At 31.0% G+C, this 81,423-nt stretch carries 79 protein-coding genes and 2 tRNA genes; 53 read left to right on the top strand and 28 right to left on the bottom strand.

Annotation, left to right across the window (positions count from 1 at the left end):
• The first annotated feature begins 60 nt into the window (after window positions 1-60).
• Window positions 61-1,710, top strand: a complete 1,650-nt coding sequence (locus BTO16_RS11620; protein WP_105021852.1) for a recombinase family protein — start codon at window positions 61-63, stop codon at window positions 1,708-1,710.
• A gap of 129 nt (window positions 1,711-1,839) precedes the next feature.
• Complete coding sequence (locus tag BTO16_RS11615; protein ID WP_105021851.1) at window positions 1,840-2,901, top strand: site-specific integrase; 1,062 nt, start codon at window positions 1,840-1,842, stop codon at window positions 2,899-2,901.
• 169 nt (window positions 2,902-3,070) lie between these two features.
• Here the strand turns inward: BTO16_RS11615 and BTO16_RS17650 are convergent, their stop codons facing one another.
• From BTO16_RS17650 to BTO16_RS11605, 3 genes are all read right to left on the bottom strand, one after another.
• On the bottom strand, window positions 3,071-3,214 hold the full coding sequence (locus tag BTO16_RS17650; RefSeq protein ID WP_170064459.1) for a hypothetical protein: 144 nt from the start codon (window positions 3,212-3,214) through the stop codon (window positions 3,071-3,073).
• 131 nt (window positions 3,215-3,345) lie between these two features.
• Window positions 3,346-3,741 carry a hypothetical protein gene (locus tag BTO16_RS11610; protein WP_105021850.1) on the bottom strand — a complete coding sequence of 132 codons (396 nt, stop codon included), beginning with the start codon at window positions 3,739-3,741 and terminating at the stop codon, window positions 3,346-3,348.
• A gap of 706 nt (window positions 3,742-4,447) precedes the next feature.
• Complete coding sequence (locus tag BTO16_RS11605) at window positions 4,448-4,867, bottom strand: prepilin-type N-terminal cleavage/methylation domain-containing protein (protein WP_105021849.1); 420 nt, start codon at window positions 4,865-4,867, stop codon at window positions 4,448-4,450.
• An 88-nt stretch (window positions 4,868-4,955) separates the two neighbouring features.
• Between BTO16_RS11605 and BTO16_RS11600 the strand changes: the two genes are divergently transcribed.
• From BTO16_RS11600 to BTO16_RS11535, 14 genes are all read left to right on the top strand, one after another.
• The gene (locus BTO16_RS11600; RefSeq protein WP_146105395.1) at window positions 4,956-5,309 is read left to right on the top strand and encodes a hypothetical protein; all 354 of its coding nucleotides are present in this window, start codon (window positions 4,956-4,958) and stop codon (window positions 5,307-5,309) included.
• 39 nt (window positions 5,310-5,348) lie between these two features.
• Window positions 5,349-7,430: a type II secretion system protein GspD gene (locus BTO16_RS11595; RefSeq protein WP_105021847.1), complete on the top strand. Its 2,082-nt coding sequence runs from the start codon at window positions 5,349-5,351 to the stop codon at window positions 7,428-7,430.
• Between the two features lie 4 nt (window positions 7,431-7,434).
• Entirely contained in the window at window positions 7,435-8,604 is a 1,170-nt protein-coding gene (locus BTO16_RS11590; protein ID WP_105021846.1) for a hypothetical protein, read from the top strand.
• Window positions 8,597-9,118, top strand: coding sequence for a hypothetical protein (locus BTO16_RS11585; protein ID WP_105021845.1), 522 nt, complete (start codon window positions 8,597-8,599; stop codon window positions 9,116-9,118). Before BTO16_RS11590 ends, BTO16_RS11585 begins: the two co-directional genes overlap by 8 nt.
• A gap of 13 nt (window positions 9,119-9,131) precedes the next feature.
• Window positions 9,132-9,614, top strand: coding sequence for a prepilin peptidase (locus BTO16_RS11580; RefSeq protein ID WP_146105394.1), 483 nt, complete (start codon window positions 9,132-9,134; stop codon window positions 9,612-9,614).
• The gene (locus BTO16_RS11575) at window positions 9,614-11,023 is read left to right on the top strand and encodes a GspE/PulE family protein (RefSeq protein ID WP_105021843.1); all 1,410 of its coding nucleotides are present in this window, start codon (window positions 9,614-9,616) and stop codon (window positions 11,021-11,023) included. The genes BTO16_RS11580 and BTO16_RS11575 overlap by 1 nt, the downstream gene beginning before the upstream one ends.
• 97 nt (window positions 11,024-11,120) lie before the next feature.
• A complete protein-coding gene (locus BTO16_RS11570) occupies window positions 11,121-11,579 on the top strand; it encodes a hypothetical protein (RefSeq protein WP_146105393.1) in 459 nt (152 codons plus the stop codon).
• The gene (locus tag BTO16_RS11565) at window positions 11,580-12,869 is read left to right on the top strand and encodes a hypothetical protein (RefSeq protein WP_105021841.1); all 1,290 of its coding nucleotides are present in this window, start codon (window positions 11,580-11,582) and stop codon (window positions 12,867-12,869) included.
• Window positions 12,857-13,216: a hypothetical protein gene (locus tag BTO16_RS11560; protein WP_105021840.1), complete on the top strand. Its 360-nt coding sequence runs from the start codon at window positions 12,857-12,859 to the stop codon at window positions 13,214-13,216. Before BTO16_RS11565 ends, BTO16_RS11560 begins: the two co-directional genes overlap by 13 nt.
• Complete coding sequence (locus BTO16_RS11555; RefSeq protein ID WP_105021839.1) at window positions 13,206-13,673, top strand: PulJ/GspJ family protein; 468 nt, start codon at window positions 13,206-13,208, stop codon at window positions 13,671-13,673. Before BTO16_RS11560 ends, BTO16_RS11555 begins: the two co-directional genes overlap by 11 nt.
• A 15-nt stretch (window positions 13,674-13,688) precedes the next feature.
• Entirely contained in the window at window positions 13,689-14,816 is a 1,128-nt protein-coding gene (locus BTO16_RS11550; RefSeq protein ID WP_105021838.1) for a type II secretion system F family protein, read from the top strand.
• A 111-nt stretch (window positions 14,817-14,927) separates the two neighbouring features.
• A complete protein-coding gene (locus BTO16_RS11545) occupies window positions 14,928-18,047 on the top strand; it encodes a hypothetical protein (protein WP_105021837.1) in 3,120 nt (1,039 codons plus the stop codon).
• Window positions 18,048-18,053: 6 nt separating this feature from the next.
• Window positions 18,054-22,445, top strand: coding sequence for a DUF6443 domain-containing protein (locus BTO16_RS11540; RefSeq protein ID WP_105021836.1), 4,392 nt, complete (start codon window positions 18,054-18,056; stop codon window positions 22,443-22,445).
• A gap of 5 nt (window positions 22,446-22,450) precedes the next feature.
• Window positions 22,451-23,059 (top strand): hypothetical protein, encoded by a 609-nt coding sequence (locus tag BTO16_RS11535; protein ID WP_146105392.1) that lies wholly within the window; start codon window positions 22,451-22,453, stop codon window positions 23,057-23,059.
• A gap of 46 nt (window positions 23,060-23,105) precedes the next feature.
• Here the strand turns inward: BTO16_RS11535 and BTO16_RS11530 are convergent, their stop codons facing one another.
• Window positions 23,106-23,441 carry a helix-turn-helix domain-containing protein gene (locus BTO16_RS11530; RefSeq protein ID WP_105021834.1) on the bottom strand — a complete coding sequence of 112 codons (336 nt, stop codon included), beginning with the start codon at window positions 23,439-23,441 and terminating at the stop codon, window positions 23,106-23,108.
• Between the two features lie 148 nt (window positions 23,442-23,589).
• Here BTO16_RS11530 and BTO16_RS17735 point away from each other — a divergent pair, with 148 nt between their 5' ends.
• The 6 genes from BTO16_RS17735 to BTO16_RS11505 all read left to right on the top strand — a co-directional run bounded on the left by BTO16_RS17735 (window position 23,590) and on the right by BTO16_RS11505 (window position 29,789).
• Window positions 23,590-25,119, top strand: a complete 1,530-nt coding sequence (locus tag BTO16_RS17735; RefSeq protein ID WP_105021833.1) for a hypothetical protein — start codon at window positions 23,590-23,592, stop codon at window positions 25,117-25,119.
• Between the two features lie 117 nt (window positions 25,120-25,236).
• Window positions 25,237-26,166, top strand: coding sequence for a tyrosine-type recombinase/integrase (locus BTO16_RS11520; RefSeq protein WP_105021832.1), 930 nt, complete (start codon window positions 25,237-25,239; stop codon window positions 26,164-26,166).
• A complete protein-coding gene (locus tag BTO16_RS11515; protein WP_105021831.1) occupies window positions 26,159-27,046 on the top strand; it encodes a tyrosine-type recombinase/integrase in 888 nt (295 codons plus the stop codon). The genes BTO16_RS11520 and BTO16_RS11515 overlap by 8 nt, the downstream gene beginning before the upstream one ends.
• Before the next feature lie 752 nt (window positions 27,047-27,798).
• A complete protein-coding gene (locus tag BTO16_RS17640) occupies window positions 27,799-27,936 on the top strand; it encodes a hypothetical protein (protein WP_170064458.1) in 138 nt (45 codons plus the stop codon).
• 201 nt (window positions 27,937-28,137) lie between these two features.
• Window positions 28,138-29,073, top strand: coding sequence for an RHS repeat domain-containing protein (locus BTO16_RS11510; protein WP_105021830.1), 936 nt, complete (start codon window positions 28,138-28,140; stop codon window positions 29,071-29,073).
• Entirely contained in the window at window positions 29,073-29,789 is a 717-nt protein-coding gene (locus tag BTO16_RS11505) for a hypothetical protein (RefSeq protein WP_105021829.1), read from the top strand. Before BTO16_RS11510 ends, BTO16_RS11505 begins: the two co-directional genes overlap by 1 nt.
• A 305-nt stretch (window positions 29,790-30,094) precedes the next feature.
• Here BTO16_RS11505 and BTO16_RS11500 read toward each other — a convergent pair whose 3' ends face one another.
• From BTO16_RS11500 to BTO16_RS11430, 15 genes are all read right to left on the bottom strand, one after another.
• Window positions 30,095-31,384: a hypothetical protein gene (locus BTO16_RS11500; RefSeq protein WP_105021828.1), complete on the bottom strand. Its 1,290-nt coding sequence runs from the start codon at window positions 31,382-31,384 to the stop codon at window positions 30,095-30,097.
• Between the two features lie 130 nt (window positions 31,385-31,514).
• Window positions 31,515-32,069, bottom strand: a complete 555-nt coding sequence (locus BTO16_RS11495; protein ID WP_105021827.1) for a hypothetical protein — start codon at window positions 32,067-32,069, stop codon at window positions 31,515-31,517.
• 19 nt (window positions 32,070-32,088) lie between these two features.
• On the bottom strand, window positions 32,089-32,295 hold the full coding sequence (locus tag BTO16_RS11490; RefSeq protein WP_105021826.1) for a hypothetical protein: 207 nt from the start codon (window positions 32,293-32,295) through the stop codon (window positions 32,089-32,091).
• 695 nt (window positions 32,296-32,990) lie between these two features.
• Complete coding sequence (locus tag BTO16_RS11485; protein WP_105021825.1) at window positions 32,991-33,260, bottom strand: hypothetical protein; 270 nt, start codon at window positions 33,258-33,260, stop codon at window positions 32,991-32,993.
• Window position 33,261: 1 nt separating this feature from the next.
• Window positions 33,262-33,870 carry a hypothetical protein gene (locus tag BTO16_RS11480; protein WP_105021824.1) on the bottom strand — a complete coding sequence of 203 codons (609 nt, stop codon included), beginning with the start codon at window positions 33,868-33,870 and terminating at the stop codon, window positions 33,262-33,264.
• Between the two features lie 6 nt (window positions 33,871-33,876).
• Window positions 33,877-35,388 carry a patatin-like phospholipase family protein gene (locus BTO16_RS11475; protein ID WP_105021823.1) on the bottom strand — a complete coding sequence of 504 codons (1,512 nt, stop codon included), beginning with the start codon at window positions 35,386-35,388 and terminating at the stop codon, window positions 33,877-33,879.
• A 65-nt stretch (window positions 35,389-35,453) separates the two neighbouring features.
• Window positions 35,454-36,323 carry an endonuclease/exonuclease/phosphatase family protein gene (locus BTO16_RS11470; RefSeq protein WP_105021822.1) on the bottom strand — a complete coding sequence of 290 codons (870 nt, stop codon included), beginning with the start codon at window positions 36,321-36,323 and terminating at the stop codon, window positions 35,454-35,456.
• Window positions 36,324-36,572: 249 nt separating this feature from the next.
• Complete coding sequence (locus BTO16_RS11465) at window positions 36,573-36,773, bottom strand: hypothetical protein (protein ID WP_105021821.1); 201 nt, start codon at window positions 36,771-36,773, stop codon at window positions 36,573-36,575.
• Window positions 36,770-37,207: a hypothetical protein gene (locus BTO16_RS11460; protein ID WP_105021820.1), complete on the bottom strand. Its 438-nt coding sequence runs from the start codon at window positions 37,205-37,207 to the stop codon at window positions 36,770-36,772. Before BTO16_RS11460 ends, BTO16_RS11465 begins: the two co-directional genes overlap by 4 nt.
• A gap of 2 nt (window positions 37,208-37,209) precedes the next feature.
• On the bottom strand, window positions 37,210-37,701 hold the full coding sequence (locus BTO16_RS11455) for a hypothetical protein (protein WP_105021819.1): 492 nt from the start codon (window positions 37,699-37,701) through the stop codon (window positions 37,210-37,212).
• A gap of 40 nt (window positions 37,702-37,741) precedes the next feature.
• On the bottom strand, window positions 37,742-38,341 hold the full coding sequence (locus BTO16_RS11450) for a hypothetical protein (protein ID WP_105021818.1): 600 nt from the start codon (window positions 38,339-38,341) through the stop codon (window positions 37,742-37,744).
• Entirely contained in the window at window positions 38,338-38,598 is a 261-nt protein-coding gene (locus tag BTO16_RS11445) for a hypothetical protein (RefSeq protein WP_105021817.1), read from the bottom strand. Before BTO16_RS11445 ends, BTO16_RS11450 begins: the two co-directional genes overlap by 4 nt.
• A 245-nt stretch (window positions 38,599-38,843) precedes the next feature.
• A complete protein-coding gene (locus BTO16_RS11440; protein ID WP_105021816.1) occupies window positions 38,844-39,632 on the bottom strand; it encodes a DNA adenine methylase in 789 nt (262 codons plus the stop codon).
• A 90-nt stretch (window positions 39,633-39,722) separates the two neighbouring features.
• Window positions 39,723-40,190, bottom strand: coding sequence for a JAB domain-containing protein (locus tag BTO16_RS11435; RefSeq protein ID WP_105021815.1), 468 nt, complete (start codon window positions 40,188-40,190; stop codon window positions 39,723-39,725).
• Window positions 40,191-40,296: 106 nt separating this feature from the next.
• Complete coding sequence (locus BTO16_RS11430) at window positions 40,297-41,487, bottom strand: type IV secretory system conjugative DNA transfer family protein (RefSeq protein WP_105021814.1); 1,191 nt, start codon at window positions 41,485-41,487, stop codon at window positions 40,297-40,299.
• A gap of 113 nt (window positions 41,488-41,600) precedes the next feature.
• Between BTO16_RS11430 and BTO16_RS11425 the strand changes: the two genes are divergently transcribed.
• The 7 genes from BTO16_RS11425 to BTO16_RS11395 all read left to right on the top strand — a co-directional run bounded on the left by BTO16_RS11425 (window position 41,601) and on the right by BTO16_RS11395 (window position 46,020).
• A complete protein-coding gene (locus tag BTO16_RS11425; RefSeq protein WP_105021813.1) occupies window positions 41,601-42,533 on the top strand; it encodes a tyrosine-type recombinase/integrase in 933 nt (310 codons plus the stop codon).
• Between the two features lie 403 nt (window positions 42,534-42,936).
• Window positions 42,937-43,836, top strand: coding sequence for a tyrosine-type recombinase/integrase (locus BTO16_RS11420; protein WP_105021812.1), 900 nt, complete (start codon window positions 42,937-42,939; stop codon window positions 43,834-43,836).
• 54 nt (window positions 43,837-43,890) lie between these two features.
• Window positions 43,891-44,412: a replication protein gene (locus tag BTO16_RS11415; RefSeq protein WP_105021811.1), complete on the top strand. Its 522-nt coding sequence runs from the start codon at window positions 43,891-43,893 to the stop codon at window positions 44,410-44,412.
• A gap of 160 nt (window positions 44,413-44,572) precedes the next feature.
• The gene (locus BTO16_RS11410) at window positions 44,573-44,938 is read left to right on the top strand and encodes a helix-turn-helix domain-containing protein (protein WP_105021810.1); all 366 of its coding nucleotides are present in this window, start codon (window positions 44,573-44,575) and stop codon (window positions 44,936-44,938) included.
• Window positions 44,928-45,416, top strand: a complete 489-nt coding sequence (locus tag BTO16_RS11405) for a hypothetical protein (protein WP_105021809.1) — start codon at window positions 44,928-44,930, stop codon at window positions 45,414-45,416. The genes BTO16_RS11410 and BTO16_RS11405 overlap by 11 nt, the downstream gene beginning before the upstream one ends.
• A gap of 92 nt (window positions 45,417-45,508) precedes the next feature.
• A complete protein-coding gene (locus BTO16_RS11400) occupies window positions 45,509-45,760 on the top strand; it encodes a hypothetical protein (protein WP_105021808.1) in 252 nt (83 codons plus the stop codon).
• A complete protein-coding gene (locus BTO16_RS11395) occupies window positions 45,721-46,020 on the top strand; it encodes a type II toxin-antitoxin system RelE/ParE family toxin (RefSeq protein ID WP_105021807.1) in 300 nt (99 codons plus the stop codon). Before BTO16_RS11400 ends, BTO16_RS11395 begins: the two co-directional genes overlap by 40 nt.
• A 94-nt stretch (window positions 46,021-46,114) precedes the next feature.
• Here the strand turns inward: BTO16_RS11395 and BTO16_RS11390 are convergent, their stop codons facing one another.
• On the bottom strand, window positions 46,115-48,325 hold the full coding sequence (locus BTO16_RS11390) for a tetratricopeptide repeat protein (RefSeq protein ID WP_105021806.1): 2,211 nt from the start codon (window positions 48,323-48,325) through the stop codon (window positions 46,115-46,117).
• Window positions 48,326-48,626: 301 nt separating this feature from the next.
• On the opposite strand from BTO16_RS11390, the gene BTO16_RS11385 reads away from it, so the two are divergent.
• The 11 genes from BTO16_RS11385 to BTO16_RS11335 all read left to right on the top strand — a co-directional run bounded on the left by BTO16_RS11385 (window position 48,627) and on the right by BTO16_RS11335 (window position 55,694).
• Window positions 48,627-49,106 carry a hypothetical protein gene (locus BTO16_RS11385; RefSeq protein ID WP_105021805.1) on the top strand — a complete coding sequence of 160 codons (480 nt, stop codon included), beginning with the start codon at window positions 48,627-48,629 and terminating at the stop codon, window positions 49,104-49,106.
• Between the two features lie 164 nt (window positions 49,107-49,270).
• Window positions 49,271-50,404, top strand: coding sequence for a hypothetical protein (locus tag BTO16_RS11380; protein WP_105021804.1), 1,134 nt, complete (start codon window positions 49,271-49,273; stop codon window positions 50,402-50,404).
• Entirely contained in the window at window positions 50,394-51,101 is a 708-nt protein-coding gene (locus BTO16_RS11375; protein WP_105021803.1) for a hypothetical protein, read from the top strand. The genes BTO16_RS11380 and BTO16_RS11375 overlap by 11 nt, the downstream gene beginning before the upstream one ends.
• Window positions 51,102-51,231: 130 nt before the next feature.
• A complete protein-coding gene (locus BTO16_RS11370) occupies window positions 51,232-52,725 on the top strand; it encodes a type IV secretory system conjugative DNA transfer family protein (protein ID WP_105021802.1) in 1,494 nt (497 codons plus the stop codon).
• Between the two features lie 118 nt (window positions 52,726-52,843).
• On the top strand, window positions 52,844-53,116 hold the full coding sequence (locus BTO16_RS11365; RefSeq protein WP_170064455.1) for a DUF2958 domain-containing protein: 273 nt from the start codon (window positions 52,844-52,846) through the stop codon (window positions 53,114-53,116).
• Between the two features lie 45 nt (window positions 53,117-53,161).
• Window positions 53,162-53,536: a DUF2958 domain-containing protein gene (locus BTO16_RS11360; protein WP_105021800.1), complete on the top strand. Its 375-nt coding sequence runs from the start codon at window positions 53,162-53,164 to the stop codon at window positions 53,534-53,536.
• A gap of 25 nt (window positions 53,537-53,561) precedes the next feature.
• The gene (locus BTO16_RS11355) at window positions 53,562-53,894 is read left to right on the top strand and encodes a hypothetical protein (protein ID WP_105021799.1); all 333 of its coding nucleotides are present in this window, start codon (window positions 53,562-53,564) and stop codon (window positions 53,892-53,894) included.
• A 29-nt stretch (window positions 53,895-53,923) separates the two neighbouring features.
• Entirely contained in the window at window positions 53,924-54,328 is a 405-nt protein-coding gene (locus tag BTO16_RS11350; RefSeq protein ID WP_105021798.1) for a hypothetical protein, read from the top strand.
• An 80-nt stretch (window positions 54,329-54,408) separates the two neighbouring features.
• Window positions 54,409-54,846 carry a relaxase/mobilization nuclease domain-containing protein gene (locus tag BTO16_RS11345; RefSeq protein WP_105021797.1) on the top strand — a complete coding sequence of 146 codons (438 nt, stop codon included), beginning with the start codon at window positions 54,409-54,411 and terminating at the stop codon, window positions 54,844-54,846.
• Window positions 54,843-55,175 carry a hypothetical protein gene (locus BTO16_RS11340; protein WP_105021796.1) on the top strand — a complete coding sequence of 111 codons (333 nt, stop codon included), beginning with the start codon at window positions 54,843-54,845 and terminating at the stop codon, window positions 55,173-55,175. The genes BTO16_RS11345 and BTO16_RS11340 overlap by 4 nt, the downstream gene beginning before the upstream one ends.
• Before the next feature lie 18 nt (window positions 55,176-55,193).
• Window positions 55,194-55,694: a DUF4240 domain-containing protein gene (locus BTO16_RS11335; protein ID WP_105021795.1), complete on the top strand. Its 501-nt coding sequence runs from the start codon at window positions 55,194-55,196 to the stop codon at window positions 55,692-55,694.
• 311 nt (window positions 55,695-56,005) lie between these two features.
• Here the strand turns inward: BTO16_RS11335 and BTO16_RS11330 are convergent, their stop codons facing one another.
• The gene (locus tag BTO16_RS11330; RefSeq protein ID WP_105021794.1) at window positions 56,006-56,581 is read right to left on the bottom strand and encodes a hypothetical protein; all 576 of its coding nucleotides are present in this window, start codon (window positions 56,579-56,581) and stop codon (window positions 56,006-56,008) included.
• A gap of 30 nt (window positions 56,582-56,611) precedes the next feature.
• Window positions 56,612-57,076 carry a hypothetical protein gene (locus BTO16_RS11325; RefSeq protein WP_146105391.1) on the bottom strand — a complete coding sequence of 155 codons (465 nt, stop codon included), beginning with the start codon at window positions 57,074-57,076 and terminating at the stop codon, window positions 56,612-56,614.
• Window positions 57,077-57,220: 144 nt separating this feature from the next.
• Here BTO16_RS11325 and BTO16_RS11320 point away from each other — a divergent pair, with 144 nt between their 5' ends.
• Window positions 57,221-57,484: a helix-turn-helix domain-containing protein gene (locus tag BTO16_RS11320; RefSeq protein WP_105021792.1), complete on the top strand. Its 264-nt coding sequence runs from the start codon at window positions 57,221-57,223 to the stop codon at window positions 57,482-57,484.
• Window positions 57,485-57,833: 349 nt separating this feature from the next.
• On the top strand, window positions 57,834-61,082 hold the full coding sequence (locus BTO16_RS11315; protein WP_105021791.1) for a DEAD/DEAH box helicase: 3,249 nt from the start codon (window positions 57,834-57,836) through the stop codon (window positions 61,080-61,082).
• Between the two features lie 130 nt (window positions 61,083-61,212).
• On the opposite strand, the gene BTO16_RS11310 is transcribed toward BTO16_RS11315, so the two are convergent.
• Window positions 61,213-61,294: transfer RNA gene (locus BTO16_RS11310), tRNA-Leu, on the bottom strand.
• A gap of 126 nt (window positions 61,295-61,420) precedes the next feature.
• Between BTO16_RS11310 and BTO16_RS11305 the strand changes: the two genes are divergently transcribed.
• Both BTO16_RS11305 and BTO16_RS11300 read left to right on the top strand, forming a co-directional pair.
• The gene (locus BTO16_RS11305) at window positions 61,421-62,362 is read left to right on the top strand and encodes a ribose-phosphate pyrophosphokinase (RefSeq protein ID WP_105021790.1); all 942 of its coding nucleotides are present in this window, start codon (window positions 61,421-61,423) and stop codon (window positions 62,360-62,362) included.
• A gap of 21 nt (window positions 62,363-62,383) precedes the next feature.
• Complete coding sequence (locus tag BTO16_RS11300; RefSeq protein WP_105021789.1) at window positions 62,384-62,998, top strand: 50S ribosomal protein L25/general stress protein Ctc; 615 nt, start codon at window positions 62,384-62,386, stop codon at window positions 62,996-62,998.
• A gap of 385 nt (window positions 62,999-63,383) precedes the next feature.
• On the opposite strand, the gene BTO16_RS11295 is transcribed toward BTO16_RS11300, so the two are convergent.
• Window positions 63,384-63,457 (bottom strand) — tRNA-Asn (locus BTO16_RS11295).
• A 183-nt stretch (window positions 63,458-63,640) separates the two neighbouring features.
• On the opposite strand from BTO16_RS11295, the gene BTO16_RS11290 reads away from it, so the two are divergent.
• The 7 genes from BTO16_RS11290 (at window position 63,641) to BTO16_RS11260 (ending at window position 74,089) form a co-directional block, all read left to right on the top strand.
• The gene (locus tag BTO16_RS11290; protein ID WP_105021788.1) at window positions 63,641-66,373 is read left to right on the top strand and encodes a 2-oxoglutarate dehydrogenase E1 component; all 2,733 of its coding nucleotides are present in this window, start codon (window positions 63,641-63,643) and stop codon (window positions 66,371-66,373) included.
• A 131-nt stretch (window positions 66,374-66,504) separates the two neighbouring features.
• Window positions 66,505-67,710 (top strand): 2-oxoglutarate dehydrogenase complex dihydrolipoyllysine-residue succinyltransferase, encoded by a 1,206-nt coding sequence (odhB, locus tag BTO16_RS11285; RefSeq protein WP_211298229.1) that lies wholly within the window; start codon window positions 66,505-66,507, stop codon window positions 67,708-67,710.
• A 141-nt stretch (window positions 67,711-67,851) separates the two neighbouring features.
• On the top strand, window positions 67,852-68,430 hold the full coding sequence (locus tag BTO16_RS11280; RefSeq protein ID WP_105021786.1) for a Crp/Fnr family transcriptional regulator: 579 nt from the start codon (window positions 67,852-67,854) through the stop codon (window positions 68,428-68,430).
• A gap of 94 nt (window positions 68,431-68,524) precedes the next feature.
• The gene (locus tag BTO16_RS11275) at window positions 68,525-69,334 is read left to right on the top strand and encodes an SDR family oxidoreductase (protein ID WP_105021785.1); all 810 of its coding nucleotides are present in this window, start codon (window positions 68,525-68,527) and stop codon (window positions 69,332-69,334) included.
• Window positions 69,335-69,344: 10 nt separating this feature from the next.
• A complete protein-coding gene (locus BTO16_RS11270; protein WP_105021784.1) occupies window positions 69,345-70,721 on the top strand; it encodes an aldehyde dehydrogenase in 1,377 nt (458 codons plus the stop codon).
• Between the two features lie 31 nt (window positions 70,722-70,752).
• Entirely contained in the window at window positions 70,753-71,583 is an 831-nt protein-coding gene (locus tag BTO16_RS11265) for an alpha/beta hydrolase (protein ID WP_105021783.1), read from the top strand.
• Between the two features lie 100 nt (window positions 71,584-71,683).
• Window positions 71,684-74,089 carry a helix-turn-helix domain-containing protein gene (locus BTO16_RS11260; protein WP_105022893.1) on the top strand — a complete coding sequence of 802 codons (2,406 nt, stop codon included), beginning with the start codon at window positions 71,684-71,686 and terminating at the stop codon, window positions 74,087-74,089.
• Between the two features lie 194 nt (window positions 74,090-74,283).
• Here the strand turns inward: BTO16_RS11260 and recJ are convergent, their stop codons facing one another.
• Both recJ and BTO16_RS11250 read right to left on the bottom strand, forming a co-directional pair.
• Complete coding sequence (gene recJ / locus BTO16_RS11255) at window positions 74,284-75,969, bottom strand: single-stranded-DNA-specific exonuclease RecJ (RefSeq protein ID WP_105021782.1); 1,686 nt, start codon at window positions 75,967-75,969, stop codon at window positions 74,284-74,286.
• Window positions 75,970-76,004: 35 nt separating this feature from the next.
• A complete protein-coding gene (locus BTO16_RS11250; protein ID WP_105021781.1) occupies window positions 76,005-76,439 on the bottom strand; it encodes an OsmC family protein in 435 nt (144 codons plus the stop codon).
• Window positions 76,440-76,512: 73 nt separating this feature from the next.
• Here BTO16_RS11250 and BTO16_RS11245 point away from each other — a divergent pair, with 73 nt between their 5' ends.
• Window positions 76,513-78,702 carry an Ig-like domain-containing protein gene (locus BTO16_RS11245; protein ID WP_245892106.1) on the top strand — a complete coding sequence of 730 codons (2,190 nt, stop codon included), beginning with the start codon at window positions 76,513-76,515 and terminating at the stop codon, window positions 78,700-78,702.
• On the opposite strand, the gene BTO16_RS11240 is transcribed toward BTO16_RS11245, so the two are convergent.
• Together BTO16_RS11240 and BTO16_RS11235 are read right to left on the bottom strand one after the other, a co-directional pair.
• Complete coding sequence (locus BTO16_RS11240; protein WP_105021780.1) at window positions 78,688-79,713, bottom strand: aminotransferase class I/II-fold pyridoxal phosphate-dependent enzyme; 1,026 nt, start codon at window positions 79,711-79,713, stop codon at window positions 78,688-78,690. The genes BTO16_RS11245 and BTO16_RS11240 overlap by 15 nt on opposite strands.
• A 3-nt stretch (window positions 79,714-79,716) precedes the next feature.
• A complete protein-coding gene (locus BTO16_RS11235) occupies window positions 79,717-80,727 on the bottom strand; it encodes a dipeptide epimerase (RefSeq protein WP_105021779.1) in 1,011 nt (336 codons plus the stop codon).
• Window positions 80,728-80,794: 67 nt separating this feature from the next.
• Here BTO16_RS11235 and BTO16_RS11230 point away from each other — a divergent pair, with 67 nt between their 5' ends.
• The gene (locus BTO16_RS11230) at window positions 80,795-81,397 is read left to right on the top strand and encodes a carboxymuconolactone decarboxylase family protein (protein WP_105021778.1); all 603 of its coding nucleotides are present in this window, start codon (window positions 80,795-80,797) and stop codon (window positions 81,395-81,397) included.
• The last annotated feature ends 26 nt before the right edge of the window (window positions 81,398-81,423 follow it).

Below are 81,423 nucleotides of genomic sequence, written 5' to 3'. Positions count from 1 at the left end.
GCAAGCTAAAATGATAGTTGAAATTTTCGAAAGTAATAAAATTGAAATAGAAAAGTAGCTATGAAATATGCAATAGGTTATTTAAGAGTTAGCACACCTGATCAAAAAAAGTATGGTAATAGCTTAAGTACTCAAAAGAATAATATCGAAGACTTTTGCTTTAAAAACAACATTACTCTTTTAAAAATTTTTACAGAAGATTTTTCTGGAGCAGACTTTGATAGACCAGAATTTCTAAAGTTATTGAATTATCTAAAACAAAATAAAGGAGAAATTGACCTATTATTAATTGATAGGCAAGATAGATTTTCAAGAAATACAGAGCATGCACTTACAATGACAAGAAAGTTAAAAAAGGTAGGTGTTGAAGTAAATTTTGTTAGTGAGTGGATAGAAAATGTAAATAGCCAAGAAGGAAAGCTAATTTCTAACATACGCTACACTTTAGCTGAACTGGAAAGAGATAAAATTAAGAAGATTTGTTCTATGGGAAGTAGAACAGCATTAAAAGAGGGTCGATATACAAAAACACCTCCAAGGGGTTTTAAGCGTTCTAAAAATCAATTTAATAAAACTATAATAGAACCTAATGAGGTTGCTAACCTTGTCAAAGAATTATTTGTTGATTATGCTTTTAATATATACTCACAGAAAGAATTGCTTTCTAAATACCGTAAAAAAGGTATGAGTTTATCTAAATCGAGTTTAAGTAGAATGTTAACAAATATACTTTATGCTGGATTTATAGATTTAAAAAAGCATGACATAGAACCATATAATTTAATTAAAGGAGAGCATAAGGCGATTATTTCTCTGGAGCTATACCAAAAGGTGCAGAGGGTAAAAGATAATAGAAATACCAAGTTAAAAAACACCAAAATAGAAAATGAAAATTTCCCATTGAGTGGATTTTTAAAATGCCCTTGTTGTGGTGAAAATTTAACTGGGTCTAATAGTAATAACGGTAACAAGAAAAAAATTAAGAAATACTACTTTTATTATGAATGTAAGTCTAAAAAAGGTTGTAAAATAAGATATACAGCAAATGATGTTCATGACTTATTGGATAAAGAGTTGTCAAAATTAAGGCCTAATAAATATATCCAAAAGTTGTTTATAGATTTATTAATTGAAGAATACGAAAATTTTAATTATGAAAGATTAACGATTCTGAAACAAATAGACTCCAGAATTTTAAAAATCAATGAGCTACGTTTTTCTCTTACAGAAAAGTTTGTTGCAAATTTAATTGAAGAGGATTATTTTAAAGAAATTAACAGGAAGTATGTAGTTAACAAAAGTAGGTTAGAGCGAGAAAAAAATGAATTAGGAACATATCAAAAGGATTTAGATAAATTATTGACATTTGGACTTAATATGATTTGTAACTTTAATTTGTTATTCAAAAACTCGACTAATCAATTAAAGAAAAGGCTTCTGGGTTCGATATTAGAAGATGGGTTAATTTTTTCGAATAACAATTTTCGAACCGTTAATTACAATAGAGCGGTAAGTTTAATTTCTAAATTAGACAAGGGATACAAGCAGTTTGAAAATAAAAAAGGAGACAATTATAAAATTGTCTCCCAGTCTGTACTCAAGGTGGGAATCGAACCCACACACCCGAAAGTACTGGATTTTGAATCCAGTTCAAAATGGTTCAATATGTATCTATTTGTGCTGTTTTTCAAACAATTACCTTTGTTTTAAAGGGTTTATAAATTCATGTAAAACCGTATAAAATCAGCTTTTGTTTGACCTATGTTTGACCTAAAAGTGTTAACTTAGCTTTATAGCCTAAAGTTACGTAATACTAAGGTAAGTTAATACATCAACAATATGGCATCAAGCATAAGATTAATACTACGAAAAAAACCTAATAAAGAGGGACTATTTCCTTTAATGATTAGAATTGTTAAAAATAGAAAATCTAATGTTATCTATACAGGGCATTATATTGAATCCCATCATTGGGATAATATTGAAAGGAAAATAAAAAAATCTCATCCGAATTCAGTTAGATTAAATAACTTACTTATTAAGAAGTTAGCTGAAGCAAGTGATACAGTAATTGAATTACAATCCAATCATAAAGAATTTTCTTCAAAACAAATTAAAAAACAGATAGTAAAACCTTTTGAGAACGAAAGCTTTAATAATATTAGCAAACAATTTATGTTAGAATTGGAAGCTAATAAAAAACTAACTCGATTAAGTTCAGATAAACCAAGGATTAATCACATAATAAATTTTGCAGGTTCTGATAATTTATCTTTTAAAGAAATAAATGAAGAATTTTTAAAAGATTTTATTACCCATTTGAGGGTCAAAAGAAAAAACTCCCCACGTTCAATTACTAATAATCTTATAGTTATTCGGACACTATTCAATATTGCTATTAGAAAGGGGATTGTTGATAGTAAATTGTATCCTTTTGGTAAAGGTAAAATTAGAATCAAATTTCCAGAAACAGAAAAGGTTGGCTTATCTTCTGATGAGGTAAAAAAGATAGAATCTTTAAGTAACCTAACTGAACAAGAGCTTCACGCAAGAAGTGTATGGCTCTTTAGTTTCTATTTGGCAGGTATGCGTGTTGCAGATGTATTAAAGATTAAATGGAGTGATATTTATGACGACAGGCTTCATTATCGAATGAATAAGAATGACAAACTCTTGTCTTTAAAACTACCTCAAAAGGTACTACCAATAATAGAAAATTATACTAAGGATAAATTAAATGAAGATGATTTTATTTTTCCCGAACTTAAAAAGGCAAGCCTAAAAAGTGATAAAGACATATTGGCGGACACTAGCTACTTTAAACCACGACAAAAAGGCTCCAACATTGGAACTCCTAGTAATCATAAGGAGTTAAGAAAAAAGGAGATAAGTTTTGAGTGATAACTTAATCATAGTCGTAAACAAGGATGTTCAGAAAATGGATATCCTTTTTTTATTTTAGAAATTTAACGAAAATTCGTTTTGTTCGTTAAAAAGTTTTTAGATTTTGCTCTGTAATCACTTTTTTTCAAGAATTACAAACAAGATCAATTTTACAATCGTTAGATTGTTAGTTTATAATGACTCTGTTTTTACTAGCTTGTTGTATTTTCTTTATAAAATGATTTTTATCAGGAATTTTTCCATTTACTAATTCTATAGGAGTAAGACCAAATAAATCTGTGGGATTTCTTTCTTTATTATAGTATTCCACAAAACGTTCTAAATCATTAAATGTGTTTCCTCATTCAAAGAATATTTTCCGTGTAAAAATTCAGTTTTATAAATGCTATGGGTTACTCTCGGACATAGAATTAGAAAAAGGGAAGTCTTTAGTTTGAGTTGTTATTTTACTAACCACACTGGTGGCGCTTGAATATTTTGAACCCAAGACAAGAGTTCTCCTTTGTTTTCACCTCCACCATCAGATAAGATGTTAATCGGTTTAATAGCATTCAATAAAATGTATTTTGTAAAAGTTTCAGCAAAGAGATTTGCAATAAATTCACTTTCAGCTTTTCCATGGGTAGAACTATAATGTAAAATTCCTTTAGAATAATTATCTTTTACAAACGCTACTTTTTGAACCCCATCTTCTAGCGTATTAACAATCGTAATATTTACGTGTAACCACTCAAAAATTCTTGAAGCTCTAAATCCTTTTTGACTAGGATACTTAAATCGTTTTGCTTTGATATATCCCAAAGCAGAAGCATATTTATTAATGTAGATTTGCCACAAAATACCAAACTATTTCTCATAGCATAATAATACAAAATCACATTTGTTTTACGAAAGTTAGAAGTATTTGTGACCAAATTTTCAATCACAGAAACCTTTTTTACTGTCAGTTGATTTAGATGTTGTCTATAGCATTTTTGAAAAGGACTGATTCCACAAACTAATTTTCTTTTCTGATTATAATACTAATCTTTAGAAATTCCATAATATTTACAAGCCGTTTTTACATTTGCTAAAGGCTAAAGATTTCATCTTCTTAATAGAAATAACAATTTTATCAGCGTATAATTTTAATAATTGTTTTTTATAAGAAAATTATTGTAAAATATTTAAAATATTCTTTACCAGTTTCAATAAGAAATCTGAAAGATTTAAACAAAAAAGTTGAAGTAAATTAAATTTTATATTATCAAATTGTTTAATATGAGAATAGACCCAATCACTTCCATAATAATTTTCGTGGGAAAACTGATTCCAATTGTATTTGTTGGTTTTAAGCAATTGACAAATTTGTTTTTGTATCTAACATCACACTTGCATAAAGTAGAATTATCAGAGGGTAATAAATTCTTTTGTATATTTTCTCATAGCTTTTTAAAAGCTAAAAAAGAAAAATATAGAATTATGTACTTTTAAAAAATATGATTTAAAAGTGTTAGTTAATTTAAATATTAAGAACTTTATTATTTCTTCATTAGTAATATAATCAATCCTTCACAATCTCTTTCAAATTTTTATCCTGATCAATTTCCCACACATTAAAAATCCCATCTCCATCAAAATCTGTTATAGCGATTGCTTTTGCTTTAAAAGAATTATTGGTCGCTTGCACAATCTCATATTCATAATTTGCAGTACCACCATTTTTAACAGTTCTTTCCGCTAAAAAATCAACAGCATTAAAATCATTAGAATATTTAGAATACATAAAAAAATGATTTCGTTGTAATCCATACAGATGCACCAAGTGGTTTTGTGCCTCTAAAGCTTTTGTTTTAGAAATAATGGGCATCAGATTTGGCAAAGCAATCAGTATTAAAATTCCAATAATAACTAAAACCACTAACAATTCTTGCATATTAAATGCAGAAATTTTTTTAGTAAGAGGTTGCGATGAATTTTTCATAAAGCAATTTGAATGTTTTTTGTCCTTCGAAGCATAAAAATAATAATAATTTATTACATTTAACCTTTAAATGTTGAAATTGAGAAAAATGAAAAAGAAACTCATCTATTTTGCAGTTCTATTGCTATTTTATAATTGCGAAGTTTTTTTTGAAGAAGACATCTCTAATGAGCAAGTGCTTTTATTAGCACCCTCAAATAATTCAGAAGTTGTCGCTGGAAGTATTCAATTTAATTGGCAAGAAGTACTAGAAGCTACAGATTATCAAATTCAAATTGCCACACCAGATTTTGAACAAGCAAGTCAAATCGTTTTAGATTCTATAGTCACAAACACAATTTATACGAAAGACTTGGAAGTTGGAGCATACCAATGGCGTATCAAAGCATCTAATTCAGGATATTCCACAGGTTATCAAACCAATAGTTTCTCAGTTAACTAAACCCCAAAACTCAACGTGATCAAAAGGTATACATTTACATTGTTTTTCTTATTTTTTGTAGTTCAAGGTGGTTTTGGACAAGAAAAAGAAGATCGAATTGGGCAAATAGAAAGTCGATTGGATAGCTTATCCACTGAAATTTCAGGACTGAACAAAAAAGTAAATTTTAGTTTAAATGACACAGAACTTCCTATTTTTATAAGAGCGATTGCTAAAGAACACAAACTCAATGTAAGCATTGCTCCAAATTTAAATCAAATAAAAGTATCACAGAATTTCTCTGATGCCACTGTAAAGAACGTCTTATTGTATTTGTGTAAAGAATATAACTTAACAATAGAAACGTTAGGCTCTATTTTAAGCGTTAAAAGATATCTAAAACCATATGAAGCGAGAGACATCAAAGCCACCTACAATTTAGAAAAAGACTTATTCTCTGTAGATTTACAAAATGACACGTTGCATGTTGCTTTTAAAGAAATAACCAACAGTACAGGTAAAAATTTGGTGTTTGCTCCAGGGATTGAAAACCAAACACTATCTTCCTACATCAAAGACAAACCTTTTGAAAGTGCTGTTGATAAAATTGCATTTGCAAACAATCTATCCGTAACCAAAACAAAAGATAACTATTATCTTTTTGAAAGTGCCACAGAGCCTAACCAAAAGGGAATTACTGATGAAAGAAGGCAAAAACCAGCACGCTATCGAAATTCAAATTTTTACTTCAAAGTACAGGATACTGTAAAACAAATTGTAGATGTTGATTTTGAAAATGTAGCCATTGCTTCGATTATCAAAGATATTAGTTTTGATTTGAGTATCAATATGTTTACAAGTAGCCCGCTGACCAGTGCAGGAAATGCCACAGTAAAAGCAAGCAATATTTCTTATGATGTACTATTAACTAAAATTTTAGAAAATACAAAATTCAGTTTTAAAAAGCGAAATGGCATCTATTATTTTGGAGATGTTGCTCAACCTTCCTTAACGAGTAGTGTCACAATTCCATTACAACACAGAGCCATTGAAATTATGAACTCTCCGATTCAAAGCAATCGAAATTCAGGTTTTAATGGAGGAAACCAAGGATTCAATTCCCAAAATGGAAATCAAGGATTTAATAACAATGCTAACTTTAACCAGAATAACCAAGGTTTTAATAATAACAGAGCCAATAACAATTCAAACGTTAATAATAGAAGTTCCTTTCAAGATTATTCAAATCAATCAGACGCTATTTTAGACTTAATTCCAAAAAGTATTACAGAAGGATTAGAAATAAGCACCGATGTTGAACAAAATGCTTTTTTAGTTAGTGGGAATGCACAAAAAATAGAAGCTTTTAAAAAGTTTTTAAAAACGATTGACAAGCCAGTACCTGTAATTTTAATCGAAGTCATGATTATTGAAGTCAGCAATTCAAATTCTGTTTCAACAGGCTTGGAGTTAGGTTTAGGTGAGGCACCTACCACAGATCAAGGAACCTTATTTCCAAGTGCTGAAGTTAATTTGGGAGCGACTAGTATTAATAAAATCATTGGAGGTTTTAATGGCTTTGGTTCGTTAAATATTGGTAAAGTTGTACCTAACTTTTATGCGAAAATTCAAGCGTTGGAAACTAATGGATCTTTAAAAATTCGCTCAACGCCCAAACTCTCAACGCTCAATGGTCATCAAGCCACATTGTCTAGAGGAGAACGTTCTTATTATGCAGTTACGCAAACCAATACAGTCGGAACCTTAAATCCAATTATTACCGATGTAAAAAACTATTTTCCCATTGATGCCGATTTATCCATTGGTATTCGTCCATTAGTTTCAGGAGATGGGAATATTACCTTAAATATTAATGTGTTACAGTCAGATTTTAATGGCGTTCGTATCGATCCAGAAGCTCCACCAGGAATCAATTCTAGAGAGTTTACATCCACCATTCGAGTAAAAGACAGAGATGTAGTGATATTAGGAGGAATAGAAGAAACTTCAAGAAACAATTCTGGTTCAGGAGTTCCTTTTTTAGCAAGAATACCAATCATTAAATATCTTTTTAGCAAACGTACAAGAACAGCTTCGAAGAGTAAACTATCAGTATTGATAAAGCCAACAATTATTTATTAAGACGATGGGACAACTCTTCAAATATGGTAGAAACTATACAGCGATTGAACATGCTGAAAAGAGCAGTTTTATTTTTCTACAACTTGTTCAAAAAAAGAAAGAATTACAACTTTTACAAAAAGGCATTACTGATTCACAAGATCAAGTCATTAAAAATATCAAAGGACAGAAACACATTTTTCTGATTCTCAATGATGAGCAAATTTTATCAAAAAAAGTCTCTTTTTTGCAGGATGACGAAAAGGCAGTTGTTAGAAATGCTTTTCCCAATATTAGTCTCGGAGATTTTTACTACGAAGTTTATGCAAATCAGGAAGTATCCTTTGTTGTCATTGCAAGAAAAGAAACAGTTGATGCAATTATCTCCAACTATGCAAAAGAAGGAATTAATGTGATCGATTTTTCATTGGGAAATCTAGTGGTAAAACACATTGCTAGAATCCAAGAACATGAGCAATTAGTTACTACAAACGCATTAATTAACTTTGAACACGATAAGATTCAAGAAATAAGAAAACAAGAAGCCCAACCGACCACATTAACGATTAATGATTTAGAAGTTTCCAATACAGAAGTTTTGTCATTGGCAGGAATTATATCTTATTACACACAAAACCCTTCAAGTACTTTTCATACGGAACTAGATAAAAAATACACTCAAAAACGATTTTTTGATGTCGGCTTAAAAATTGGATTAGGTTTTTTATTAATCACTTTGTTAATTAATTTTTTTGTTTTTAGTCATTATCGGGATCAAGTAGGGAATTTGTCAGGAGAATTGCAATTGAGTGCAACCTATAAAAATCAATTAAACAAATTACAGAAAGAAGTAACCCAAAAGAAAAGTTTAGTACAAAGTGTCAATGCTGCATCTCATTCAAAATTATCACAATATTTTGATGAAATAGGCCTGTCAGTTCCAACAACTAAATTGTTGACGCAAATTCATTATCAACCCAAAGAAGGAATCCAAAAGAAAGACAAAGCAATTTTATTTCAAGAAAATAAAATAGCTATAAAAGGAATCTGTAAAGACGATATCACATTTTCTAACTGGATTTCAGTTTTAGAAAAAAAAGAATGGATTCAAGGAGTCTCTATTTTAGAATATGGAATAGGAAAAAAAACAAATACGGCTGCTAGTTTTGAATTTATAATCACAACCAATGACTGATCAGCAAAAAAATATCGGATTGGTTGCTGGATTTTTAATCCTTTTGTTGATTTCTTATCAGTTTTCTATAAAGAAAACATTGGAGTTGAAAGATAGTGCCAGTGAATTAAAGAAGGAGAAAGAAATGCTGTCTAACGCAAGTCAGCGAATATTTGACTTACAACAAGAAAATAAATATTTAGATAGTATTTTACAGAAGAAAGAAATTTCTATTGAGAATTCCTTTCAGCAAACGTTATTGCAAAAATTAAATTCTTTTCAAAAGATAGTTCCTGTTGAGATAATTTCTTTCAATGAACCACATACCTTTGAAGAGAACAATACGATTTTAAAAACCTATTCATTTGAAATCAAAGGAGAGTTTAGTTCTTTAATAAAATTAATGAACACCTTGGAACGACAACAACTGGGAAAATTGATTTCAGTTGATTTTGAAAAAAAGAGAAATTACAGGAAAAACAAGGAAGAGTTGATTGGAAATTTTTATCTTCAGAAACTCGAACAAAAAAATTAACAGCACAAAAAGTATGAGACTCATTATTGAGCTACTATTAATCCTCATTTTAGGAATTCTTTTTTATCAAGATATAAAAGAAAGAAAGGTTTCTGTATGGGTATTAATTTTAGGACTTGGACTTGGAGGATTTTTGAACTATCAAGCACAGCAGCCTATTGTTTTTCTATCAAACAGCCTTGTCAACATTATTTTTATCATTTTAATTTTTTTAGTGCTTTGGCTGTATGCAAAACTAAAAATGAAGAAAAATATTTTTGAAGTTTTTGGAAAAGGAGATTTGTTATTCTTTATCTTATTAGCGGTAAGCTTACCTATCCTCTCTTTTTTAATGGTCTTTATATTTTCAATATTTTTTTCTTTTCTTGTTTTTAGCTTATTGAAACATCGCTTTAAAGACACCACTGTTCCACTAGCAGGCCTACAAAGCCTATTTTTAGCACTTGTTTTGATGGTAAATAAAATAGTTCCTTCAATAAATATATACGCCCTCTAATGGAAGAACAACACTTTGAAATCGCGACAGCTTTAGTACAACTCATCTCCAGTGAGGAAGCTTATCAATATCGAATTGTACCTCACAAGGAAGAAGGGAATCAATGGACATTCAAAACGGATGCTGTAGAACAAGAAAACTTGTCTCAAGAATTGTCAATTGTGTTTGGGAAGCATATTATTTTAGAACAAGAGACCCAAAATAATATCCAACGTTACTTAGAAACGAATTACAGAAAAAGAGCAAAGACTAAAGAACAAAAATCACTTACTTATTCAGAGGATTTTTTATTGAATATCATTTATGAAGCCAAAGAAATTGGAAGTAGTGATATTCATTTTGAGGTTTTTGAAAAACAAGCAAGAGTTCGCTTACGTATTGATGGAAAGTTAATGGAACGCTATGTGGTTTCTTTGAAAGAATATCCAAAAATTATCAATCGAATTAAGATTATGGCAAGCTTGGATATTTCAGAGAAAAGATTGCCACAAGATGGACGGATTAATTTAACGACCGAGCAAGAAGATTTTGATATTCGTGTATCATCTTTACCCACTTTGCATGGAGAAAAGTTAGTCCTACGTATTTTGTCGAAAAACAGTTTACATGCTTCTTTAGATAATTTAGGATTTACAGAGAAAGAATTGACAACCTACACCACTGCTGTTCAAAAACCAAATGGAATTGTGCTGATTTCGGGACCCACAGGTTCAGGGAAAACAACCACCTTGTATGCCACATTAAAATTATTAAACACAAATGATACCAATATTTTAACGATTGAAGACCCAATTGAATATACTTTGGAAGGCGTCAATCAAGTACAGTTAAAGCAAAATATAGGATTGGATTTTGCCAGCACATTACGTACTTTTTTAAGACAAGACCCTGATATTATTATGGTTGGGGAGATTAGGGATGTAGACACCGCAAATATGGCGATTAGAGCCTCTTTAACAGGACATTTGGTACTATCTACCATTCACACAAATTCTGCTTGGGCAACAATTTCTAGGTTAATTGATATGGGAATTCCATCATTTTTAATCGCAAGTACTTTAAATGTTAGTGTAGCGCAACGATTAGTCAGAAAACTCTGTACTTCATGCAAGAAACTAGAAACAACGCTCACAAAAAAAGAGCTGAATTTGGAACAATTTAATGGTATTGAAGAACATTACAAAGCTGTGGGTTGTCCAAGTTGTTATCAAACAGGGTATCAAGGAAGAAAAGCGGTTTATGAAATCATTCCCATTACAGAAGAATTGGTCAATAATATCATTGAAAAAAAAATAGAGATTCATCAATATTTAAAAGATAATAAGATTGCCACCTTAAAATCAAACATGATAGCCTTGGTAAAAGAAGGTATAACTTCGGTCGAAGAAGTATATCCTTTTTTAATTTAATGTTGAGAATTTTAAGTAACGAAATATAAATAATACTCAAAGAAGGAAAACAATTACACGATTAAACAGATAACAATTACACAACAGCAAAATAATTTTGAAAAAACAAAAGAAAACATATTTATTATTAACAGCAGTTGTCATCATTTGGGGAGCGATTGGATATCAAATTTATTCACGGATGAATCCACCAATCCCAAAATTAGAAACCTTAACGATTGAAAATAAATTTCAAAAGCAAGAGTTATCAGAACAATCTTTTTATGAATTAACAAAGGAATATAGAGATCCTTTTTTAGGAGGATTTCCAAAAAAGAAAAGAGTTACTAAAAAGAAAGCGCCTCAAAAAATTGAACCTACCATTACTTTTCCAAATGTTGTTTATAATGGAGTGATAGGAGGTTCTCAAACCAAATCTTATATTTTGACGGTTAATGGAAAGCAAGAAATCCTAAACAAAGGAGAAACTCTGCAAGGCGTAAAACTGGTAAAAGCGAATTCTGAAGAAATTGTTGTTACCTTTGAAAAAGTAACCAAAACCATTACAAAGCAATAAATGAAGATTGCAAAGAAAATAAAGGCAGGAGCATTACAGTATGTATTAGTCATTTCTGTAATTATTGCTATTATTATTTTTGCATTTATTTCATTGGTGTATTTACAACAAAAAATGACGATTAAGCATGGTTTTACCAAAGAAGCCATTGCGAATGTTCAAATGAGTTTTGAGTATTTAAAACAAAAAAACATCGATTACAATACTGAAACAACACTTAATTTTTCAGAAGATGAAAATGAAAAAGAATATAAGACAACAACCATACTAAAGAAGCATTGGGGTATTTTTGATCTTGGAGTTGCCACTTCAAAAGTGAAAAATGAATTTTTTCAAAAAGTAGCACTTTTAGGGACTCAAAATAAAAAAAGAGATGCTTTATACCTAAAGGAAAATAACGCATCTTTAGTTTTGGTGGGGAAGACAAAAATCACAGGAACAGTTTCCATACCCAAACAAGGAGTAAAAACAGGAAATATTGCAGGAGTTTCTTACTATGGCAACCAATTAATATATGGACTTGAAAAGACGAGTAGCGCACAACTTCCTAAAATCAAAAACATAGAATTTCTAAAAGATTTTATTAAGAATTACTATACAGAAAGCACAACATATTTTGAATTAGAGGATGGTTTAAAGGTTCATCAATCTTTTAAGGAAAATACCTTGTTATTTGAAGATGTAAATCCCATACAATTAAGAAACATCAATTTGAATGGAAATATTTTAATTGTTTCAAAGCAAACCATTACAGTTCAAGCCTCTGCTAAATTGGAAGATGTAATTTTGATAGCTCCCAAAATTATCATTGAGGAAAATACCATTGGAAACTTTCAAGTAATTGCTACCAAACAGATAAAAGTAAAATCAAACGTTAACTTACACTATCCTTCTGCCCTAATTTTGTTAGATCAAGACAAAGAAGTTCAAAAACAAGCTCAAAACAATATCCAAAATAGAGAAATTAACCAAATTGAAATTCAGGAAAATACAGATATTAGGGGAATCCTAGTGTATGAATCAGAAAATAAACAAAGCAATTATGATGCACAAATTAAGATTGCAGAGAAAGTACAAATAACTGGGGAAGTCTATTGTGCTAAAAATACGGAATTGCAAGGAACGATTTACGGTTCAGTCTTTACCAATAATTTTATTATAAAAAAATCAGGGAGAGTTTATGTAAATCATATTTATAATGGGGTCATCAATGCTAAAGAACTTCCAAATCAATATGCAGGATTGCAAATCAATCAATTTTCTAATCAAGTTGCAAAATGGGTAGATTAAAAAAAAGATTTCAACAAAAAATTGTAGCTTCCTCATTGACAGAAGTTATTGTAGCGACTTCAATATTGTTAGTTGTTTTTGCCATTGCACTCCTTACCTTAAATAATTTGATGGTTAGCACATTACAAACAGATACTCAAAAGTTAGACACTGAAATAGAAATACTGATTTATAAGTATCAAAACAACCAATTAAAAACCCCTTCTTCCATTCAAGAAGGTAGTTCCATTATTGATGTTCAAAGAATAAACAAAGAAGATATTGATTTTGTAGAATTTTCTATAAAAGATGAAAACAGCAATAAAACCAAAAGTAAAAAAATAATAGCGATTTCTAATGAAGAATAAGAAACTCAAAGCATTTACATTGGCAGAAATGCTGGTGGTTTTGGTGGTGGCAAGTATCGTAATTGCCATGGGGTTTCTAGTGTTGAATATGGTTCGAAAACAAGTCGTTGTCATTCAAAGAAATTATCAAAAAAAGCAAGAAGTTCAATTGTTTAAAGCAATGCTTATAAGAGATTTTAACTCACATAAGGCGTTTTATCACAAAAACCAGAACAGATTACTTTTAAAAAACACCAAAGATAGTATTGCTTATGTCTTTTCAGAGAAAGCAATTATTAGAGAAAAAGACACATTTAAGTTGGAAGTCATCAATAAAAAAATATATTTAGATGGTATCCAAAAAGAACAAAACGATATAGATGCTATTGAAATTAATTTATCAGAAAACTATGGAGGGAAGCAACTTTTTATTCAGCAAACAAAAGATGCAGCTTATTATATGAACGATAAACAATAAAAGGGCAAACAAAACATGGCTTTCCAACTCAAGAACATAGCACCACAAAAAAAGAAAACCACTTCTTTTGATATTGATACGATATTGAAAAAAGAAATTTCTTTTGGAAATTCTTTTTCTAATAAGAAGAAGGAAAGTTTTTACACGGAATTGTATGTGCTTTTAAATGCGGGAATGACCTTAAAAGATGCTTTACTATTAAATGCAGAAGAACAAAAAAAAGAAAAAGATAAAAATCTTATCAATGCGTTAGTAACAGATTTGATTAATGGTAAAAATTTATCTGATTCCATTAAAAATCAAAAAGAGTTTTCTGCTTATGAATACCATTCCTTAAGAATAGGAGAACAAACAGGAACACTCCAAAAAGTAGCCAAAGAATTAGGCGTATTTTACAAACGTAAAAACGAACAACGAAGAATTATAATTAGTGCTTTATCTTACCCAATTGTTGTTTTGTTTACTGCTTTTTTAGCTATTTTATTCATGCTTCAATTTGTAGTACCAATGTTTGCAGATATTTTTAAGCAAAACAAAGTAGAACTTCCTTGGATTACTAAAAAGATAATGATTGCTTCCAATTTGTTTCAAGAATATTGGTGGTTTGTTTTTTTATGTATAATTGCAATCATCATTACAAAACAGTTAGTAAAAAAGAAAGTCTGGTATCAAAAACACACTTCCTTGATACTCTTAAAAACTCCCTTGATTGGAGAATTCATCAGAAAAGTAAAAATTGCTCAGTTTACGCAAGCCATAACGCTGCTTACTGGAGCTAAAGTTCCTTTGTTAAATGGTATCCAATTGACAAAAAAAATGATTGGATATTTTCCTTTAGAGGTGGCACTTGAAAAAGTAGAAGAAGATATTTTAAAAGGTAAAAGTTTACATCAAAGTATGGGAACTCATAAAATTTTTGATAAAAAAATGATTTCACTCATAAAAGTTGCAGATGAAACGAACCAAAATGAAACTATTTTTAAAAGACTCACAGAACAATATAATGAGGAAATTGAATATAAATCTAAGATGATTTCTGCAACCATAGAGCCTTTTATCATTTTAATTCTTGGAGCTATAGTAGCCACTATTTTGATTGCGATGTATTTACCAATGTTTAAATTGAGTACCGTAATAAATTAATTTTTTAATTAATTGAGATTTATTTTAAATTTTCTTCTTACTTTTAAGAAAAATTCTTCAATGAAAAACTTCTCAAGTTTATATTCTTTAAATTTTCTAAATTTCAGTTCTATGAAAAAAAATATTATAACGATTTTATTTCTAATCATTTTTCCTGAAATAATTAATTCACAAATATTAGGAAATAATAATATGCCTGGAATACAACCCCCAAGTCCTACTGCAAGTAATTTTTTAAAATACGGAGAAATTCCCGTAAGTTATTTTACTGGAACCATGAGTACTTCAATTCCAATATACACTATTGAAGCAAGAGGTTTAAACTTACCTATAAATTTAAGTTATCACTCTGGTGGTATTAGAGTTAGTGAAGAAGCATCATCAGTTGGGCTAGGATGGAGCCTTAATTCAGGTGGAAGCATTGTACAAATTGTTAATAGTTATGACGATTTTGGTCCATATAAAAACAGGGTGTTTCCTAATATAGATGAAGTTGTAGATGTTGTTTCAAATGGAAGTGCTCCAAGTGGTATACTGGACGCTTGCAATGGAACATATACCGAAATTGATGATGCAAATTTTAATATAGCTTTACATGGACAAAACAGATGTGGCCCGATTGATGGAGGAAATAGTTCCTCTGCTATACCTCCTGAAATTATGGATGGTAATAGAAATCTTAGACCAAAAGATTTTGAACCAGATATTTTTAAATTTTCAGTACTTGGTTATTCAGGAAGTTTTGTGCTAAATTGGAGTAGTGATACTTTTACATGTTTAACGGACTCGCGCATAAGAATTAAAAAAGTAAATAATTCAAACAATGAAATTGAGGTAACAACTCCAGAAGGTCATCGAGTAATTTTTTCGATAACCGAAGAAACGAATGTTTATTATTCCCCAGACCCTATCTATTCAACTTATTATAGCAATAATAAAAAAGTTACTTCAAGATTTTACAAAATTAAAGAGATTTTCACAAATAAAAATGATCATATAGAATATTCTTATACAGTAACCTCACCTATTAGAAATTTTACAAGTGAAACAGAAAGTATTACTTATTATGATTTCTATTTTCCAGGTTCAGCAAATGGCGGTGGTTCTATCTCAAGAGTTGAAACAGAGCAATCTTACAGCTTTTTAAATAAGATTAAATTTAATCAGGGAGTAATTTTATTTAATACATCTAATAGAATAGATATTGAGGGTACAAAAAAAATAGATAAAATCTTAGTAAAAAATTCTGAATCAGATATTGACAACGTTAAGGAATTTGAATTTTATTATGATTATTTTATAGGACATACCAATGGAGGCTTTAACAGTGGAGATGGAACTTATAATACATCTGAGACAGGGAATCATATTACATCAAATGAAAGGACACATAGACTAAAGTTAAATTCTGTTCATGAAAAAGGTAAAAACCCTTACTATTTCGAGTATAATGATACTCAATTACCGCAAAAAACTTCTTATTCTCAAGATTATTGGGGGTATTATAATGGACATACTACAAACAATAGTTTATTCCCTGATCTAAAAAGATTTAATTATGAAAATTCATCTTTACCTAATTATTATTATTCAAGTAATAATAGAAGTTCTAGATTAATTTATACAAAAGCAGGTATATTGGAAAAAATAATATATCCTACAAGTGGGTACTCAAAATTTTATTATGAGCTAAATTCTTTCTCAAATTATATAGTACCAAATTATGATGACACTCAAAACACAACATATACTTTAGGAAGAAGTAGTTATGGTGGAGGCTTAAGAATTGAAAAAATAGAAAATTACGATCATGATAATGTAAAAATAAATCAAAAAAAATATGCTTATTCTGGGGGAAAGTTATTCAATCCATTGCGTTTTTTTAATAAATCTTATATGTTTTATGAATATAAAGTCTATGACTTAAACGGAGATTATATTGGTACTACACGTACTTCCGGGTTTAGAAGTAAAATATCAACTTCTAATTTCCTAATACCTTCCATTAGTGTGGGTAATTCAATAGGATATAATAAAGTTACAGAGCTTTTTATATCAAAAGATAATGAGTTAGTCACTAATGGTAAGATTGAATATTTATATGAAAACCACATAAATCAAGGTGCAGCAGTTATTGGAGGTAATTCAAGCCTTATAACAAATGCACATTGGCAATCAAATGGAAATTATTCAGAATTGAACTTACCTACTGTTCAACAAGATGGAATGCCAGAGAATGGTTCTTTGTTAGAACAAATTACCTACAACTCTCTTGATAGTATAGTTAGCAAAACAAAACATAATTATATTACTTACAGAACAGGAGCCTGTTTAAATGGAATACGTATTGGTCCTATGTTATCTAAAAGAGAGTGTGGATTAGTAGGTAATAATGGTAATAGTTTCACAAGAACATATATGCTAGGCGTTTACCCCGTAAGAGTCATCAACACGTTATTAAAAGATAAAGAAACTACTTTATATTTTGATAACAATAAAAAAATATCTACAAAAGAAGATTACAGTTATGATTACTTTTATCAGCTCTCTGAGAAAAAAATGACAAATTCAGATAATAAAATAATTAAAGAGCAACTTACCCATTATAATAACACATCTTTAAATATCTTTTCTCCGATTAGTAGTCATAAAGTTTATAATAATGATAAATTATCTAAATCAATGAGTTATTCCTATAGTGAACAAAATTTGATTAGAATTTCTGATAACTTAAATCTAGTAGGATTGAATAGTTCTAACACATCTTCTTCTGAGTTTTCATTTTTAAGTAAAAAATTTTCTTATGATCAAAATTCAAATATTGTAGAATCCTATACATCTGTTGATAGGCTCTCCGCTCCAAGTATTTCTTCAGGACTTTTGACGAAATACATCTGGGATTACCATGGAAAGTACGTTTTGATAAAAATGGAAGGGCATGGGACTTACAATTGGCCTTCACAAGGCCATATTGACGCAGTTATTAATGCATCACAAGATTATAGTAATCAAATAAATCTTAATTCAGCAATTCAAAACCTGCGCAATTCTGTAGGTTCAAATATAAATGTAACAAGTTATACTTATAAAAATTTAGTTGGTATTAAAAGTATAACCAATCCAAGAGGACAAACCATATATTACGAGTATGATAATTTTAATAGATTAAAATTTATTAAAGATAATAATGGTTACATTTTAAATAGAAATGATTATAACTTTAAAAATTAATAAGCTATGAAAAAGTTATTATTTGTTTGTTTTTTTGCATCCTTCTACTGTAAATCTCAAACAACATCCGAAAATTATATAAAAAAAACAGTTTATAAAAAACAGACGATTGATGAGATATATGACGCTGTCTCTGGAGCTGCTACTTCTAATCTTCTTACTGATAATGATAAATTAATATCTATTAACTACTTTGATGGCTTAGGAAGGTCTAAACAATTTGTTCAAATTGGAGCGGGGGGAAATAATCAAGATATAATAAAACATTTTGCTTACGATCAATTTGGGAGACAAACAATTGATTTTTTACCATATTCAAGCGGAAGTTATAATCCAGAAATTAGAACTGGAAATATAGAACTTACAAATAAATCATATTACTTAAATAAATATCCTGACGATTTTTTAAATGTGTCTTCTTTTGATGTTAATTCCTATTCAGAAAATATTTTAGACAATTCTCCTTTAAATAGAGTTTCTGAAATAGCTGCTCCAGGTAAGGATTGGAAGAAAGAAAATGGGCATACAATTAAATATGAATATGCTTTAAATTCCACAAACGAAGTTTTATTATTTGGAGTTAATTTTGTTGGAGGTAATAAAGAAAACCCAAAATTAAAATTGGCAGATTCCTATTATAGTAAAGGAGAATTGTATAAAACGATTACAAAGGATGAAAACTGGAATTCTTGGCAAGGAAAAGATAGAACTACAGAAGAGTTTAAGAATAAGCAAGGGCAAGTTGTTTTAAAAAGAACTTACAATAATAGCCAGCCACATGACACTTATTATATTTATGATGATTTTGGCAATCTAACTTTTGTATTACCCCCATTAGCTGCTGAAAAAACAAAAATTTATGAAGTACAGAGTATAACAATACCTGCTTCAGGTTTATTAACAACTACAGGATCATCTTCTAATCTAACAGTAGGTATTCGTATGATAAATCCTGGGAATTTTGAAATTTATTCTAGCATTTCCATCTCTCCATCGCCAATTACCAGTATCAAGTCAGGTTTTTTGGCAGACATACCTTTTTTAGATGATAATTATTTTCAGATTGCATATAGTAATACTTATAATCCTTATCAGTCAACTTCATATTATATTAGCGATAACAAATTACAATGTTCCTCATATGGTTCTTCTAATGCTAGGGTTTACATAAATAAAACTAATACTTTAAGTTTGCCTCAAAATTTACAAGGGTATACAGCGGCTCAAACACAAGTAGAAGTGGATAACCTTTTAAACAAACTCTGTTATCAATATAAATATGACAAACTTAATAGACTAATTGAAAAAAAAATACCCGGGAAAAAATGGGAACTAATTATATATGATCAATTAAATCGACCAATTATTACTTCTGATTATAATCAATACTCTACAGGAAAATGGAATTTCACAAAATATGATGCCTTTGGAAGAATTCTTTATACTGGAAATAGACAAGGCTATAATAATAGACATAACCTTCAGTTGGAAGCCAATGCTAGTAGCATATTATACGAGACAAGGCTATATCCTATCAGTTTAGGAGGTACCACAATTTATTATTCAAATAATAGCTACCCAAATACAAATATATCAGAATTATATACGGTAAATTATTACGATGATTATATAACACAACCTTTAGGTTTTTCATTACCATCCTCAATATATGGACAACAAATAAATACCAGTCCAAAAGGTCTACCTACAGTTTCTTTAGTAAAAGTTCTTAATGTTAGTCCTCAAAAATGGATTAAAACTGCAATATGCTATGATTTTAAAGATAGACCTATCTATTCATACAGTCATAATAGTTATCTTGAAACAACCGATATTATAGAATCAAAGTTTGATTTTTTAGGTAATGTCTTAGAAACAAAAACTACTCACAAAAAAAATGGTAAATCCGATATTATCACTATAGATAAATATACCTATGACAATACAAACCGTTTAATTAATCATAAACAAAAAATAAATAACTTGCCTCAAGAGTTAATTGTTAAAAACACTTATGATGATTTAGGTCAGTTAGAAAACAAGAAAATAGGAGATATTGAAAATAATGAATTACAACAAATTGATTATGATTATAATGTAAGAGGTTGGTTAACAAATATAAATAATCCTCAACAAGGTCTTGGAGATGATTTGTTTTCTATGGAATTAAAATACAACGATGATGGAACCAGATTATATAATGGAAATATCTCAAAAATATACTGGAGAACATCTGGGGATGACGCCAAAAGAGATTACAGTTATTATTATGATGATTTAAATAGAATTAATAGAGGATATTACTATAGTTGGAATCAGGGGGGTAAATTTAATCTAACCAATATAAATTATGATAAAAACGGAAACATTCAAAACTTACAAAGAAGAGGAGCTATAGTTGAAGAACCAAATGCTCACGATCATAGTAACTATGGAGTTATGGATAATTTAAAGTACACTTATGATGGTAATAAGCTAATAAATGTAGATGATACAGGAAATGACACCTATGGATTTAGAGATGTAAACAATGCTGTAACTGTAGAAGAATATTTTTATGATGATAATGGCAACATGATTGAAGATAAAAATAAGGGTATTAATAACATTACCTACAATCATTTAAATTTACCTACATTAGTGGATTTTGGTAACAATAAGAATATTCAATATACATATGATGCCACAGGGGTTAAATTGAAAAAAATGGTTTCAGATTCCAATGGTACAACTACAACAAATTATGCAGGAAACTACATCTATAACAACAGTAATAATCTGGAATTTTTTAATACTTCCGAAGGTTATGTAGCCCCAATTAATTCATCAAATTACAATTTAGGCTTTGATTATGTGTATCAATATAAAGATCATTTAGGAAATGTTAGGTTGAGTTTTACTAAAAATAAAAATCAAAGCCAGCAATTGATATTTTCTGACAGCTTTGAAAACACTTTTAGTAATTGGGATAAAAGTAATAATTCATTTGGCTGGGCTTTGACAGCTATAGATACAAGTAAAAAAAAGACAGGAAATTCTTCTGGAAGAATAGATTCAAACTATCCATCTGATTGGAGCATATACGTGTACAGTGATACTTGGACACCGATAAATAATATGGAAGACACGTATTATACCGTATCTGGATGGGTATATGTAGAAGATGTTGCAAATAATGATGCTAGGATGTATTTGTCTGGAAGAGAATTAAATGAAATTGGATATCCAAGTAAAAATTATTCGGCTGGAACAACAACAGAGAGAGGAAATTGGGTATATTTAGAGAGATCTATTTTAGTCCCAAAGGAAATAAGAGAGTTAAATATAAGAATTGACAATAATAAAGAAGGAAAAGTTTGGTTTGATGATGTGAAAATTACTAAAGGTAACTCCTCTAGAACCGTTGTAATAGAAGAAAGTAACTATTATCCTTTTGGCTTACAACACAAAGGGTACAATAATGTCGTGAATGGTACTGCTCATCCTTATAAGTTTGGAGGAAAAGAACATAATGAAGAACTTGGTTTAGATTTGTATGACTACGGTGCAAGAATGTACGACCCAGCAATTGGAAGATGGTCTGTTTTAGATAATTTAAGTGAAGTATACTATAGTTATTCAAGTTATATATATGCTTTAAATACCCCAATACAAGCAATAGACCCAGACGGAAATATAGTAATTTTTATAAACGGACAACACGGAGGAGATGGAGCAAAAGGTTATCAAAATGGAGGTTCTAATTGGAGAGGAACAAGTGATTATTGGAGGAATTTTGATACTTCAAAAAGTAATTGGTTATCACAACCAAACAAAATAGCTTTTAATGCTCTTGCTATGAATCAATTAGGAGACCACAATGCAATCTATAGAGATGGTTCGGATGGTGGATGGGCAAACACAACAACGAGACCAAGAATAGGAAACACTAAAAATAATTTAAGCGCATCAAATAGAAGAAATGCAGGTAAAGTACAAGGAGCAAAGGATGCTGCAAGAATAATTGAGGCAATAAAAGACAGTAATGGGAATGTGGTTGAAACTATTAAAATAATCACTCACAGTATGGGAGGAGCGTATGGAAAAGGATATGTTAAAGCTCTTAAAAAATACATAAAAACACTTCCAATAGAACAGCAAAGAGAGATTAAAATCACTTTAGTTGCAGATTTTGATCCTTTCAATGGTAATCAATTAAAGGCAGATGAAAATATTCATACACAACAACACAGTCATTTAGGAGGTCTTGCGGACCAACAACAAGAGGGTGCAGATGAAAGCTTTACAACTAAAGGGAAACATAGTATATTTAGTTTTGTTTCAAATATATCAAATCTTCAAGAAGGAACATATAAATGGAATGGTACGGATTGGGAATGTACATCTTGTAAAAAATAATTAAAATGAATAAAAATATTATTATAATAGCAATACTGTTGTCTTTTCAAATGATGAGTTGTCAGAATATGACAGTAAAATTAACGCCTCAAGAATTTAAATCAAATAATAAGGCGTCTAAAAAGTTATATTTAAAAGATAGTATCAGTTTAGTCAGATTGATTAAAGAGGATATTAAAGAACATAAAGGCGATTATCACTCTAAAGCATATGATTATTCAACTAAAATAATAATAGACACAATAATGTATAATTCAGACTTTAATAAATTAATATTTTTTATTATTGATAAAAAGGAGAATAAAAAAGCATATCCAGAGACACTTACAAAAGAAAATGTAGATTATTTAATAAAAGAAGGAAACGCAGATATCCCTTATGAAGGTTTTCATTATACAGGAAAAGCATATATAGGTATTCGTGAAAATGATAGTTTATATATTAATAATTATTTTAGAATGACAACAGCAGGGTATAATATAATAAATGATGTAAAAAAAGAACAAAGAGTTGCTTTTTTTGAAGAATATTCTGCCGTTAAGTATAAAGGCTATGAATATAATCTTGATGACAAACGTTTTTGGGATAGTGATATTTGGAGTTTTGACAAATAGCGGAATATAATAAATTATTAGAACCACAGCGAAAGTTGTGGTTTTTTTATGCGTACGCTTTTTTAGTTTTAGTATCTCTAATAAAAGCGTCTATAATTTTGGTAACAGTAGTTTTATCTTCTTCCGAAAGTCTTTGAATCTCTTTCATACGGTTAAGCATATCAATATCTACGACCTCTAAATTATCATCTTCTGACATCAAATAATCGAGGGAAACACCTAAAACCTTTGCTATTTTATTGGCGTTCTCAACAGATGGTATAATATCGTCACGCTCATATTTAGAAATCGCATCACGAGAAACACCTACAAACGAAGCTACATCTACTTGAGATAACTTTTTCTCTTTCCTAATCTTGGTAATCTTCTGTCCTAAACTCATAGAATAGTCGTCTTAATGTGTTTAAATAGTAGTAAACTATACTTATTTGGCAAATATAGTCAAATAAAAATAGTATTGTCTTTGTTTATTGAATAGTAATATCTAATATTGCAGAGTAAACAATACAAATAATAGAATTATCTGCATTATGGATAAAAATATATTAAACACAGTTAACCCAAACAATTACGAATACACAACAAACCATTTAGAAATAAGTGTTTTGGGCGGTATTAAACTCAATCACTTGGACAGCTTGCGAGTAACATTGAGCATCAAAAAAGTAAAATCAGAAATCAAACTACGTCACAATATTGATTTATACAACGATAACCAAGTTGAGAAATTAGTTAGAAAAGTAGCGGAACGTATAGAAATAGGAACATCAATAGTTAGAAGAATATTACAGGAATTAACCAACGAATTAGAAGCCTATCGCCTATCACAGCTTGACCAAGAAGATGCAAACGAGTTTACCATTAGAGAACTCACAAGCAAAGAAGAAAAAGAAGCTATCCAATTATTAAAGAAACCCAATGTATTACAACTTACAAATGACTTAATCGGAAATAGCGGAGTTATTGGAGAAGAAACAAACAGACTTTTAATGTACATCATCTTTACAAGTCGTAAAAGTGCAAATCCGTTGCATTGCATCAGCTTGGGAAGTTCTGGAACAGGAAAAACACATTTACAAAGTAAGGTTGCAGAACTGATACCGGAACACGATATAGTAGATATGACCGTATTAAGTGAGAATGCCTTTTATTACTTCAATCGCACAGAATTACAACACAAATTAATACTAATCGAAGATATGGACGGAGCAGAAAACGCACTCTATCCATTACGAGAATTACAATCAAAAAGAAGCATCACAAAACGAGTAAGTCATAAAGATAGAAACGGAAATACCAAAACTATAAAACTAACAGTTGAAGGTCCTGTATGTGTTGCAGGCTGTACTACACAAGAAAGTCTTTACGAAGATAATAGCAATCGTTCCTTTTTATTGTACATCGATGAAAGCCACGAACAGGATGAAAAAATAATGCAATATCAACGTAAACTATCGGCAGGAAATGTAAATATAGAAACAGAAATAAAATCTAAAAAACTATTACAGAACGCACAACATTTACTTAAAAAGATACGTATAGTTAATCCCTTTGCAGAACATTTACAATTACCACAATCCGTATTTAAACCAAGAAGAACCAATAGCCATTATTTACAATTTATAGAAGCAGTAACCTTTTACAAGCAATATCAAAGAGAGTGTAAATACGATGAAACTACAGGAGAAGAATATATAGAAACCACTATCGAAGATATAAGAGAAGCAAACCAACTTTTACAAGAGGTTTTACTACGTAAAAGCGATATGATTACAGGAGCTTGCAGAAACTATTTAGAAAGCCTTAAAACGTATTTAAAAACCAATAAACAAACTACGTTTACCAATGCAGAAATAAGGCGAAACCTACGTATAAAAGGAACGACTTTACGAAGATATCATACACAACTAACGCAAGATAATTACATCAAGAAAACCACTAATAATAAGTACAAAGGCTATATCTACGAAATTGTAAGCTATGAAGAATATACAGAATTACAGGAGCAAATAAACAATGCTTTAGAGAACTGTATTACTATAATGGAAGTGAGTCAGTAAGCCACTATTGAGCCACTAACAAAATGGCTCACTTAACTACCACGAATACAAATCATTAATCATTCATAACCGTAAACCACTAAAAAGGTATATGCGCAATAAAAAAAATACTCAAAAATGAAACATCTAAAATTACAAAGTGAGCATTATAAAGTATTGGTACAGAGTTATAAACAATGGTTAGATATACTTGGTTATGCAGAAAGTACAGTCTATAATTTACCCAATCATTTACAAGAGTTCTTCTACTTCTTGGAACAAAAACAGATTATAAATATCAATCATATTACATCAAAAACTACAAAAGAATATTACAAATATCTGCAAGAACGTAACAACGAAAGAAGAAACGGAAGTTTAAGTAAAAGCTATTTAAACAAGCATCAACAAGCTTTAAAAAAGTTCAAAGAATATTTACAGAATCACAATCATAAAGGCATCCATATTCATCTAAAATATGAAACCAATCCAACAGAAGAAAAACTAAATATACTTACACAATCAGAAATTAAAGAACTGTTCCAGGCAACCAGTTACTGCCATAGCGAAAAGCGTTTTAGATTAAGAGATAAAGCCATATTAAGTATTATTTATAGTTGTGGATTACGAAGAAATGAAGCAGTACACTTGGACGTTAAAGATGTTCTTTTTGATAAAGAAAGAATCTTTGTTAGAAAAGGTAAAAACTATAAAGAAAGGTTCGTGCCAATGAACGACTACAACTTGCGAGTATTAGAAGATTATATTTTTGAAGCTCGTCCAGACTTTACCAACTTTAGAGAAAGCGAAGCTTTATTTATAAGTCAACAAGGAAAGCGGTTAAATGGAATGTCGTTCGCTAATCGATTAAAAGCCATAGTGATGGCCACAGAAAATAAAAACATCGAAAAAAAGCAAATTACACTACACACGTTACGACACTCAATCGCAACACATTTACTACAAAAAGAAGTACCATTAGAAAGCATAAAAGCCTTTTTAGGTCATAGTAGTTTAGAAAGCACACAAATTTATACTCACTTACTTAAAACCGTTGAAAATGAATGATTATAGAACTTATTTACAAAAGCAAGATTATACAGAAACAACTACAGAAAACTATATAAAACAAGCACAATCATTTATAAAATGGTGCAATAGAAATCATACTACAGCTATCGAAATTGATTATAAAGATTGCTTAAAATACATTAGATATTTACAAAGAAAGAACACTACTAAAAAGACTGTAAACCATAGATTAGGAAGAGTAAAAACCTATCTAAATTATTTGGTTGAAGAAAGCTTTAAAAGTGAAAACCCAATAGAAAATACAACTGTAAAAGGTTCAAAAAGACACATCAATTATAACTTACTAGAAGCTGATGAATTAGAGGATTTATATTATAGTTTTAATACTGAAAACATCAAAGACCAATATCATAAATTAACAGCTAAAAGAGATAGAATAATAGTTGGTTTAATGGTATATCAAGGATTATGTACAACGAATCTAAAAGCGTTAGAAATAGAACACATACAAGTTTATAAAGGTAAAATCTATGTTCCGAGTCATAAGAAAATGAACGCAAGAGAATTAGAGCTAAAACCTTGGCAAGTCATAGAATTATTAGAATATATCAAAGAAATTAGAGAAGAAATAAAGCAACGTAGAAATATAGAAAGTGAACGTTTATTAATCCCAAATAATGACCGATTAAGCAACACAATATTCAATATCATTAAAAAGCTAAAAAAGACCAATCATAAAACTGAAAACATCAATCAAATAAGAGCAAGTGTAATTACAAATTGGTTAGGTCAATATAATTTAAGAAAGGTTCAATATTTAGCAGGACATCGTTATATAAGTTCAACAGAAAGGTATTTACAAGATGATTTAGAGAACTTGCACGAAATAGTAAACAACTTCCATCCGATAAGCTAAAAAGCTTCGCCACGCAAAAAAGCGTGGCTCGCAAACAAAAACCAATCACAACGCAAAACCCCACACAAGATAAAAGCCAGATTATTGCCGAAAAAGGCAACAAGCTTCTGTCTTTTATCTTGTTCCGCTCGCCACCACTTCTATGGTTTTTACGTCATATTTTTTGTAAGCCAACGCACAAACAGCACATTATTTTTTTAAGAAAATTTAGTTGTTTAAAGAAAGCTGTAATCTTAAAAAAATAAAGAGCTGTGCCAACGCTCAAAAACAAAAAATCCGCCATAAAAACCATCCCAAGCTATGTTACATAATAGAAGTTATAATAGCTTCCCTTTTGGTTGCCTTCGGCGAGTTTTTATTGTTGCGGGTGTAGTTATAACTGCTATTATGTAAAATATCCGCTCTTCCGACGCTTTTTTCCACCGACTTCTGCCATCGCACTACGAATCTGAAATATTTACTTCGTAAGCCAACGCACCGAATTTGCACAAAAAATACTGCACAAAAAGACACCAAGCACAAAAGCTTGCTTTACTTCTTTGATTGTTTTTTTGTACAACTCGTTCCGCTTACTGTTGTGTCGCTCTTTGCCGCTGGGCAACATTTTAAAAAGCTGAAGATTGCCAACGCTCAAAAATCCATCGCCTAAATCTTCATCTTTTTAAAACGCCAAATCTTACTCAAAATGCTGAACGTTTTAAAAGGTTGCGGAAGCTGTTGGCTGATGCGGAAGAGTTCCGCAAGCTTTTAAAATGAAACAAACGAAGTGCGTTAGTATTTATCCGAGTGAGCAAAAAGCGTTGGCAGAAAGGCGAATGGGAGTATTTTACATAAAACTGGTTATAACTACAGGTGGCGAAGCGTTGGGCTTTTTAGGGAATGTATTATAACCCGTTTTATGTAACATACCGAGGACGTGGGAGCAAGTGAAAGACAGAGGTTTTTGAGGCACGAAAATACTGGCTTTTACTTGCGAGGGCTTTATCAAATTAATGTATATTTATGGACTGAATGATGATGTAGAAAGGACGTTCTTATAAAATTTTTGAGTAGAAATGCCCGAAAAACTGACCCGTAGTTAAAAAAAACACATAAACGTCTATCCTTTTGGCTTACAACACAAAGGTTACAATAATGTCGTGAATGGTAGTGAGCACAAGTATAAATACCACGGAAAAGAACATCAAGAAGAATTAGGTTTAAATTGGTACGATTATGGAGCAAGGAATTACCAACCTGATATCGGAAGGTGGTTTAATCCAGACCCTTTAAGTGATGAGTTTCCGGAATGGTCACCTTATAATTTTGTAAAAAATAATCCTTCTTTTTATATAGACCCAACAGGATTAGCACCTGAAACTATTTACGAAAATATAAATAGCGGAGAAACAGTTGAAGTAAATGATGGTATCGACAAGACAATAAAAGTTAGTGATTCAGGCTTTAAGAAAGCAAAATTCTTTGCTAATGAAATAAATTCACAGCCAAATACTTTATCTGCAGGAGTTAGTCGAGAAATAGCTGATGGATATAATGAGTTTTACAACAGTGTAAATTCTTATGATGGTTATAGTTTATCAAACATATATGATTATGCCTTTAATGAGCCTAAACTAAATGTTACTGGAGAAGATATAGGTTCTGCTGGTGCTTTAGAAATGGTTGGAGGTCCAGTAGTTAAAAATGGAGGTAGTTATTTAGCAAAGCTACTGGGTAAGACACTTAAAATACAAAAGCATCATATTATACCTAAAGCTGTTTTTAAGCAATATAAGAAAGTATTAGCACCATTTATGAAATTAAATGGCGGTTTTAATCTTAAGAAACTTCCAACACCTTTTCACGGAAATCATCCACAGTATAATAAGTATGTTGGTAATTTAATAAACCAATTAGGCGTAAAAAAGAACATAAATCAAGGAAGTTTAAGAAGTTTGCAGAAAAATTTAAATAGTGAACTAAACAAAGCCTATGGTAGCGGAATGAAGTTGAATGATTATTTTAGAGGATTAAATAAAAAACTATAATGTTTAAAAGGATAACTAATTCATCAGAACCTAATGTAATCGGAGTAAACAATGGAGTTTATCAATTAGAGTTTAAGGGAAAAGAATTAAAGAAGAATATAAATTATAAGGAAATAGAAGAAACCTTACTAATAGGTAATATCGATAAGTTTTTAAAAGACCAAAATGGAATATCTAATTTAGAAATAAAGCATTTAAAAGGGAAGTTGTTAAAGAAAGCAAAGCTTACTGATATAATGGTTTTTTCACCATTCTTTTTTGGATATGAATATATCGTTAGTCAAAAATTTGTAGACTGTTTAGAGGAAGAAAAGGTAAATAAAAATGAATATCATTTAAGAAAGATTGAGATAATTGATGTAAAAGATAATTACTATCTTTTATTTGTGCCAATGATACCAAATACAGAAATTGTTTTTTCGGAATCGTTGATTTATCCAACTTTTGATGCTCTTTCTTCCGAAAAAAAATATTTTGATATAAAAAATTATGAGGACTATATTGAGCTTCAAGAAAAAGAACCTTTTAACTCATTTGATAAGGTAGTTTTAAATCCGAAGTACCAAGAAAGAAGTATTATCTATCTACAAGGTGTAACAGAATTATTTCTACGTGATTCTTTAGTGGAAAAAATGCTAACAAATGATGTTTCAAGTCTTGAAGTTAAACAAAAAACATTACTTTCTTTTTCCAACAAGGATACTTCTCTAAATTAAAGTTAAAACCACAGCGAAAGTTGTGGTTTTTTTATGCGTAAGCCTTTTTAGTTTTAGTATCTCTAATAAAAGCGTCAATAATTTTGGTAACCGTAGATTTATCGGGCACTCGCTATTTTAAACCACTACAAAAAGGTTCCAACATTGGAATTACCAGTAATAATAAGGTTTTAATAAAAACAAATTATTCAAGTCATAAAAAGGATATTCAAAAAACGAATATCCTTTTTTTTATTTTCAAAAACTAACGAAAATTCGTTTTGCTCGTTAAAAAGATTTTAGATTTTGCTCTATAATCACCTTTTTCAAGAATTACAACCAAGAGCAATTTTACAATCATTAAATTGTTGATTGGCTTCTACTCTATTTTTTCTAGCTTCTTGTATTTTCTCTTTAAAATGGTTTTTATCAGGAATTTTACCATTTACAACCTCAAAAGTTGTTAATCCAAATAAATCAGTTGGGTATCTCAGGTGTTGATAATATTCTACAAAACGTTTTAAATCTTTTAAATGTATTTTCTCATTTAAAGAATATTTCCCGTGTAAAAATTCAGTTTTATAAATACTATGTGTACTCTCGGACATCGAATTAGAAAAAGGGAAGTCTTTGGTTTGAGCAGTTATTTTACTAACAATTGGTGGTGCTTGTATATTTTGAACCCAAGACAAGAGTTCCCCTTTGTTCTCACTTCCACCATCAGATAGAATGTTAATCGGTTTTGTGGCATTCAATAAATTATATTTCTCAAATGTTTCAGCAAAGAGGTTTTTGATAAACTCACTTCCAGCTTTTCCATTGGTAGAACTATAATGTAAAATAGCTTTAGAAAAATTGTCTTTTACAAAAGCTACTTTTTGAATACCATCTTCTATGGTGTTTACTATGGTAATATCCACATGCAACCACTCAAAAACTCTTGAAGCTCTTAATCCTTTTTTCATTGGATATCTAAATCGTTTTGGTTTTATATACCCTAAAGCAGAAGCATATTTGTTAAAAGTAGATAATCCACAAAAAATTAAACCATTCCTCAAAGCAAAATAATATAAGGTTATTTTTCTTTTACCGAAGTTGGCAGGATCTGTAACTAGGTTTTCAATCACAGAAATTTCTTGAACAGTTAACTGATTCGGATGTTGGCGATAACATCTTTGAAAAGGGCTTATTCCACAAAGCAGTTTTCTTTTTTGATTGTAATACCAATCTTTAGAAATTCCATAATACTTACAGGCAGTTTTTACATTCACATTTGCTAAAGATTTCATCTTTTCTATGGACGTAATAATTTTGTCAGCGTGTAATTTTAGGAGTTTCTTGTTGTAAGAGAATTCTTGTAATATATGTAAATATCCTTTTCTGGTCTCTACTAAAAATCGTAAAGATTTATATAAAAAAGCAGATGCATAAACTTCTTTTATATTATCAAACTGTTCAACGTAAGAAGAAACCCAATCATCTCCATAATAGTTTTGGTGCTTGAATTGATTCCAATTATGTTTGGTGGTTTTGGGCAACTCACAGAGTTGTTTCGTATCTAACATTCCACTTGCATAAAGTAGAATTATCAGAGGATGATAATTTCTTTTGTACATTTTCTCATAGCTTTTTCAGAAGCTAAAATAGAGAATAATTGAAATATTAAATAAAATTAAAACCACCTCACAAGGTGGTAAAAAATTGCTATGAAAAAGAAGTTTAACTTATAGTTGTTTTATTAAGTTACTAAATTTGAATAGCTTGAAACCTTAAATGATATAATTCAAATAAAAGAAATAAATTTAACCCATTACTAAAAACAGGAAACTCATCTATGTTTTTACATTCAAGCCATTTTAATCTTTGAGATTTTACAATATGAAAAATGTCTTCTACACGCTTGATTGAGGAACCTTTTAAAAAATTTGAAGTATCTTGTGACATACCTGTAATCATAGATAAACAACAAAAGAAAGCAAAATCAGCATTTATTTTTCTTGTTTCTTTTAAATCTTTTAAATCTTTTAAAATAAAAGTCTGAATCTTTATAACACAAAGTTCAGCCAGTGATGCCATTTTATATTTATTTATACGTTTAGGGACTAATGGTTTTACGTTAGAATATAACCAGCCGTAGTGTAAGCTTGTCATTTTTTCAACTGCCTTATCAACAACATCTATATTATTTCCAGTTCTGTTGAAGTGTTTAGTTTTATAAATTTTTATAGCATTCTTAAATTCCTGCAGTCTAATCTCTACTTTTTCTAAAGGCAGTTTTATATCCTCAAAATCTTTTTCCAAATTTAGCTTATTTACAGTATTAATTCCCTTTATAATCTGGATGCAAAATTTTGTAAGCAGTATCTGTAGATTCTTTAGAAAAAAGTTTTATCTCCGATGAATCTATCTCATTGTTAGAAAATTTTATATTATTTTCAATACAATAATCTAAATCTATCTCAGACTTGATTTCATTCATACTCTTGTTTACAAAATCAATTACTTCTTGATTGAATATTTTTTTCATTTTTTTCTTATTTAATTAAACAAATGAATATCATAATATTTTATGTATTCCGATTTCTTTAATTTATTATACACAAATATTGCCAATTTAGCATCATAAATTGGTTTATCTCAAAATGGTTGTAAATTTACAAAAATATAAATTTAAAAAATCATTTAAATATAGTGAAAATATATTGATTTAAAAGAAGAAGAATATTTGTAAGTTTTTATATACTAACATTTTATCAACAATAAATTTCAAAATAAACTAATTTGCTCTAAGTTAAAAAGTCACTAAAAATAATTTGAATGCTTCAGTATCCAGTAGTTATCTTAGTCATTTTTTTAACTTTATCAAATCCACAATAGAGATGATTTTATAATATCGAACACAAGATAGTTCATGAAAAATATATTTATCTAATGGACGATTAAGAGACGAGACGAGCCTTAAAATTTCTCCATCAATTATAAAAATCATCTCTTTGATATAACCAAAGTGTGCAAAAGGATCAACATCGATAAAAATATTTCGAACCGTATTATAATATAAATTCAAAAATCCATCATTTTAGGCTTCAAACACTTTTTGAACAAAAAAAAATGAAATGGAGATTTTATTTTAAATCTCTTGTTGCATTTTGAATAATTAGAATTATGCTACCTAAAGAACTTATGAATTCTACTTCCTTAATTTATTAATTTTCTAATCGATTATATAATTTTATCTACAATTCCAATAACGGCTCTTAATCCGTTATCAATTCCTTGAATAGCTTCTGCTTTTTTATTATTTGCTAAACTTCTATCCTTTACAATCTTTATAATCTCAAGGAAATGTTCATTATCAATTTCCGATTTGCTAATAATACTTTTTATATCATTATCATTTAAACGTAGTAGTGTAGAAATTTCCTCTCTAAATTTAGCATTTGTATTTTCTCGAGCTTTTTTTGCTAGCTCATCCCAGTCAATTTTTCCCATTTTATTTCTTTTTAAGTTGGTTTAGTTTTGTTAAAAATTCTTGTCCTAATTTTTCAATATCTGCACCAGCGTTGCCAGCACTATTTAAAAATCCATCAATGGATAATTCCAATTCATTGATATCAAGCCCTAATTTAAAGCGATTAGAATAATCTTGTAATATTTGTAATCTATTTTCATTGACTTTAGAAGCCGAAATCAAGAGATTTTTCACTTCTTTAGAAGCCTCACTTTGAATTTTAAAATCTTTCAAAATAATTTCTTGAGTTTCTAAACGAGCCGTTTCTAGGACACTTTTCATTTCATTTCTTTGAACATTAATTTGTTTTGATAAGCTTGGGATGATAGAAGACATATTACTTTGAATATCTACTCCAGCAGGAATTAAAGCTTTGAATTGCTTCCAAATTTCTGAAGTGTAATCTCCATCAATAAAAATATCCACATCTTCTTTTTTCGCTTTGTATAGTTTATTGATTAGTACAACATTTAGGTCATAAGCTTTTTGGTTTTGAATAATAACTACCTCCATGAGATTAACAGATTCTTTAGGGATTGAAGCACATGATGTTACAATTAATGCAAGTAATACATATAAAATTTGTTTCATAATTCTTTATTTTGAGGTTGGTTTAATTATTAAATTCACTAACATATATGGATCTAATGTAAAATCATTCCATAATTTTTTTAAATTCCTATACAATTCATGTTCAGAAGACTCCACATTTTTAATTTCATCTTTTTTATGCACAATAAGATAAGACAGCAAATTAAAACAAGCAGTAACTTCTCCACAAGCAATTAAAGTATCTATAGTTGGTTTTGAAATACCATTAACATCATTAAACCAAAGGGTCGTTCCAAATTCTGTCGCTTTTTTACTCAATTCTTTAATGTTTTCAGGGATTTCTCCCAGATCATTTTTGATAGGCTCCCAATGAGTGCCATTTTCGGGTTTTTGATCTTCATTAAGACAACGCAATTCATAAATCATTGAAGAGACTGTTTTATTCCAATACTTTTTATAAATCGCCTTCGAATTCAGCCTTCGAAAACCTTTCAAGGAGACTTCAGCAGCCATATGAATCAAAGAATTAATCCGATCCAGTAAGAAAATACCCAAACTCATAGAAGGCAATTCAAATTTGAAACGACTCCCAGTCATTGCTTTTATTTTTTTGGCTGCAAAAAATAAAAGTATTTGAATACTCGTTAAAAAAGCAAATACAACAAAGAAAAGAGAATAGATCAATTTTGATTCCAGCCTATAAGACCAGATCACTCCAATTCCAAATAAAAGGAGCATGGGGACACTAAAGAGAAAACTAATCAAGAAGGTTATAAAATTTCTTTTGGTCGGTTTTAATTCTTCCATATAGGGAGAAGATACATCAGCGATAAAAAACAAATCTACGTTGTTACTAAAGGCACTACCACTTAAAAAACTCGAAGTACCCTGATTGTCAATAATGCCACCATCCATTAAGCTAATGGGTATTAATTCCTTATCGTCAACTACTGTAAAATCGTGCGGAAATAATATAGGCTCAAATCCTCCAGGAAAAGCAGAAGAAGCAGCCAGAGCATCTCCTAATTTTATATGATTGTAATACTTCTTATATTTCTTATCCAGTTCTCCATTTCCAAAATCAAATCGATTCGACCTTGTATTTTGAAAACGAAAAGAAAGACCGTCATTAAAACTAGTGGCATTTATAATTAAACGTTTTAAATGCGTTTTGTTATTTTCAATAGCATCATCTAAATCTGCAAAACTTTTATGATTGGTTAGTTTATTGTATTCGAGGGCAAATGCATTGATGGGATTCGCCCTTTTATGGCAAAATTTTCCTTTTCTAAGATTTTGAAATGCCAAGTCTGCCAAGTCATCTTTTTTTAGAAAAGCATAATATTCTAAAAAGAATTCATCAAAACCCAAACCCTCAATTTGAGATTGTGCATATTTTACAGCGGTAATACTCCCACCCGAAACACTTGAAATGGCTTTTACACTAGACAATAAACCCACCCTTTCAAAAAGTGACAAGGTACCAAGCGTAAAACTAGCAGCTCTAAACCCCCCACCAGAAAAAGCCAAGGCAATGTTTGTAAAAACTTTTTTCATCTTTTTAAAATTTAAGTTGCATCCAAAGTGGTCTATGATCAGAAATATAATATCTTAAGTAGGCTTTAAAGTTCTTTTTGCCATAATTCTGGAAAAATAGCATTGTCAAAATCAAAAACACCTTGCGATTGTATTTTTGATTTTATGGAAGGTAGAAAAGCAATTTGATCAAACATTTTATCATCGGAAATATTGGAGTACACTTTAGCTGAATGTTCAGGCAAAATAAGACCTCTTTTAATCAAAGCCGCATACACCAAGTCACCCTTTTCAATTTTCGGAATATTAAAATCCCCTAAAGCAATAATGTTTTTAGAAAATGAGTGTTTAGATTTATTTCTTAAATCGGCATATCTTCCAATAGCATAGGCCTCTAAAGCCCTTCTTTCGATAGAAGCTCTATTTGTAGAACCAGAAAAAGAATGTACCATAATTAAAACTAAAATCTGGTTATTCCATTGAAATGAGCATAAATATGGATTTCTATCAAAACCAGTAAATTTTTGAGTAATCCCTTTAATTTTAATAAAGCGTTGCTCATTAGGAGGAATACCAACCTCTCCAACCATTTCAGCGAGTTTTACCTTTCTACTATCATAGATAAAAGCAGAACGTTCGTTATTACCTCCTTTATCAGAAAAGATGACACTGTAGTGAGAGGGAAGTGCTGCTTCCAATAAGCGAATCCCTTCCAGTTTATTATTTACCTCTTGGATCGCTATGATATCAAACCATTCGATAACCATCGCTAATAAAGTATAATGTTCATTCCAACGATTTTGAGCCCCTAAATTGGCAATATTCCAAGAAGCAATTAATAATTCATGCTCGCTTTTAGCTGGAATTTTTCTTTTTGTTTTGTGCTTATTAAGGTGTTTCAATTCTTCATCTAAATCGAAGTTGAAGACAAATTTCGGTTTTGGGAATGCTGGCATCTGAAGGATTTTCAATAAAAATAAGGAAACTATTGATTGCAAGCTATTTAAAAAATAGTTTTTTGTTAAATTCAGGGGAAAAACCTTAAATAAGTAAAGTGTTTTTCCTTATTTCATAAAAACCAAGCATTTCAATTTTTCCAGTAGAAAACCATTTTAAATTTGAAAAAATAGAAGTAAGATTTATATTGAGAATAGTTCCTAATTTTGCGATAAAAAAACACTCAAATCAATGAGTGTTTAAGGATATTAAATTTTCATCGCATATACGATCACAACTCTTTTCTTCTTCAAGAAAGTAATAGAAATGATGGTATGCTGTTCGTCAAATAAGAGACCTAATTCAAGGTTTACATACTCTTGAAAACGAAGTGGTTCTTCAGCATAATCCTTAAGATAATACTGATGGTCTTTTTTACCGATGATTCTAATTTGCTTTAATGCTTTCATTTTAGCCAAATCTCAAAAGATTTTTCAAATCCACACCAACGATGATTTTGATCATATCCACGAGAAGCCAATTCAAAGCGAATTAGTTTTTCAAGTGGAATTTTATAAAACAAAATCAATCGAAGGATCTCGCCATCTTTGGTTGCAATTTCTCCAAGAAGTTGCTCAAAATGAGGCAAAGGTTCTTTGTCCATATGAAAGTCACGAATCTCATCATAGGTCATCTGACTATAATTTTCAGGTAAAATATCCAAAAAGGCCATCTCCATTTCTAAAGCCGTTGCTTCTTCGACCAAAGCCCAATCATTATCAGGGCCATGAATCACACCAAATTTTATATTTGCAATTCGGTATTTGAAGTTGAGCCACAGACAATGATGAATTGCTTTTTGTTGAGAGGCGAAAATGTCTAAATAAAAGTTTTCATCTTTCATGATTATTTCTTCTTTGGAGCAGTCACATGACCATTTAAAGAAATAATATCCTCATGCGAAGATTTAAGATCACCCGCTTTCTTTCGAAGCACCTTTTGTGTGTTAAACAACGAACGACATTTTACATTAAAAGAAGCATACGAAACTGGCGATTCTCCATTTTTTAAAGAAGCTACATATCCATCATACCAAACTTGATTGTTTAATTGATGGTCTTTTGCTTTGACCAAAACATCAAAAGCAGTTGTAGCAACGGTATTTAAACCACGCTGTTCGTCAGAGATTTCAAAACCAAGGTTTTTAATCTTTCCCTGTTGCGCTTCAGTTGCATACTTGAGCAATACTGAAAGGTCTTTTCGATACTCTTTCAAGCGATTTACTAATACTTGTTTTTCAGCTTTCGCTTCTTCAATTTTCGCTTCTACGACAGGTAAAAGCAGTTGATCAGATGAGATGTTTTCAATAAGTACATCCACGGCATTTAATTGTTCCATAATATTTGGATTTAATGTGTCTAAAAGACACGGTTTATATTCAATTTTTAATCCAGACTTGATACACAACCAAGTCTTTTACATTCAATTTTTGATATTCAGCGATACTTAATAACTCTTTATTCGCCTCTTTAAGAGTGTCAAAGCAGTCAAAGGGAACGGAAGTCAATTTGTAGAGATCCCTCTTGTTAATAGAAGAAATATACACTCCTAAAACTTTGCGAATAACACCAGCTTTGAGAAGTAACGCTGTGTAATTGGATCGATCATACGCATCCCATACAGCAGTTTCTTTACTCGCTAGATAATGCAAGGGATTTCCTTTCGTGTTAAAAAAGATATCTAATTCAGTTTTAGAAAAGGAAAGTACCTCTATTGTTTTTTTATGGAGCATGGCACTGATGTATAATAAAACTCCAATGTCGTCTCCAATAATTTTTAATAGCTCTTGATCAGTCTTTAATTCCAAACGTGCTATTGTCCAATCGGTTTGATACAGAAATAAAGCAATGTTGATCAATTCTTCACGAGTTAAACTTTCAGAAACTTTCGGTTGAATAATCGAATGATTTTCATCAAAAAAAACATCGGCTAACGCTTCCAAATAGAATTTGATTCTTTTGAGTTCTCTGAGCTTCATAGTTCAATATCTTTAGGGTCGCAATGATTTTCAATGGTCGCTAATAAGTAATTATAATCACTAGTTTTTGCTTCATCAAGAACGGCTTCAATCTCTTCAGAAGTCCAACCCTCTTTGCGAGCTTGTTTGCGAAATACACTCATAATTGCATAAGCATTTCCGTTTACGCCAACCAAATTAAGGTCAACAGTTTTTTCAATAATTTTCTTCATATCTATATAGTTTTGTGGTGCAAATCGCACCGATTCATATTCCATTTGTTTTAAGTTTTGAATTAATCTAAACTATTGATAAAAAGGGAAGACTACTCCCTAAAAACAACCAGCTGTTCTGCCAAACACCCGAGCATACTTACGACAAGCGTATTATTCATAAAAAAGGCACGTTGCCCCCATGGTACTATTTTTAAGGAACCGATTTCTTGCCAGAGAGAATTTTAGAAACTTTGTAGGCTTCCTAGTTGCATCTGTTTGATTTTTAATCCTATTTTTTTCTAAAAAACTCATATCGGATAATTGGCAGTTAAAACTTCTGTTTTACGTTTACGTGGTTTTCCTTTGATACCTTTTTGAGCGGCAAGTGGTTTATCAAAGTTCAAGGTGTACCACCCATTTTTTTGAGTGTAGGAGTCTAGTATGTCAGAAGGGTAGCCACTTAATAGAAATTTTCCCTTGATATTGGACAAGGTTTCTAAAAGTTTGATATAATCTTCCTCTGTATAACCACTATAAAAAGACTGACAAGAATTAAAATAGGGAGGATCAACATAGTGAAAGGCATCTTTAGCATCTCTACTTTTGATGACTTTGTTGGCATCATTGTGTTCAATTTGAGTATGCTCTAGTCGTTTATAAATTTCAGTATCAAAACGAAGCTTTTTATTGTTCATTTTGAGAACTTGCTTGCTGTATTTATCGTAGCCCCAAGAACCAATTTGACAGGAAAACCCCATATTAGTGCCTACGTAGAAAGCCCAGGCCTGTTGTAATTTATTAAATAAATGAGGCATTTTATAGATGACCAATGCCACTTTGTAACTCGCTCTTGAAAACAACGTAGCTTCTACTTTTGCTTTTAAAGAATTGAAATCAGTTTTAACGACTTCATAGAAATTAATGACCATATTGTTGATGTCATTAATGGTTTCCGCTTCACTTTTTTCTTTAGCGAAGAAGATAGCTCCACCACCGAAGAAGGCTTCTGTATAAATACGATGTTTAGGGATTAAGGGAAGTATGGTGGATACTAAATTTTGCTTTCCTCCATAATAGGAAATGGGTGTTTTTTTCATAATAGGGATGAAATAATTTAAAGATGGGTAAAAGAAGAATTACGAAGTACATCAAGATGCATTCGTAATTTTCAAAATGTGTAATTGTTGTTATAGGATTCCGTTGTCAGAGAAAGAATAATAACTTTCAGAAGTCAAAATTAGATGGTCTAATAGTTTGACATCAAATAAGGCGACTCCTCTTTGTAGTTTTCTGGTAATTTTTTGATCCTTTTCAGAAGGAGTTAGTTTTCCAGAAGGATGGTTATGCGCTACGATGATATGCGTTGCATGAAATAAAAGTGTCAATTGAAAAATTTCTCGAATATTAACCATCACTCCAGTAACATCTCCACAACCAATCGTGGCAATTCCCAATACACAATTGGCTCGTGATAAGAATATTGTCCAAAAGAATTCTTTGACATCCAAAATATTGGGATTAATAAATTCTTTTAGGAGATGACTACTATCTCTCGAAGAGCTAATTTTCTTCATCGTATTGAATAAAGGGCGTTTGTAATGAAGGGTTACTTCATAAGGTCTCATAAGATCATGAGTGGTTGCATTTGTTTCCATATTTATTTAATTTAAAGTACTATCGTAGCCCTATTCTTTCTTTAGAATTGACCTACGATACTGCTGTTTAAAGATATTATGAAGCAAAACATTTAATGGTTGGAGTTCAGCCTTTTGGTTTTTCTAACCAATTTTTAGTAATGGTTTTTGCTGAAAAAGGTTTGGAAGGTTTTCCGTTGATCATCAATTTTAGATAAATATGAAAATTCTCCAAAGCAATAAAATCATTTGCAGAAAATACAGGATAGAATTCTTGAGCCATATATTTAGCATCTGCATACGAAATTCTAAAACAGACTATTGTTCCAATATTTCCTAAAACGGCTTCTTTAATCTTGATAGGGAGTTGATTTAAATACTGATGCGCTACAATAAATCCAATTTTAAATTTTCGAAGTTCAGAAAACATATTGACCAAGGAGAGCGTTGTAAAGTTTTGAAATTCATCCAAGTAAATAAAGAAAGGTTTTCGATCTTGCTCGTTAATCAAGGAACGATGAAATCCAGCAGCCGACAATGAATTTAAAAGCAAAGACCCTAACAAGTGAGCAGCATCCACACCTAGCGTTCCTTTAGATAAATTCACTAAAAAAATTTTCTCATGATCAATAATAGATTGAATGGATAGTTGATTCGTGTTGTCTACCAATATTTTTTTAATCATGGGAATTGCCAAGAAACTACCCACTTTGTTGAGTACTGGTAAAACATCTGTTTTAGAAAATTTAGGGAACTGATGCGTCCAAAACGCCTGAACTTCTTTGGCAACAATATATTTTTGGCATTGGAATCGATAGTTTTCATCGACGAGCAATCGAGTCATGTCAGAAAAGGTAGCTTTGGGTTGGTCTAACAAAGTTAAAATCGTATTCCGAAGAATATGCTCTAATTTAACTCCCCAAGCCTGCTGTCCCCATAGTTTTTGAAAGGTTTCAATAATGTGAGAAGCAATCAAATGACGATGGGGGTAGGATACTTTTCGAAGTGGGTTATACCCCCATTTTAGATTTGGATTTGAAGTGTCGAGATAGATACAGTCATTTTTCTGATGTTTTGGAATATTTTCCGATAATTTTTTCACTAAATCCCCACTCACATCAAAGAATCCTAATCCTTTGTTATGCAACATATCTTGGTAAATAAGTGTTTCCAAAACGTTCGTTTTTCCACTTCCTGTCTTTCCTAGAAGGTACATTCCCACAAAGCGATCGTGTTGGTAGATTCCAAAAACATCGTTTTGATTGCGAAAATCCGTTTGAGCGAAATAAGAAATATAGGAATGAAAACGAGGTGTCATAACAACATTTTAGTAAACTCTTCGATACTCTTGGAGTAATGCCAATTGGTATTAGAAATACAATACCAAAAAGCATGACTAGAAATTTAGAGCGTGTTTGATTAGATAGAGTTATGATTACATCCTCTTCTAAATTAAACGATTGTTTCGGTCAATATATTTCAGAATGTGAGTACACCAAAAAATTGAGTCCTCAAACGATGAGCAGCTATCAAGATGTCATAAAAAACTTTATCAATATGATGCCTGAAGTGAAGACACCTTTAGATTTAAAACCTTTCATCGTCCATGAATTTTTCAAACGACTAGGAGAAAGAGCCAAAAGAAACGGAAAGGAATTAAAAACGTCCACCATACGAACCTATTATAATAAGCTTATTGTATTTTTTAAATGGTTAGAAACAAATAATTTTATAGAAGAAAAATCCTTAAGCACAAAAATTACAAAACCACCCAATCCAAAGTATCATGATGCCAAGGCATTGAGTGAAGCCAAAGTTTCTAAAATCGTAGCATCCGTAGCATTGCATAACATGGAAAATGATACTTTACTCAAAAGAGATTTGGCGATTACCAGAATGCTATTGTACACAGGGATTCGAAAAGGAGAGTTATTAGGGGTACGGATTCAGGATGTTGATTTTAATCAGAAGACCTTATTCATCAATGGGAAAACCTCCAAATCTAGAAAGAGTAGATCTATCCCACTCCATTTTTCTTTATTAACAGCATTACGATTTTATTTGAAGACACGAGAATTTCAAAATTCAACCTGTGAGTATTTATTTATCTCTTCTAAAAGAGATGAACCTCTTACAAGGCAAGGGATGAAGTATTGGGTTGAAAAATATAAAAAGCTGTCTGGAGTAAATTTTCACTTGCATCAATTCAGACATACCTTTGCTTGTAACTTGGCAATGCAAGGAACCAATATCATCAGTATTAAAAACCTATTAGGGCATGCAACGACCCAAATGACGGAACATTACCTCCGTTCTATCAAAACGGAAGATGCACGTTCCCATATCGATAATCTATTGTATTAGCACATTGTGTATCTGATACGATTTTGGTAAACTAGGAGTGTCGATATATTAAATAATAATCATTACTTAAAAAAAATGATTTTAATAATGTATCCATTTTTCACACAAAAGAAGAAAATTACGATTGCTGACGTGGTTCAAGGAAAAGTAAATTCAAATAAGCTAATTTCCGCTAAAACCCTTATGAAATAACAAATTAGCGGGTTATTCTATAGACCACATTCCTGATAATGACGAGGTCCCAAGTTCGAGTCTTGGCACGCGTACAAAATCCCCTTATATCTCAACGTTTTAAAGAGATTTAAGGGTTAAAAAATAGCCTTATTGGACCACGTCCCTAAAATATAAGGTCGTTGACAAATCGAAATTTCTTTGTGTGATTAATGGATACATTCACACTGATATGCAAATTGAAATATTACTAGAAGAATTTTGCCAACACGCAAGATATATGAGAGGGGTGTCAAGTGAAACAGAAAAGCGGTATAGAGAAAAAGTTTCTTACTTCTCCAAGGCTTCCAAAACTAGCCTGATAAGCAATGTCACCGAGCAAAAGGTACAAAACTTCTTTATACATGGAAGAAAGGACAAGAAGTGGAAGGTAAGCACCTACAGAACCTATTACATGACCTTACTGGTTTTCTTTAGATGGTGCGTAAAGAACCAGCATCTAGAAAAAAATTATTTAGAGGGTTTTGAATTGCCAAAGCTAGAAAAATCGTTACCTAAAAAAATTAAGAAAGAAGAGGCATTACGCTTATTAGAAATCGCTTATAATTATCCTTATTCGCAAAACTATTTAAAATATAGGAATCACGCAATTTTCTCGCTATTCTTATTTGCTGGACTCCGTAAGAATGAATTGCTTCATTTGAAGCTAGCGGATATTGATATTGAAAATTTAAGTATTTTCGTGCGAATGGGAAAAGGGAACAAAGATCGAATTATCCCTATGAACCAACGTTTGGCGGAAACGCTCAATCGATATTTGATACAACGAAAGAAAAGAGGTAAGACCTGCCCAGAGTTTTTTACGAGTTCCATATTGAACAAGGGATTTACAGGAACAGGACTTAAGTTAATTTCCAACAAATTGAAAGAAGCCTCTGGAATTTCCTTTACGATTCATAAGTTGAGACATACTTTTGCAACATTGATGTTGGAAGGAGGATGTGATATTTACAGTCTCTCTAAAATGATGGGACATAGCGATATTAAGACCACTACGATTTACCTCTCGGCAAGTGCAGAACATTTACGAGGGCAAATACTCAAACATCCTTTAAATGATTTAGTTACCTAACTACCAAAAAGCAACACTTTTTAAAAAAAAGTATCTCATAGATACTTTTTTAATATGCCTTATTTTGAACGTTCAACACAAGTCCCTAACGAAATCTTTGACCAACACTTACCCTATTTAAACCAAAGCCAATTAAAAGTACTCATGGTGGTCATTCGGCAGACCTTGGGATGGATGGATCCGAAAACAAATAAACGGAAAGCCAAAGACTGGATTAGTATTTCGTTCTTTGCAAAAAGAACACGATTAACCCATAAATCCATCTCTATGGCAATTTCTAAATTAATTTATATAGAATTAATCGTAGCGTTGGATACTAATGAAAGGGAATTGAGACATCCTAAAGACAGAAGGGGAAAGAAACGTATTTATTACGCATATGCACCTGTTTTTAGAGCTAAAAAAAAGAAAAGTTGTGTAGATACTGCAACAAAGGTGTGTACTTATCCATCCTATACAAAACAAACACAGACAAAAGAAAACAACACAAAACAAAAAAACTCCTACCAATGGCAGACAGATTTACAGCGATATCAAGATATTATAAAAAGACAACGAAAAAATTCCAATACATAATAGTCGACTAACCTTATACACACTTCATCAACATATTTTGTACGACAGCGATTTTTTTTGGTATCACAGTACCAAAAAGCATAACTCCAGAACAAATACTTCTAGAGCTAGTATACTAAAAGACATAGGAGACTAACCCCTATGGCTTCTATAATAATATATGAATATTATCAACTACTTAAAACAAGCACGACGGAGCGCAAACTTAACTCTTCAAGATATGGCCTATCTTTTGGACATGGATTTCTCCAATCTATCCAAATATGAAACAGGGAAGAAGCAACCTCCAGTTCGTGTCATCATAGCCTATCACATTATTACCAAAACACCATTGAAAAAACTATTTAAATATAGTCTGTTGACAATGATTGATGCTGTCAATAGCAAGACAACATCACTAATAAGTCAATTAGAGGAAGAGATGACAACTCCAAAGCTTAAAAAAAGAATTGTAGCTTTATATGAAGTGCTGAACAATATTGGGTGTTTACAAGATATCAGTGAAAAAGAGCAAGATGGTAAATAAACAACAGAAGATTACACTGGCAATGTATCCGAATACTTTTGGTGTTGGGTTTGTGATCTGTGAAGGACCAAAAGAGATTTTAGATTATGGAATCAAAAAAGTACAGCCAATATCTCATCACAAGTATATGAAAAAAGTGAAGTGGTTGTTTGAGTATTGCAAACCAGACATCGTACTATTGTTAGATTACAAATCTAGAAAAATATCGAATCGTCAAAAGAGAATTATTGATGCTATTCTGCAATTAGCACGTGCCAAAAATCTAAATCTAAAAAGTTATTCACGCTCGCAAATCAAGCAAACTTTTTTGTCTTTTGAAGCCAAAACCAAATATGAAATTGCAATGGTGGTTTTAAATTGGTATCCAGAATTAAGAGATAAAGCACCTCACAAAAGATTGCCTTGGATGGCGGAACATTACCAAATGGGACTTTTTGATACTTTTTCACTCATGTTGACTCATTATTATTTGGAGTAGTTGTTATTTACTTATATAAGCACCAATGTTATACTCTTTTTAAGTAGTACATAATAATAAAAATTTGTAAATTTGAATGAAACACAACGATTATGAGTATTAAAGAAATAATTATAGAAAAGGTAAATTCCATCAATAATCCTGAAATTTTAGATAGTATTTTAAGTCTAATATCTACAGAATCTGAAATGGATCAGATGTATCAATTTTCTATGTCGGAAAAACAATTAGTGGAAGAAGGAATAAAAGACGCTGATAATGGGAATATTTACAATCAGCAAGAATCGAGTAACATTATCTCAAAATGGCTACAAGAGAAATCAAGTGGACTTACAGGGCAATAAAAGATAAGATGGCAATTTATGAATATTGGATTCATAAAAATAAATCGATTTCTTATCCTAAAAAATTAGAGAGCCTTTTTAATGAAGTGATGAACTTAACAGCGATTTTTCCAGAAGCTGGTATGCAAACAGAATTCGATGGAATTCGTATTCGTGTTGTAAGACATTTTCAATTAGTGTATCGAATTACTGATTCGACGATTGAAGTACTGACAGTATGGGATAGTAGACAAAACCCAAAGAAGTTAAAAATCAAATAGTTTGAAACTCCAGCAAACTTCTTGTTGGAGTTTTTGTTTTTTTAGAAGCTATCTTCCTAGAAAATATTTTTATTAAAGGTACATTATGCTGAATTTAGTTCTCTTTAATTTCATGGTAGGTACCATTATCGATTAAGTCTTTTATTTCTTCAATAGAGATGTCTTCAAACTTTTTAGGGATTACTATTCTTCTATAATTAGGTGTTTTATTTGAAAGAGAATCAAATTCGGGGAATATTGTTACGAAGTTAAAGTTGTGATCAAGAATTACGTTTATTGTTGGAGATATTTTATTGATAGTTTTAGAGAGTTCTTCAATTTCTATATTACAATCTTTCATTCTTTGATAGACTAAAAGTTTATCAAACAAAATATAAATATTATTCGCTTCCATTTTTAATGCTTGACTAGTAAGATTTAATGCATTTGAAAATTTATTAAGATTCATATATTTAGTTATTAAAAAATCATAAGCTCTAAAAGAGGGGCTAATATCCATTGATTTTTGAGCGAAAAAGATAGCATCAGTAGAGAAACCTTGATATTCTAAAACTTCACCTTTCCAAACATAAGATAAATGATAGTCAGGATTTAAAGATATGGAATGATTAATGGCTTCCATAGCTTCATAAATTCTTCCCAAAGCAAACAAGTTTGTTCCTTTATTTAACCAAAAACAATATCCGTTTGGAACTAGTTTTATTGCTTTTTCACTTAATTCTAAAGCTTCATAATAACGACCTTTTTCAAATAAAAAAAATTGTTTATTATTAATTATATAAGCTTTTAGTCTATCTGATTCAGCTAATTCTATTGCTTTATCATATGATTCAATAACTTTTTTATCATCTTTATCAATTTCTCTATAATAATAACCCATATTTGAATAAATCCCCGAAAATGAGTCTTTATCTGTTTTTAGCGCTTCATTTAAATCTAATATTGCAGAAGAATCATAGTTTCTGAATTTAAAAAATGCTCTTGTATTATATATATCACTTATTTTATCATAATTAGGATATGTTTTTATAATATGATCTAAATTATTTATCGCCTTATTATTTTGATCCAAAAAGTAATAACTTAATGCTTTGATTTTAAATATTTCAGGATTTGATCTGTTTAATGAGTCTAGAATGAAATCAGAATATTTTATGGCTTGAATATATTTATCATTACCGAACGCACTAATTACTGAATTCCAATATATGAGATATTCAATGTCTTCTAATAACTTTCCATTAAATAAATCTGAAAGAGTAGTAAGTTTATAATTGTATTGATTATTACAATCTAGGCTACTTTGAATTTTTTCTTTAGTATTAGTGTGATAATTGAGTCGAATTTTTGTTAAATCCAAATTTACTTCATTGGATATATCCTTTGTACTTCCATAAATTATATGATCTGCATTAAATTCGTTCATAATACGTTTGTAATAGTTATGCTCATCTCCATCAGAGGCTTTTTTATCGTAAATAAAATTTGAGCAATAATGAATTTCAATATTTAAGCTATCTCTATTATTAATTTTATTGAGTCTTTCTTCTATAATTGCGCCGATATCTTTATTAATTTTATTAAGTGTAATTTGTCTTTTAAAAGGAACTATAATAATTTTATATTTTCTTGATTTAGGAAAATAACATGACATATTCCCATTAATCCCTAATGTTACATTTTCAATATCCTTTTTACTTTCTATAGGTTTTAAATTTTTTTCGACTTTTTGATTATTCCATTCAGTGTTAAGAAAATACATAAAAATAAATAATGAAACAACAATGAAACCGAAAGCTTTGTAATAAATTATTGAATTTATTTTTTCTATCTCTATTCCCTTTTTCTCATCTATAAATTTCTGATGATTTTCATACAACCTGTTTTCCTCTACAAAATCAGAGGTTTTTGTAACTTCATAAAGTTTCCGATTTTCATCAATCTTTTTGAAAATAACTTTTTTTTCACTATCGTATTTAATGAAAATATGATCTTGATAAAATACAATCAACTTCTCTATGTAGTTTAAATAAGTATTATTGAAGTACCTCCTTCTAACTTTATTTTTTTTTAATTGCTCATCAATAAAAAGACTCCAAATCCAAGAATTTGAAAATCCATCTTTATCTACAAATTCTTTAACATCTTTAGATGCTTGTCCGTAGAATTTGTGTGTTTTCGTATTAGTCCTTTCTGTTGAGATTTTTAAATGTTCATCCGAATTTTGATAAAATTTTTTGAACGCATTATCAAACTCATCTAAAAGCTTCTTACCTTCTTCTAAAGTGATTCTTGTACTAGGCATAGTGGATTATTATATTGCTAAGATATGCAAAAATGTGCGTGCCTAAAAGTTGCCCAACTTTGCCCAAGTTGCCCTGAATCTGCCCAACTCTATTTGTAGTGTCGAAAATAAAAAAACTACCAAGTGTAAAACAAGGTAGCCGCTGTTAACGACAACGCAACTTCGAAAAGGTTGAGGCTTTAGCTAATTCAAATTGAGACTCTGAACTCTCAAAATGAACTAACAAAAGTGTATCATATATGATATAAAAGTCAATCTCGAAGTAGCATTAAAATGAAGTTTAATTTTAATACTACTAAAAATGAGAAATCTAAATTTAAACAGAAAGACGACAAGAAAACCAACTTCACAAATCAGTCGTTTAGAAGCCATTCACAGACTAATTAACGGACGTACATTCCAACCAGAATTGGTTGAAGAAAAGTTGTTTAAAATTAATCCTTCTTATTTAAGTCCCTATTGTTTTGTCTACTACCAATACTTAAATGTAAGACATCACTTCAATTACTTTCAAAGTGAAAATATCATAGAACATTTAGAATTAGCCTCTGGGTTAATTGATACAATGGATGTTACTGCATATAAGAATGACGTAAAAGTTAGATGTGATGAATATCATTTTACCAGAGCCTATGTAAAGTTTATTGCCAGTAAATTTTCAACAGATGATTACGAAGGACCTTACATCAAAGCGAAGTCTCAACGTATAGTAACAAATGCATTGAGGTTTACTCCAAATAGTTCAAAATTTATCTGGCTACAACAACAACTTGTAGCTTAATCTAATACAGTACAACTATTTAAAGGTGTACTGTTCTTTTTCTAACTCTAAATAAATAACAAAATGAAAACAAAAATTACACAGATAGTCAATAAACATTTCCAATCAAAAGCAAATTGGAAAATGAGAAATCATACAATGTATAACACTAGAACCAAATAAAGATGAAAAAAAGAAACAAAGTAACCGAAACAAACTTTTCAAGATTAGTTGATACAGAGTTATCAGCATACATCCAAAAGCAGGATATATCCTACAAAGAAGGACATCAAAAAACAGCCGTAAAACTTTCGGTAATGGATTTCAAAAAGATGGTAAAAACTGCCAAAATAAGAGATTTTATAGGCTCTCTTATTACAGATTATCAGTATCTGGTAGATTACACCAATTCTAAATTGGTTGGTGATGTTCAAAAACTACGAGGACAATCTCATATATCAGACTCTAATGATGAAATAATAAATATTGATAGGAAAATTACACAAGTAGATGATAAAATTGCTCCTTTAAAAGGAAAATTTGATGATGCAGGAAAAAGACACAGAACAGTTGTTCGTAAGTGGTTCTATTTTTTTATTCCAATTTTGATTCTAATTGCAACGATGGAACTCATTAGTAATTTCGATGCATTAGATAGTCTAGGAGGTTCAAAAATTTCAAGTTTTGGGATGGCAATTTTGACAGGAATCTGTGTGTATTGGTACTCTCATTTTATTCCGGACAAAATCAGGAAGTATGGGCAAGGTAAACCAAAACGAGAACTGCTATTATTTTTTTTATTTCTAATTCCTATTGTAATAGTTTTTTATTTTTTCTCGATGATGCGCATCCAATATATGACTGCACTTAACCAAGAAATGGCAGAAATCTATAATACAAGTCCGCTTGTATTTACAATTGTGAATGCATTTGCATACACCATCTCTACTTGGATCATTTTAGCTTTTAAACCAACACAGGAGGTTATTTTGGCTTATAAGAAATATCTGAATGATGTCAAAGAAATTCAAAAATTGGAAACAATTCGAGAAGATTTGTGCCAACAAAAATCAGCCATCAATCCAGAACTTCGAGAAAAATTAACTGACCGCTTTCAAATACTCTTATTGGGAAAACAAACCGAAGATGAAATCGTAACCCGAATGAGAGGTTGTTTTGAACTTTTTAAAATGGAATTGTATTTAAAAACCAATGGCACTTGTGAAGTTTTATTTACAGGAGATGTAGAAAAAGATTTGCCAAAACTCAAACTGAATTATCAAAATTTAAACGAAAAATTTCCAACAAATGAAAAATAGTTTTCAACTCATAACTCTGGTACTAGGTATTTGGGGTTGTAATAATCTTCCAACACAATCTATTTCTTTAACGGTATTGTCAGATAGAACAGATTTGACGATTCCAAAACCCAGTATTTCACAGATTAAATATTTTTTTGATGATGAACTGTATCAAAATGGAAAAAGAATCTTTCGTTTTCAGACAATTACAAATACAAGTATTAATAAATCTTTTGGAGCCTCCATAGCCGTAGCAGATCCTTTTGGGAACTCATTACAACGTAAGGCAGATATTCAAAAATTTTATTTACGCATAGATACATTGTTTGCTTTAAAAAATAAGGAGAAAAACACATACCGAAGTTCAAGTATTCTAAATCCATTGCTCAAACAATTGAAAGAAATACAAACCTCTAAAACAACTCGGAAGGTGGTGCTTTTGTATAGCGACATATTAGAAGCTTCGGATGTGTTCAATGTCTATAAAACCCATAATCAAAGATTGCTAATTAAAGAACCTAATAAAGTAGTTCAATATATCCAATCGCAGATAACGATACCAAAATTAGAAGGCGTAGAACTCTATATTATTTATTACCCCACAGACAGAATAAACAATCGATTATTTGAAAAAATGACAATTGTGTATCAAGAACTTTTTAAAGATTCTGGTTTGAAATTACAGATAGGAATTGAAAATAGAATAACACTTTAATAATGAAAATACTCGGAACACTACTTAAATTTTTATGGAAGATAGTGCTGATTTGCACCTATACGATTACTAAAGCAGGAGAATTAGTTTTACAAGCATTTAATAACGCATTCAAACAACTTTTAGACAAATGAATATTCAAAACATACTTATAGAGATTTCAGAAAAAGGAGAAGAATTTTTAGATACCATTTTACAGCAAATGGTAGGAAACAAAAACAGTCTTTCTGCAAAGTTTGGAAAAGAAAGTCAATTAATTTCTTCCAGATACGAAGGACTTTCAATTACTGGAACAAAATTTCTTACACCCAAAAAATCCAAAGAACATTTATTATGTTTTGCGCCCAGTGGTGTAGGAAAATCAACAGTTTTTTTAGTGCCCAGTGCCTTAAATATTTCGCAAGCAAAAAAGCCAGCGAGTATGATCATTAATAATCCTTCTGGAGAGCTTTCAAAAATGCGTAATTACTTTATTCATCAAGGGTATGAGGTCTATAGTTTTGATCCAGACAAAAAGAAACAATCGATTTACTACAATCCACTTCATAGAATTAAAACACAATCAGATGTAACAAAAGTAGCAACGATGTTAGTTCAGAAAAATGGAAAGAAGTCCTCTGATTTTTGGGATTTAAAATCTATTGAACTTATTAGTTTGCTGATTGAATTTCTTTTAGAGAACACCTCAAAGATTTATCAAAATATTGCTAATGTATATTATTTACTGGAAAACTTAGCTGGAAACGAAGATGTCGTTAATGGACTTTTTGCGGATAAAAGTACAGAAAGCCAGTGGCGTGCTTATAAAAGTGTTATTGCAAATAGTGAGAAGACAAAATCTAACATTATTAGTTCTGCAATTTCTCATCTCTCATTTATAGGGAAAGATCCTTCTCTTTGCGATGTTACGAGTATCGATTCGTTTGATTTTGTTAAAATGAGAACCCAGAAGATGGTCTTGTTTTTGAATTGTAATATTTCAAATATGGATTATTATAGTCCAATTTTTGGGATATTTTTCGAACAATTATTCACAGAAGTATTTCGCTCAATTCCAAAAAAAGCAGATAACGACTTGTATTTGTTGATTGATGAATTGAGTTCTATTCCATTGCCAGGACTCTCCAACGTACTTGCAAATGCAAGAAAATACATGTCTATTCTTGGAGTACTTCAGAGTGAGAACCAACTTTATGAAAACTATGGGCAGTACAATGCCAAAAGCATCCTTAATAACGCCTGTAAGGTCTACATGACAGGTTTAAATGATGAATGCGATAGAATATCCAAAGCTTTAGGAGACTATCAGTATTACGAAGATAAAGAGAGAAAAGTATTAAGAACTAGGCCTTTAATGACAGGTTCAGAAATTAGAACGATGCCTAAAGAACGAGTTTTGGTCATTCCAAATGGAGGTATGAAAGCTTTGTATTGTAAAGTAAAACCATATTACAAAATTAAAGCTTTTGTAAAAGCAATGGAAATAGAATTACCAGAAGATTATGAGCCAAGACCTTCCTTGAATTACACCGCTCAATATTTACCTCTAGGTAAATATATGAAAGCTTCTGAAACAACATCAGAAATTGAAGAAGAAGTTGATACAAACCCTAAAACAGAATAGCTATGAAAATGATAACACCAGAATTAGAAAAAATATTTGCAGAAGTAGGCAATCAAAGTGAGGTAAAAACCCTAGAATTATTGCTAAATATTTCTCGCCTGTAGGAGGTGCAACGTGGTTGGCTTCTGAATACAATCCTGAAAATAATATTTGTTTTGGCTATGTTCAAAACCTAGTTCCTAGTGAAAATGGAATTTTTGATGAATGGGGATATTTTTCCATTGATGAATTAGAAAACCTTGAATTACCCTTTGGATTGAGCATAGAAAGAGATATTCATTTCAATGAAAAGACCTTCAAAGAAGTTTTAAATCCAAAACATCAAAAAAGAGATTTTGAAATTGAAAAATTAAAAGATAATAAAAAGTTATCAGAAGAACTAGAACGTTAATTTATAGAAATATTAAGGAATTATAATTATCAAGATTTAACAATTATGAAATTAATAACACCAGAATTAGAAAGAAGATTTTCAGAGGCTAAAGAGGATACAGCACTAGATCAAACATTATTTCTTGCAAAATTTTTAAATCCTTGTGGAAATGAAATTTGGTACGCATCAGAATATGATGCTAAAACGAAAACTTGCTATGGATATGTTACAGGAAGGGAGTATGCAGATGATTGGGAATTTTTCTCTATTCCAAAGTTAGAAGCACGAAAACTTCACTTTGGGCTTTCCATACAAAGAGAACTTTATTTTGAAGAAATTACTTTAGAACAAGTCTTAAATCCAATCTGCTTAAGTGGAGACTTTGATTTTGAAAAGTTCAAAAGAAATAGAGAGCAGTCAGAAGAATTAGAGCGTTAGTACTTTTTGAAACACCAATAAAATTATGAAAAGTAAAAAGCAAAACTTATGGTTATTTGGCGTTCCTGAACTTATAGCGTTTACTGAAAAAGGACTTGTAGATGCTATTGATTACAGTAAAAAAGTAAAAGATAGAATTTTCAATAAAGTACATCAAAAAGCCATAAAAACAAAAGAGAAAAGACAGCAAAAAAAGAGATTGCTTGAAAAAGGAATAGAAGACGATGGAGCAATCGCAGCTGCCCAATATTTAGAGAAGAGAAATAAATCAATTGTAATACCTAAAAACCGATTACAAGATTTAGAAAAAATCGAGGAGCATTCAACATTACATAAGGAAATGGAACAAGAACGATAAAAAAAGAACAAGTAAAAATTAGAAAATCAATGGAAAATAATGTGCTAAATCTTGAGAGTGTATATCAATATATGGATGTTGTTTTCAAAGATAAAAATCCTTCAAAGCAAGAAATTGAAGAAGCCAAGAAAAATTATCGAATTGAATATCAAAAGCAGTACCAAGAAATGTATAAGAAGAAACATTTTCAGATTACATTTCGTATTACAAAAGACCAGCATCATTTTTTTAAAACGTTAGCAGCTCAAGAAGGTCTAAAAGTTTCAAAACTGATAAAAATAAGAGCATTACAAAAACATCAGTTGAATAATAAGAATATCAAATCAATACTCTTTGAATTGATTGATGACATTGAAGAGTCAATCCAAGAAAATATAACACTCAACCCTAATCAAATATTAAAGAAATTAGAAATGATTGAAGAAGCTTTATGATAGTAAAAGCCATTTAACATAAAAGTAATAAGCATATTGCTATAAAGAAACTCATCAATTATGTTTTTTCACCAGAAAAGTTGCAAGACCAAATTGGAAATAGAGAAACTTTAATTGTTAAAAGAAATATTCGAGGTTACAATGCTGAAAGATGGGTAGACCTATTTCAAAAAAATGATGCGAATAGACTATTTGAGCATAAAAACAGAACTGTTTTAAGACACGAAATTGTTGCTTTCTCTAAAGAAGATAACTTACAATTAACAAAAGGAAAACTCCAAGATATCGCCAAGTGGTATTTAAGGAATCGAAGTGATTCTTTAGGCGTTTGTGGTGTGCATTGGGAGGAATCCATACACCTTCATTTTGTAATTTCAGGGGTTGGACTAGATGGAAAATCAACAAGAATAAGCAGGAAGGACTTCAAAGATTTTAAAATTAGACTGCAGAACTACCAACAAAGTAAATATCCAGAACTTTCTAACTCCGTTGTAAATCACTTAAAAAAAAAGAAGTGACACTAAAATTATCTCAAAAAGAAGTGCATATGAAAATGAAAAGAGGTGTGCTATCTGAAAAGGAACTATTGAGTAGACAAATTCAAAAATTAGCTAAACAATCTAACTCATTAAGTGCCTTAGCACAAAAGTTAATAGCCAATAAACTAAATCCTTATTATCGAAAGAATAAACTAACAGGAGTATTATTTAAAAACAGAAAATTTCGATTGACTACGCTAGGAATTGACAAATCAAAATTAAAAGAACTTACAATAGAGCAGAAGCGATTGGATGGATTACAAAAACAACGCTATACTAAAGAGCAGGATCGAAATTTAGAAAGGTAATTACCTTAAATATTAATTATGGAAACAACACAATTTTGGGATATCATAGAAAAATCAATTGTTCAAAAAAATAGTATTGATAAAAATGAACAAGGAGATGCAATATTAGAAATTTTGACAACTTTAAAGCAAAATCAAATTCTTGGTTTTCATCAAAAATTAACTGATTTAAAGAGGGAATTAAATACACCTCAATTTAATGAGATTGCATTTATGATGAAATATGGAGACAATAGAACTGCCTTGAGTGGATTTAAAAATTGGGTCATTTCATTAGGAGAAAATCATTACAAGAAAACGAAACAGTCACCAGCCCATTTACTAACTTTAAATGACCCTAAATTATTTGTGGTAGGAAGAGCTTATCTAAACGAATTAGATGGCCTTCCACAAATCGCCTATGAAGATAATAGAACAGAAAGCGATTTAGAATGGTATGCTTTTGTTCAAAAGCATCGAAGATTACAACAGATTGAAAATAATCAAAATCATAATAAGGACAAAGGTTTGGAGAGATAATAATTTATTGAAATCAAATAGAAAAAAGACAGAATGCGATTGCATTCTGTCTTTTTTTTGGTAGAAGGGTAATGCAAAAGGGAATCCCTTTGCCAAGATAGCAAGTTCAAAAACGAAGTTTGTAGCAACTTGCAATCTTGCAAAATTCATAAAAAATGAATTTTACGTTTCGCACATCGATGTCGCTAAAAGAAAACGCAGTTCGACTTACGTCATCGAGATTAAAAAATGTCCTAAAAGTGAGGAACGATTTAGGACATTTTTTTCTAAAGGACATTAGAACGATAGCAATAGTGTTAGTTCAAAAACTACTATTTTTTAATTCTCCAACCTGTATCATATTTGATTAAGGTAATTTCTTTTTCCTCAATTTGCTTTTGATGGCATTGACTAGGAAAAGATTTTCTTCCTACCAGTCCAGCAAAAGGAGAATGATCATACTGAATCTCTATCAAGACTCTTGCTTCTTTATCATTATTAGATAATGAAATACCTAATACTTTACTTATACTTGCTTTTGAATATAAAACCTTTGCTTTTTCTCCTCCAAAACCCGTAGGTCTTTTCTCAAAGCCATATTCATAAGTTGCTCTTTCTAATGGGTGTATTTTGACAACAGTATGACCAGTTCTATCCAATTGTGATAATCTATCTTTATAATTAGAACTTGTTATAATTCCTTCTCGTTCTAAAGCTTTAATAACCTTTACATCTTCCTTATAAGATTTCCAAGTACTTCTTGTTGAAATATTAATTTCACAATAACAGTCTAGGGTTATATTATTAGCTTTAACAATTTTAAGAGCTTCTGATTTTGTTAATTTTTGACTGCATGCATTTAATGTAAATGCTAATGAACAGATAATAATTAAGAATTGTTTTTTCATTTTTTGAAGTTTTAAATACTTAATTAATTTTTAGAGTTGAAATGTTACCCCAACTTTCAGTAGGGAAAGTCCAATACCTATTTCTGAATTTAGATACAAAGAATCTGATAATTTATATCGACCACCTGCTCCAAATTCGTAGAATAAACTTGCTGTTAATCCGCTAGCGTAACCCAAAGCTATATGACTATAAAATTCAAGTTTTTCATCTTGGTAGAAATAGTAGTTCATTAACCCACCAGCAACGAAATTAGAAGAATCATTGTCTATATCATCTCCAAAGGCATTTTCAATTTTAATGTTTAACGTAGAGTACCCAATGAGACCACCTATAGAGAGATTGTCCCAAGGAAAGTATTCATAACTTCCATAAACGGCTGGCGTTTTAACGCTTGTGCCTTCAACTGTTCCACCAATTCCTAATTGAAGATTAGCAATTGATCTTTTTTCCTGTGCTTGCAAAGTAAAAGTTAGCCCAAAAAGGACAACAAGCATTAGTTTTTGTGTTTTTTTCATATTGTAAAATTTTGAGTTAATAAAGCAAACATAAGAAATAAATGTTTATAAAAGTGGTAAATTATAAGTGGTAACATAAAAAATGATAAAAAACCATCTTTGTTGGGAACAAATTCCACAGAAATGGCAAAAAAAGACACTAAAGCAGAAAAAAGACTTGATCCTAGAATAGAACAAATTGCTAAAAAACTAGAAAAAATAAGAATTGAAAAAGGATATACCAGCTATGAAAATTTTGCAATCGAACATGGAATTACAAGAATGCAGTATTGGAGGATGGAAAAGGGGACTAATTTCACCTTTCAGAGCCTATTAAAAATACTAGATGCTCATCAAATGAGTTTAAGTGATTTTTTTGAGGATTTAGAAAGAGAAAAAACAACTTAATTAGAATCAATAATAAAAGACAAGATGATTTATCCTACTGTCTTTATTTTTTTAGGTAAATAGAATTCTTATTTCTAAAAATGCTTTTGAAATGTTACATAGAACTACCCAAAAGTTATCTTACCTAGCGATGTTTTAAAAGAATTTTCAACTTGATCAATCGATGGTTAAATGGCTAAAAGTCCTCAAACGACTTTGGACTGAATAAGTTATTCTAGTAATAAAATTTAATTTTTACGGAAATACGTTTAAAATGCTGGAAAAATCGGTGAGTTTTTGTAATTCTTTTTTACTAAATTACAAGTCTGTATTATAATTATTTAATACAGTCGTTAAAAAAAAGACTTGCATGATAAAAATCAATACACCAAAAATTGAAAAATTAATTTACTCAAAAGATAAAAATTTTATTAAACAGTATTATGAAGAATCATCAGATGTTAAATCTTTTGAGTTTGTTCAAAACAATCCATTTATCGTATCATCTGAAGGGGAATCATATTTTTTAACAAGTAACTCAAATGGTGTAGTTCCTGAAGATTGTAATTACGCAATATTAACAAGTAGAAAACCTACTAAAAGAGATTTTGAATCTGGTTTTTTAAAAATTACGAGATGGTTAAAACATCCTTCGTTTGAAAACTTAACCCCTCAAGAGGTTCTTAATTCATGGAAGAACAAATTTAAGTTTGTAAAAGAGGATGTAGAAAATAATATCAATGGATTACGTCCTCCTCAAATAGGAGCTTTGTATTCGATATTAGCTCATGTCCAAAACCCTGAAGAAAAAGGAATTGTTGTAATGCCTACTGGTACAGGTAAAACAGAGACGATGTTATCAACATTAGTTGCAAATGAATGTAATAAACTATTAGTAGCCGTTCCTTCAGATTCTTTACGTACTCAATTATCAAATAAGTTTTTTACTCTTGGATTATTAAGGGAATTTGGAATGGTAGATGAGACTTGTCACAATCCTATTGTTGGTGTTATAAATCAAAAATTTGAAAATGAAGAAGAACTTTTAGATTTTATTTCTAAAACGAATGTCGTTGTTACAACCATGAGTATCCTTGCAGGAAGTACACATGGTAAGCAATTAGCAATATCTAAAGCATTTAGCCATTTGTTTGTGGATGAAGCGCATCATTCTGAAGCAAGTACATGGAAAAAATTTATAAAGCTTTTTGATAATGAAAAAGTATTTTTATTTACAGCAACTCCCTTTAGAAATGATGGCAAAAATTTAGAAGGAAAATTCATATTTAATTTTTCTCTTAAAGAAGCTCAAAGACAAGAATATTATAAAAAAATTAATTTCTTGCCAATTAGAGAATATGACAAGGCAGAAGCTGATAGAAAAATTGCAATAAAAGCTGTCGCTAAACTTCGAGAAGATATTGCAAATGGTTATCAGCATATAATAATGGCTAGATGTGTTTCAAAAAACAGAGCAATTGAAGTTTTTGAATATTATAGAGAATATAAAGATTTAAACCCTGTTATGGTATATACAGGAGTGGCAGGATTAAAAGATAAGGTTAACGCAATTAAAGCTAAAAAACATAGTATTATTGTTTGTGTAAATATGTTAGGTGAAGGATTTGATCTTCCTGAATTGAAAATTGCAGCAATACATGATGAAAGGCAAAGTTTACCAATTACCCTTCAATTTGTTGGGCGATTTACTAGGACATCGTTTAATAGTCTTGGTACTGCGAGTTTTATAACAAATATCGCTTACCCACCTATTCAACAAGAGTTAAATCATCTTTATGCTAAAAATGCAGATTGGAATTTGTTGCTTCCAAATATGAGTGAAGGAGCTACAGATAAAGAAATTAATTTCCAAGAATTTTTAGAAGGTTTTCACGATTTAGAAAATTCTAATATTCCTTTTCAGAACATTAATCCAGCAATGAGTTCCGTTGTATATCGTAATAACGGAAACGATTGGAATCCCAACAATTGGAGAGAGGGAATTAATAATATAGGTACTTACGAACATCAATTTAGTAAACACAATTCTGAAAAAAATACGTTAGTTATTATTTTAGGAAAATTAAATAATGTTGAGTGGGGAGATTTTGATGTTGTTCAAAATATGGAATGGAATATGGCTGTTATTCATTGGGACTTTAGACCTGATAAGAATTTAGTATTCATACACTCTTCACTAAAGAATTTATCTACTGATAAATTAGTTCAAGCGATTTTTGGTGATGAATTTAGCATGATTAATGGAATGGATATGTTTAAGATATTTCATGATATTAAAAGATTGACACTTTATAACGTTGGCGCAAGAAAGGGTACTGGACGAGATATTAGTTTTCAATCATTTTTTGGAAAAGGAGTTCAAGATGGATTAAAACTTTTAGAGCAAGGAACATTAATAAAAAACAATGTTTTTGGAATTGGATTTAAAGATGGGGAAAAAGTCTCATTAGGGTGTTCTGTAAAAGGAAAAGTTTGGTCATACTTAAGAGGGAACTTAAATGAACTAACCCAATGGTGTCAAAAAATAGGAGATGTGTTAGAAAATTCTAATATCAACCCAAATACTGTATTAGAAAATACACTTGTTCCTGTTATAATTACTGAAAGACCAGAGGCTATTCCAATTGCTATTGAATGGCATCATGAAATGTATGAGTACGCAGAAAATAGGTTTGTTATTCATATTAATGGAAGTGTTTATGATTTATCTAATTCTGAATTAAATGTAGTGGATACTCCAAATAATACGCCTTTACGTTTTTCTTTTAAATGTGAAGATTATAATATTGAGTACGAATTAATATTAGGTACTAAAACAATTGATGGAGAGGAAGTTAAATTTCATGAAATTAGAAAAGACTCTGTCGAAAGACCTACAATTAATTACGGAAATAAAACAGAAAGTTTAACCGATTTCTTCCAAGCTTTTACTCCAACAATTTGGTTTGCGAATGGAGGTCAATTATTCCAAAATAGTTATGTAGTTCCAAAAGAAGGAGTTGCTGGAATTTCATTAGACAATATTATTTCACACGATTGGACTGGAGTTGCAATTAACAAAGAAGCACAAGGAATCCACCCTTATGAAACGGATTCAATACAGTATCATTTTATTAATGAGATTAGAGATGATTTTCAGATAATATATGATGATGATGGTTCGGGAGAGATTGCAGATGTAATAGGCATTAATGATGAAGATAAAAAAATAGATATTCATTTATTTCATTTAAAATATGCGAAAAATGGTCGTACTGGAAATGATATTAGTAATTTCTATGAAGTATGTGGTCAGGCACAGAAATCTCTAAATTGGAAATATCGTAATGGGAAAGACTTTTTTGACCATCTTTTGAGAAGGAAAATTAAGACTAAAAATGGAGTGTCTTGTAGTAGGATAATTAAGGGTACTGAAGAAGAATTAGAGTTGCTATTGAATGCTGCTAAATGGACAAAAGAGATGAAGTTTCATATTTATATTGTTCAACCAAGTCTTGTAAAAGATAATGGTTCTGAAAACATTATGTTACTTTTAGGGAATACGCATCATTATTTACACACAGTTGGGAATATTGATTTGAAAGTATATTCAAGTTAATTTTGTCTAGAAAGTTTCGAGTTTATTTTAAAAATGAAAATTATATTCAAATTGTTAAAATAAACAGTTGTTTGACCTATGTTTGACCCAAACAAAAAACCGAAGTGTAAAACTTCGGTTTTTAACAGTGTACTCAAGGTGGGAATCGAACCCACACACCCGAAAGTACTGGATTTTGAATCCAGCGCGTCTACCAATTCCGCCACTTGAGCAAGTAATTAATAAGAATGCAAATCTACTAAATATTTTTAGTATATAAACTGAAAAAAATTATTTCACACGCAATAAATAATTTCTACTTTTGTTGGCTAACAACAACACAACAAAACACCAATTAAATGTCTATAAATCAATTGTCCCCAAAATTATTTGCCTGCAGGCAAAGTGTAGTTTTAGCAGAAAAAATTGCAAAAGAATATAATATAACCTTAGGTAAAGTAGATACAACCTATTTTAGTGACGGTGAGTTTCAACCAGCATTTGAAGAATCTGTTCGTGGAAGACGCGTTTTTATTATAGGTTCAACATTTCCAAATGCAGATAATCTAATGGAAATGTTATTAATGTTAGATGCAGCAAAAAGAGCCTCAGCAAGACATATTACAGCGGTTATGCCATATTTTGGTTGGGCAAGACAAGATCGAAAAGACAAACCAAGAGTAGCTATTGGAGCAAAATTAGTGGCAAATTTACTGCAATCTGCAGGAGCTACGAGAATTATGACAATGGATTTACATGCAGATCAAATTCAGGGTTTTTTCGAAAAACCAGTAGACCATTTATATGCATCAACCATATTTATGCCTTATATCAAAGACTTAAATTTAGAAAATTTAACAATTGCATCCCCAGATATGGGAGGTTCTAAAAGAGCATATGCATATTCTAAACATTTATTATGTGATGTTGTAATTTGTTACAAACAACGAATAAAAGCAAATGTAATTGGGCACATGGAGTTAATTGGAGATGTACAAGGAAAAAATGTCATTTTGGTTGATGATATGATTGATACAGGAGGCACGCTAGCACATGCAGCTAATTTAATGATGGAAAGAGGCGCGTTAAGTGTGCGTGCAATTTGTACTCATCCAATACTTTCTGGAGACGCTTATGAAAAGATAGAAAATTCTGGATTAACAGAATTGATTGTATCTGATAGTATTCCGCTTAAAAAGGAGACTTCAAAAATAAAAGTAGTATCTTGCGCCCCGTTATTTGCGGATGTTATGCATAAAGTGCAAGACAATACTTCAATTAGCGGACAATTTTTAATGTAAAATAATTAATAAAACAAAGTAATGAAATCAATTTCAATTAAAGGATCAAAAAGAGAAAGCGTGGGCAAAGTAGCAACAAAAGCCTTACGTAATGCTGGTATGGTTCCTTGCGTTATATACGGAGGAAAAGCACCTATACATTTTTCAGCAGAAGAAAAAGCGTTTAAAAGCTTGGTTTATACTCCAAATGTATACACAGCAAGTCTTGACGTTGATGGCCACAAAATAGCTGCAATTTTGCAAGATATTCAGTTTCATCCAGTATCAGAGAAAATCTTACATGTAGATTTTTATCAATTATTTGATGATAAGGAAATTACAATGAACATTCCAGTTCAATTAGAAGGTACTTCTCCAGGGGTATTAAATGGTGGTTCTTTACGTTTTACAAACCGTAAATTAAGAGTAAAAGCATTACCAGCTAATTTACCAGATTTTGTAGTTGCAAATATTTCTAAATTAAAAATTGGAAACAAATTGTTTGTAACTTCGTTAATTAGTGGTGATTATACTTTTGTGCATCCAGACAATACTGTTGTAGTTCAAGTGAGAACTTCACGTAACGCAACGGAATTAGAAGAAGAAGAAACAGAAGAAACTACAGAAGAATCTACAGAAGAAACTGCGGCGGAATAAGTTTTACAAATCATAAATTATTAAAAGCGTTACAATTTTGTAGCGCTTTTTTTTGGTTAAAATTTATTTAAAAAATATTTTTTTGTGGTTTATGCACTCAGGAAAAAAATGAAGTAAGTATGGTTTAGAAGCTGTAATACTGCTGCCAGTAAAATATATAAAGATCTATTCTATTTTTTGAACGATAAAAGTGCAAATGCCTTTACTTAGTCTTTGAGTACAAAGTTTAAAGGTTTTAGGAATGTGGAATTTTTTTTTAAGACTCTTATGTATTTCTGTATAACTTTAAAATAGTAAAAATTTTTAGGTTTTATATCTTAACGTATGATTTACAGATTTTTATAAAATAAAAAAAGCCTTATCAACTAAGATAAGACTTTTTTTGCTCCCCCTCTTGGGCTCGAACCAAGGACCCTCTGATTAACAGTCAGATGCTCTAACCAGCTGAGCTAAGGAGGAGTTTGCTTCACAAATTTTTATAGTTTGTGTTTAGCGTGTGCAAATATAATTCTTTTTAGAACATTGCCAAATACTTTTTAATTTTTTTTCAATAAAATTTTAATATTTTAAATAAGTCCTTTATTACTAAAATGTGTATTTTTGTCTGAATAATATGCTTATACAAAAAGCGCAAACTATTATATGGACAAATTTTCGTTCTTAAACGCAGCACATACAGGCTTTATAGCCGATTTATATGATCAATATCTAATAAATCCAGATTCGGTAGAACCAAGTTGGAGGAGTTTTTTTCAAGGATATGATTTAGCAAATGAAAAGTATTCTTTAAAAGAAGAAGACGATTCTATAGAAATTCCGCAAGAAGTTAAAAAGGAATTTTTAGTGGTAGATCTTATTAATGGATACCGAACTCGCGGTCATTTGTTTACTAAAACAAATCCGGTAAGAGAAAGAAGACAATATCACCCAAGTTTAGAACTTGAAAACTTTGGCTTGTCTAAAGCGGATCTTGATAAAGAGTTTTCTGCTGGAGATGTTTTAGGTCTTGGTAGAGTAAAACTTTCTGATATCATTACTCATTTACAAAACATTTATTGCGACTCTATTGGAGTTGAATATATGTATATGCGTAATCCTGAGAAATTGAAATGGTGGCAAAACCGTTTAAATGATAATGATAACCATCCAAAATATAATGCAGAAGCTAAAAAATATATTTTAGGAAAATTAAATCAAGCGGTTACTTTTGAAAGTTTTTTACAAACAAAATACGTTGGTCAAAAACGATTTTCTTTAGAAGGCGGAGAAACATTAATTCCCGGAATTAGTGTAATGCTTAGAGAAGCAGCTGAAAAATATGGTGTTAAAGAATGTGTTTTAGGAATGGCGCATAGAGGTCGTTTAAATACATTAGTAAATATTTTTAAAAAACCAGTAAGAGATCTTTTTAGTGAATTTGAAGGAAAAGATTTTGAAGATGAAGATATAGATGGTGATGTAAAATATCACTTAGGTTTAACGTTAAGTAAAACCTACAGAAATGGTGCTAAAATTAAAATGAATTTAGTTCCCAATCCATCGCATCTAGAAACCGTTGCCGCTGTTGCAGAAGGAATTGCGAGAGCAAAAATCGACAGAAAGTACAATGGGGATTCTAGTAAAATATTACCGATAATAATTCACGGAGATGCCGCTATTGCTGGGCAAGGAATTGCTTATGAAATAGTTCAAATGGCAAAATTAAATGGTTACAAAACAGGAGGAACTATCCATATTGTTGTAAATAATCAAATAGGTTTTACCACGAACTATTTAGACGCACGTTCAAGTACTTATTGTACAGACGTTGCTAAAGTTACGTTATCACCAGTTTTACATGTAAATGCAGATGATACAGAAGCAGTCTGTCATGCAATGGAAATGGCGTTAGAGTTTAGAATGAAGTTTAAAACAGATATTTTTATCGATTTATTAGGCTACAGAAAATACGGTCATAATGAAGGTGATGAACCACGTTTTACACAACCAAAATTATACAAAGCAATTGCAAAACATAAAAATCCGAAAGATATTTATGCAGAAAAATTACTCTTAGAAGGTGCAATAACAGATTCTTATGTAGATGAAATTACTGCTGAATTTAAGGACATGTTAGAAGTTGAATTTGATGAAGCTAAGAAAGTAGAAAAATCAAAGGTAAGTGAGTTTATGCAATCTACTTGGAAAGGCTATGAACGCCAGCAATTAGAGACAATGCTGCTTACTGAAGATACAAAATACGATGTAGATAAATTAAAAAATATTGCAAAAATTGTTTCTACAGTTCCTAAAGATGTAAAATTTGTAAGAAAAGCAGAACGTATTTTAGAAGGTAGAGCAAAAATGACTTTTGAAACCAATCAATTAGATTGGGGGATGGCAGAAAATTTAGCTTACGGTTCTTTAATGGAGGAAGGTTTTAATGTTCGTATTTCTGGACAAGATGTAGAAAGAGGAACTTTTTCTCATAGACATGCTATTTTACGTGATGAAGTTACTGAAGAAAGAATCAATTTATTAAATACAAATCCACATAATACAGGACAAATGACGATATACAATTCGTTATTGTCGGAATATGGTGTTCTTGGTTTTGATTATGGATACGCCATGGCAAACCCAAATACATTAACAATTTGGGAAGCACAATTTGGAGATTTTTCTAACGGAGCTCAAATTATGTTTGACCAATATATTTCTGCTGCCGAAGATAAATGGAAATTACAAAACGGAATTGTAGTTTTATTACCTCACGGATATGAAGGGCAAGGTTCTGAGCATTCATCAGCAAGAATAGAGCGTTATTTGCAATTGTGTGCAGAAGATAATATGACGCTTGCAAATTGTACAACGCCCGCAAACTTGTACCATTTATTGCGTAGACAAATGAAACGTAATTATAGAAAACCTTTGATCGTTTTTACACCAAAGAGTTTATTGCGTCATGCAAAAGTTATAAGTTCTATTGAAGATCTAGCAACGGGTGAATTTCAAGAAGTAATAGACGATACTTTAAATCCAGAAGGCGTTACAAAACTAGTTTTCTGTATGGGTAAATTCTACTATGATTTATTAGCAGAAAGAGAAGAATTAGGTAGAGAAGATATTGCTTTGGTAAGAATTGAGCAGTTATTTCCTTTACATTTAGAAAAAATTCAAAAAGTAATAGATAGATATCCAAATGTTACAGAATATATTTGGGCACAAGAAGAACCAAGAAACATGGGCGCTTGGAGTTTTATGTTACAGCGTTTTGAGTTGGTTAAATTAACGGTACGTTCTCGTAAATATTATGCAGTTCCTGCGGCGGGTTCTAGCACACGATTTAAAAAACGTCATAGAGCTGTTATCGATAGTGTTTTTAATAATGAGTAAGCAGCGTTAGGGATTGAAATGACATCCTTTTTAATTTTGACGAAAAGGAAAAAATAAAAAGATATAATGGAAAGCCTGTTAAAACGCCCAAGTAATAAAAAGAATTTTAGATTAAAAAAAATATAGAACTGATGATTTTAGAAATGAAAGTTCCTTCTCCAGGAGAATCAATTACAGAAGTAGAAATTGCAACTTGGTTAGTTGAGGATGGAGATTATGTTGAAAAAGATCAACCAATTGCAGAAGTAGATTCAGACAAAGCAACCTTAGAATTACCTGCCGAAGAAAGTGGAATTATCACTTTAAAAGCAGAAGAAGGTGACGCTGTTGCTGTAGGTGCTGTTGTTTGCTTAATTGATACAAGCGCGGCAAGACCAGAGGGTGATGCGCCAAAAGCGGAAGTAAAAAAAGAGGAAAAGAAAATTGAAGTTAAAGAAGCACCAAAAGCAGAAACGTATGCAACTGGAACGGCTTCTCCGGCTGCTAAAAAAGTATTAGCAGAAAAAGGAATTGAAACATCTGCTATTAAAGGAACAGGAAAAGATGGTAGAATTACCAAAGACGATGCTGTAAACGCAGTACCTTCTATGGGAACTCAGCCAGCAAATGGTTCTAGAAATACAGAGCGCAAAAAAATGTCTATGTTGCGTAGAAAAGTTGCAGAACGTTTAGTAGCTGTAAAAAGCGAAACGGCAATGTTAACTACGTTTAACGAAGTAAACATGCAACCAATATTCGATTTACGCACGCAGTACAAAGAAGTTTTTAAAGCAAAACACAATGTAGGTTTAGGTTTTATGTCTTTCTTTACGTTAGCCGTTGTTAGAGCGTTAAAAATGTATCCTGATGTAAACTCTATGATTGATGGAGATTTTCAAATAAGTAATGATTTTCAAGATATTTCAATTGCAGTTTCTGGTCCTAAAGGATTAATGGTTCCGGTTATTAGAAATGCTGAAAACTTATCTTTTAGAGGTGTAGAAAGTGAAGTGAAACGTTTGGCTTTAAGAGCTAGAGACGGCCAAATAACGATTGATGAAATGACAGGCGGAACATTTACAATTACCAATGGTGGTGTATTTGGTTCTATGTTATCTACGCCAATTTTAAATCCTCCTCAAAGCGGAATTTTAGGAATGCACAATATAGTAAACAGACCAATGGCAGTTGATGGGCAAGTTGTAATTCAGCCAATAATGTATGTTGCGTTGTCTTACGATCACAGAATTGTGGATGGTAGAGAATCTGTTGGTTTCTTAGTTGCTGTTAAAGAAGCCTTAGAAAATCCTATGGAATTATTGATGGATAACAATCCAGAAAAAGCATTAGAAATGTAATTTCTGTTTAGAAATAAGAATTTTTAAATATAGAAATCCTGAGCTTTTGCTCGGGATTTTTTTTGTTTCAGAATTAGATTTGCTTCTAGGCTTTTAAAAATTTAACTTCGCTTTTTCCATCTTTGGATAATTAGCTATAAAATGAACGCTCAATTTAAAAATATACATAAAGTTATTTCTAGTTATATAGAAATAAGTGATGAAGAATGGGCTCATTATTCTTCGATGTTGCAGGTAAAAGAAATTAAGAAAAAGGACATTATTCTTAGTGAAGGCAGCGTTTGCAAAGAGGTTTTCTTTATAAATAAAGGCTTGTTAAGAATATTTTTTGTGGATAATAATGGAGAAGAGAAAACCTTTCATTTTGCATTAGAAAAAACTTTTGCCACAGATTACAAAAGTTTTTTAAAGGAAATACCCTCAAATTATTCAATTCAGGCAATGGAAGATACACAGGTTCTTGTTATGTCGCTTGATATGATTTTGGGTGGTTACAAAATGCTTACAAATGGCGAAAAGTTAGGCAGACTTTTAGCTGAAGATTATTTTTTTATGTTTAATGATAAAATTCAGGCGATGTATACACAAACTCCGCTTGAGCGGTATAATGATTTAACGAGCAGTTTTCCTAAAATATTTCAACGAGTACCACAACATCTTATTGCCTCTTATTTAAATATTAGTTCTGTGCATTTAAGTCGCTTAATAAACGCATCCTAAAAGTTTTAATTGAAACTGATAACATTTGTTATCGTTGAAATTTTGTTTCTGCCTTATTTTTACGTTTTCATAATAATATTCAAAATTTACTGATATGATACAAATGAAGGGTAAAACAGTTTTAATAACCGGTGGAGCATCTGGTATTGGTAAAATCATGGCTCGTTTGCTATTAGAACGTGAAGCGAAAGTTATTATTTGGGATATTGATCAATCTAAAATTGCAAAAACGGTTGCTGAATTTTCTAGTAAAGGTAATGTGGTTGGCTATATTGTGGATGTTTCGGACATCAGTCAAATTGAAAAAACAGCCCAAAAAGTAAAACAGGAAATAGGCGTTGTTGATGTACTTATAAACAATGCAGGTATTGTTGCAGGAAAATATTTTCATGAACACACCACATTAGATATTTTAAAAACAATGGAGATAAATGCAAATGCACCGATGTTTATCACCAAAGAATTTTTGAATGATATGCTCAACCAAAATTCTGGACATATCTGTAATATAGCATCTTCTGGCGGGTTAATTTCAAACCCAAAAATGTCTGTGTATGCAGCAAGTAAATGGTCTTTAATTGGCTGGTCTGATAGTTTGCGTATAGAAATGAAACAGCTAAAAAAGAACGTTCATGTAACTACGATAATGCCGTATTATATTAATACAGGAATGTTTGATGGTGTAAAATCAAAAATACCAATTCTAGAACCAGAAGCTGCGGCACTTACTATCATAAAATCCATAGAACAAAAGAAGCGAATGGTAACGATTCCAGGTTATATATATAGACTTACAAAATTAGGGCAAGGTTTTATGTCTATTGATGTGTTTGATTGGTTTGCAGGGACGGTTTTAGGTATTTATAAAACGATGGAGCATTTTATAGGTCATAAAAAGTCATAAAAAAAAGGTAATGAAGGCTACAACAGAAGATATAATTATTAAAAATATAGCAAATCATCGTGCTTTTTTTTCGACCCAAAAAACAAAAGAGATCAGTTTTAGAATAGCTCAGCTTCAAAAATTAAAAAAAGCAATTCTTGAATATCAAGAAAAAATAGAGAATGCTTTGTGGATAGATTTGCATAAATCACCCGAAGAAGCCTATTTAACTGAAATTAGTATTGTTCTCGGTGAAATTGACAATCATCTAAAACACTTAAAAAAATGGGCTTCACCAAAGAAAGTAGCAACACCAATTCATTTACTTCCGTCGGCTAGTAAAGTAGTTTACGAACCTTTAGGAGTTGCATTAATCGTTGCTCCGTGGAATTATCCGTTTCAGTTGCTAATTAATTCGTTGGTTGGTTCTATTTCATCAGGATGTTGCTGCGTTTTAAAGCCATCACCAGATACACCAAATGTAGCGAAAGTAATGGAAACGATGATTTTAGAAAATTTTGATTCAGATTACATTAGCGTGGTTCAAGGCGGACGAGAAACGAATACCACACTATTTGCACAACGTTTTGATATTATTTTCTTTACAGGAAGTTCTAAAGTTGGTAAAGTGGTAATGAGAGCGGCTGCTGAAAATTTAACGCCAGTAGTGTTAGAATTAGGCGGAAAAAGTCCGTGTATTGTAGCTGCTGATGCCAATATTGATGTAGCAGCAAAACGCATTGCTTGGGGTAAATTAATCAATGCAGGGCAAACGTGTATTGCTCCAGATTATCTTTTTGCACATCAGTCTATTAAAGACGAATTATTGAACAAAATTGCCGGAAATATAAAATCAATGTATGGTGATGATATAAAACAAAGTCGTTTTTATCCGCGTATTGTTAACGAGAAAGCGACAGAAAGATTAAGTACTTTGCTAAAAGAAGGTAAAATACACACCGGTGGCGATGTTGATGTAAAAGAAAAGTTTATTGCACCAACAATTATAGATGAGGTTACCCCTGATTTTCTGATAATGCAAGAAGAAATATTTGGACCTATTTTACCAGTGATGACTTTTAATCATATTGATGAACCGATCAATTATATTAATAAGAACGAGAAACCGTTGGCTTTTTATTATTTCGGAAAAAACAAAAACGCAAAGGAAGTTTTATTAAAAACGACATCTGGTGGTGCTTGTATTAATGATACTTTAATGCACATAACCAACGATAATTTGCCTTTTGGCGGAGTGGGTAACAGCGGAATGGGAAGTTATCACGGCCACGAAAGTTTTTTGGCTTTTAGTCATAAAAGAGCAGTGGTAACAACACCAACTTGGATCGATTTACCTTTAAAATATGCGCCTTTTAAGTATTTTAAATGGATGAAAAAAATCATTTAGATATCCTATAATCAGTAAAACAGTCCCGACAATGAAAATTTTTAAAATTCTAATACTTATAAGTAGTGCATTCTTGTTAATGAACTGTGCGTCTAAAAAAACAAGTGATATATCATATCTTAAAAGCTCAAAAGCTTTGGTGGAATCTTTTCCTGAACTGAATGTTTTTAAAACTCGAAAATCTAAAAATAATCCTGTGGTTATTTTTATTCACGGTGGTTATTGGAATGAAGGAAATAAAAATATCTACGGATTTTTAGGTCGTAATTTTGCTAAAAAAGGCGTTGTAACAGTTATTCCTAATTATACTTTAAGTCCGGATGGAAGTTACGACACCATGGCGAAAGAAGTTGCTGCAGTAATAAAATGGACGGTTGAAAACATAGAAAAATACAACGGAAATCCCGATCAAATATTTTTAATGGGCCATTCTGCTGGTGGTCATTTAATTGCTTTGGTTGGCACAAATCCTAAATATTTAGAAAATACCAATTTGATAAAAGGCATCATTTTAAATGATGCAGCAGGATTGGATATGAATTCTTTTCTAGAAAAATATCCGCCAACTACAAATCATAATTACGATGTAACTTGGACAAAAAATCCAGAAAATTGGAAAGATGCTTCACCTATTTATTTTTTATCAGAAAAAACGCCTCCAATTTTTATGATTACGGGTACTAAAACCTATCCTTCAATTATTTCTCAAAATAAAGATTTTGTCGAGAAATTGAATACATTTCAACCATCCGTAAAGATAAACTATCAATCCAAAAAACACATTCCAATGATGAGTCAATTTATTTTTCCTTGGAACAAGAATTATAAAGAGATTATAAAGTTTATCGATATTCATAAATAGAGTTTCTGTTTTGACTTATTTATTATCAAAATCCTGAGCTTTTGCTTGGGATTTTTTATGTAATATAATTTAATTATTTACCTTGCATCAAAAAGCTACAATGCAAACAAATTCTGAATTAGAACTTGCCTTAAACTTCATAGAAAAAACCGATAGAAATCTTTTTATCACAGGAAAAGCAGGTACAGGAAAAACAACTTTTTTACATCAAATTAAAAAGGAATCTTTAAAAAGAATAGTTATTGTGGCGCCAACAGGTGTTGCGGCAATTAACGCAAAAGGAGTTACGATTCACTCGTTTTTTCAAATGCCTTTTGGGCCTATTTTACCAAATCAAATTGCAAATACTTCGAATGCGCAACGTAAGTTTTCAAAGACAAAAATTGATATTATAAAATCGTTAGATTTAGTAATTATTGATGAAATTTCTATGGTTCGTGCAGATTTATTAGACGGCATCGATCAAGTAATGCGTCGTTATAAAAACCGAAATAAAGTGTTTGGTGGCGCACAAATTTTAATGATTGGCGATTTGCAACAGTTAGCGCCCGTTGTAAAACCAAACGAATGGAGCTTGTTACAACAACATTATCATACGGTTTATTTTTTTAGCTCAAAAGCCTATCAAGAAGCCAATGTGGTTTCCATAGAATTGAAGCATATTTACCGTCAAAAAAATGAAGATTTCATCAAAATATTAAATGAAATTAGAACCAATACTTTATCCGAAGAATCGGCTAAAATTTTAAATAAAAATTACAATCCTACTTTTTCGCCAACTAAAGAAGATGGTTATATCACGCTAACAACTCATAATAATAGAGCCAATTTAATGAACAGTTCTGAGTTGAATAAACTCAAAACGAAGAGTCGTTTTTTTGATGCTGAGATTTCTGGAAAATTCAATGAAAATTCGTTTCCTAATGACGAGAAGCTAGAGTTAAAACTTGGTGCGCAAGTAATGTTTATTAAAAATGATTCGTCACAAGAAAAAAGATATTTTAACGGAAAAATAGGAATTGTAACCGATATTTCTAAAGATGCTGTTACCGTAAAATGCCCAAATGATACCGATGAAATTGTAACTGAAAGAGAAACGTGGTCTAATATTAATTACTCCATAAATGATGAAACAAAAGCAATTAAAGAAGAGTTGATTGGTGCTTTTACCCAAATTCCTTTGCGCTTGGCTTGGGCAATTACCATTCATAAAAGTCAGGGTTTAACCTTTGAAAAAGCGATTATTGATGCAGAAGCTTCGTTTGCACACGGACAAACGTATGTGGCTTTAAGTAGATGTACTTCTTTAGATGGCCTGGTTTTAAAAACGCCAATTACTAGCAACGCAATTATTAATGACAGAACCGTTAGCGTTTTCAATGAAACGGTAGAAGAAAATCATCCGGATGAACGGATTTTAAACGCATCAGAAATACAATTTCAGCTTAATTTAATTTCAGAATTATTAGATTATCAGCAATTTTTATATCCAATAACAAGATTGATTGATATTTATTACAAAAATCAAACAAGTATAAAAGGGGACGTTATTGAGCATTTACAAACAATTAAAGATGATGGAGTTGCTGCTTTAATGAGGGTTTCTAACGGATTTAAAAATCAGTTAACTATAATTGCTGAGGATGGTATTTTACCAGAAAACAGTTCAGTTATTCAAGAACGATTTATAAAAGCGGTTGATTATTTTTTATCAGAAACCATTAAAAATTCGGTACAACCATTTTCTAAAATTTCTTTTTCTTCGGATAACAAAACGGTAAAAAGCGATTTCACAAAACAATATGATAATTTTCAAGAACTTCTAAACGAAAAAGTTTTTGCACTAAAAAAGATGACGGATGGTTTTAAAGTTCAGCAATATTTAAAAGTGCGTGCAAATGCAGTTTTGCAAAAAACAGAACCAACAAAAAAGACGACACTTGCCACAAAACGCGACCCAATTTTAGCGTTAAAATTACGTGAATTACGAGATGATATTTCTAAAAATTTAGCAATTCCGCATTTTCAAATTTTTACACAAGTAACTTTATATGCAATTTGTGATGCTTTACCAAGAAGTGAAAAAGAGCTTTTAAAAATAGAAGGATTAGGAAAAACACGTGTTTCTAACTACGGAGCGCAAATTTTGGAAGCTATAGAAACATATTGCTCAAAAAACGGAATTAACAAGTTCAACGAGCAAAAAAAGGAAGACAAAAAACCAACCAAACAGATTTCTTTTGAGTTGTTTAAATCGGGGCTTTCTGTAAAAGAAGTTGCAAAAGAAAGAAGCCTAACTTCAGGAACTATTTCAAGTCATTTGGCAAGTTATATTCCTTCTGGAGATGTTGATATTTTAGAACTGGTAGACATTAAAAAGTATAAAAAAATCATCAAAGCAATAGAAGAAACCGAGTTTAAAACGCTAACAGAACTCAAAGAAAAAGTAGACAAATCATTTAGTTTTATGGAGTTAAGAATGGTTTTGTTGTCTATGGAGAATTAGGTTTTTACTAGTCATTGCGAAGTTTACTTTTTTGTAAACTGCCGCAATCTTTTTTTCATTCTTTTCAAAATGATATGGTGCTCCAAAAATTTCTTTATTTTAAGATTTTGTCCATAAAATAGTTCGGAATGACATTTCGTTAAAAATCAGCATTATTGATTAGATAAAAAATCAAGTTAAATTAAGGGTTTTATTTACTTCAAATCCTTCAATAACAACTGCACTGTTTTATAGCCATTCCATTCGTTTTCATCCAAAGCATAGGCAATATCAAAATCATTTTGAACAAAGTCCATTTTATCGCCTAAATTAAAACCGATTGCATTGTAGGTTTTTTGATTATCACCTTGAAAAACATTTAGTTTTAAATGCGTTTTATCGGCGCCAACTTGTTTGCCATAACCATTATCTCTAACGCATGTAGATTTAAAAGTGGGTTTCATATTCATGGGGCCAAAAGGTGCCATTTGCTGAATGATTCTAAAAAACTTAGGTGTAATTTCTGATAAATCAATTTCTGCATCAATAGAAATTTCTGGAGTTAAGAACGCTTTATCAATTGTTTTTGAAACCACTTCTTCAAACTTCTTTTTAAAATTCTCATAATTTTCTGGTAATAAAGTCAAACCAGCAGCATATTTATGTCCGCCAAATTGCTCTATAAACTCAGTACATTCTTCTAATGCATTATACACATCAAAACCTTTTACAGAACGAGCCGAAGCAGCTAATTTATCGCCACTTTTTGTAAACACTAAAGTAGGTCTATAGTATTTTTCTATCAATCTAGAAGCTACAATTCCGATAACGCCTTTATGCCAATCTTCTTGAAAAACTACTGTAGAGAAACCTTGTTCTTCTTCATTATCAATGATTTGAATAATGGCTTCGTCCGTAATTCTTTTATCTAGTTCTTTCCTATCAGCATTAAAAATTTCGATTGCGGCTGCAAATTCGATTGCCGAATCTAAATCCATTTCTGTCAACAATTCAACCGCATAATTACCATGTTTCATTCTTCCAGCAGCATTTATTCTGGGTGCGATTATAAAAACAACATCGGTAATAGTAAGTACTGTTTTTTTAACTTGATGGATAATTGCTTTTATTCCGTTTCTAGGACTTTCATTGATAACTTTCAAACCATGATATGCCAAAATTCTATTTTCGCCATTCATGGGTACAATATCAGCAGCAATTGCAGTGGCCACCAAATCTAAGTACGGCACAAAATGATCAATAGTTTGATTTCTAGAAACTCCTAAAGCCTGAATTAATTTAAACCCAACGCCACAACCGCATAATTCATCAAAAGGATAGGTGCAATCTTCTCTTTTTGCGTTTAAAACAGCAACTGCCTTCGGAATTTCTGGTCCCGGTTTATGATGATCACAAATAATAAAATCGATATTTTTATCTGTTGCATAGGCAACTTTTTCAATGGCTTTGATACCACAATCTAAGGCAATAATTAACGAAAAATCATTGTCGTGCGCAAAATCAATCCCCATATAAGAAACGCCATAGCCTTCTGCATATCTATCTGGAATATAGGTTGCAATATTTGGATAAATCGTTTTTAAATAAGAGGAAACTAAGGAAACAGCAGTTGTTCCGTCAACATCATAATCACCAAAAACTAAAATATTTTCGTTATTTACAATGGCAGTTTCTATTCTTGCAACCGCAACATCCATGTCTTTCATTAAAAAAGGATCATGAATATCTTTTAAACTAGGGCGGAAAAATTTTTTCGCATCCTTAAATGTTTCAATATTTCGCTGACAAAGAATTGCTGCAATAGTTCTATCTACTTGCAATTCTTTGGCTAATGTATCAATTTTTTCTTTTTCTGGTTTTGACTTTAACGTCCATCTCATAGCAGTTTTTATGCTTAATTTATTTCAGCATCTGTTTAATTAGTTTCTAAATTGTGCAAATGAATTTCTGTTTTTACTTCAGCAAATTGTCTAAACATTTCCATAACTCCGCAATATTTTGTGACTGATAAATTTACCGCTTTTTGAATTTTTTCTGGCTGCAAATTGCTATCCGTAAAATGATAATCAACTTTTACTTTGTTGTAAAATTTTGGGTGTTCATCTGTTAATTCGGCCGTAACTTCTACCTTGAAATCTGCAACTTCTGCGCGCATTTTTTCTAATAATGAAACTACGTCTAAACCAGAACAACCCGCTAAAGAAGATAGCATTAAGGCTTTTGGCGCAAAGCCCACGGTGTTTCCATTATCTTGAGATTTATCAAACATTGTTAACTTAGATCCACTTGGATTATCTGTTTCAAAATGCGATTTTCCTGTCCAGACTGTTGTTACTATATTTTTATCCATAATTTATAATTTATTAACTATTGAAGTATTAAATTGTGCTTTATTACAAAAGTAAGAAAACAGACATAAGTTAATGATTAAAAAGAAGAAATATCTAAAGTTTAAAAATAAAATAGTAGTTTTTATTTTAGTGATGCTGCCTGCGTTTTTGTTTTCTCAAACGGATAGCGCACCGTTTATAAAAGCAGAAGGAAGACAAACTTTTTGTATAGGAAGCCCTATAAAGATCGTTACCGATTTTTCGATTACAGATGTTGATGACACCACTATAGAGGCTTTCTTTATTCAAATTTCTACGGGTTATCAAGCGGGTTTCGATAGAGTAAGTTTATCTGGAACTCATCCAAATATCCTTTCTACCTGGAACGCTACAGAAGGAAAGTTAACACTTATTTCATCGCGAAGTGGAACAGAAATGTTATTTTCTGATTTAGAAAAGGCAGTTAAGGAAGTCGTTTTTACAACTACGGCAACAACTATAATTTCAGAAAAATTCTTTTCATTATCTACGGATGATGCTAATTATTTGCCCGCAACAGATCATTTTTATCTTTTTATCTCAAATGTAGGAATTACTTGGACGGAAGCAAAAATTGCTGCAGAAAATAGACCGCTTTATTATGGCAGACAAGGATATTTAGCAACTTTAACCAGCCAAGTAGAAGCAAATTTTGCAGGAAAACAAGCCTCTGGCGCAGGTTGGATAGGAGGAAGTGATTTAGATTCACCTAATGTTTGGAAGTGGGTTACAGGTCCAGAAGCTGGAACCCCTTTTTGGAACGGTGGAGTAAATGGAAACTCACCAAATTTTGCTTTTTGGAATGCGGGTGAGCCTAATAATTTTGGAAATAGAGGAGAAGATTATGTTCATATCACGGCACCTGGTGTTGGTGTTTCTGGTTCTTGGAATGACTTAACAAATACAGGCGATGCAGCAGGAGATTTTCAGCCAAAAGGATATATTGTAGAATACGGAAAACCAGGAGATCCACCTTTAAATATTGTAGCTACGACAAGCATTTACATTCCTCAAGTTCTTTCTACAACCGATGCGACAGTTTGTGAATCGGGTTCCGTTACAATTACAGCCACTAAGGATACAAGTGAAGGAGAAATTTTGTGGTTCGATGCCTCAACAGGTGGAACGCAATTAGCATCAGGAACTTCTTTTACAACACCAGTGTTAACAACCACCACCACATTTTATGTAACAGTTTCTGTAAATGGGTGTACAACTTTGCAAAGAACACCGGTAACCGTAACTGTAAATGAAAGACCAACAATAACTGCTACGATAGACGATTTAATTTGTTCTGGAACAGCAGTTTTAAGAGCAACAACTTCTGCCGGACAAATTGATTGGTATAGTTCTTTAACGAGCACAACTCCAATTTTTACAGGTCCTGATTTTACAACACCAATTTTAAACAACACAACAACGTATTATGTAGAAGCAAATAATGCAGCTTGTAAATCTTCAATAAGAACTGCTATAACGGCAGTTGTAAATGCTACAATTCCTGAATTTGATGTATTGCAAGAAACCTATGTTTTATGCAACGATATTGGCTCAATTGTATTAGAAACAATAAATGCAGCAGCAAATTATAGCTATGTTTGGAAGAAGGAAGGAGCACTAATTACTGGAAATTTAGCATCAATTTCTGTAAATAGTATTGGTAATTATTCTGTAAGTGCAATTTCTGAAGCAGGATGTACATCCGAAGAGCAAAATATTTCTATAATTAATTCAGAAAAAGCAGCAATCACTAAAAACGATTTTATAATTGTTGATGATTCAACGAATAATACAATTTACGTAAACAATCCTACTTTAGGAATTGGAAATTACGAGTTTTCTTTGGATGATGAGTTTGGTATTTATAAAAGTGTTGGTTTTTTCGAAAATATTGTTACCGGAATTCACACTTTATTTATAAGAGATATATTGGGATGCGGAACGCAAGAATATCAATTTTCTATTTTAGGGTATCCAAAGTTCTTTACGCCCAACGCAGATGGAGAGAATGATATTTGGAAAATTGAAGGCTATGACAAAGATTTCTACACGATTTCTGAAGTGTATATTTATAACCGATTTGGAAAATTAATGTATACAATTGATAAAAATTCTGAAGGTTGGAATGGCGATTCATTTAGCCAAAAAGCACCGTCTAACGATTATTGGTTTAAAACCATGTTAACAGATATTAATGGATATGCTATCGAAAAAACAGGTAATTTTAGTTTAATAAGAAAGTAAACTCGCTATCAATTTATCTAATTGTTCTTTTGTGTGATTGGCATTTAAAACAATTCTGTTTATTTTTTTGGTTGATGTTGGATAATAAAAACTAGTAATTACTATTTTTTTAGTGAGTAAATAATCGGCGATTTTTTCATCATTGATAAAGAAAACTGGGTAGTTTTTAGAAACCGTAATTTTCTCTAAATGCTTCAAGTTTTCAAATACATAATTACAACTATCTTGCAGTTTTTTTAATTGATTTTTATACAAATCTTGTGCGTCTAAAAAGCTCTCTAAAAAAGCCGGATTCATACCAGAACTGCCAACAAAAAGCGGATTTTCTTTAATCAGATTGATAAAACTTGCTTTACCAGCAATAATGCCACCGTTAATCCCAAATGCTTTTGTAAGCGAAGAAACAGTTACAATTTCTATGTTTTTGTTGCTGTTGATTCTTGAAGAAATTCCGTTTCCATTTTTACCCAAAACTCCAAAACTGTGCGATTCATCCACCAAAAGAAATATCTTTTTTTGGGATGAAATTTCGTCTAAAAAATCAAAGTTAAAAGGGCTGGTTTCTAAAGCAGCAATTGCATCTACCAAAATACAGATGGTTTCTTTATTTTCATCAATCAAAATAGTATTTAAACCATTTTCATCAAACACAGGAAGCGCATTTTTGGGTAAAATTGCAGGATGCGTTTTGGGCATGTAAAAGAAAGAAGTTACTATTTTCTCTAAAGTACCAATAGCAAATTGTCCAGCCAAAGTGCCAGATGAAACGGTTGTGCAATCTTCTGTATGTAGAAAATTAGACAAAAATTCTTCGCCTCTTTTGTACACATTTAATTTAAGGTTTGCATTTCTAGAACTGCCATAAGAAGTTCCCCAAATCTTGATGTTTTTAAAAATAATTTCTTGAAATTCTGGCAAAGTCGAAATTCCTAAATAAGAAGTTCCGCTAAAATAAATATGCTCAACTTCATTAATAATTGCGGTTGTATTTGGCAGTTTATCTAGTTGCATAAATTAAAGAAGTGTTGCACCAATTCCGTTTGTTTCTGCATAAGAAATAACGCCATTGTTGATAGTAATTCCTGTTGCTATATCTTCTTTTAACAAAAGACTTCCGTCCATATCTACATAATCTAACAACGGTAATAAATGTGCAATTGCAGAAATACCAACCGCAGATTCTGTCATGCAGCCAACCATTGTTTTTAAGCCTAGTTTTTTTGCGTTTTCTAACATTCTTTTACCCGGAGTTAAACCACCACATTTGGTTAGTTTTACATTTACACCATGAAACAATCCAACACATTTTTCAACATCCGTTTCTACAATACAGCTTTCATCCGCAATAATTGGCAAAGCAGATTTTTTGTATAATTTTTTTGCGCCTTCAAAATCGTCTGCTTTTAAAGGTTGCTCCAAAAACTCGACTCCTAATTCTTTTAGTTTGTATGAATTTTCAATAGCTTCCTCTACAGACCAACCACAATTTGCATCAATTCTAAAAATAGCATTTGTATGTTTTCTTAGTTCGGTTACAATTTGAATATCATCTTTTGTGCCTAACTTTATTTTATAAATTGGCCAAGGAAGTTCTTTCATTTTGGCAACCATTTTATCAACAGAATCAATACCAATAGTATAATCTGTCATCGGATTTTTATCAATTTTTAAACCCCAAACTTCATATAACTTTTTGTTTTGTTTGCGGGCATATAAATCGTTAAAAGCCATGTCTAACGCACATAACGCAAATAAATCATCTTTAAAAATTGGTTGTAATTTTTGCCAAAAAGCGGCTGGTTTTTCTGCGGACAAAGAAGCTATAAAAGCCATGTTTTTTTTGATAATATGAATCATTTTATCCGTAGTACTATTGTAATAAGGGTTTGAAGTAGCTTCGCCAAAACCTTGAAATCCATCAGAAATTAAGGCCACAATTAACGTTTCTTGAAAATTATGAGACTCTCTAGAAATTGTAAAAGTGTGCTTTAGCTCAAGATTAAAAGAATGTAGTTTAATTTTCATTTTTTTAAAGTTATATTTAGGGTAAAGTTATAAAAATAAAGTTTTAATAAAGTAAAAAAAATAAAAGATGCCATTAGTAACTCCACTTTCATCAGAACACGATTTAGAAACAAAAAAGCTTGCAGAATTTTTTAATGAAACCCTGGGTTTTTGCCCTAATTCGGTTTTAACAATGCAACGCAGACCTGCAATTTCAAAGGCCTTTATCAACCTAAATAAAGCGGTAATGGCAAACGAAGGACGAGTTACTTCTGCCTTAAAAAGAATGATTGCTTGGGTTTCTAGCAACGCAACGGGTTGCCGATATTGCCAAGCACACGCAATTAGAGCTGCGGAACGTTATGGCGCAGAACAAGAGCAATTAGACAATATCTGGGAATTTAGCACACACGCATCATTTTCTGATGCAGAAAGAGCCGCTTTAGATTTTTCGTTAGCAGCTTCTATGGTACCAAATGCAGTAAATGCAAAAATTAAAGCGGAACTCTATAAATATTGGGACGAAGGCGAAATTGTAGAAATGTTGGGCGTTATTTCGCTCTTTGGATATTTAAATAGATGGAATGATTCGATGGGAACAACTTTAGAAGAAGACGCTATTGAAAGCGGAAATCAGTTTTTAGGAAAGCATGGCTTTGAAGTTGGTAAGCACAATGGTTCTAAATATTAAACATTGAGCCAAAAAAACGGCTCAAT

This window comes from Polaribacter glomeratus (assembly GCF_002954665.1).
Lineage (GTDB): Bacteria > Bacteroidota > Bacteroidia > Flavobacteriales > Flavobacteriaceae > Polaribacter > Polaribacter glomeratus.
The sequence above is the reverse complement of the archived record's forward strand: the minus strand, read 5'-3'. Positions and strand labels throughout refer to the sequence as shown.

Bases quoted from the DNA above. Each gene is read 5' to 3' on its own strand.
- BTO16_RS11620 (WP_105021852.1), top strand. From the start codon at position 61: ATGAAATATGCAATAGGTTATTTAAGAGTTAGCACACCTGATCAAAAA.
- BTO16_RS11615 (WP_105021851.1), top strand. From the start codon at position 1,840: ATGGCATCAAGCATAAGATTAATACTACGAAAAAAACCTAATAAAGAG.
- BTO16_RS11605 (WP_105021849.1), bottom strand. From the start codon at position 4,867: ATGAAAAATTCATCGCAACCTCTTACTAAAAAAATTTCTGCATTTAAT.
- BTO16_RS11600 (WP_146105395.1), top strand. From the start codon at position 4,956: ATGAAAAAGAAACTCATCTATTTTGCAGTTCTATTGCTATTTTATAAT.
- BTO16_RS11590 (WP_105021846.1), top strand. From the start codon at position 7,435: ATGGGACAACTCTTCAAATATGGTAGAAACTATACAGCGATTGAACAT.
- BTO16_RS11585 (WP_105021845.1), top strand. From the start codon at position 8,597: ATGACTGATCAGCAAAAAAATATCGGATTGGTTGCTGGATTTTTAATC.
- BTO16_RS11580 (WP_146105394.1), top strand. From the start codon at position 9,132: ATGAGACTCATTATTGAGCTACTATTAATCCTCATTTTAGGAATTCTT.
- BTO16_RS11575 (WP_105021843.1), top strand. From the start codon at position 9,614: ATGGAAGAACAACACTTTGAAATCGCGACAGCTTTAGTACAACTCATC.
- BTO16_RS11565 (WP_105021841.1), top strand. From the start codon at position 11,580: ATGAAGATTGCAAAGAAAATAAAGGCAGGAGCATTACAGTATGTATTA.
- BTO16_RS11560 (WP_105021840.1), top strand. From the start codon at position 12,857: ATGGGTAGATTAAAAAAAAGATTTCAACAAAAAATTGTAGCTTCCTCA.
- BTO16_RS11555 (WP_105021839.1), top strand. From the start codon at position 13,206: ATGAAGAATAAGAAACTCAAAGCATTTACATTGGCAGAAATGCTGGTG.
- BTO16_RS11550 (WP_105021838.1), top strand. From the start codon at position 13,689: ATGGCTTTCCAACTCAAGAACATAGCACCACAAAAAAAGAAAACCACT.
- BTO16_RS11545 (WP_105021837.1), top strand. From the start codon at position 14,928: ATGAAAAAAAATATTATAACGATTTTATTTCTAATCATTTTTCCTGAA.
- BTO16_RS11540 (WP_105021836.1), top strand. From the start codon at position 18,054: ATGAAAAAGTTATTATTTGTTTGTTTTTTTGCATCCTTCTACTGTAAA.
- BTO16_RS11535 (WP_146105392.1), top strand. From the start codon at position 22,451: ATGAATAAAAATATTATTATAATAGCAATACTGTTGTCTTTTCAAATG.
- BTO16_RS11530 (WP_105021834.1), bottom strand. From the start codon at position 23,441: ATGAGTTTAGGACAGAAGATTACCAAGATTAGGAAAGAGAAAAAGTTA.
- BTO16_RS17735 (WP_105021833.1), top strand. From the start codon at position 23,590: ATGGATAAAAATATATTAAACACAGTTAACCCAAACAATTACGAATAC.
- BTO16_RS11520 (WP_105021832.1), top strand. From the start codon at position 25,237: ATGAAACATCTAAAATTACAAAGTGAGCATTATAAAGTATTGGTACAG.
- BTO16_RS11515 (WP_105021831.1), top strand. From the start codon at position 26,159: ATGAATGATTATAGAACTTATTTACAAAAGCAAGATTATACAGAAACA.
- BTO16_RS17640 (WP_170064458.1), top strand. From the start codon at position 27,799: ATGAAACAAACGAAGTGCGTTAGTATTTATCCGAGTGAGCAAAAAGCG.
- BTO16_RS11505 (WP_105021829.1), top strand. From the start codon at position 29,073: ATGTTTAAAAGGATAACTAATTCATCAGAACCTAATGTAATCGGAGTA.
- BTO16_RS11500 (WP_105021828.1), bottom strand. From the start codon at position 31,384: ATGTACAAAAGAAATTATCATCCTCTGATAATTCTACTTTATGCAAGT.
- BTO16_RS11490 (WP_105021826.1), bottom strand. From the start codon at position 32,295: ATGAAAAAAATATTCAATCAAGAAGTAATTGATTTTGTAAACAAGAGT.
- BTO16_RS11485 (WP_105021825.1), bottom strand. From the start codon at position 33,260: ATGGGAAAAATTGACTGGGATGAGCTAGCAAAAAAAGCTCGAGAAAAT.
- BTO16_RS11480 (WP_105021824.1), bottom strand. From the start codon at position 33,870: ATGAAACAAATTTTATATGTATTACTTGCATTAATTGTAACATCATGT.
- BTO16_RS11475 (WP_105021823.1), bottom strand. From the start codon at position 35,388: ATGAAAAAAGTTTTTACAAACATTGCCTTGGCTTTTTCTGGTGGGGGG.
- BTO16_RS11470 (WP_105021822.1), bottom strand. From the start codon at position 36,323: ATGCCAGCATTCCCAAAACCGAAATTTGTCTTCAACTTCGATTTAGAT.
- BTO16_RS11465 (WP_105021821.1), bottom strand. From the start codon at position 36,773: ATGAAAGCATTAAAGCAAATTAGAATCATCGGTAAAAAAGACCATCAG.
- BTO16_RS11460 (WP_105021820.1), bottom strand. From the start codon at position 37,207: ATGAAAGATGAAAACTTTTATTTAGACATTTTCGCCTCTCAACAAAAA.
- BTO16_RS11455 (WP_105021819.1), bottom strand. From the start codon at position 37,701: ATGGAACAATTAAATGCCGTGGATGTACTTATTGAAAACATCTCATCT.
- BTO16_RS11450 (WP_105021818.1), bottom strand. From the start codon at position 38,341: ATGAAGCTCAGAGAACTCAAAAGAATCAAATTCTATTTGGAAGCGTTA.
- BTO16_RS11445 (WP_105021817.1), bottom strand. From the start codon at position 38,598: ATGGAATATGAATCGGTGCGATTTGCACCACAAAACTATATAGATATG.
- BTO16_RS11440 (WP_105021816.1), bottom strand. From the start codon at position 39,632: ATGAAAAAAACACCCATTTCCTATTATGGAGGAAAGCAAAATTTAGTA.
- BTO16_RS11435 (WP_105021815.1), bottom strand. From the start codon at position 40,190: ATGGAAACAAATGCAACCACTCATGATCTTATGAGACCTTATGAAGTA.
- BTO16_RS11430 (WP_105021814.1), bottom strand. From the start codon at position 41,487: ATGACACCTCGTTTTCATTCCTATATTTCTTATTTCGCTCAAACGGAT.
- BTO16_RS11425 (WP_105021813.1), top strand. From the start codon at position 41,601: ATGATTACATCCTCTTCTAAATTAAACGATTGTTTCGGTCAATATATT.
- BTO16_RS11420 (WP_105021812.1), top strand. From the start codon at position 42,937: ATGCAAATTGAAATATTACTAGAAGAATTTTGCCAACACGCAAGATAT.
- BTO16_RS11415 (WP_105021811.1), top strand. From the start codon at position 43,891: ATGCCTTATTTTGAACGTTCAACACAAGTCCCTAACGAAATCTTTGAC.
- BTO16_RS11410 (WP_105021810.1), top strand. From the start codon at position 44,573: ATGAATATTATCAACTACTTAAAACAAGCACGACGGAGCGCAAACTTA.
- BTO16_RS11405 (WP_105021809.1), top strand. From the start codon at position 44,928: ATGGTAAATAAACAACAGAAGATTACACTGGCAATGTATCCGAATACT.
- BTO16_RS11400 (WP_105021808.1), top strand. From the start codon at position 45,509: ATGAGTATTAAAGAAATAATTATAGAAAAGGTAAATTCCATCAATAAT.
- BTO16_RS11395 (WP_105021807.1), top strand. From the start codon at position 45,721: ATGGCTACAAGAGAAATCAAGTGGACTTACAGGGCAATAAAAGATAAG.
- BTO16_RS11390 (WP_105021806.1), bottom strand. From the start codon at position 48,325: ATGCCTAGTACAAGAATCACTTTAGAAGAAGGTAAGAAGCTTTTAGAT.
- BTO16_RS11385 (WP_105021805.1), top strand. From the start codon at position 48,627: ATGAGAAATCTAAATTTAAACAGAAAGACGACAAGAAAACCAACTTCA.
- BTO16_RS11380 (WP_105021804.1), top strand. From the start codon at position 49,271: ATGAAAAAAAGAAACAAAGTAACCGAAACAAACTTTTCAAGATTAGTT.
- BTO16_RS11375 (WP_105021803.1), top strand. From the start codon at position 50,394: ATGAAAAATAGTTTTCAACTCATAACTCTGGTACTAGGTATTTGGGGT.
- BTO16_RS11370 (WP_105021802.1), top strand. From the start codon at position 51,232: ATGAATATTCAAAACATACTTATAGAGATTTCAGAAAAAGGAGAAGAA.
- BTO16_RS11360 (WP_105021800.1), top strand. From the start codon at position 53,162: ATGAAATTAATAACACCAGAATTAGAAAGAAGATTTTCAGAGGCTAAA.
- BTO16_RS11355 (WP_105021799.1), top strand. From the start codon at position 53,562: ATGAAAAGTAAAAAGCAAAACTTATGGTTATTTGGCGTTCCTGAACTT.
- BTO16_RS11350 (WP_105021798.1), top strand. From the start codon at position 53,924: ATGGAAAATAATGTGCTAAATCTTGAGAGTGTATATCAATATATGGAT.
- BTO16_RS11335 (WP_105021795.1), top strand. From the start codon at position 55,194: ATGGAAACAACACAATTTTGGGATATCATAGAAAAATCAATTGTTCAA.
- BTO16_RS11330 (WP_105021794.1), bottom strand. From the start codon at position 56,581: ATGAAAAAACAATTCTTAATTATTATCTGTTCATTAGCATTTACATTA.
- BTO16_RS11325 (WP_146105391.1), bottom strand. From the start codon at position 57,076: ATGCTTGTTGTCCTTTTTGGGCTAACTTTTACTTTGCAAGCACAGGAA.
- BTO16_RS11320 (WP_105021792.1), top strand. From the start codon at position 57,221: ATGGCAAAAAAAGACACTAAAGCAGAAAAAAGACTTGATCCTAGAATA.
- BTO16_RS11315 (WP_105021791.1), top strand. From the start codon at position 57,834: ATGATAAAAATCAATACACCAAAAATTGAAAAATTAATTTACTCAAAA.
- BTO16_RS11305 (WP_105021790.1), top strand. From the start codon at position 61,421: ATGTCTATAAATCAATTGTCCCCAAAATTATTTGCCTGCAGGCAAAGT.
- BTO16_RS11300 (WP_105021789.1), top strand. From the start codon at position 62,384: ATGAAATCAATTTCAATTAAAGGATCAAAAAGAGAAAGCGTGGGCAAA.
- BTO16_RS11290 (WP_105021788.1), top strand. From the start codon at position 63,641: ATGGACAAATTTTCGTTCTTAAACGCAGCACATACAGGCTTTATAGCC.
- odhB (WP_211298229.1), top strand. From the start codon at position 66,505: ATGATTTTAGAAATGAAAGTTCCTTCTCCAGGAGAATCAATTACAGAA.
- BTO16_RS11280 (WP_105021786.1), top strand. From the start codon at position 67,852: ATGAACGCTCAATTTAAAAATATACATAAAGTTATTTCTAGTTATATA.
- BTO16_RS11275 (WP_105021785.1), top strand. From the start codon at position 68,525: ATGATACAAATGAAGGGTAAAACAGTTTTAATAACCGGTGGAGCATCT.
- BTO16_RS11270 (WP_105021784.1), top strand. From the start codon at position 69,345: ATGAAGGCTACAACAGAAGATATAATTATTAAAAATATAGCAAATCAT.
- BTO16_RS11265 (WP_105021783.1), top strand. From the start codon at position 70,753: ATGAAAATTTTTAAAATTCTAATACTTATAAGTAGTGCATTCTTGTTA.
- BTO16_RS11260 (WP_105022893.1), top strand. From the start codon at position 71,684: ATGCAAACAAATTCTGAATTAGAACTTGCCTTAAACTTCATAGAAAAA.
- recJ (WP_105021782.1), bottom strand. From the start codon at position 75,969: ATGAGATGGACGTTAAAGTCAAAACCAGAAAAAGAAAAAATTGATACA.
- BTO16_RS11250 (WP_105021781.1), bottom strand. From the start codon at position 76,439: ATGGATAAAAATATAGTAACAACAGTCTGGACAGGAAAATCGCATTTT.
- BTO16_RS11245 (WP_245892106.1), top strand. From the start codon at position 76,513: ATGATTAAAAAGAAGAAATATCTAAAGTTTAAAAATAAAATAGTAGTT.
- BTO16_RS11240 (WP_105021780.1), bottom strand. From the start codon at position 79,713: ATGCAACTAGATAAACTGCCAAATACAACCGCAATTATTAATGAAGTT.
- BTO16_RS11235 (WP_105021779.1), bottom strand. From the start codon at position 80,727: ATGAAAATTAAACTACATTCTTTTAATCTTGAGCTAAAGCACACTTTT.
- BTO16_RS11230 (WP_105021778.1), top strand. From the start codon at position 80,795: ATGCCATTAGTAACTCCACTTTCATCAGAACACGATTTAGAAACAAAA.